The 115,343-nt window shown below is 65.3% G+C and carries 107 protein-coding genes and 1 pseudogene (2 of these 108 cut by a window edge); 48 read left to right on the forward strand and 60 right to left on the reverse strand.

Going from position 1 to position 115,343, the window contains the following annotated elements:
- The 3 genes from CH290_RS18030 to CH290_RS18040 all read right to left on the reverse strand — a co-directional run.
- On the reverse strand, positions 1 to 525 hold the 5' portion of the coding sequence (locus CH290_RS18030; protein WP_026347942.1) for a TIGR02569 family protein. 330 nt of this gene lie to the left of the window's left edge; the window shows 525 of its 855 coding nt (coding positions 1–525); it begins with the start codon at positions 523 to 525; its stop codon lies off the left edge, out of view.
- A gap of 46 nt (positions 526 to 571) precedes the next feature.
- Positions 572 to 1,747: an adenylyltransferase/sulfurtransferase MoeZ gene (gene moeZ, locus CH290_RS18035; RefSeq protein WP_033190542.1), complete on the reverse strand. Its 1,176-nt coding sequence runs from the start codon at positions 1,745 to 1,747 to the stop codon at positions 572 to 574.
- An 82-nt stretch (positions 1,748 to 1,829) separates the two neighbouring features.
- Positions 1,830 to 2,966 (reverse strand): DUF3152 domain-containing protein, encoded by a 1,137-nt coding sequence (locus tag CH290_RS18040; protein WP_019666085.1) that lies wholly within the window; start codon positions 2,964 to 2,966, stop codon positions 1,830 to 1,832.
- A 244-nt stretch (positions 2,967 to 3,210) separates the two neighbouring features.
- On the opposite strand from CH290_RS18040, the gene fasR reads away from it, so the two are divergent.
- The gene (gene fasR / locus CH290_RS18045; protein WP_019666086.1) at positions 3,211 to 3,864 is read left to right on the forward strand and encodes an HTH-type transcriptional activator FasR; all 654 of its coding nucleotides are present in this window, start codon (positions 3,211 to 3,213) and stop codon (positions 3,862 to 3,864) included.
- A gap of 100 nt (positions 3,865 to 3,964) precedes the next feature.
- On the opposite strand, the gene CH290_RS18050 is transcribed toward fasR, so the two are convergent.
- Entirely contained in the window at positions 3,965 to 4,192 is a 228-nt protein-coding gene (locus tag CH290_RS18050) for a DUF3107 domain-containing protein (protein WP_026347943.1), read from the reverse strand.
- A 108-nt stretch (positions 4,193 to 4,300) separates the two neighbouring features.
- The gene (locus CH290_RS18055) at positions 4,301 to 5,044 is read right to left on the reverse strand and encodes a ferritin-like fold-containing protein (RefSeq protein ID WP_033190541.1); all 744 of its coding nucleotides are present in this window, start codon (positions 5,042 to 5,044) and stop codon (positions 4,301 to 4,303) included.
- Between the two features lie 340 nt (positions 5,045 to 5,384).
- Between CH290_RS18055 and CH290_RS18060 the strand changes: the two genes are divergently transcribed.
- Positions 5,385 to 7,109: a DEAD/DEAH box helicase gene (locus CH290_RS18060; RefSeq protein ID WP_196250063.1), complete on the forward strand. Its 1,725-nt coding sequence runs from the start codon at positions 5,385 to 5,387 to the stop codon at positions 7,107 to 7,109.
- Between the two features lie 9 nt (positions 7,110 to 7,118).
- The gene (locus tag CH290_RS18065; RefSeq protein ID WP_019666091.1) at positions 7,119 to 8,387 is read left to right on the forward strand and encodes an Rv3212 family protein; all 1,269 of its coding nucleotides are present in this window, start codon (positions 7,119 to 7,121) and stop codon (positions 8,385 to 8,387) included.
- On the opposite strand, the gene CH290_RS18070 is transcribed toward CH290_RS18065, so the two are convergent.
- Together CH290_RS18070 and CH290_RS18075 are read right to left on the reverse strand one after the other, a co-directional pair.
- Complete coding sequence (locus tag CH290_RS18070; RefSeq protein ID WP_020112107.1) at positions 8,369 to 9,163, reverse strand: ParA family protein; 795 nt, start codon at positions 9,161 to 9,163, stop codon at positions 8,369 to 8,371. The genes CH290_RS18065 and CH290_RS18070 overlap by 19 nt on opposite strands.
- Before the next feature lie 107 nt (positions 9,164 to 9,270).
- Positions 9,271 to 10,749, reverse strand: coding sequence for a DHA2 family efflux MFS transporter permease subunit (locus CH290_RS18075; RefSeq protein ID WP_026347944.1), 1,479 nt, complete (start codon positions 10,747 to 10,749; stop codon positions 9,271 to 9,273).
- A 267-nt stretch (positions 10,750 to 11,016) separates the two neighbouring features.
- Between CH290_RS18075 and CH290_RS18080 the strand changes: the two genes are divergently transcribed.
- Together CH290_RS18080 and CH290_RS18085 are read left to right on the forward strand one after the other, a co-directional pair.
- Positions 11,017 to 11,661 (forward strand): acid phosphatase, encoded by a 645-nt coding sequence (locus CH290_RS18080; RefSeq protein WP_170947474.1) that lies wholly within the window; start codon positions 11,017 to 11,019, stop codon positions 11,659 to 11,661.
- A complete protein-coding gene (locus CH290_RS18085; RefSeq protein ID WP_019666096.1) occupies positions 11,658 to 12,143 on the forward strand; it encodes a GNAT family N-acetyltransferase in 486 nt (161 codons plus the stop codon). Before CH290_RS18080 ends, CH290_RS18085 begins: the two co-directional genes overlap by 4 nt.
- Here CH290_RS18085 and CH290_RS18090 read toward each other — a convergent pair.
- Positions 12,140 to 12,565, reverse strand: coding sequence for a hypothetical protein (locus CH290_RS18090; protein WP_019666097.1), 426 nt, complete (start codon positions 12,563 to 12,565; stop codon positions 12,140 to 12,142). The two genes, CH290_RS18085 and CH290_RS18090, sit on opposite strands and share 4 nt — an antisense overlap.
- A gap of 120 nt (positions 12,566 to 12,685) precedes the next feature.
- Between CH290_RS18090 and CH290_RS18095 the strand changes: the two genes are divergently transcribed.
- Positions 12,686 to 13,642, forward strand: a complete 957-nt coding sequence (locus tag CH290_RS18095) for a diacylglycerol/lipid kinase family protein (protein WP_019666098.1) — start codon at positions 12,686 to 12,688, stop codon at positions 13,640 to 13,642.
- A gap of 332 nt (positions 13,643 to 13,974) precedes the next feature.
- The gene (locus CH290_RS18100; RefSeq protein WP_026347946.1) at positions 13,975 to 14,229 is read left to right on the forward strand and encodes a WhiB family transcriptional regulator; all 255 of its coding nucleotides are present in this window, start codon (positions 13,975 to 13,977) and stop codon (positions 14,227 to 14,229) included.
- Positions 14,230 to 14,355: 126 nt separating this feature from the next.
- Here CH290_RS18100 and CH290_RS18105 read toward each other — a convergent pair whose 3' ends face one another.
- Both CH290_RS18105 and CH290_RS18110 read right to left on the reverse strand, forming a co-directional pair.
- A complete protein-coding gene (locus CH290_RS18105) occupies positions 14,356 to 15,831 on the reverse strand; it encodes a sensor histidine kinase (RefSeq protein WP_033190539.1) in 1,476 nt (491 codons plus the stop codon).
- 47 nt (positions 15,832 to 15,878) lie between these two features.
- Entirely contained in the window at positions 15,879 to 16,094 is a 216-nt protein-coding gene (locus tag CH290_RS18110) for a biotin/lipoyl-binding carrier protein (protein ID WP_019666101.1), read from the reverse strand.
- Between the two features lie 108 nt (positions 16,095 to 16,202).
- On the opposite strand from CH290_RS18110, the gene CH290_RS31160 reads away from it, so the two are divergent.
- A complete protein-coding gene (locus tag CH290_RS31160) occupies positions 16,203 to 16,277 on the forward strand; it encodes a 50S ribosomal protein bL37 (RefSeq protein ID WP_099052202.1) in 75 nt (24 codons plus the stop codon).
- Between the two features lie 86 nt (positions 16,278 to 16,363).
- Here the strand turns inward: CH290_RS31160 and rsrA are convergent, their stop codons facing one another.
- Together rsrA and CH290_RS18120 are read right to left on the reverse strand one after the other, a co-directional pair.
- Complete coding sequence (gene rsrA, locus CH290_RS18115) at positions 16,364 to 16,666, reverse strand: mycothiol system anti-sigma-R factor (RefSeq protein ID WP_020112110.1); 303 nt, start codon at positions 16,664 to 16,666, stop codon at positions 16,364 to 16,366.
- Entirely contained in the window at positions 16,663 to 17,334 is a 672-nt protein-coding gene (locus CH290_RS18120) for a sigma-70 family RNA polymerase sigma factor (protein WP_019666103.1), read from the reverse strand. Before CH290_RS18120 ends, rsrA begins: the two co-directional genes overlap by 4 nt.
- Positions 17,335 to 17,528: 194 nt before the next feature.
- Here CH290_RS18120 and ybaK point away from each other — a divergent pair, with 194 nt between their 5' ends.
- From ybaK to rsgA, 3 genes are all read left to right on the forward strand, one after another.
- Positions 17,529 to 18,038 carry a Cys-tRNA(Pro) deacylase gene (gene ybaK / locus CH290_RS18125; RefSeq protein ID WP_020112111.1) on the forward strand — a complete coding sequence of 170 codons (510 nt, stop codon included), beginning with the start codon at positions 17,529 to 17,531 and terminating at the stop codon, positions 18,036 to 18,038.
- Positions 18,039 to 18,044: 6 nt separating this feature from the next.
- Positions 18,045 to 19,388 (forward strand): 3-phosphoshikimate 1-carboxyvinyltransferase, encoded by a 1,344-nt coding sequence (aroA, locus tag CH290_RS18130; protein WP_170947475.1) that lies wholly within the window; start codon positions 18,045 to 18,047, stop codon positions 19,386 to 19,388.
- Between the two features lie 104 nt (positions 19,389 to 19,492).
- A complete protein-coding gene (rsgA, locus tag CH290_RS18135; protein WP_230594151.1) occupies positions 19,493 to 20,371 on the forward strand; it encodes a ribosome small subunit-dependent GTPase A in 879 nt (292 codons plus the stop codon).
- A gap of 52 nt (positions 20,372 to 20,423) precedes the next feature.
- On the opposite strand, the gene CH290_RS18140 is transcribed toward rsgA, so the two are convergent.
- From CH290_RS18140 to CH290_RS18160, 5 genes are all read right to left on the reverse strand, one after another.
- Positions 20,424 to 21,677, reverse strand: a complete 1,254-nt coding sequence (locus tag CH290_RS18140; protein ID WP_033190536.1) for a fatty acid desaturase family protein — start codon at positions 21,675 to 21,677, stop codon at positions 20,424 to 20,426.
- Positions 21,678 to 21,760: 83 nt separating this feature from the next.
- On the reverse strand, positions 21,761 to 23,083 hold the full coding sequence (locus tag CH290_RS18145) for a fatty acid desaturase family protein (RefSeq protein WP_020112114.1): 1,323 nt from the start codon (positions 23,081 to 23,083) through the stop codon (positions 21,761 to 21,763).
- A 129-nt stretch (positions 23,084 to 23,212) separates the two neighbouring features.
- Positions 23,213 to 24,328, reverse strand: a complete 1,116-nt coding sequence (locus CH290_RS18150) for a ferredoxin reductase (protein ID WP_019666109.1) — start codon at positions 24,326 to 24,328, stop codon at positions 23,213 to 23,215.
- 115 nt (positions 24,329 to 24,443) lie between these two features.
- On the reverse strand, positions 24,444 to 24,965 hold the full coding sequence (locus CH290_RS18155; protein WP_019666110.1) for a DUF6912 family protein: 522 nt from the start codon (positions 24,963 to 24,965) through the stop codon (positions 24,444 to 24,446).
- A 7-nt stretch (positions 24,966 to 24,972) separates the two neighbouring features.
- On the reverse strand, positions 24,973 to 26,424 hold the full coding sequence (locus tag CH290_RS18160) for a WS/DGAT/MGAT family O-acyltransferase (protein WP_026347949.1): 1,452 nt from the start codon (positions 26,422 to 26,424) through the stop codon (positions 24,973 to 24,975).
- Positions 26,425 to 26,612: 188 nt separating this feature from the next.
- Here CH290_RS18160 and CH290_RS18165 point away from each other — a divergent pair, with 188 nt between their 5' ends.
- Complete coding sequence (locus CH290_RS18165; protein WP_249277813.1) at positions 26,613 to 27,203, forward strand: Rv3235 family protein; 591 nt, start codon at positions 26,613 to 26,615, stop codon at positions 27,201 to 27,203.
- 27 nt (positions 27,204 to 27,230) lie between these two features.
- On the opposite strand, the gene secA is transcribed toward CH290_RS18165, so the two are convergent.
- From secA to CH290_RS18235, 14 genes are all read right to left on the reverse strand, one after another.
- On the reverse strand, positions 27,231 to 30,170 hold the full coding sequence (gene secA, locus CH290_RS18170; RefSeq protein WP_019666114.1) for a preprotein translocase subunit SecA: 2,940 nt from the start codon (positions 30,168 to 30,170) through the stop codon (positions 27,231 to 27,233).
- 234 nt (positions 30,171 to 30,404) lie between these two features.
- Positions 30,405 to 31,073, reverse strand: coding sequence for a ribosome hibernation-promoting factor, HPF/YfiA family (gene hpf, locus CH290_RS18175; protein WP_019666115.1), 669 nt, complete (start codon positions 31,071 to 31,073; stop codon positions 30,405 to 30,407).
- A 282-nt stretch (positions 31,074 to 31,355) separates the two neighbouring features.
- Positions 31,356 to 32,048 carry a ComF family protein gene (locus CH290_RS18180; RefSeq protein ID WP_019666116.1) on the reverse strand — a complete coding sequence of 231 codons (693 nt, stop codon included), beginning with the start codon at positions 32,046 to 32,048 and terminating at the stop codon, positions 31,356 to 31,358.
- Positions 32,049 to 32,089: 41 nt separating this feature from the next.
- Positions 32,090 to 33,889, reverse strand: a complete 1,800-nt coding sequence (gene lpqB / locus CH290_RS18185) for an MtrAB system accessory lipoprotein LpqB (RefSeq protein WP_020112117.1) — start codon at positions 33,887 to 33,889, stop codon at positions 32,090 to 32,092.
- Positions 33,886 to 35,628, reverse strand: coding sequence for an MtrAB system histidine kinase MtrB (gene mtrB, locus CH290_RS18190; protein ID WP_019666118.1), 1,743 nt, complete (start codon positions 35,626 to 35,628; stop codon positions 33,886 to 33,888). The genes lpqB and mtrB overlap by 4 nt, the downstream gene beginning before the upstream one ends.
- On the reverse strand, positions 35,625 to 36,302 hold the full coding sequence (gene mtrA, locus CH290_RS18195) for an MtrAB system response regulator MtrA (protein WP_008717777.1): 678 nt from the start codon (positions 36,300 to 36,302) through the stop codon (positions 35,625 to 35,627). The genes mtrB and mtrA overlap by 4 nt, the downstream gene beginning before the upstream one ends.
- 4 nt (positions 36,303 to 36,306) lie before the next feature.
- Complete coding sequence (locus CH290_RS18200; protein WP_033190535.1) at positions 36,307 to 36,972, reverse strand: dTMP kinase; 666 nt, start codon at positions 36,970 to 36,972, stop codon at positions 36,307 to 36,309.
- An 8-nt stretch (positions 36,973 to 36,980) separates the two neighbouring features.
- The gene (gene ahcY / locus CH290_RS18205; RefSeq protein ID WP_019666120.1) at positions 36,981 to 38,483 is read right to left on the reverse strand and encodes an adenosylhomocysteinase; all 1,503 of its coding nucleotides are present in this window, start codon (positions 38,481 to 38,483) and stop codon (positions 36,981 to 36,983) included.
- Positions 38,484 to 38,576: 93 nt separating this feature from the next.
- Positions 38,577 to 39,854 carry an alkane 1-monooxygenase gene (locus CH290_RS18210; RefSeq protein WP_020112119.1) on the reverse strand — a complete coding sequence of 426 codons (1,278 nt, stop codon included), beginning with the start codon at positions 39,852 to 39,854 and terminating at the stop codon, positions 38,577 to 38,579.
- An 89-nt stretch (positions 39,855 to 39,943) separates the two neighbouring features.
- Positions 39,944 to 41,449, reverse strand: a complete 1,506-nt coding sequence (locus CH290_RS18215) for an amino acid permease (RefSeq protein ID WP_026347951.1) — start codon at positions 41,447 to 41,449, stop codon at positions 39,944 to 39,946.
- A 111-nt stretch (positions 41,450 to 41,560) separates the two neighbouring features.
- Positions 41,561 to 42,796 (reverse strand): mannose-6-phosphate isomerase, class I, encoded by a 1,236-nt coding sequence (gene manA / locus CH290_RS18220; protein WP_026347952.1) that lies wholly within the window; start codon positions 42,794 to 42,796, stop codon positions 41,561 to 41,563.
- Entirely contained in the window at positions 42,796 to 43,944 is a 1,149-nt protein-coding gene (locus CH290_RS18225) for a hypothetical protein (protein WP_033190534.1), read from the reverse strand. The genes manA and CH290_RS18225 overlap by 1 nt, the downstream gene beginning before the upstream one ends.
- Positions 43,945 to 44,056: 112 nt before the next feature.
- Positions 44,057 to 45,424 carry a phosphomannomutase/phosphoglucomutase gene (locus CH290_RS18230; RefSeq protein WP_020112122.1) on the reverse strand — a complete coding sequence of 456 codons (1,368 nt, stop codon included), beginning with the start codon at positions 45,422 to 45,424 and terminating at the stop codon, positions 44,057 to 44,059.
- Between the two features lie 186 nt (positions 45,425 to 45,610).
- A complete protein-coding gene (locus CH290_RS18235) occupies positions 45,611 to 46,015 on the reverse strand; it encodes a DUF3499 domain-containing protein (protein WP_033190533.1) in 405 nt (134 codons plus the stop codon).
- An 84-nt stretch (positions 46,016 to 46,099) separates the two neighbouring features.
- Between CH290_RS18235 and CH290_RS18240 the strand changes: the two genes are divergently transcribed.
- Positions 46,100 to 46,585, forward strand: a complete 486-nt coding sequence (locus tag CH290_RS18240; protein ID WP_019666127.1) for a metallopeptidase family protein — start codon at positions 46,100 to 46,102, stop codon at positions 46,583 to 46,585.
- 69 nt (positions 46,586 to 46,654) lie between these two features.
- Here CH290_RS18240 and CH290_RS18245 read toward each other — a convergent pair whose 3' ends face one another.
- Positions 46,655 to 46,888 (reverse strand): WhiB family transcriptional regulator, encoded by a 234-nt coding sequence (locus CH290_RS18245; RefSeq protein ID WP_027498876.1) that lies wholly within the window; start codon positions 46,886 to 46,888, stop codon positions 46,655 to 46,657.
- 727 nt (positions 46,889 to 47,615) lie between these two features.
- On the opposite strand from CH290_RS18245, the gene cofD reads away from it, so the two are divergent.
- The 3 genes from cofD to CH290_RS18260 are packed head-to-tail and all read left to right on the forward strand — an operon-like array spanning position 47,616 to position 50,498.
- A complete protein-coding gene (gene cofD, locus CH290_RS18250) occupies positions 47,616 to 48,584 on the forward strand; it encodes a 2-phospho-L-lactate transferase (protein ID WP_033190532.1) in 969 nt (322 codons plus the stop codon).
- Positions 48,581 to 49,948 carry a coenzyme F420-0:L-glutamate ligase gene (locus tag CH290_RS18255; RefSeq protein ID WP_033190531.1) on the forward strand — a complete coding sequence of 456 codons (1,368 nt, stop codon included), beginning with the start codon at positions 48,581 to 48,583 and terminating at the stop codon, positions 49,946 to 49,948. Before cofD ends, CH290_RS18255 begins: the two co-directional genes overlap by 4 nt.
- Position 49,949: 1 nt before the next feature.
- Positions 49,950 to 50,498, forward strand: a complete 549-nt coding sequence (locus CH290_RS18260; protein WP_026347955.1) for an NUDIX hydrolase — start codon at positions 49,950 to 49,952, stop codon at positions 50,496 to 50,498.
- Between the two features lie 30 nt (positions 50,499 to 50,528).
- Here the strand turns inward: CH290_RS18260 and manB are convergent, their stop codons facing one another.
- From manB to rfbD, 3 genes are read right to left on the reverse strand one after another with little or no spacing between them, the layout of a single operon-like run.
- Positions 50,529 to 51,614, reverse strand: coding sequence for a mannose-1-phosphate guanylyltransferase (manB, locus tag CH290_RS18265; RefSeq protein WP_019666132.1), 1,086 nt, complete (start codon positions 51,612 to 51,614; stop codon positions 50,529 to 50,531).
- Positions 51,604 to 52,515 carry a glycosyltransferase family 2 protein gene (locus CH290_RS18270; RefSeq protein ID WP_020112127.1) on the reverse strand — a complete coding sequence of 304 codons (912 nt, stop codon included), beginning with the start codon at positions 52,513 to 52,515 and terminating at the stop codon, positions 51,604 to 51,606. The genes manB and CH290_RS18270 overlap by 11 nt, the downstream gene beginning before the upstream one ends.
- 10 nt (positions 52,516 to 52,525) lie before the next feature.
- Complete coding sequence (gene rfbD / locus CH290_RS18275) at positions 52,526 to 53,386, reverse strand: dTDP-4-dehydrorhamnose reductase (protein ID WP_033190530.1); 861 nt, start codon at positions 53,384 to 53,386, stop codon at positions 52,526 to 52,528.
- A 397-nt stretch (positions 53,387 to 53,783) separates the two neighbouring features.
- Between rfbD and CH290_RS18280 the strand changes: the two genes are divergently transcribed.
- Together CH290_RS18280 and CH290_RS18285 are read left to right on the forward strand one after the other, a co-directional pair.
- The gene (locus tag CH290_RS18280) at positions 53,784 to 55,244 is read left to right on the forward strand and encodes an LCP family protein (RefSeq protein ID WP_033190529.1); all 1,461 of its coding nucleotides are present in this window, start codon (positions 53,784 to 53,786) and stop codon (positions 55,242 to 55,244) included.
- Positions 55,245 to 55,262: 18 nt separating this feature from the next.
- Positions 55,263 to 55,967: a TIGR03089 family protein gene (locus CH290_RS18285; protein WP_033190528.1), complete on the forward strand. Its 705-nt coding sequence runs from the start codon at positions 55,263 to 55,265 to the stop codon at positions 55,965 to 55,967.
- Between the two features lie 25 nt (positions 55,968 to 55,992).
- On the opposite strand, the gene CH290_RS18290 is transcribed toward CH290_RS18285, so the two are convergent.
- From CH290_RS18290 to CH290_RS18300, 3 genes are all read right to left on the reverse strand, one after another.
- Complete coding sequence (locus tag CH290_RS18290; RefSeq protein ID WP_033190527.1) at positions 55,993 to 56,307, reverse strand: hypothetical protein; 315 nt, start codon at positions 56,305 to 56,307, stop codon at positions 55,993 to 55,995.
- 62 nt (positions 56,308 to 56,369) lie between these two features.
- Positions 56,370 to 56,897: a 5-(carboxyamino)imidazole ribonucleotide mutase gene (gene purE, locus CH290_RS18295; protein ID WP_019666138.1), complete on the reverse strand. Its 528-nt coding sequence runs from the start codon at positions 56,895 to 56,897 to the stop codon at positions 56,370 to 56,372.
- A complete protein-coding gene (locus CH290_RS18300; RefSeq protein ID WP_230621124.1) occupies positions 56,879 to 58,078 on the reverse strand; it encodes a 5-(carboxyamino)imidazole ribonucleotide synthase in 1,200 nt (399 codons plus the stop codon). Before CH290_RS18300 ends, purE begins: the two co-directional genes overlap by 19 nt.
- Before the next feature lie 185 nt (positions 58,079 to 58,263).
- On the opposite strand from CH290_RS18300, the gene CH290_RS18305 reads away from it, so the two are divergent.
- Complete coding sequence (locus tag CH290_RS18305; protein ID WP_019666140.1) at positions 58,264 to 58,827, forward strand: GtrA family protein; 564 nt, start codon at positions 58,264 to 58,266, stop codon at positions 58,825 to 58,827.
- 11 nt (positions 58,828 to 58,838) lie between these two features.
- Here the strand turns inward: CH290_RS18305 and CH290_RS18310 are convergent, their stop codons facing one another.
- The 4 genes from CH290_RS18310 to CH290_RS18325 form a co-directional block, all read right to left on the reverse strand.
- On the reverse strand, positions 58,839 to 60,161 hold the full coding sequence (locus CH290_RS18310; RefSeq protein WP_020112129.1) for a sensor histidine kinase: 1,323 nt from the start codon (positions 60,159 to 60,161) through the stop codon (positions 58,839 to 58,841).
- A 27-nt stretch (positions 60,162 to 60,188) separates the two neighbouring features.
- On the reverse strand, positions 60,189 to 60,869 hold the full coding sequence (locus CH290_RS18315) for a response regulator transcription factor (protein WP_019666142.1): 681 nt from the start codon (positions 60,867 to 60,869) through the stop codon (positions 60,189 to 60,191).
- A gap of 91 nt (positions 60,870 to 60,960) precedes the next feature.
- The gene (locus CH290_RS18320) at positions 60,961 to 61,611 is read right to left on the reverse strand and encodes a PH domain-containing protein (RefSeq protein ID WP_033190525.1); all 651 of its coding nucleotides are present in this window, start codon (positions 61,609 to 61,611) and stop codon (positions 60,961 to 60,963) included.
- Positions 61,612 to 61,697: 86 nt separating this feature from the next.
- Positions 61,698 to 62,531: a biotin--[acetyl-CoA-carboxylase] ligase gene (locus tag CH290_RS18325; RefSeq protein WP_019666144.1), complete on the reverse strand. Its 834-nt coding sequence runs from the start codon at positions 62,529 to 62,531 to the stop codon at positions 61,698 to 61,700.
- Between the two features lie 116 nt (positions 62,532 to 62,647).
- Between CH290_RS18325 and CH290_RS18330 the strand changes: the two genes are divergently transcribed.
- From CH290_RS18330 to CH290_RS18340, 3 genes are read left to right on the forward strand one after another with little or no spacing between them, the layout of a single operon-like run.
- Positions 62,648 to 64,288: an acyl-CoA carboxylase subunit beta gene (locus CH290_RS18330; protein WP_020112131.1), complete on the forward strand. Its 1,641-nt coding sequence runs from the start codon at positions 62,648 to 62,650 to the stop codon at positions 64,286 to 64,288.
- A gap of 38 nt (positions 64,289 to 64,326) precedes the next feature.
- Positions 64,327 to 64,614 (forward strand): acyl-CoA carboxylase subunit epsilon, encoded by a 288-nt coding sequence (locus CH290_RS18335; protein ID WP_019666146.1) that lies wholly within the window; start codon positions 64,327 to 64,329, stop codon positions 64,612 to 64,614.
- 28 nt (positions 64,615 to 64,642) lie between these two features.
- Positions 64,643 to 65,290 carry a Maf family protein gene (locus CH290_RS18340; RefSeq protein ID WP_033190524.1) on the forward strand — a complete coding sequence of 216 codons (648 nt, stop codon included), beginning with the start codon at positions 64,643 to 64,645 and terminating at the stop codon, positions 65,288 to 65,290.
- Here CH290_RS18340 and CH290_RS18345 read toward each other — a convergent pair.
- Both CH290_RS18345 and CH290_RS18350 read right to left on the reverse strand, forming a co-directional pair.
- Positions 65,276 to 65,722, reverse strand: a complete 447-nt coding sequence (locus CH290_RS18345; protein ID WP_020112133.1) for a flavodoxin domain-containing protein — start codon at positions 65,720 to 65,722, stop codon at positions 65,276 to 65,278. The two genes, CH290_RS18340 and CH290_RS18345, sit on opposite strands and share 15 nt — an antisense overlap.
- Positions 65,723 to 65,787: 65 nt before the next feature.
- Positions 65,788 to 67,131, reverse strand: a complete 1,344-nt coding sequence (locus CH290_RS18350; RefSeq protein WP_033190523.1) for a condensation domain-containing protein — start codon at positions 67,129 to 67,131, stop codon at positions 65,788 to 65,790.
- A gap of 143 nt (positions 67,132 to 67,274) precedes the next feature.
- Between CH290_RS18350 and CH290_RS18355 the strand changes: the two genes are divergently transcribed.
- Positions 67,275 to 68,576, forward strand: a complete 1,302-nt coding sequence (locus tag CH290_RS18355; protein ID WP_033190522.1) for a glycosyltransferase — start codon at positions 67,275 to 67,277, stop codon at positions 68,574 to 68,576.
- Here CH290_RS18355 and CH290_RS18360 read toward each other — a convergent pair.
- The gene (locus CH290_RS18360; RefSeq protein WP_230621117.1) at positions 68,561 to 69,928 is read right to left on the reverse strand and encodes a hypothetical protein; all 1,368 of its coding nucleotides are present in this window, start codon (positions 69,926 to 69,928) and stop codon (positions 68,561 to 68,563) included. The two genes, CH290_RS18355 and CH290_RS18360, sit on opposite strands and share 16 nt — an antisense overlap.
- 567 nt (positions 69,929 to 70,495) lie before the next feature.
- Between CH290_RS18360 and CH290_RS18365 the strand changes: the two genes are divergently transcribed.
- The 10 genes from CH290_RS18365 to nhaA all read left to right on the forward strand — a co-directional run bounded on the left by CH290_RS18365 (position 70,496) and on the right by nhaA (position 82,323).
- Complete coding sequence (locus CH290_RS18365; RefSeq protein WP_033190520.1) at positions 70,496 to 71,935, forward strand: condensation domain-containing protein; 1,440 nt, start codon at positions 70,496 to 70,498, stop codon at positions 71,933 to 71,935.
- Between the two features lie 17 nt (positions 71,936 to 71,952).
- Positions 71,953 to 73,383, forward strand: coding sequence for a condensation domain-containing protein (locus tag CH290_RS18370; RefSeq protein ID WP_033190519.1), 1,431 nt, complete (start codon positions 71,953 to 71,955; stop codon positions 73,381 to 73,383).
- A gap of 9 nt (positions 73,384 to 73,392) precedes the next feature.
- A complete protein-coding gene (locus CH290_RS18375; RefSeq protein WP_020112139.1) occupies positions 73,393 to 74,787 on the forward strand; it encodes a condensation domain-containing protein in 1,395 nt (464 codons plus the stop codon).
- Between the two features lie 74 nt (positions 74,788 to 74,861).
- Entirely contained in the window at positions 74,862 to 75,758 is an 897-nt protein-coding gene (locus CH290_RS18380; RefSeq protein WP_033190518.1) for a sulfurtransferase, read from the forward strand.
- Between the two features lie 22 nt (positions 75,759 to 75,780).
- Complete coding sequence (locus CH290_RS18385; protein ID WP_020112141.1) at positions 75,781 to 76,185, forward strand: SufE family protein; 405 nt, start codon at positions 75,781 to 75,783, stop codon at positions 76,183 to 76,185.
- A 90-nt stretch (positions 76,186 to 76,275) separates the two neighbouring features.
- Positions 76,276 to 77,751 carry a condensation domain-containing protein gene (locus CH290_RS18390; protein WP_033190517.1) on the forward strand — a complete coding sequence of 492 codons (1,476 nt, stop codon included), beginning with the start codon at positions 76,276 to 76,278 and terminating at the stop codon, positions 77,749 to 77,751.
- A gap of 146 nt (positions 77,752 to 77,897) precedes the next feature.
- Entirely contained in the window at positions 77,898 to 79,706 is a 1,809-nt protein-coding gene (locus CH290_RS18395; protein WP_033190516.1) for an acetyl/propionyl/methylcrotonyl-CoA carboxylase subunit alpha, read from the forward strand.
- A gap of 37 nt (positions 79,707 to 79,743) precedes the next feature.
- Positions 79,744 to 80,175, forward strand: coding sequence for a DUF1707 SHOCT-like domain-containing protein (locus CH290_RS18400; protein WP_019666160.1), 432 nt, complete (start codon positions 79,744 to 79,746; stop codon positions 80,173 to 80,175).
- Complete coding sequence (locus tag CH290_RS18405; RefSeq protein ID WP_019666161.1) at positions 80,172 to 80,864, forward strand: haloacid dehalogenase type II; 693 nt, start codon at positions 80,172 to 80,174, stop codon at positions 80,862 to 80,864. The genes CH290_RS18400 and CH290_RS18405 overlap by 4 nt, the downstream gene beginning before the upstream one ends.
- A gap of 127 nt (positions 80,865 to 80,991) precedes the next feature.
- The gene (gene nhaA, locus CH290_RS18410; protein WP_033190515.1) at positions 80,992 to 82,323 is read left to right on the forward strand and encodes a Na+/H+ antiporter NhaA; all 1,332 of its coding nucleotides are present in this window, start codon (positions 80,992 to 80,994) and stop codon (positions 82,321 to 82,323) included.
- 72 nt (positions 82,324 to 82,395) lie between these two features.
- On the opposite strand, the gene CH290_RS18415 is transcribed toward nhaA, so the two are convergent.
- Positions 82,396 to 82,929 (reverse strand): nucleotidyltransferase family protein, encoded by a 534-nt coding sequence (locus tag CH290_RS18415; RefSeq protein ID WP_033190514.1) that lies wholly within the window; start codon positions 82,927 to 82,929, stop codon positions 82,396 to 82,398.
- 164 nt (positions 82,930 to 83,093) lie between these two features.
- On the opposite strand from CH290_RS18415, the gene CH290_RS18420 reads away from it, so the two are divergent.
- Genes CH290_RS18420 through pucL form a run of 4 tightly spaced genes read left to right on the forward strand, consistent with a single transcriptional unit; the run spans position 83,094 to position 86,756 of the window.
- Positions 83,094 to 84,998, forward strand: a complete 1,905-nt coding sequence (locus CH290_RS18420; protein WP_033190513.1) for a solute carrier family 23 protein — start codon at positions 83,094 to 83,096, stop codon at positions 84,996 to 84,998.
- Positions 84,999 to 85,007: 9 nt separating this feature from the next.
- On the forward strand, positions 85,008 to 85,511 hold the full coding sequence (gene uraD / locus CH290_RS18425) for a 2-oxo-4-hydroxy-4-carboxy-5-ureidoimidazoline decarboxylase (RefSeq protein ID WP_019666165.1): 504 nt from the start codon (positions 85,008 to 85,010) through the stop codon (positions 85,509 to 85,511).
- A complete protein-coding gene (gene uraH / locus CH290_RS18430) occupies positions 85,508 to 85,834 on the forward strand; it encodes a hydroxyisourate hydrolase (protein WP_033190512.1) in 327 nt (108 codons plus the stop codon). Before uraD ends, uraH begins: the two co-directional genes overlap by 4 nt.
- Position 85,835: 1 nt before the next feature.
- Positions 85,836 to 86,756: a factor-independent urate hydroxylase gene (pucL, locus tag CH290_RS18435; protein WP_020112150.1), complete on the forward strand. Its 921-nt coding sequence runs from the start codon at positions 85,836 to 85,838 to the stop codon at positions 86,754 to 86,756.
- Between the two features lie 10 nt (positions 86,757 to 86,766).
- Here pucL and CH290_RS18440 read toward each other — a convergent pair whose 3' ends face one another.
- Both CH290_RS18440 and CH290_RS18445 read right to left on the reverse strand, forming a co-directional pair.
- Positions 86,767 to 87,396, reverse strand: coding sequence for a DUF2461 domain-containing protein (locus tag CH290_RS18440; RefSeq protein ID WP_033190511.1), 630 nt, complete (start codon positions 87,394 to 87,396; stop codon positions 86,767 to 86,769).
- 10 nt (positions 87,397 to 87,406) lie between these two features.
- Positions 87,407 to 88,957: a PucR family transcriptional regulator gene (locus CH290_RS18445; protein ID WP_230621116.1), complete on the reverse strand. Its 1,551-nt coding sequence runs from the start codon at positions 88,955 to 88,957 to the stop codon at positions 87,407 to 87,409.
- Between the two features lie 172 nt (positions 88,958 to 89,129).
- On the opposite strand from CH290_RS18445, the pseudogene CH290_RS18450 reads away from it, so the two are divergent.
- Positions 89,130 to 89,944: pseudogene (locus CH290_RS18450) on the forward strand (FAD binding domain-containing protein).
- The gene (locus CH290_RS18455; protein ID WP_033190508.1) at positions 89,938 to 92,643 is read left to right on the forward strand and encodes a molybdopterin-dependent oxidoreductase; all 2,706 of its coding nucleotides are present in this window, start codon (positions 89,938 to 89,940) and stop codon (positions 92,641 to 92,643) included. Before CH290_RS18450 ends, CH290_RS18455 begins: the two are co-directional and overlap by 7 nt.
- On the opposite strand, the gene CH290_RS18460 is transcribed toward CH290_RS18455, so the two are convergent.
- Complete coding sequence (locus CH290_RS18460) at positions 92,592 to 93,680, reverse strand: lysylphosphatidylglycerol synthase transmembrane domain-containing protein (RefSeq protein WP_019666173.1); 1,089 nt, start codon at positions 93,678 to 93,680, stop codon at positions 92,592 to 92,594. The two genes, CH290_RS18455 and CH290_RS18460, sit on opposite strands and share 52 nt — an antisense overlap.
- Positions 93,677 to 94,114 (reverse strand): Lrp/AsnC family transcriptional regulator, encoded by a 438-nt coding sequence (locus tag CH290_RS18465; protein WP_019666174.1) that lies wholly within the window; start codon positions 94,112 to 94,114, stop codon positions 93,677 to 93,679. The genes CH290_RS18460 and CH290_RS18465 overlap by 4 nt, the downstream gene beginning before the upstream one ends.
- Positions 94,115 to 94,190: 76 nt before the next feature.
- Between CH290_RS18465 and CH290_RS18470 the strand changes: the two genes are divergently transcribed.
- The gene (locus CH290_RS18470) at positions 94,191 to 95,246 is read left to right on the forward strand and encodes an acyl-CoA dehydrogenase family protein (protein ID WP_033190507.1); all 1,056 of its coding nucleotides are present in this window, start codon (positions 94,191 to 94,193) and stop codon (positions 95,244 to 95,246) included.
- Here CH290_RS18470 and CH290_RS18475 read toward each other — a convergent pair.
- Both CH290_RS18475 and CH290_RS18480 read right to left on the reverse strand, forming a co-directional pair.
- Positions 95,226 to 95,936: a CPBP family intramembrane glutamic endopeptidase gene (locus CH290_RS18475; RefSeq protein WP_019666176.1), complete on the reverse strand. Its 711-nt coding sequence runs from the start codon at positions 95,934 to 95,936 to the stop codon at positions 95,226 to 95,228. The genes CH290_RS18470 and CH290_RS18475 overlap by 21 nt on opposite strands.
- Positions 95,936 to 97,138: an NAD(P)H-binding protein gene (locus tag CH290_RS18480; RefSeq protein ID WP_019666177.1), complete on the reverse strand. Its 1,203-nt coding sequence runs from the start codon at positions 97,136 to 97,138 to the stop codon at positions 95,936 to 95,938. The genes CH290_RS18475 and CH290_RS18480 overlap by 1 nt, the downstream gene beginning before the upstream one ends.
- Before the next feature lie 111 nt (positions 97,139 to 97,249).
- On the opposite strand from CH290_RS18480, the gene CH290_RS18485 reads away from it, so the two are divergent.
- Positions 97,250 to 97,849 (forward strand): hypothetical protein, encoded by a 600-nt coding sequence (locus tag CH290_RS18485; protein ID WP_019666178.1) that lies wholly within the window; start codon positions 97,250 to 97,252, stop codon positions 97,847 to 97,849.
- A 36-nt stretch (positions 97,850 to 97,885) separates the two neighbouring features.
- On the opposite strand, the gene CH290_RS18490 is transcribed toward CH290_RS18485, so the two are convergent.
- Positions 97,886 to 99,019, reverse strand: coding sequence for an acyl-CoA dehydrogenase family protein (locus tag CH290_RS18490; protein ID WP_033190506.1), 1,134 nt, complete (start codon positions 99,017 to 99,019; stop codon positions 97,886 to 97,888).
- 290 nt (positions 99,020 to 99,309) lie between these two features.
- Here CH290_RS18490 and CH290_RS18495 point away from each other — a divergent pair, with 290 nt between their 5' ends.
- Both CH290_RS18495 and CH290_RS18500 read left to right on the forward strand, forming a co-directional pair.
- Positions 99,310 to 100,539 (forward strand): aminotransferase class I/II-fold pyridoxal phosphate-dependent enzyme, encoded by a 1,230-nt coding sequence (locus CH290_RS18495; protein ID WP_170947476.1) that lies wholly within the window; start codon positions 99,310 to 99,312, stop codon positions 100,537 to 100,539.
- Positions 100,536 to 102,077, forward strand: a complete 1,542-nt coding sequence (locus CH290_RS18500) for an NAD-dependent epimerase/dehydratase family protein (RefSeq protein WP_033190505.1) — start codon at positions 100,536 to 100,538, stop codon at positions 102,075 to 102,077. Before CH290_RS18495 ends, CH290_RS18500 begins: the two co-directional genes overlap by 4 nt.
- On the opposite strand, the gene CH290_RS18505 is transcribed toward CH290_RS18500, so the two are convergent.
- Complete coding sequence (locus tag CH290_RS18505) at positions 102,013 to 102,510, reverse strand: DnaJ family domain-containing protein (RefSeq protein ID WP_020112159.1); 498 nt, start codon at positions 102,508 to 102,510, stop codon at positions 102,013 to 102,015. The two genes, CH290_RS18500 and CH290_RS18505, sit on opposite strands and share 65 nt — an antisense overlap.
- Before the next feature lie 160 nt (positions 102,511 to 102,670).
- Between CH290_RS18505 and CH290_RS18510 the strand changes: the two genes are divergently transcribed.
- Positions 102,671 to 103,306 carry a DUF8020 domain-containing protein gene (locus CH290_RS18510; protein WP_033190504.1) on the forward strand — a complete coding sequence of 212 codons (636 nt, stop codon included), beginning with the start codon at positions 102,671 to 102,673 and terminating at the stop codon, positions 103,304 to 103,306.
- A 75-nt stretch (positions 103,307 to 103,381) separates the two neighbouring features.
- On the opposite strand, the gene CH290_RS18515 is transcribed toward CH290_RS18510, so the two are convergent.
- The 3 genes from CH290_RS18515 to CH290_RS18525 all read right to left on the reverse strand — a co-directional run bounded on the left by CH290_RS18515 (position 103,382) and on the right by CH290_RS18525 (position 106,009).
- A complete protein-coding gene (locus CH290_RS18515) occupies positions 103,382 to 104,959 on the reverse strand; it encodes a flotillin family protein (protein WP_033190503.1) in 1,578 nt (525 codons plus the stop codon).
- 62 nt (positions 104,960 to 105,021) lie between these two features.
- Positions 105,022 to 105,537, reverse strand: a complete 516-nt coding sequence (locus CH290_RS18520; protein WP_373454663.1) for a hypothetical protein — start codon at positions 105,535 to 105,537, stop codon at positions 105,022 to 105,024.
- 220 nt (positions 105,538 to 105,757) lie between these two features.
- The gene (locus CH290_RS18525; RefSeq protein WP_019666186.1) at positions 105,758 to 106,009 is read right to left on the reverse strand and encodes a hypothetical protein; all 252 of its coding nucleotides are present in this window, start codon (positions 106,007 to 106,009) and stop codon (positions 105,758 to 105,760) included.
- 74 nt (positions 106,010 to 106,083) lie between these two features.
- Here CH290_RS18525 and CH290_RS18530 point away from each other — a divergent pair, with 74 nt between their 5' ends.
- The 4 genes from CH290_RS18530 to CH290_RS18540 all read left to right on the forward strand — a co-directional run bounded on the left by CH290_RS18530 (position 106,084) and on the right by CH290_RS18540 (position 112,086).
- On the forward strand, positions 106,084 to 110,625 hold the full coding sequence (locus tag CH290_RS18530; RefSeq protein ID WP_033190502.1) for an ATP-dependent helicase: 4,542 nt from the start codon (positions 106,084 to 106,086) through the stop codon (positions 110,623 to 110,625).
- 1 nt (position 110,626) lies between these two features.
- The gene (locus CH290_RS18535; protein ID WP_033190501.1) at positions 110,627 to 111,409 is read left to right on the forward strand and encodes a DNA-formamidopyrimidine glycosylase family protein; all 783 of its coding nucleotides are present in this window, start codon (positions 110,627 to 110,629) and stop codon (positions 111,407 to 111,409) included.
- A 29-nt stretch (positions 111,410 to 111,438) separates the two neighbouring features.
- The gene (locus tag CH290_RS30310; RefSeq protein ID WP_170947477.1) at positions 111,439 to 111,576 is read left to right on the forward strand and encodes a hypothetical protein; all 138 of its coding nucleotides are present in this window, start codon (positions 111,439 to 111,441) and stop codon (positions 111,574 to 111,576) included.
- Positions 111,577 to 111,804: 228 nt separating this feature from the next.
- On the forward strand, positions 111,805 to 112,086 hold the full coding sequence (locus tag CH290_RS18540; RefSeq protein WP_033190500.1) for a hypothetical protein: 282 nt from the start codon (positions 111,805 to 111,807) through the stop codon (positions 112,084 to 112,086).
- A 196-nt stretch (positions 112,087 to 112,282) separates the two neighbouring features.
- Here the strand turns inward: CH290_RS18540 and CH290_RS18545 are convergent, their stop codons facing one another.
- The 3 genes from CH290_RS18545 to CH290_RS18555 form a co-directional block, all read right to left on the reverse strand.
- Complete coding sequence (locus CH290_RS18545) at positions 112,283 to 113,371, reverse strand: DUF3500 domain-containing protein (protein ID WP_080748800.1); 1,089 nt, start codon at positions 113,369 to 113,371, stop codon at positions 112,283 to 112,285.
- 65 nt (positions 113,372 to 113,436) lie between these two features.
- Positions 113,437 to 114,804 (reverse strand): HupE/UreJ family protein, encoded by a 1,368-nt coding sequence (locus CH290_RS18550; RefSeq protein WP_052083286.1) that lies wholly within the window; start codon positions 114,802 to 114,804, stop codon positions 113,437 to 113,439.
- Positions 114,801 to 115,343 carry the 3' portion of a DUF3500 domain-containing protein gene (locus tag CH290_RS18555; protein WP_052083285.1) on the reverse strand. Its footprint extends 585 nt past the window's final position, so only the last 543 of its 1,128 coding nucleotides appear in the window; its start codon lies beyond the right edge, outside the window — the gene reads right to left on this strand; the stop codon is at positions 114,801 to 114,803. The genes CH290_RS18550 and CH290_RS18555 overlap by 4 nt, the downstream gene beginning before the upstream one ends.

The following is a 115,343-nucleotide window of genomic DNA, read 5'->3' on the forward strand; positions in this document are numbered from 1 at the left end:
GCGGAGGCTCGCAAGCTGCTTGATCAATTCCAGGCTCTGCTTGCCGTCCACCGAGGTGACCTCCGGCGCCCCGGCAGCACGAGCCACACGCAGCGGCGTCGCCTCCCACGCTGCACGGTCCGCGGCGGTGAAGACGTCCGCATCGGACCACGGCGCGACGGGCGGCTGCACCAGAAAGCGCGGACGTTCCAAGCCTGCAGTCGCGGCATGCAGCCGCACCGACAGGGAGACGACCTCGTCGTGCCGCGGTTCCGGCGAGCCGACGATGAACGTGTCCGCGCGCCAACTACTCACGACGTAGCGGCCGTCCGTCGACCGCACCGGGCGCGCCAAACGCAGACCGTCCACGGCCAAGGTCTCGCGCACCTTCGCGGACCACGCGGCTCGCGCGTGGTCGGCGACCGGGGACAGCACGACGTCGCCGAGCCTCCATCCACCGTCCCAATCCGCACCGAGAGGCACGGGAGGCACGTCGCGCAGCCCGAACGTGGAGATCACGTGCTGAGGGGGTTCCACTGAGCTCACGTTCGTCACGCTACCGTGGGCCGCTTCCGACAGGGAGGAAGGCGCGCTAGTACACCGGAAGAGACGGATCGATCTGCCGAGCCCACGCGACGATGCCACCGTGCAGGTGAACAGCGTCGGCGAAACCGGCCTTCTTCAGCACTGCCAACACCTCCGCCGACCGAATTCCGGTTTTGCAGTGCAGAACGATTCGGCGATTCTGCGGAAGCTCCGCCATCGCTTCACCGGACAGGAATCGACCCTTCGGAACGAGCGTCGCGCCGTCGATCCTGACGATGTCCCACTCCACCGGCTCACGCACGTCGATCAGCGCGATCTCGTCGGGCCCCTTCAACAACGCCGCGAGTTCCGCGGGGGTGATCGACGACGATTCGGCGGCATCGGCTGCCTCGTCGGTGACCACACCGCAGAATTCGTCGTAGTCGATCAGCTCGGTGACCGGACGCCGATCCGGGTCCCGCTGGACGCGCAGGGTTCGGTAACTCATCGACAACGCGTCGTAGATCATGAGCCGCCCCAGCAAGGTCTCACCGATTCCGGTGATCAGTTTGATCGCCTCGGTGACCATGATGGAACCGACGGACGCGCACAACACACCGAGCACACCGCCTTCGGCGCACGACGGCACCAGTCCCGGCGGCGGCGCCTCCGGGTAGAGGTCGCGGTAGTTCAGCCCGAGACCACCGGGGGCGTCCTCCCAGAACACCGATACCTGGCCCTGGAACCGGTAGATCGACCCCCACACGTACGGCTTGCCCGCCAGGATCGCAGCGTCGTTGACCAGATACCGCGTCGCGAAATTGTCGGTGCCGTCCAGAATCAGGTCGTACTGCCGGAACAGGTCCACCGCGTTGCTGTTGTCCAGCCGAATCTGGTGCAGCCGCACGTCGACGCCGTCGTTGAGCTCGAGAATGGACTCACGCGCACTGACGGCCTTGGGCCGCCCCACATCGGACGCCCCGTGAATGACCTGACGCTGGAGGTTGGACAACTCGACGTCGTCGAATTCCACGATTCCCAGCGTGCCCACCCCGGCTGCGGCCAGGTACAGCAGAGCAGGCGAGCCGAGGCCCCCGGCGCCGATGACGAGCACACGCGCGGCGCGCAGACGTCGCTGACCGACAGTTCCGACATCGGGAATGATCAGGTGGCGGCTGTAGCGGGCGACCTCGTCGTAGGACAACGGGCCCGACGGTTCCACCAGGGGCGGCAACACGCTCATCGACTTGCTTTCTCCTCGCGGGCACCGCCGACCGTGGCCCCGTGCCACGGCGGCGGACTTCAGGCCACGCTACTCGCCGACATCAGCCTCGCGGATACGGCCAGGGATTGAATCGGCACGTCTTTCCGTCCATCGGAACCACGCCCTCCGGATCGAGCCGGGCGATGTCGTCGTTGGCTGTTCCGAACGTCTGCTGCATCATCACCGGCGCCAAGCCACCGTCGGTTTCGCACGGCTGATGTTGCTGGTATCCGATGGCGTGCCCGACTTCGTGGTTGATCTGGTACTGCCGGTACGAACCGATGTCACCCTGGAACGCGATGGCCCCCCGAACCCAGCGCGGCTCGTTGAGCACGACGCGGCCGATACCGGGGTTGTAGCAGGACACTTCGAGTTGAATGTCGTACCCGCAGGCCTGCCGAATGCTCATCTGAGACGTCAGCGAGATGCGGAAATCCGGTTCACCCTGATCGATCCGTCGAAAAGCGAAGCGTTGATCGTTGGTCCAGCTCTTCGGATTGCCCAACGTCTGATCGACGAGTCGGCCGAACGACTCCTCGCCGCCGAAACCGGCCGTGTCGACACCGTCCTCGACCTCGACCGTGTAGGTGAACACCCGTTCGCTCCCCTGGCCCACCTGACCGGTCGAGCCCTGCACGACATGCCACGTCCCCGCACCCTGGACCGTGAACGAACCTCCGTCGGGCAGCTCACCGGAGGGAACGGAATCCGCGAAGTTGCCGTCCGCAGCAGGCGGAACACCGATCACACCCGTCGAATCCCCACTCGGGCTGAGGGCACCGAAACCCGGATCAGCCGGTTGATCGATACCCGACGACGCCGTCGTCGTCGGCTCACCGGTACGCACCGCATCGAAAACCACCAACGACGTCACCACCAGCAGAACCGGAACCGCATAGGCGCGCCACCCGTACACCGACGTGAACTTGCCCAGCTTGGATTGCTTCTTCGCCTGCCGAGGCGGTCGCGGCGCCCGAGTGCGAGCCGACTCGTCACGCGCCGTCGGATCCCACTGAGCCCGCAGAGGTTGGTGAGAACCCCGGCCGCCGACACCACGGGAAAAGTCCCCGTCCCGGCTCCGGCCCTCGACCGGGTGACGCCGCTCGACGCGCCGTGCGGCAGAGGCCGGACGTTGGTCGTCGTACTCGTCGTCGGCCCACGCCCTCCCGCTGCGTCGCGGCCCACCTCGGTCACTCACCTCGCCAGAATCTCACAGTCGCCGGCATACGCCGTTCGCCGCGCCGATGTTTGTACTTCAGAACAATCCCCACACCGCCGTAGTGCACGCGAAACGGGGTGAGAGCGCCGTTTCTCTGGTATTCGTCACTGCGACTGGCGCACCGCCGTCCCGACGATGCGGCGCGCTGCGGGTATCGTTGCTCCACGACCTGCGCTACGGACACCCCTTCGGCGCGGTGACGATGCGGATGGGAACTTCTTACATGACAGAACTGGCGGATCGAATGTCCTCGGACCGTTCGACCTCACAGGCGAACCGGCGCAGCGCACGGTTGCCTCGCGACGCACGCCGCGCGCAACTCCTCGCGGCTGCGAGCGAAGTGTTCGTCAGTCGCGGGTATCACGCGTCGGGAATGGACGAGATCGCCGAGTGCGCCGGCGTCAGCAAGCCGGTGCTCTACCAGCACTTCCCCGGCAAGCTCGAGCTCTACCTGGCGGTGCTGCAGAGCTACGTCGACACCCTGATCGCCGGCGTGCGTCAGGCCCTTCGTTCGACGACCGACAACCGCAAGCGCGTCCGAGCTGCCGTACTCGCGTTCTACGACTTCGTCGACACCGACACCCAGGGATTCCGGCTCGTGTTCGAGTCCGATCTGATGGGCGACCCTCAGGTCAACGCCCGGGTGGAGCAGGCGACCGAAGCGTGCGTCGACGCGGTGTTCGACCTCGTTGCACACGATTCCGGCCTCGACCCGTACCGCGCCCGCGTGCTCGCTGTCGGGCTCGTCGGAGCAAGTCAGTTCACGGCACGCTACTGGCTGGAAGCGGACCGCCCGATCTCCAAGGAAGACGCCGTCGACACCACCGTGTCGCTGGCATGGGGTGGCCTGTCCCACGTGCCGCTCCAAGCTCCTTAGAACATCGGCACTGCCGCACTCGCACACTTCCTACCCGGACACCGGAAGAGGGGCCGCGCATCGACTGCGCGGCCCCTCTTCTCGTGTGCATTCCGTGCACTTACACCGTGGCGAAACCGACCTTGCGGGCGTCGGCCGGACCGATCTCCACGTACGCGACTCGCGCCGACTGGACGAGGTACTTACGCCCCTTCTCGTCCACCAGCGACAGCACGTCCTTCTTGCCGGCGAGTGCCTCGGCAACGAGCGCCTCGACCTCCTCGGGCGACTGGGCGCTGTTCACGACGAGCTCGCGAGAGCTTTCCGACACACCGATCTTGACCTCCACGGCCAACCTCCGAACTCAGTAGAGAAACTTCAGCTGCTTCGACCAGGCTAGTGCAGCCACGCGGCGGCGGTGACGTCCGACGGTGTGCTGTCAGCGAACACCGTGGTCTCAGACCAGGCCGAGCACCCGCATGCGCTCCGCGTGCTGCTCCTGCATCCGATCGAACAGAGCGGCGACACCGTTCAGGTCACCCGATGCCGTGATCACCAGATCGGTCAGACTCTCGCGTTGCGCGAGCACGTACTGCGCCTGCGTGATCGCCTCACCGAGCAGTCTGCGCCCCCACAACATCAACCGCGCCTTGTCCTGCGAGCTGGCGGACACCCGGGTGGACACCTCGTGCACGACGAACTCCGAGTGACCCGTCTCGGCAAGCACCTCTCGTACCGTCGCCGCGACGGCCGGATCGAGAGTGTGCGCGATCTCGCGGTAGAAATCAGCGGCCAACCCGTCGCCCACGTAAGCCTTGACCAACACCTCGAGCCACGTCGACGGGTTGGTCGACGCATGGTAATCGTCCAACGCACGCACGAAAGGATCCATCGCGGAGTACACGTCGAGACCGCGATCCGACAACGCGGACACGAGGGTCTCGAAGTGGTTCATCTCGGCCGCCGCCATACTCGCCAACGCCACCCGCCCCTGCATCGACGGGGCCGACCGCGCGTCCTCGGCCAGGCGGTAGAACGCCGAGATCTCCCCGTACGCGAGCACCGCGTACAGCTCGGACACTCCCGGATGATCGAACGGAATCCGCGGCTGCGCATCGGAGGTTTCCGTGGCATCGGGAAGGGCTTCCGGGGTGGTCGGTAGGGCGTCGGCGGCGAACGATTCAGGCGAGTGGGCTCCCATGAGAATCGATCGTAGTCGCGCCCGACGCACGTGCGCGCTGTCACCGAAACGCGATGCCTCTCACGTCCCGCAAAGCTCGGAATACGGGTTTTGGGCGGTCGGCAAGCTACCATGGTGCACGGATCGACGCCCGGACCGATGACACGGACCGATTTTCCACGCGTCGAACCACACCGACAATGTGTGCGCACCTGATCCGGGTCGCTACGACTGCTTCGCCGCCTGTCGAGTACCACTACGTTCCACCGACACGGCTGAGGCTCGAGGCGAAATCACAGACCAGGATCGAGGGCATCGACTTCGGCCGGCAATAGGCCTGTGCCCTTCCTTGTGCGTACGTGTGAACACGAGGAAGGCCAGACCCCTGAGCAAGATCGTTATCGACCAAGAATCCGACACCGGCGACACCACCTTGTCCGCCCAGCTCGACGACACACACGTACCCCCGACCTTCGCGGAACTCGGCGTTCGCGAGGACATCGTCAAGTCCCTGACTGCCATCGGCATCGAGCGGACCTTCGCCATCCAGGAGTTGACCCTCCCCCTCGCCCTCGCCGGCGACGACCTCATCGGTCAGGCCAGGACCGGAATGGGCAAGACGTACGGCTTCGGCGTACCGCTCCTGCACCGCATAGCCACGACCGACTCCGGCACCGCGGCACTCGACGGAACACCCCGCGCGCTCGTCATCGTCCCCACCCGCGAACTGTGTGTTCAGGTGACCTCGGATCTGACCAATGCGTCCAAGTTCCTGAAGTCCGGCGGCAAGTCCGTCGAGATCCTGTCCATCTACGGCGGGCGTCCCTACGAGGCCCAGATCGCACAGCTGCAGAAGGGCGTCGACGTCGTCGTCGGCACCCCCGGTCGTCTCCTCGATCTCGCCAAACAGGGCCACCTCATCCTCGGCAAGATCGGCGTCCTCGTTCTCGACGAGGCCGACGAGATGCTCGACCTCGGATTCCTCCCCGACATCGAGCGCATCCTCGGCATGGTGCCCAGCGGTCCCTCGGCCGGAGGCTCCGCGCGTGGTCGCCAGACGATGCTGTTCTCGGCCACCATGCCCGGACCGATCATCACGCTCGCACGCACGTTCCTGACGCAGCCCACGCACATCCGTGCCGAGGAAGCAGAGTCCTCCGCCGTGCACGATCGCACCGCGCAGCACATCTACCGCGCGCACGCTCTCGACAAGGTCGAGATGGTGTCCAAGGTCCTCCAGGCAGAAGGCCGCGGAGCGACCATGATCTTCACCCGCACCAAGCGCACCGCGCAGAAGGTCTCCGAGGAACTCCTCGAACGCGGGTTCGCCGTGGGTGCCGTGCACGGTGACCTCGGACAGATCCAGCGCGAGAAGGCACTGAAGAAGTTCCGGACAGGCGGCATCGACGTCCTGGTCGCGACCGATGTGGCAGCGCGAGGCATCGACATCGACGACGTCACTCACGTCATCAACTACCAGTGCCCGGAGGACGAGAAGACCTACGTCCACCGCATCGGCCGCACCGGCCGCGCAGGCCGCACCGGCATCGCCGTGACCCTCGTCGACTGGGACGACATCCCTCGCTGGCAGCTGATCGACAAAGCGCTGAACCTCGGAATCCCGGACCCGGTCGAGACATACTCGAGCTCACCGCACCTCTTCGAGGAACTGGGCATCCCCGACGGCGTGACCGGCTCGATCAAGAAGGCGCCGGAGCGGACCGAACGCGCGCACACGGGCGACAACGGCGAAGTCACCGACAGCGTCGACAGTGCCGTCGATTCGGATGCAGCAGCCGAACCTTCTCGGCCACGCCGAACCCGCGCCCGCCGTCGCACCCGCGGCGGCAAGGCCGATGCAGCTACAACCAACGGCACAGCCGCAGCTGCAACCAACGGCACAGCCGCAGGCGGGGATACGTCCCCGGACAGCGCCCCGACCGAGTCGGGCACCAGCGGTGACGCCCCGTCCGGTGACGGCGCAGCACCCAAGCGTCGGCGTCGCCGCCGCCGCTCGCCCGCCTCGTCCGGACAGCCGAGCTCCACCCCCGAGTCGTCGCCCGCGTCAGCACCGGCAGCCGAGTAGCCTTCTTCTGTGCTTGCACCCGAACGTCGTCGACGCTCGGATCTCGTCGCCGCGGCAACCATTCTGGTTGTCGCGGTGCTCGCTGCCGGGGTCATCTGGTTCCGAAGCGACGCACACGGCACGACGTCCGAGACCGCGCCCACTCCACTGCCGCAGGCCACCACCGCACTCACCGTGCCCGCGTCGTTGACCGAAGTGTGGCGAGCGCAGAGCCCGCTCACGTCGACACCGGTGGTCACCGGCAGCGCTGTGGTGAGCGGTGACGACGGCGGAGTGGACGGTCTGGATCCGTCCACCGGTGAGACAGCGTGGAGCTACCGCAGGGACGTTCCGCTCTGCGCAGTGACAAGTGCATGGAACACCGCCGTCGCCGTGTTCGCCGACGACCGCGGATGCGCACAGGTCACCGAACTGGACGGGGCGACGGGATCACGCAAAGCTCAGCGATCCAGCGACGCAGATTCCGAAGTCCGTCTCAGCGACGACGGAACCTACGTCACATCCCTGGGTGACACGCGCATGGAACTCTGGCGGTCGGACCTCGTACGGACCCTCGAGTACGGACGGGTCGACGCCCCGCAGAACCCCGGCACCCAACCTCGCACCGGCTGCACCCTGCTGTCCACCGCGTCGAACAGTTCCCGCGTAGCGGTACTCGAGCAGTGCCCCGAGGAATCTGGTGCACGGCTGACCACCATGAACCCGGCACCGAAGGACGCCACCGAACCTCAGGAGTACGGCTCCAGCGTCGTCGCGTCGTTGACCAGCGCCGACGGCCCAGTGGAGGGAGCGCGCGTCCTCATCGCCTCGGGGGATCGGGTGGCGTTGTCGATCCCACCGCATTCCGGTGAACCAGCGAAGGTCGCCTTGTTCGACGGCAATGCTCAGCCTCTCACCGAATTCGATCTTCCGGACGGGACGGTGCCCGAGGTACCGGCCGATCTGTATCCGACGGTCGTCAAGGCCGCGAACGTCTTCAGTTGGTGGACCGGATCCAGCACTGTCGCACTGGATCTGAGCGATCTGTCACCGCAGTGGACCGTGCCCGGCGCGCTCGGCCCCGGCACACTGATGGCCGGACGCCTGCTGTTGCCGGTCCAGGACGGCACAGCGGTCATCGATCCGTCGACGGGTACCGCCGAAAGAACGATCCCGGTCGACCGCGGTGACTACTCCGGCCCGGTCGGACTCGCCGTCGTCGGCGACGTACTCATCGAACAACGCGGTACCGACCTGGTTGCACTCTCCGGCACGGAGGGTCAGTCCTCGGGCGAATAGGTGCGGAGCGGGGATCCGTTCTCCCAGTGCTCCAACAGGTTCCCCGCCAGGTCTCGATACGCCTGCGCACCCTTGCTCTTTCGACCCGACAACACCGTCGCCCCCGACGCCGACGCCTCCGCGAAACGCACCGTCCGAGGAATGGGCGGATCGAGAACCGGAAGGGAGTAGCGGTCGGAGACATCACCGAGAACGTCGCGGCTGTGCGTGGTGCGTGCGTCGAACAACGTGGGGAGCGCGCCGAGGAGCGACAGTTCGGAATTGGTGATCTGCTGAACTTCCGAGACCGTCCGCAGCAGCTGCCCGACGCCGCGGTGAGCAAGTGTTTCGCATTGCAGCGGCACCAGTACCGACCGGGCGGCCGTCAACCCGTTGAGTGTCAACACACCCAACGACGGCGGGCAGTCGATGATCACGACGTCGTAGTCGTCGAGAATCGGCGCCAGCGCTCGCTTCAGCGCGTATTCACGGCCCGCACGCATGAGCAACAGTGCCTCGGCGCCCGCGAGATCGATCGTTGCCGGAAGCAGGTCGATACCCTCGTCGGTCTCGAGCAGCGCCTCGGCCACCGGGGTATCCCCCGTCAGGACCTCGTGCACGGACGTCTCGAGTTTGTCCGGGTTGTGCCCGAGGGAGAACGTCAGGCACCCCTGCGGGTCGAGATCGACCACCAGAACCCGCCGGTCCAGTGCATGAAGCGCGGCCGCAAGTGAAGCCACCGTGGTGGTTTTCGCGACGCCGCCCTTTTGATTCGCTACCGCCAGTACTGTCGTCACGCCCCCGATCCTTGCCTACATCGGGGCGATCGGCCAGAGCGAGCGGGTCGTGGGCGCGTCGGGAAGGGGCCAGGAACAGTCCCGGTCCGACGCGCCCGTCACCGAAATCAGTGCAGCATAACCGGTTTGGCGCTGTCCGCACCCTCTGCCGGAGTGATCTTCTTCCGGGGCAGGAAGAACGCCGGCACGAAGGTCAGCACGATGAGCACGAGCGCGACCATGAACGTGGAGCCGAACGCTCCCGCCGAGATGTCGAGAGCCTCGACCGGAGACGTCGCCTTCGCGACGTCCTTCAACTGATTGGTCAGCACCACGGACATGACCGCCGTACCGATCGAGCCCGCCGTCTGCTGCACGATGTTCATCAACGTCGATCCTCGCGCGACGTTGTGATCGGTGAGCGTCTGCAGAGCAGCGGTCATGATCGGCATCATCGTCGCACCGAGACCCATGCCCATGACGAACAGCGCACCGAGCAGAATCACGTACGAGGTGTCGGCACCGACCTGTGTGAAGACGGCCATGCCCGCGGTGATGAACACCATGCCCGCGAGCACGATCTTGCCGGGGCCCATGCGGTCCGCGAGGGTGCCCGCGATGGGCATCGTCAACATCGCGCCGATTCCCTGGGGCGCCAGCAACAGACCTGCAGCCAGAGTCGTCTCCCCGCGGATCTGCAGGAAGTAGCTCGGGAACAGCAGACCCGCGCCCATGAACGCAACCATGAACAGGACGGTCGTCAGGACCGCCACGGTGAGCGCCCGGTTGGCGAACAACCTGAGGTCGATCAACGGATGCTCGGTGCGAAGGGCATGGAAGACGAACAGGACGATCAACACGAAACCGACGATCGCCGGCACCAGCACGCGAACAGCCCACACCGTCTCGGTCTCGGGAATCGAGGACACTCCGAACAGGAACAGTGCGAGGCCGGGAGAGAGCATCAGCATGCCGACGAAGTCGAACGATTCCGACGGCGTCGGATCGTCCTTCGGGAAGATGACGATTGCTGCGATCAGCGCGACCGCGCCGATCGGAACGTTGATCAGGAAGATCCAGTGCCAGCTCGCAGCCTCCAGCAGCCATCCGCCGAGGATCGGGCCGCTGATGGGTCCGAGAAGCATCGGCACGCCCAGCACGGCCATGACACGACCGATCCGCTCGGGACCTGCGGCCCTGGTCATGATCGTCATGCCGAGCGGCATCAGCATGCCGCCGCCCAGTCCCTGAAGCACACGGAAAGCGATGAGCGTGGTGATGTCCCACGCGAAGCTGCAGAGCACCGAGCCGAGCACGAACAGCACGAGAGCGGTGATGTACAGGCGCTTGGTACCGAACCTGTCCGCCGCCCAGCCGGTCAGCGGAATCACCGTCGCCAGCGCCAGCGTGTATCCCGTCATCGTCCAGGCGACAGTCGCGTACGTCGCGTCGAACACGTCCATGAACGTGGGAAGCGCGACGCTCACCACGGTGACGTCGAGAATGGACATGATGGCGCCGAGAACGACGACACCCGCGATCTTGAGGACGGCGGAGTCGAGCTTGTCCGGCTTCACCGGATTCGGACTTACCCCTGGCTGCGTCATGGTCGATCGTCCTTCGTGTCTCGGTGAGCAGGAACACTGCCCACCATCTGCCTGAACACGCACGACAACGTGCGCGGTGTGTCCGTTCCGTCGGTGGACCATCCGTCCCCGAGAAGTTCGATGCATCCCCGGGCAGCCCCCATGCGCGAGCAACCGAGTGCGTCGCGCGACCGGAACAGTATCCACCGACGGCCCGTCCGACTCAATCCGTTTTGTACGGGTAACCACCTGCAGGCCTGTGACACCCGACACGGCATCATTGCTTCCATGAGCGCCACCCCCACCTCGACCCCTGATTCCGGGTCCACTGCTTCCGGACGTGTAGTTCTGTTGCGCCACGGCCAGACCGAATGGGCCACCTCGGGACGGCACACCGGCACGACGGACGTTCCACTGACCGACGTCGGAGAACGCCAAGCGGCCGCGGCAGGCGAACTCGTCGGCGAGCTCGGCCTGCGTGACCCGTTGATCGTCAGCAGTCCACGAACACGGGCGCTGCGGACCGCGCAGCTCGCGGGGCTGACCGTCGAACGGGAGTGGGACGCACTGTCCGAGTGGGACTACGGAGACTACGAAGGAAAGACCTCCGCCGAGATCCAACGGACGGTGCCGCACTGGACCGTGTGGACCCATCCGTGTCCGGGTGGCGAGTCCGTCGAGCAGGTCGGCGCACGCGCGGACCTGGTGCTGTCGGTGATTCTTCCGGCCCTGGGCGAACGCGACGTGGTCCTCGTCGGACACGGACATTTCTCGAGGGCTCTGCTGACTCGCTGGCTGGAACTGCCGGTCTCCGAGGGCAAGAGGTTCGCCCTCTCCCCTGCCGCGTATTCGGTCCTCGGGTTCGAGCACTCGTTCCGGCAGGTCGTGGTGCACAACATCCATCCGTCGGTTCGGACCGGAGTTGCATCGTGATTCGGCGGGCCACCGACCGAGACGTCGACGCCATCACCGGCCTGATCCACGAACTGGCCGAGTACGAGAAGCTGCGGGAGCAGTGCACCGTGCGTCCGGATCAGATCCGCTCGGCCCTGTTCGGTGCCGATCCGTCGGTGTTCGCACACGTCGCTGACGTCGACGGTCAGGTCGTCGGGTTCGCGATGTGGTTCCTCAGTTTCTCGACGTGGGACGGCGTGAACGGCATCTACCTCGAAGACCTGTACGTGCAGCCGGAGCTCAGGGGGTCGGGAATCGGATCCGACCTGCTCGCTGCACTCGCTGCCGAGTGCGTGACGCACGGGTACACCAGACTCGGCTGGTCTGTGCTGGATTGGAACACGCCGTCGATCGGCTTCTACGAATCTCTCGGAGCGGTGGCACAGAGCGAATGGACAGCGTTCCGCCTCGGAGGCGAACCACTCAGGGCACTCGCAGCGCGCGCATCCGCCCGCAGCTAGAGCGTCTCGTCGTCGGCATCGACGTACTGCGCTGCCATCCACCTCGACGACGGCGGGCTGAACAGCAGCGCGAGTATCGCCAGGGCGCCCGCACCGAGCAGCACACCGTACAGGGGCTGGTGAGAATCGGTCAGCAAGGACCACACGACCGGCAACAGCAACAGTTGAACGACGAGGGCGATTGCCCGTCCCCACCGCTGACCGAGAATGAGAGCGACTCCCGCCGTGCCGACGGCAACGCCGATCACCGCGAACCAACCAGCCGTTCCGTACCCGTTCGCAACCTGGTCCTCCACGCCGTTCATCGCGCGAACGAGAAGGATTACCGCTGCGACGAGGGCAACCGCTCCTTCCACCGCGACGAGAACTCCTGCGGCCCTGAACGCAGGTGGAGGCACCGAGGGCAGGGATGGCGTGGACACCGGTAAAGCCTAGAACACCGATCCTGCCCGACAGGGTTCTGTCCCGACGGCACCCCGTGACCGATACCGGCGCGACACCGATACCGGACCGACGCCGAGAACCGGATAGGCTGACGCCCCGTGCGCGCGCTGCTGATCGTGAACCCGAATGCAACGTCGACCACGCCGGCGGCCCGCGACCTTCTGGCCCACGCGCTGTCGAGTCGGGTGCGCGTCACCACGGCACACACGACCCACCGCGATCATGCTGCGGAACTGGCACGCCAGGCCCGCGAGGACGGTGTCGGTCTGGTCATCGTCCACGGTGGAGACGGCACCGTGAACGAGGTGATCAACGGGCTGCTCGGGGTCCCACTGCCCACATCGATGCGCGCCGTCACGATCGGTCCCATCCCGGCTCTGGCCGTGGTCCCCGGCGGAAGCGCCAACGTCTTCGCACGCTCACTCGGAATCCACGCCGACCCGGTTGCCGCCACCAATCAGCTGATCGACCTTCTTGCCGCGCGATCGCGCCGCACCATCGGTCTCGGCCACTGCGACAACAGGTGGTTCACGTTCAACGCCGGTCTGGGTCTCGACGCCGACGTGTGCCAGGCGATCGACGCGGGCCGAAAGGACGGCGGACCCGTCTCCGCGACTCGGTACGTTCGCGCCGCTGTCAGCGCCTTCTTTCGCAACAAACGACGTGATCCGAAACTCACCGTCGAAATTCCAGATCACGATCCGGTAACGGGCGTGCATTACGCTTTCGTTTCCAACTCGAGTCCGTGGACCTATCTGAACGAGCGTCCGGTGCACACCAATCCGGGCACCTCGTTCGACACCGGACTCGGACTCTTCGCGATGCGGACGACGCGCGTCCTGCCGAGCCTGAACGTATCGCGCCAACTCCTGTCGGCAGGCGCGGAACCCAAGTCACGCAAGCTCTTTCGAGTCGACGACGTTCCACGCATCAAGATCACGTCCAGCGAACCCATCGGGTTGCAAATGGACGGAGACTTCCTCGGATTGCGCACCGAGGCCGAATTTCACTCGACACCGTCGGCGCTCGAGGTCATCGCGGAGAACAGGTCCTGATACTGCCCGAATGGGTAGTTTTCAACCGGTTTTCGACGCGCCGAGACCGGGGCCCGTGGGCAGCGTCATAGCGTTTTTGCTGGGAAAACCTCTGCACATTGCCCCTCGAGCGGGTACAAAGGAGCGCAGGAGGCTTAAGGCAGCCTAACAGAGTGAGCTTGACCACGGACGCGCGGCTATCTCTTGACTTCCCCTAAGTTCGTGAAAGCATTCACAAGCAACAGTGCGGAAACATTGGATACGCACGAGTGAACATCAGTCGAAAACGCAACGACACAGATCGCGGTAACAACAATCAACACGGCGCTGCGGCGCCCGGTAAGGAGCAGAGGATGGACTGGCGCCACAAGGCAATCTGTCGCGACGAAGATCCGGAACTATTTTTCCCCGTGGGAAACAGTGGCCCGGCACTCGCGCAGATCGCCGATGCCAAGGTCGTCTGCACGCGGTGCCCTGTCACCGCTGAGTGCCTGTCCTGGGCACTCGAGTCCGGCCAGGATGCCGGCGTGTGGGGCGGTATGAGCGAAGACGAGCGTCGCGCGCTGAAGCGTCGCAATGCACGTACGCGGGCTCGTAGCTCCGTATAACTCCCGGTGAACCGGTGAGGGCCAGTCCCTCACCCCGGTTCGCCCGGGCACAGCAGAACCCGGTGACTCCACGTCGGAGCCCGGGTTTTTTGCTGTCCGACGCCCAGACGTCCGGCGCTCGGCTGTTCAGGTTCGGGGCGAGCGACGCCCGAGCGGGACGCGGAGGGAGGCGTCCGTGCCCCCGCGAGGCGATGGATGGAGCCCGAGGGAGCCACCCAGTTCGACGGACACCAACGTACGGACGATCTGCAGGCCGAGACCCTCGGACTTCTCCAACGAGAACCCTGTGGGCAAACCACGCCCGTCGTCGTGGATGACGACGTCGAGCCACCGCGCGGATCGGTCGGCCGAGATGCGGACGACACCCGCGGTGCCGGCGTCGAATCCGTGTTCCATGGCGTTCTGCACCAGTTCGGTCAACACCATCACCAGTGGTGTGGCCCGCTCGGCGGAGAAGACGCCCAACTTGCCTTCCCGCGCGACGCGGACGCGCGGGTTGACCGTGGCGACGTCGAGCATGATCGGGACCAGCCGGTCGACGATCTCGTCGAGGTCGATTTCTTCGTCCACCGACATGGACAGCATCTCGTGCACCAGCGCGATGGACGTCACCCGTCGAACCGACTCCGACAACGCCACGCGCGCTTCCTCGTTCTCCAATCGCCGTGACTGCAGGCGAAGCAGAGCGGCGACGGTCTGCAGATTGTTCTTCACCCGGTGATGGATCTCGCGGATGGTCGCGTCCTTGCTGAGCAGCGCACGGTCTCGGCGCTTGACCTCGGTCACGTCCCGCACCAGCACGATGGCCCCCACCGACTCACCACGCGGCCGAAGCGACAGAGTTCTGATCAACACCGTCGCACCGCGCGCGTCGGCTTCCATCCGGTATCCCTCGCTTCCCGACAGCGACGCACGAATGTGGTCGGCGATCTCCTGGGAATCGAACGGATCGGTGATCAACGACCGCGTCACCGACGCCAGATCCGTCCCGGAGAGGTCGGTCGCCAAGCCCATCCGGTGATAGGCGGACAGTGCGTTCGGACTCGCATAGACGACGCGGCCGTCGGTGTCGACCCTGATGAAGCCGTCGCCTGCACGTGGTGAGGAGTTGACGTCGGTGCGTTCCACGGGGCTGGGAAATGTCCCCTCGCTGATCATCCGGCACAGATCGTCAGCGCAGCCCCGGTATGCGACCTCGAGCGCGCCTGCCGTCCGCTGCCGCGTCGGGTTGGCGTCGCGAGTGAGGATCGCGATGACGTGGTCGCCGCACCGCACCGGCACGCTGTCGGTGTTGGAACCACTGCTGACGATGTCGCGGGTGACCAGCGAATCCATGACCGTCGGGTGCTGGGACTCCGAGACGACGGCGCCGACCATGTCCTCGGTGAACACCGTCGGTGCGGTCGTCGGTCGGCACTGCGCGACGCACAGGATCTTGGCGTCCGGGCTCGCATCCACGTCGTCGGTTCCGACCCAGAGAAGAAGGTCCGCGAACGACAGATCCGCGAGGAGCTGCCACTCCCCGACCACCCGTTGCAGGTGATCGACGGCTTCTCCGGTCAGATCGGTGTGTTCGGCGAGCAGGTCGCTCAGTGTCGACACGGTGACGGCTCCGTCGCGATTGTGGGCGGGTGCGAGGCGGTGAGGATCTAGGAGACCACTGCGATCAGGTCGCCCTGCTTGATGACGTCGCCCACGGTGACAGCAATGGTGCTGACCACGCCGGCTGACTCGGCGAGCACCGGAATTTCCATCTTCATCGATTCGAGAACGACGAGAGTGTCCCCGACCGCCACCTCGTCCCCCTCGGTTACCACGATCTGGAACACGGTCGACACCATTTCCGCGCGCACGTCCTCGGCCATTTGGCATCCTCTCGTTCACGGGCGGTTTCGCCTGTGGTTCCGGCACCCGTGACAGGGCGGCCGACCACTCGTGAAAGACTGTAGTGAACCAGTAGAGAGGAGCTCATCATGGGTAAGCGTGGGCGCAAGAAGCGCAGTCGCAAGAACAACAAGGCAAACCACGGCAAACGTCCGAACAGCTGACGATTTGCCTCATCACACGACGAAGGCCGGGAAGCGCGATGCTTCCCGGCCTTCGTCGTACCTCGGCCGGATCTACCCCGGCGTCGTCACTCCTGCTCGGTGTGCTTGATCAGCACGGTTCGCCTTATCTCGATGCTCAGGCGCTCCCGCAGACCGGCGGGCGCCTGGTCACCACCGCACTTGCGACTGATCAGACTCTTGACCTTCTCTTCGATGCCGTACGCGGCAAAGCATGATCCACACTCGTCGATGTGACGTTGAAGCCGAGCCCGGCTGCCTTCGTCGCACTCGTTGTCGAGCATCAGCCACACGTCGGCGATGACCGCGGAGCAGTCCAACGCCTCGAACTGCCGATTCTGTTCGGCTTCGTCGTTCGCATCCGATGTCACTTCGAGACCTCCTGCTCGTGCGCGTCGACCGCACCGTTGCGATTGAAACCACGTTCACGTGCCACGTCCGACAGCAGGCCTCGGAGCTGTTTACGTCCTCGGTGCAGCCGGGACATGACGGTGCCGATGGGCGTGCCCATGATGTCGGCGATCTCCTTGTACGGAAAACCTTCGACATCGGCGTAGTACACCGCCATACGAAATTCCTCGGGCAGCGACTGAAGCGCGGCCTTGATGTCGTCGTCGGGCAGCGCATCGAGAGCTTCGACCTCGGCGGAACGCAGTCCCGTCGACGTGTGCTCGGCCGTTGCGGCCAGCTGCCAATCCGTGATCTCGTCCGTCGGGTACTGCGCGGGTTGGCGCTGCTTCTTTCGGTACGAGTTGATGTACGTGTTGGTCAGGATCCGGTACAGCCACGCCTTGAGGTTCGTTCCCTCACGAAACGAGCGGAATGCGGAGTACGCCTTGATGTACGTCTCCTGGACCAGGTCCTCGGCGTCGGCCGGGTTCCGCGTCATCCGCAGTGCCGCGCCGTAGAGCTGATCCAGCATCGGCAGTGCGTCGCGCTCGAACCGCTCGGTCAGGTCCGCCGCCGACTCCACCGGTGCCTCGGCCTCCGCCTGAGCTGGGCGCTCGACTTCCTCCACGCTGATCCCTTCGGTAGCCATATCCGACCAGGTTACAGCGGGAGAAGGCAGCGCCTTCACGTAGATCGCACTCGAACTCGGAGCGGACCGGAGCGGGCGCTCGGTCGTCGTCACTGCCACAGCAGATCCCTTCCTCTTGCCTTGCGTACCTCTTGGCTCTTCAACACCGGCTTCACCCCGGTCATTCCAGGCGCCGGTCTGGCTACAGTGATCCGATGCCCTCAGCGCACCGGCCCGCCGCCTCCACACCTGCCGTCGCTCTGTTGATCGCGGAGAAGGTCGAGCACTCGGTGCACACCTACGACCACGACCCGAGGTCGGAATCGTTCGGCACGGAAGCGGCGGACGTCCTCACCGAACGTCTCGGTGTCGTCGCCGACCAGATCTTCAAGACGTTGGTGCTCAGGCGTTCCGACAACACACTCGCGGTGGCGGTTCTGCCCGTCACGGCGACACTCTCCCTCAAAGCCGCAGCCTCGGCCCTCGGTACCAGAAAGATCGTGCTGGCAGACCGAGCGGAGGCGGAGAAATCGACCGGGTACGTCTTCGGCGGCGTCTCCCCACTCGGCCAGAAACGAGCGCTCGCGACCGTCGTCGACGAATCTGCCCTGGCCTGGGACCGAATTCTCTGCAGCGGAGGCAGACGAGGGTTCGAGATCGAGCTCGACCCGAAGGACCTCGTCCGGCTCGCGCGGGCCGTGACGGCGCCCGTCGCCACCAGCTGAGCGCCGATGCGCAAAGATGGTGTGGTGACCAACTGGACCGCACCGCTCTCCACAGCCCCCGTCGACGCGACCGTCACGCTGCCCGGTTCCAAGTCCATCACCAATCGCGCGTTGATCATCTCCGCACTGGCAGGCGGACAGTCGACGGTCACAGCGGCCCTGCGCAGCCGTGACACCGACCTGATGATCGCCGCGTTGCAGCAACTCGGAGTCGGTATCACGATCGACCCGGCCGATCCGACGTCTCTGACGGTCACTCCCGGCGCCCTGCGCGGCGGATCGATCGATTGCGGGCTCGCCGGAACGGTGATGCGGTTCGTTCCGCCTCTTGCTGCCCTGGCGGACGGTGTGGTGCGTTTCGACGGTGACGAGCAGGCACGGACCCGGCCGCTGGACACCATTCTGGGCGCGCTACGCCACCTGGGAGCCGACGTGGCCGGGGATTCGCTGCCGTTCACCGTCACCGGGTCCGGCACTCTGCGGGGCGGGGCCGTCGACATCGACGCCTCGGGTTCTTCGCAGTTCGTGTCCGGGCTGATGCTCAGCGCAGCCGCGTTCGACGACGGCATCACCATTCACCACACTGGAAAGCCCGTACCGTCGATGCCGCACATCGACATGACGGTCGAGATGCTCCGGCGCGCAGGTGTGCAGGTGAGCACTCCGGCCGACAGCGGCGACGCGGACACCTGGCGCGTGCATCCCGGCCCGGTCGACGCCGTGTCGTGGGTGGTCGAACCCGACCTGTCGAACGCGACACCGTTCCTGGCCGCGGCGGCGGTGACCGGAGGTGTCGTACGGGTTCCGAACTGGCCGTCGTCGACGACGCAACCGGGTGATGCCATCCGAGGAATTCTCGAATCCATGGGCGCCACGGTAACCCTCGAGAACGGAACCCTCGAGGTGCGAGGCGGGGCGACATCGACCGGAGTCGACATCGACCTGCACGACGTCGGCGAGCTCACACCCACGGTGGCGGCTCTCGCCGCGCTTGCGGACGGCCCATCGCACCTACGCGGAATCGCTCACCTGCGCGGACACGAAACCGACCGTCTCGCAGCACTTGTCGCGGAGATCCGCCGACTGGGCGGGAACGCGACCGAGACCGACGACGGTCTGGACATCGCACCCGCGGCCCTGCACGGCGGGGCGTGGCGAGCGTACGCGGACCACCGGATGGCAACGGCAGGAGCAATTCTCGGACTGGTGGTCCCCGGAGTGGAAGTCGACGACATCGGAACTACCGCGAAAACCCTCCCAGGTTTCGAAAATCTGTGGGCCTCGATGCTGGGAGACTCGCCGCTCGCGGGGCGAGGGACACGGCCGACCACCGAAGGTGTTTCGTCCTGAGTCGCCGCTACGACGAGTCGGACGTCCGCATCCGCCCGGGCAAGAGCTCACGCCCCCGGACGAAGACGCGACCCGACCATGCCGATGCCCAGTCGGGAATGGTCGTGTCCGTGGACCGCGGCCGGTGGGGATGCGTTCTCGGAGGGGACCCGTCCCGGCCGGTCGTCACCATGCGCGCACGCGAACTGGGTCGCACACCCATCGTCGTCGGAGACGATGTCGACATCGTGGGAGACCTGTCCGGCAAGGTGGACACGTTGGCTCGCATCGTTCGGGTGTCCGAGCGCCGGACCGTGCTTCGCCGTACTGCCGACGACACCGATCCGTACGAACGTGTCGTGGTCGCCAATGCCGAACAACTGTTGATCGTCGCCGCACTGGCCGACCCTCCGCCGCGCACCGGATTCGTCGAGCGTGCGCTCGTCGCCGCATACGTCGGCGGTCTGAAACCTGTTCTCTGCCTGACCAAGAGCGACCTGGCCGACCCACACGAGTTCGCCTCGGCGTTCGCCGACCTCGACGTCCCGGTGGTGCTGGCCGGGCAGAGCGAGGATCTGACCGACCTCACCGCACGGCTGACCGACAGCGTCACGGCACTCATCGGCCACTCCGGCGTCGGGAAATCGACGTTGGTGAACAGGTTGGTGCCCGACGCGAAGCGCGCAACCGGCACGGTGTCCGGTGTCGGCAAGGGCCGTCACACGTCGACGCAGTCGATTGCACTTCCGTTGCCGGGAGGCGGGTGGGTGGTGGACACCCCTGGCATTCGATCCTTCGGGCTCGCGCACATTTCGCCGGAGAACGTGGTGGCCGCGTTCTCCGACCTGGCGGACGCCATCGATGACTGCCCGCGTGGGTGTACTCACCTCGGTCCTCCGGCGGACCCGGAGTGCGCGCTCGATTCGTTGACCGGCGATGCAGCGAGACGCGTCGCTGCGGTCCGTCTACTGCTGGAAGCCGTGCGCACCAACGAGAACTGGTGACCCCGCGAGTGCAGTTCCACTCACGAGGTCACCAGTCCGTACTTGTACGGTCCTAGGCGGACAACTTCGCGACGAGGCCGCGAATGCCTTTCTTCTTCTTCGATTCCGCGATGGCCGTGCGCAATCCACGGCGTTTTCCGGTGACCGGATCGACGGTCAGCAGCCCGCGAGACTCGTCGGCGAACTTGCGCTCCGACGCCGTCTCCGGCGCATCGTCCGCGGTTGCCTTGAGGTACTTATTGGGCAGCGAGAGCTTGGCGATGGTTCGCCAGGACAGCAGGTACTGCTTGCCGATCGAGCCGGTGGTGTACGGCAGGTCGTACTTCTCGGCGAGTTCCAGAACTCGGAACTTGATCTCGCGCAGGCGGTTACTTGGTAGATCCGGGAACAGGTGATGCTCGATCTGGTAGCAGAGGTTGCCGCTCATGAACTCCATGACGGGGCCTGCCTCGAAGTTCGCGCTGCCGAGCATCTGCCGCAGGTACCACTGCCCCTGCGTCTCGCCCTCCATGTCCGACTTCGTGAACTTCTCCGCACCGTCCGGGAAGTGCCCGCAGAAGATGACCGTGTTGGTCCAGACGTTGCGGATCATGTTGGCGACGATGTTGGCCGTCAGCGTGCTCTTCCACGCCGGACCGGTGAGGGCCGGGTAGACCACGTAGTCCTTGGCGATCTGCTTGCCGATCTTCTCGAGGACCTCTCGACGCTTGCGCTCGAACTCCTCGCGCTCGACGCGGCCCTTGGCGACCTTGCCGAGTTCGAGATGCTGTGCGGCGACGCCGTATTCGAAGAAGAGCTGCAGAAGCAGGTTGTAGACCGGGTTGCCGAGGTTGAAGGGCTTCCACCGCTGGTCGCGCGTGACACGGAGAAGTCCGTAGCCGACGTCGTCGTCCATTCCGAGCACGTTGGTGTACTTGTGATGGATGTAGTTGTGCGTCTGCTTCCAGTGCGCCGACGGCCCGGTGTTGTCCCACTCCCACGACGTGGAGTGGATCTCCGGATCGTTCATCCAGTCCCACTGCCCGTGCATCACGTTGTGCCCGAGCTCCATGTTCTCGATGATCTTGGCGGCGCCGAGCATGCCTGCCCCGAGCAACCAGGCCGGGCGCTTGCGGCTTGCGAAGAGGACGGCACGGCCACCGATCTCCAGGGTGCGCTGCAGCCGAATGGTGTTGCGGATGTACCGTGCGTCGCGTTCTCCGCGAGACGCCTCGATGTCACGGCGGATTGCATCCAGCTCGACGCCGAGCGCCTCCACGTCCGCATCGGTCAGATGCGCGTATTCCTTGATGTCCGAAATCGCCACGGGTTACGGCCCTCCTGGCAGTCGTCGGTGATGCACGTCGTGCACGTTCACCACTACCGTACCGTAACTTACGGGAGCGTAGGTTACGACCCCGTAGGTGTGAGAGACTTCACGCGCGACTTCTGCGCCTGACGGAGAGCCTTGGCCTGTCGCTTGGCTTCTTTCTTCGCGTTCCGCAACGTGACCCGCGCTTCTGCAATGGCCGAACGGAGACCGCGACGCTTACCGGTCAGTGGATCGATTCGGAGCGCATGCACCGTCGGCTCGTCACCCGCCCTGAACCGACGCTCGGAACTGGTCTCGGGCGCATTGTCCGACGTGGCACGCAACCACTGATCAGGAAGCGACAGCTTGTGAATGGTACGCAGCGCCAGCAGGTACTGCTTCCCGAGCGACCCGGTGGTGTACGGAAGGTCGTACTTCTCGCACAGCGCATGCACCTTCTCGGAAATCTCCTCGTACCGGTTGCTGGGCAGGTCCGGGAACATGTGGTGCTCGATCTGGTAGCACAGGTTGCCGCTCATGAACGCCATGACCTTGCCGGCGTCGAAGTTGGCGCTGCCGAGCATCTGACGCAGGTACCACTCCGCGCGCGTCTCCGTCTCGAACTGACCGATGGTGAACTTCTCTGCACCGTCGGGGAAATGGCCGCAGAAGATGACCGCGTAGGCCCACAGGTTTCGGACGAGATTTGCCGTCGCGTTGGCGGTCAGAGTGCTCTTCCACGCAGGACCGGTCAACGCGGGGAACAGAACGAAATCCTTGCCGACCTGACGGGCGATCTTGCGAGCGAACGCACGATTGGACGGAGACTTCCAGAACTCTTTCTCGTGCTCGCCGTCCAGTTCCTTCTGCGCGTCCAAGTCGTGCAGAGCGATGCCCCACTCGAACGTCGCCGCCAGGAGGACGTTGGCAATCGGCTGCAAGAGGTTGATCGGCTTCCACGCTTCGTCGCGAGTCATACGGAGAATGCCGAAGCCGATGTCGTCGTCCATGCCGACGATGTTGGTGTAGGTGTGATGGGAGTAGTTGTGCGCGCGCTTCCACTGCTCCGACGGGCCCGTCTGGTCCCATTCCCACGACACCGAATGGATCTCCGGGTCGTTCATCCAGTCCCACTGCCCGTGCATCACATTGTGCCCGAGCTCCATGTTCTCGATGATCTTCGCAACGCTCAACATCGCGGTACCCACAAGCCACGCTGGACGGTATTTGCTGCCCAACAGCACGATTCGGCTGCCGAACTCGAGACAGCGCTGCAGCTTGATGGTCCGACGGATGTACGCGGCATCCTTCTCGCCGCGCGAATCCTCGATGTCGCGGCGGACCGCGTCCAATTCTCTGCCGAAGGCTTCCATGTCCTCTTCGGTCAGGTGTGCGAACTCTTTGATGTCCGTGATGGCCACCGTGGTCCTCCGAAAGTCGTGGGCGCGGGCCCGAAATGCGTTTTCGCCTCTGTGCGCCAGTGCAAGGGTAGCCGAATTTACTGAGAAGTCCGTGTGGGTTGGAGCACGCTCACACCGCGTCTCGGCCGGTCAGAGCTCGAGTGTGCAGTCGCCTGCAGCCGCCGAAATGCAGGTCTGGATACGGTCGCCTTCACCGTGCTCCTTGCCCGAGCGCAAGTCGATGACGTGCCCGGCCGTCAACGGCACGACGCACGTCTGACAGATACCCATCCGGCACCCGAACGGCATCTGCACACCCAGACCCTCCCCTGCCTCCAACAAGCTCGTGGCACCGTCGACCTCGACGGACCGGTCCGACTTGGAGAAGGTCACCTTGCCGCCCTTGCCGGACGTATCGGCCCGGGCGATCTCGAAGCGTTCGAGGTGCAGTCTGTCCTCGATTCCCTCCGACTTCCACACTCGCTCGATCTCCTCGAGCAAGCCGGACGGCCCACACGCCCACGTCTGACGCTCGCGCCAGTCCGGGTAGAGCTCGTCCAGCGACGCCAACGCGAACTTGCCGTCCGATCTGGTCAACTGCACGTGCGAGGTGAACTGCGGATGACCGGTCGCCAGCGATGCGAGCTCGTCGGAGAACATCACTTCGTCCTCGGTGGGTGCCGAATGAATGTGCACCGTGTCCGGCATGTCTCCGTGCCTGTCCAGGGTGCGGAGCATGGAGATGATGGGTGTGATGCCGCTGCCTGCCGTGATGAACAGAATCTTTTCCGGCGGCGGCGTCGGGAGCGCGAAATTGCCCTTCGGAGCGGCCAGCCGAACGATGGTGCCCTGGGGCACGCCGCCGACGAGGTGGCTGGAGAGGAAGCCCTCCGGCATCGCCTTCACCGTGATCGAGATCAGTTTCTCGTCCCAGTTGGGTGCGGACGTGAGCGAATACGAGCGCCAGTGCCAGCGCCCGCCGAGGTGCAATCCGATCCCGATGTACTGCCCGGGCTGGTAGTCGAAGTTGAATCCCCATCCAGGCTGGATGACCAGAGTGACCGCCGTTGCGGTCTCCTGCTCCACCCGAACGATCCGACCGCGCAGCTCACGCGCCGACCACAACGGGTTGGCGAGGTGCAGGTAGTCGTCGGGTAGCAATGGTGTGGTGATGCGCGTGATCGCGCCACGCAACATGTTGAGCTTCGGACGCTTGGGAGCAGATACACCCGCGGCGGGAGCTTCCAGCCACTTCTTGAGATCCATCGGAAAGTACTTACCCCTCGTTCGAGACAGAGACAACGCTGACGTGCTGGACCAGCTGGCGCGAACAGGCCCATATCAAGGTTACGCTACCGTAGGTTACTGGGGCGTTCGACTTCTACAGAAACTCCAACAGGAACGGCAGCTCCTGCGTCGCGTACCACGCGAGGGCGTGATCCTCGGCATCACCGAGGACGAACTCGGCGTCCGGATCGCCCATGTCCGCCGCATCCACGACCCCGACCGCCTTCTCGACAGCGGACTCGGCGCCTTCAAGGTCGACGTGGACCGACGCGACCTCGCTCATCCGAAGCGGCTCCTTCAACCGAACGACGGCGTCGTCCAGGTCCGGCCGAAGCGTCGGATCCTCCACGTCCGCGGCGATCACCGCACGCCGGAACACGACCGAGCCGTCGACGACACCGTCGCCCTCGTCTTCCAGTGCTGCACCGACCAGACGCAGTGACGCCCTCGCCGCTTCATTCATCGCGACCTCGGCCAGCTCCTCGTCGTCTCCCGACGAGTAGGCCTCACGGAGGGTGGGGGTCACCGCGAACGCGGTACGACTGACCGGATGGAACTCACCGTCGGCCACCAGCGTCCGCAACATGGCGACCGTCGCCGGAACATAGACCCTCACGCGTACCTCACACTCTCGATTCGTTGCTGGCGTCGACGAGCTCTTCGAGCGCCTCGCGCAACAGGACGGTGATGACGTCGACGTCGGGCATCGCGCCACGATCGGCGTTCAGGCCGAAGCACACGAATCCGTCGTACGACGTCAAACCGATACTGAGAGCCTGGTTCTCGAACAGCGGCGACACGGGGAACATCTCCAACATACGGGCACCTCCCACGTACAGAGGGAACTGTGGGCCCGGGGCATTGGTGACGATCAGATTGAACAGGCGCCTCGACAGCCTGCTGCCCGCCCGGGCACCCATCGCGTGCAGACTGGCGGGCGCGAACCCCGAGATCCGCATCAACGTGTCCGCGGTGACCCCCGGAGACTGTTTGGCGTGCGCCTCGGTGGCGTGCGCGATGTGCGACAACCGCACCACCGCGTTCAGCTCACCCACCGGCAGGTCGATCAGGAACGACGACACCTCGCTGCGGGGCGGCATCTCCGGGTCGTGGTCTCCCGTCAGCCGGTCCGCGCGCTCGTAACCCGACGGATCCTCGGCGACGTAGACCGACATCGGAACCATCGCGCGCACGGTCGACGACGCCGTGACGGGCTCGCCCCGCGACAGCAGCCAGTTGCGGAGAGCTCCGGTCACGACGGCCAACACGACGTCGTTGATCGAGCAGTCGAAACGTGTGTGAATCTTGCGGTAGTCGGTCAGTTCGGTCTTCGCGACCGCGAAACGTCGGTTCCTAGAGATGGGGGCGTTCAGGGGGCTCGTCGGCGCGGTCTGGGCGGCGGTCCGAACGACGGACAGCACCTTTCCCGCTGCGCCGAGCGCTCCCCCGGCGATTCCGGCCACCCCGGCCGCGGCACCACGCAAGATCTCGACTCCCTCGCTCGGGGAGGCGATCAGTTCCGTGATGGCGTCGATCACCAGCGCGGATTCCTTGGGTTCGCGCGCTGGCATCCACAATTCCTCCGCCATCGCGGGCGGGCTCTTGGTTGCATCCAGAATGACCTGGCCGATCTCGAGCGCCTTCTCACCGTCGACGAGCGCCGAGTGCGACTTCGTGAAGATCGCGAACCGGTTCTTGCTCAAACCCTCGACCAGGTACATCTCCCACAGGGGCCGAGTGCGGTCCAGGGGCCGCGACGTCAGCCGCGCCACCAGATCGTGAAGTTGCTCGTCCGATCCCGGCTTCGGTAGGGCCGAGCGGCGAATGTGATACGTGATGTCGAACTCGCCGTCGTCCACCCACACCGGCCGGGCCAGGCCGAACGCAACTTCCCGAACCTTCTGTCGGTACCGCGGCACCAGAGCGAGGCGCTGCTCCACCAGCGACAGCAGGTCCTCGTAGCGAAAACCGTTGCGAGGCGTGCGAAACACCGCGAGAGAACCGAGATGCATCGGTGTACTGCTGGCCTCGAGGAAGTAGAACGACGCATCCTGAGTTGTCAGTCTGTTCGCCATCGCGGGTACCGGTTCCCCAATCCTTAGCCACACCGTGCCGATCACCACTCGTCGAGCGAGGTGGTTCGTCGTACTCGAACCTAGACGAACCCACAGGCTACAGCCATTCGGCCGACGTTCGATGGAACCGACTGCGTCTCGGTTCCGTCTGAATTACCAAGAAGCCGAATCCGCCGGAGGGACCGAGAATGAACGCCATGTCGGATGCACGCCGGTTCGCGTACATCGCCCGCGCCACAGCATTCGAACCGCCGACGGACAGCGCACGTGCGAACGACGGGCCGGTGACGGACAGTCAGGCCGTCCCTGCTGCCTGCAGCAGGCCGACCCGTCGCCGACGCCCGTTCCCGCGCAGCGTCGGACACCACGAGCACCCCGAAGGTTCCGGACCTGCCGCCGCACGCGGATCGCGCATCGGCCCGTTGGTGGTGGACAGCGAGAATCCGGTGTCCGACGATGCTCGCCGCGGCGCCGAGCAGGCAGTTCGGTTGCTGCTGGAGGTCCTGGATCGACGACGGCCGCCCGAGAAGATGGGACAGCTGTTCGCCCCGAACGTCGTGGAATCGGTGCGGACGATCGCACGCACCGAACCACCGGGTCGACGGCTGGGGGCGGCCAGCCTGCGTCGCATTCACGTCACGCACGCCGCACGCAACGCGACGGAAGTGTTCGGAACCTACACGCGCGGGACGCGGGTGTTCGCGGTCGCGGCCCGCCTCGAGTACCGGCGCAGCCTCAAGTACACCGGGTGGACAGTCACGTCGCTGCGCGTCGTCTGATGCCGTGCAGCGACGTGACCGAGACCCCTAGCGCTTCTTCTTGGACCGCGCCGGCTTGGACGTCTTCGACTGTGCCCGAGCGGCTTCGCGGCGTTCCCGACGCGTTCCCTGCGCCGCGGCGTCGCCGCCCGACGAGTTGGGTGCCGTCGCGACACCGGACCGGCGAACTGCGGTCCCTCCGTCTTCGTCCGGACCGGAGAACGTCAGACGCTCCTCGGTGCGGTCGTCCAGGCCCTTCGCGCGCAAGGCCGACGGAACGGGGGCGGCAGGCGCCTCCTTCTTCGGTTCCGGACGGGCCGGCGCGGGCTGACCCGCCGACGCCGGAGCCGCGCCCGCGACAGCCGACGCTGCCGGGGCCGTGCCGGTGTTCGCTGCCCGAGTTCCGACGGGCGAGGCGAGTCCCGGTGCGACCGCGAGGCCGGCACCGACGGCCGGACCGGCTGGGGCAGGTGTGGCCTCGACCTGAAGGTTGAACAGGAATCCGACGGACTCCTCCTTGAGTCCTTCGAGCATGCCTCGGAACATGTCATAGCCTTCGCGCTGGTACTCGACCAGCGGGTCACGCTGTGCCATCGCTCGCAGGCCGATGCCTTCCTTCAGATAGTCCATCTCGTAAAGGTGTTCACGCCACTTGCGGTCGAGGACGGACAGCAGCACACGGCGTTCGAGCTCACGCATACCATTATCGCCCGCCACCTCTTCGATGCTCTTCTCTCTGGTGGCGTACGCGGCGCGCGCGTCGGCCAGCAGTGCTTCGAGGAGTTCTTCGCGGGTCAGGTCGCTCTTCTCACCGAATTCGTTCTCGTGCGAGAGCTCCTTGTGGTCGAGACCGACCGGATAGAGCGTCTTCAGCGCTGTCCACAGCTGCTCGAGATCCCAGTCCTCGACGTAGCCCTCGGCGGTCGCGCCGTTGACGTAGGCAGTGATCACGTCGGTGATCATGCTTTCGACCTGGCCCTCCATGTCAGCGCCCTCGAGGATGCGACGCCGCTCCTCGTAGATGACGGTGCGCTGCTGGTTCATCACCTCGTCGTACTTCAAGACGTTCTTGCGGATCTCGAAGTTCTGCTGCTCGACCTGGGTCTGCGCACTCTTGATCGCCTTCGACACCATCTTGGCTTCGATGGGAACGTCGTCCGGGAGGTTGAGCCGGGTCATGATCGACTCGAGCGCACCACCGTTGAACCGGCGCATCAATTCGTCACCGAGCGACAGGTAGAAGCGCGATTCGCCCGGGTCACCCTGACGACCGGATCGACCACGGAGCTGGTTGTCGATACGGCGTGAGTCGTGACGCTCGGTGCCGAGGACGTACAGGCCGCCGGCGGCGCGCACGGTCTCGGCGTCGGCCTTGACCTGAGCCTTCACCGTTTCGAGAGCGGAGTCCCACGCTGCCTGGTACTCATCGGGCGTCTCGACGGGATCGAGGCCCTGCTTGCGGAGCTGCACGTCGGTGATGATGTCCGGGTTACCGCCGAGCACGACGTCGGTACCACGCCCTGCCATGTTGGTGGCGACCGTGACGGCGCCGTGGCGACCGGCCTCGGCGACGATCGTCGCTTCCTGCTCGTGGAACTTGGCGTTCAGCACGCTGTGGACGACGCCGCGCTTGGTGAACTGCTTGGACAGGTACTCCGAACGCTCGACGCTCGTCGTACCGATCAGCACAGGCTGACCTTTGCCGTGTCGCTCGACGACGTCGTCGACGACGGCGTCGAACTTGGCTTCCTCTGTCTTGTAGATGAGGTCGCCGTTGTCCACCCGCACCATGGGGCGGTTGGTCGGGATCGGGATCACACCGAGGCCGTAGGTCTGGTGCAGCTCCGCGGCCTCGGTCTGCGCGGTACCGGTCATGCCGGACAACTTGTCGTAGAGCCGGAAGTAGTTCTGCAGCGTGATCGTGGCGAGAGTCTGGTTCTCGGCCTTGATCTCCACCTTCTCCTTGGCCTCGATGGCCTGGTGCATGCCCTCGTTGTACCGGCGGCCGACGAGGATACGACCGGTGAACTCGTCGACGATGATGACCTCACCGTCGCGGACGATGTAGTCCTTGTCCTTGGTGTAGAGCTCCTTGGCCTTGATCGAGTTGTTGAGGTAGTTCACCAACGGCGAGTTGGCGGCCTCGTAGAGGTTGTCGATGCCGAGCTGATCCTCGACCAGCTCCACGCCTGCCTCGTGCACACCGACCGTGCGCTTCTTGATGTCCACCTCGTAGTGGACGTCGTTCTTCAGCAACGGTGCGATGCGGGCGAACTCGCCGTACCACTTGGACGACGCGTCGGCCGGGCCCGAGATGATCAGTGGCGTGCGGGCCTCGTCGATCAGGATCGAGTCGACCTCGTCGACCACGGCGAAGTTGTGCCCCCGCTGGACCAGATCGTCGAGCGAGTGCGTCATGTTGTCGCGCAGGTAGTCGAAGCCGAACTCGTTGTTGGTTCCGTACGTGATGTCGGCGGCATACGCGGTACGACGCTCGGCCGGGGTCATGCCGGACAGGATCACGTCGGTCTCGAGGCCGAGGAAACGGTGAACTCGTCCCATCCACTCCGAGTCGCGCTTGGCGAGGTAGTCGTTGACGGTGACGACGTGCACTCCGTCACCGGACAGCGCGTTGAGGTATGCCGGGAGGACGCAGGTCAGGGTCTTGCCTTCACCGGTCTTCATCTCCGCGACGTTGCCGAAGTGCAGGGCCGCTCCGCCCATCACCTGGACGTCGAAGTGCCGCTGGCTCAAGACGCGCCACGATGCTTCGCGCGCAACGGCGAAGGCCTCGGGCAGGAGTTCGTCGAGCGTTTCGCCCTTGGCGTAGCGCTCCTTGAATTCGACGGTCTTGGCCCTGAGCTCGTCGTCGGACAAGCCCTCGACGTCCGGTGACAGGGTGGACACGTGGTCGGCGATGTTCTTGAGTCGCTTGACCATGCGACCCTCACCGACACGGAGCAGCTTGGAAAACGACAGCGAAGGCACGGGCTTTCTCGTCCTCGATCCTCGGTTACTTGTATTCGGTCGACAGGTTGGCGGTGCAGGCCCCTCCGACGTCGCGACGAGCTCTGGTGATGCGACCTGCCGATGCGACCTGACGCAACCATGGTAGGCGCTGGACCGTCAGGGCCCACAGACCCACGTACCAAAGCAGGCCCCACCTGGTGTTTTCCGGGTGAGGCCTGCTTCGTCTCAGGGTGTTCCTACGTAATTCTCAGCTCACGTGAGCCTGATCAACCCGTAGTCGAACGCGTGACGGCGATACACCACCGACGGTCTGTCGGTCGCGGAATCGTGGAACAGGAAGAAGTCGTGGCCGACAAGTTCCATTTCGTAGAGTGCGTCGTCCACACTCATCGGGGCTGCGGAGTGAACCTTGGTGCGCACGATCTGACCGGGGCCCGACGGCTCGTCCTCGAACGTGTCGAGTTTGATGTCCGGGTCGATCGCCAGATCGTCGTCCTCGGCGAGTTCGGCGGTGGCCTCGGCCACCGAGACGGGACGCTTCTCTCCGTAGTGGACCTTGCGACGGTCCTTCGTGCGACGCAGCCTGCTTTCCAGTTTCGAGGTCACCGATTCCAGGGCTGCATAGAAACTGTCGGCGCATGCCTCGGCACGAACCACGGGGCCCTTGCCCTTCGCGGTGATTTCCACGCGCTGACATGCCTTGGCCTGTCGGCGATTTCGCTCGTGTTGGAGTTCGACGTCGAACAGGTAGATGGAGGGGTCGAAACGTTCGAGCCTGGCGAGTTTTTCGGATACGTAGATCCGGAAATGGTCTGGGATCTCGACGTTGCGGCCTTTGACCACAACGTCGGCATGGGTCTTGGTGGACTCGTCCGAAGGCTTCTCGTCGAAGAAAACCGAAGCTTGTGAAGGGGTCGTCACGCGTACCTCCCGATATCGGCCACGCCGCCGGTGCGACGCGGCAAGTGCTCATGCCGAGTGGGGAACCAACCGGCATCAGATTCAGCCGCATCACCTCCACGTAACAAGAAGTCGCATCGCCTCACACAGCGGAACCACCGGTTCTTGCTCTGCAAGTACGTGACTGCGACGTTAGTCGGTCATCCGCCGGTGTGCCACCGTTCACGCGGAATTCGCCGACATTCTCAGTACTTGTTCAGTCACGTCGCGGTCCCATCACGGATGGACCAGTCCATGGGAGTCTCAGACTGCCGTCACCACCAGGACTCCGTCGACCGGGACTCCGAATTCCTTTAGCACTCTTACCGATTCGGCGGCGGTTGCACCCGTGGTCATCACGTCGTCGATCAGCAGCACCGAGGTGGCCGAGCCTGCGCCGCAGCCGAGTTCGAGAGCAGGCGCACCGCGACGCACTCGAATCCTGCCGGAGATGTTGGCCGCGCGCTGTGCGGCACCGAGACCGACGGAATCCCGTACGCCGTGCGCCATCGCGAGTGCAGGCACCATCGACACCGGTTCCGGCCACAGCGCAGCTGCGGCATCGGCGGCGAACCGGCGCACCGGATCACCGCCACGACTGCGCGCGGCACGCGCCCGCGTCGGGGCGGGTATCAGCACGAGGCGAGCCAGTTCCGGTGGATCCAGATGCCCGTACACCCTCAGGTGGTGTAGCGCTGCCGCGACGGCTCGGCCTATCGGCGCCGCTAGGTCGTGTCGATTGCGCTCCTTGAGGGCGAGCACCGCCGCCCGGCGGGCGCCGACGTACGTGCCGAGCGCCCAGCACGGCACGAACGGGTCCACGCGTGGAGTCAGCGCGATCGGCGGGCTCGCCAACTCGTCCTCGCACCGCGCGCACCATTGGGCGCCAGGTCGGCCGCAGCCACCGCATTCACGTGGAAGGGCCAGGTCCAACATCGCCGCCAACACACCGCTCATGCGTGGGAGTATGACCGATCGGTCCGACAGACACGATGCGCTCAGCCGGGCAGTACCGGAGTCGCCTTCACCCCGGCCAGGCCGGCGACTTCACGCCAGTACCGATCCCCCGCCGGATCGTTGTTGTTCAGCTGGAACACCGCGCGCGAATCCGCGACGTACTCGGCCGTCGTCGACGCATCGACCGACAACACAGGTGCGGTCAGGTTTCGACTCGGCAGCGCATCGAGCCGCGAGCCGTCCGTGGTCACCTGAACCACCGGAACGTCCGTCGCGATACGCACCACGACCACCGCGTCGCCGGTACTCCAATCCAACGCGAGCGCATCGCTACCGAGTCCGTTGGCAACCGCTTTCGGCGACACGAGCGAGTACGTTCCGTTGGGTTGGCGCACGACTGTCGCGACGTACACCAACCCGTCGACGATCATGGCCGCCCGGACGCCGTCTCGGGAGAGACGAAGATCGGTGATTCGCGATCCGAGAGCCGTCACGGCACCCGCGTCGACCGGAAGCACCGACACCTGACCGTTGGCCGGATCTCGCGCTGCGCGAATGACATTGGTGCCGTCGATGACCGCCCACGCCGCGTTGTTGTCCACTCCCCACGTAGGCCGGGTGATCGACTGTCCCTCGGCCACCGGGAACGCTCCGCTGTCGTAGCCGCCGATCATCAACGCCGACGACGGTTCGGGTGCGGGACGGCCGGTGTCGGCGACACCTGCGACGAGAGTTCCGTCCGTCGACAGCGCTGCGCTCCGCAGATTCTCCACGGTGCCGAAGTAGCCCGGCACCGGCGTCGTGCCGCTGTCGTCGACGGACACCAAGCGGCCGGACACCAGCGCGTGCAACCCGACGTCGTTCTCCGGCGAGGCCAGTGGGTCGAGGGTACCGACGTCCGCCGTCGTCCATCCGTCGGGTTTGGAGTTGTCGAGGGGTTGACCGTCCGCGAGAAGCACGTACGGTCCCGCGATGTCTGCCGACGCCAACGTCCACACCACCTGGGCCGCGAGCAGTTCGCGGTTCTTGGCGTCGACGGCCTGCAGGCCCCCGAAGTCGATCCGTACGCCGCCGCCGGATCCGATGGCCTCCTGCGAGGTTCGCCCGTCGGCCTTGGTGATGGGCCCGCGAATTCCGACGCCGTTGCCCAGTTCGTTGGACACGGCGGGAGCCAGGCTCGGCTTCGGTCCGTCGATCAGCAACTGGACCAGTTGATCGGCCATCTGATCGGCTGCGCCGCTCACCCACCGGACGTCGGGTACGAGGGCCGCGCCGAGCGGGTCGACGAAGAACAGCGACTTGCGCTGATATGCGCCGAAGAATTGCGAACGATCGATGACGACGCCGGGGGGCAGTTCGTCGATGCGCCACTCCCCGTCGACCTTGATCATCCTGATGTTCGAGTCGACCGTGCCTGCTCCTGCTTGGTAGTCACCGCCGGGTGCCACGAGACCGACGGTGTTGGATCGGAGCGTGAACTGCGCCTCGGTGTCGGTGCGCATGCCGGTGAGGAGATCGATCTTGTCGGCGACGACGGTCTTCGCGCTGTCGTCCCAGCTACTCGACGCCGAGGCGGTCAGGAACTGCCGAGCGGCCTGATGTCGGTTCGCCGATGCCGCACTTGCGGTCACGAAATCTCGCAGCAGCAGGTCCGGCTCGCGGCCCGAAGCAGGCGGGGGCGGAGTTGTCGACGCCGCACCTGCGGTGAGCGACCCGATTGCCTGTGGACTGGAGGATTCAGGGAGGCTCGCGCATCCGCCCAGTATCAGAACGAGACTCGTCAGCGCAGCGACCACGAGGCTGACGCGTGAGAACCGAGTGCGTCGGCGCTGCGTCGTCATGTGGACCGACCTCCGCCCGTGTCCGCGCCGATCGAACCGGCGGAATCGATCGACGCACCGGGTCCTCTCGGTTCGTCCGCGCGATCCGTCGCGGACGGAAGCGGTTGCCCCTGGGTGTATCTGCGCGTGCTCGGCTTGAGCGGAAGCGGACTGCCGATCACCTTGTGTCCTCGCACCAGCGGCAGAGTCAGGCGGAAGCATGCCCCCTCGCCGACGGCTCCCCAGGCTTCCAGTTTGCCGTCGTGCAGCCGGGCGTCCTCGACACTGATCGCCAGGCCGAGGCCGGTGCCACCGGATCTGCGGACTCTCGACGGATCCGAGCGCCAGAAGCGGTTGAACACCAGCTTCTCTTCCCCCGGACGCAGGCCGATGCCCTGGTCCCTGACGACGAACGCCGCGGCGTCGGTGTTGGCCCTGAGCCGGATCAGAACCGGGCGGCCTTCGCCGTGATCGAGAGCGTTGGCCAGCAGGTTGCGAAGGATGCGCTCGACGCGACGGGGATCGACCTCGGCGACGACCGCGTGATCGGGCATGTCGACGATCACTTCGGTCGCGCTCTCCCGCGCGAGATGCCGAACGGTGGACACCGCGGCCCGTGCGCACATGCGGAGGTCGAGTTGTTCGGACGCCAGCTCGGCGACGCCTGCGTCGTGGCGACTGATCTCGAGGAGGTCGCCGAGGAGGGTCTCGAACCGATCGAGCTCGTTGACCAGTAGTTCCGACGATCGTTTCAGCGCTGGATCCAGGTCGGCCGAGCCGTCGTGGATCAGATCGGCGGCCATGCGGACGGTCGTCAGCGGGGTTCGTAGCTCGTGGCTGACGTCGGAGGTGAACCTTCGTTGCAGGCTTCCGAACTCCTCCAGCTGGGTGATCTGTTTGGACAGACTCTCCGCCATCTCGTTGAACGACATGGCCAACCTCGCCATGTCGTCCTCTCCGCGTACCGGCATCCGTTCCTTGAGCCTGCCGTCGGCGAATCGAACGGCAATACGCGATGCCGAGCGAATCGGCAGCACGACCTGCCTGGCCACCAGCATGGAGATGGCAGCGAGCAACACCAGCAGGACCACGGCGCCGATCAGCAGCGTCCCCCGCACGAGCGAGAGGGTGCGCTCCTCGCTCCCGAGCGGGAACACGAGGTACAGCTCCAGGTCGGCGATGTCCGACGCGGTCGGCGTACCGAAGATGATGGCCGGACCGGTGTAGTCACCCTGCTCGGCGTCGCTGACCGTGGCGTACTGCCAACTGATCAGGCCTTCCTGGACGAAATTCCGAAGGCTCTCCGGGATCTGAGACGACGGGCCGATGGACGAGTCCGTCCTGATGCCGTCTCCATCGACGATGAGCACGGGATCGAACGTACCGGCGGATCCGGTGCTCTGCCCGGAGTCGACTCCGCCGCTCGTCAGCTGCGCACGAGCGCGTTCCAGACGCGAGGAGAGCCCCGTCGTTTCCTCGGCGCCCGCCAGCGCGCCCTCCACGGTCATCCGGGAACGTTCGAGTTCCTCCGTGGCAGCGGTGATCTTCGCTTCGAGGAGTCGATCGGTGATCTGGCTCGTCAGCACCGCGCCGAGAATGGTGATGACGACGAGAGACAACGTGAGTGTGGAGACGACCACACGCAGTTGCAGCGACCGGCGCCACGCATGGCCGATCGATGTGGTGAGCGCTCTGAACCAGCGCAGAAGCGGCGTGAACGTTCCGTTGATTCGACGCCGCGAACGGTTGGACCAGATCACGGCGGTCCGGCTTTGTAGCCGACTCCCCTCACCGTCAACACCACCTCAGGATTCTCCGGATCCTTCTCGACCTTGGCGCGCAACCGCTGCACGTGGACGTTCACGAGGCGGGTGTCCGCGGCGTGGCGGTAACCCCACACCTGCTCGAGCAGCACCTCTCGGGTGAACACCTGACGCGGTTTGCGCGCGAGGGCCACCAGCAGGTCGAATTCGAGCGGCGTCAACGACACCAGTTCGTCCCCTCGGCTGACCTTGTGCGCGGGAACGTCGATGACGATGTCCGCGATGGAGAGCAACTCCGCCGGCTCGTCCTCGGTGCGCCGCAGACGTGCTCGCACACGAGCGACCAGTTCCTTGGGCTTGAACGGCTTCATGATGTAGTCGTCCGCGCCGGACTCGAGACCCAGCACGACGTCGACGGTGTCCGTCTTCGCGGTGAGCATCACGATGGGAACCCCGGAATCGGCCCGTAGAACACGGCACACGTCGATGCCGTTCATCCCGGGCAGCATCAGGTCGAGCAGCACGAGATCCGGACGATTCTCTCGTACCGCGGACAACGCCTGTGTGCCGTCGCCGACCACGAACGGTTCGAAACCCTCGCCGCGAAGGACGATGGTCAGCATTTCGGCGAGTGCCGAATCGTCGTCGACTACAAGAATCCGAGGCTTCATGGACCTATGTTGTCACTTTCCCGGCGTCAGTTGGCTGATTGAACACGTCGGCGGCGAGTCGATCGGGGTCGACGTCGGCGCCGACGACCTGCCACGGCGACATCCAGTTCGACGCCGCCAGTTCGCCGTACACCGCAGCGGTTCGCGATTGCAGCGATCCGTCGCGCTCGTAGGCATCCCGAGTCCGCGAGGCGTCCGCGGTCTCGCGTGACTCCGCGCGCGAGGCGGCCAGTTCCACCGACACGTCGAGGAAGATCTGAGTGTCCGGGATCGGTACCTCGAATCGATCGAATTCGAGGGCGCGGATCCACTCGACCGCCTCGCCGTCCGCGGACTGGTCGAGCCTCGCGGCGGTGTACGCCGCGTTGGACGCGACGTAACGATCCAACAGCACTATGTCGTTGTGAGAGAGCGCGTTTCGTAGCTCCTCCGCGGCCGACCTGCGGTCGAGCGCGAACAGCAACGCCATTGCGTGGACGCTCTGCGCGGTGTCGCCGTGTTCACCTCGTAACGCTTCCGCGGCGAGATCGGCGTGCACCGAGGCGTCGTACCTCGGAAAGCCGATGCGAACCACCTCGAGATGTTCGCGTTCCCACGCCGAGACGAGCCGACGGGCGAGCGTGTTCTTGCCCGCGCCGTCGACTCCCTCGATGACGATCAAACGGCCCACGACGGGACCTAGTAGCGGTAGTGCTCGGGCTTGTACGGGCCCTCGACGTCGACGCCGATGTACTCGGCCTGCTCCTTGGTCAGTTTGGTGATGGTGCCACCAAGTGCCTCGACGTGAATGCGAGCGACCTTCTCGTCGAGGTGCTTCGGCAGGCGGTACACCTCGTTGTCGTATTCGCTCGGCTTCGTCCACAGTTCGATCTGGGCGATGACCTGGTTGGAGAAGCTGTTGCTCATCACGAACGACGGGTGACCCGTTGCGTTGCCGAGGTTGAGCAACCGGCCCTCGGACAGCACGATGATCGAGTGGCCGTCCTTGAACTGGAACTCGTCGACCTGCGGCTTGATGTTGATACGCGTCACGTCCGCGGCCTTCTCGAGCCCGGCCATGTCGATCTCGTTGTCGAAGTGGCCGATGTTGCCGAGGATCGCCTGGTGCTTCATCCGCTTCATGTGCTCGAAGGTGATGATGCCGAGGTTGCCGGTGGAGGTGATGACGATGTCGGCCTTGTCGATGTACTCCTCGACGGTGCGGACGTCGAATCCGTCCATCAGGGCCTGGAGCGCGTTGATCGGGTCGGCCTCGGTGACCGTGACGCGTGCGCCCTGACCCTTGAGTGCCTCGGCGCAGCCCTTGCCGACGTCGCCGTAACCGCAGACGAGGACGGCCTTGCCGCCGATGAGAACGTCGGTGCCGCGATTGATGCCGTCGATCAACGAGTGGCGGGTGCCGTACTTGTTGTCGAACTTGCTCTTGGTGACCGAGTCGTTGACGTTGATCGCCGGGAACGTGAGCTCGCCTGCCGCTGCGAACTGGTAGAGACGCAGGACGCCGGTGGTGGTCTCCTCGGTGACACCCTTGACCGACTCCGCGATGGCCGTCCACTTGGTCTTCGACTCTTCGAGCGAGCGACGCAGCAATCCGAGGAACACCTTGTACTCGTCGGAGTCGTGATCGTCGTCGGTCGGCGGTACGACGCCTGCCTTCTCGAACTGGGCGCCACGCAGCACGAGCATCGTCGCGTCGCCACCGTCGTCGAGAATCATGTTCGCGGGTTCGCCCGGCCACGTGAGCATCTGCTCGGCAGCCCACCAGTACTCTTCGAGGGTCTCGCCCTTCCACGCGAACACCGGGACGCCCTTGGGCTCCTCCTCGGTTCCGTGGGGGCCGACGACGACAGCTGCTGCTGCGTGGTCCTGGGTGGAGAAGATGTTGCACGACGCCCACCGCACCTCGGCGCCGAGCGCAACGAGCGTCTCGATGAGAACGGCCGTCTGTACGGTCATGTGCAGTGACCCGGAGACGCGGGCGCCCTTGAGCGGGAGCACCTCCGCGTATTCACGTCGGAGTGCGATCAGACCCGGCATCTCGTGCTCGGCGAGCCGGATTTCCTTGCGGCCGAACTCTGCGAGCGAAAGATCTGCGACCTTGAAGTCGATTCCACCCCGGTGGTCCGCGGTGAGTGCCGATCCGGCGGCCGAACTGCCGCCGGCATGTGCTGAGGTCGTCATCTTGCCTCTCCTGTTGTGCGTTGCGTTTCCGCACCAGGCTATCGGGTCGACTCGCGGTGGGTTCGGGCCAGGTGGCGCCGCCCTCGTTCGGAATCAGGCGGCCGTACGAGTTGTCCGGTTCTGCGACTCGGGCGCCGCGAGTAGCCCATGTCGGGCGAGAACCTTGTCTCGACGTCGGGGCAGGATGTTGGCGCGGGTGATGTCACCGTCGTAGTGAGCGAGCACCCGGCGATCCATCACTCGACGCCACAGCGGAGGGACGGCGGCGACGAGCACCATGGACGCGTAGCCGGCCGGTAGCTGCGGGGCCTCGTCGCAGCTGCGCAAGGTCTGGTAGCGCTTGCCCGGATTGGCGTGGTGGTCGCTGTGCCGCTGGAGGTGGTACAGAAAGATGTTGGTGCACAGGCGGTCGCTGTTCCAGCTGTGCCGCGGCGAGCACCGCTCGTAGCGCCCCCGCTCGTTCTTCTCTCGAAGCAGACCGTAGTGCTCCACGTAGTTCACCGTCTCGAGCAGCAGGACACCGACGACGGCCTGGAGCAGAAGGTACGGCAGGATCGACAGCCCGAACACGAGCACCAGCGTGCCGAACAGTGCGACGCTCATCGCCCACGTGTGCAGCAGGGCGTTCTGCGGGCTCCATCGGTGGATCCCGCGCCGATGCAGGCGCTGATTCTCGAGCCGCCACGCGGATAGGAGTCCCCCGACGACGCTTCGAGGCAGGAACGTGTACAGGTTCTCGCCGAACCGAGCACTTGCCGGGTCCTCGGGGGTGGCGACGCGGACGTGGTGACCGCGGTTGTGCTCGACGAAGAAGTGACCGTAGAGGGTCTGCATCAGCGCGACCTTCGCAAGCCACCGCTCGTGCTCCTCGATCCGGTGACCGAGCTCGTGAGCCGCGTTGATTCCCGTGCCCGCGACCAGCCCGACCGTCACAGCGAGCCCGATCTTGTCGATGACGGCGAGTGAACCGAACGCCCACATCCAGCACGCGACCAGCAACGTCACGAATTGGACGGGGAGGAAAAGATAGGTGCACCACCGGTAGAACCGGTCCTCCTGCATGTGCTCGGCGTCGCTGTCGGACGGGTTGTCTCCGTCCTCGCCCGCCAGCATGTCGATGACGGGGATCACGACGAAGAACACCATCACACCGCTCCACCAGAAGATGGGCATTCCGGTCCAGAGAACCAGTTGCGACGGCAGTAGGGCCGACGCGGGTGCCAGCAGGCCGAGAAGCCACAACGCTCGCTTCCCGGCCCGCCGCTTGTGAACGACATTGGTGCTTCGTGCTGGCTCGACGGTCGCGTCCCCCGACACGCCACCCCCGGCTGACTCGTCCACGGCCGTGGACGAGTGACCGGCGCGTTTCATTCGATCCCCCCTGAAAAGAAAACCTCGGGTTTGTTCGGCAAGCCTATAGCAGGCGGAAGTTCCGAAACAGGGGTTCGTCGATCGAATTCTTACTTGGACGAACGAGCCTGTTCACGGGCGCGCAGAGTCTTCTCCACGTTGCGCTTGCTGTAGACGAAGTAGATCACCACACCGATGACCATCCAACCGATGAATCGGAGCCAGGTCTCGACCGACAGGTTGACCATCAACCACAGGCAGGCCACCACCGCGAGGATGGGAACGACCGGCATGAGCGGGACCTTGAACCCACGCGGCAGATCCGGTCTGGTGCGCCGCAACACCACGACGCCGATGGACACCAGCACGAACGCGAAGAGGGTGCCGATGTTGACCATCTCTTCGAGTACGCCGATCGGGAAGAACGCGGCGAGTACCGCGACCACCACACCGACGAGGATCGTGATGCGAACCGGAGTGCCGCGCTTGCCGGTGTGCGCCAGCGAGGTCGGCACCAACCCGTCGCGCGACATCGCGAACAGTACGCGGGTCTGACCGAGCATCAGCACCATCACGACGGTTGTCAGACCGGCGAGAGCACCGAACGAGATGATGTTCTTGGCCCATGTCAGACCGTTCAGATCGAAGGCCGTCGCCAATGTGGAACTGTCGCCTGCCAACTCGGTGTACTTGACCATTCCGGTCAGAACGAGTGTCACGGCGACGTACAGGACGGTCACGATGGCCAGTGATCCGAGGATGCCGCGCGGCAACGCCTTCTGCGGTTCCTTGGTTTCCTCGGCGGTCGTCGCGACGACGTCGAATCCGATGAACGCGAAGAACACGAGACTTGCGGCGGCCAGAAGTCCGTACCAGCCGAAGGTGCTGCCACCTGCTCCCGTGACGAAGGAGAACAGGGACTGATGGATTCCTTCGCCGGTCGATCCTTCCTCGGCGGGTGGGATGTAGGGCGAGTAGTTCTCGGCCTTGATGTAGAAGGCTCCGACGACCACGACGAGCAACACCACAGCGACCTTGATCGCGGTGATCACCAACGACACCCGGGAGGAGAGTTTGGTACCGCTCGCCAGCAGGACGGTGATGACGACGACGATCAGGAACGCGCCCCAGTCCACGTCCAACGAGCCGATGGTCACGATCGGCGACGAGGATCCGAGCACCTCCCCCAGATACAACGACCAGCCTTTGGCGACGACGGACGAGGCGAGCGCGAACTCCAGAATCAGGTCCCAGCCGATGATCCAGGCGATGAACTCACCGAACGTGGCGTAGGAGAACGTGTATGCGCTACCTGCCACCGGAACGGTCGAGGCGAACTCGGCGTAGCACAGCGCCGCGAGACCACAGGCGACCGCAGCGAGCACGAAGGCCAGCGACACGGACGGGCCCGCGACATTGCCCGCGGTACGCGCAGTCAACGTGAAGATTCCGGCACCGATGACGACGGCGACGCCGAAGACGGTCAGGTCCCACGAGTTCAGATCCTTGCGCAGCTTGGTGTCCGGTTCGTCCGTGTCGCGGATGGAATCCTCGACCGATTTCGTTCGGAAGATTCCAGTTCTGCGAGCGGGTCCGGTCGAACGCTCTTGTTCCATCTTCTCTGCTTCCACCTGTCGATACCGTCGGGTGTGTGTCACTCGAACACCTTCGGTAACACCCTAAGGCGTAGACACGTCGGCCCGATGCAACTCGAGCGAACGCGTGCCTCAGACGCGGAAGTTGCCCACCGTCGCGCGGAACACCTCGGCGTCACCCCACCGAGCGGTCACGGTCGGGGCGGCTTCCGCTGCCGAGACCCACACTGCCGACCCGCGTTCGACGATCTGCTCGACCTCACCGTCCTGCACGGCCACCCGACCCTCCGTGCACAACACGATCTGCGGGCCCACGCTGTCGAGGATCTCGGACGCTCCGTCGGCCAACGCCGTGCGGGACAACGCGAACTCCGGTGCAGGCGTGTCGTAGACGATCGTCGACGACTCACCGGACACCTCGGGATCGAGAATGTTCACCTCGGCGGGTTCGAAATCGAGGACTCTCAGCAGTTCCGGGACGTCGACGTGCTTCGGCGTCAGTCCGCCACGGAGAACGTTGTCGGAGTTGGCCATGATCTCCACGCCGGTGCCGGACAGGTACGCGTGCAGATTGCCGGCATCCAGGTAGAGACCTTGCCCGGGTGACAGCGTCACACGGTTCAGCAGAAGCGCGGCGAGAACGCCTGCATCGCCGGGGTAGGACTCCCCCAGTTCCAACAAGGTTCGTGCTTCGTCGACGAATTTGCCGTCGTCGTCGTGCGCGGAGGTCGACAGGTACCGGATGCATCCCTCGGCCACGAGAGGGAGGAGCGCGTCGAGGGCAGGACCCGGCAACGTGATCCACGACGTGAACACGGTGCGCAGACCCGCTTGATCCGGCTGGTCGGCGAGTAGAGACCGGTAGCCGGAGAGAGCGTCGACGCCGAGCGCGTCGATGAATTCGACGGTATGCCTGGGGCACCGAAAGCCTGCCAGCGCATGGAATTCGGTGAGTGCGACGATCAGTTCCGGCTTGTGCGACGCGTCTCGGTAGTTACGGACGGGAGAATCGATCGGTACTCGACGTGCCTCCTCGCGCGCGAAACCTTCTTTCGCCTGAACGGAACTCGGGTGCGCCTGCAGGGACAGGGGTTCGTCGGCGGCGAGCAACTTCAGCAGGAACGGCAACCGGCCTCCGTACTCCTGCGAGGTGGCAGCTCCGAGCTCACGGTCCGGATCGTCGTCGATGACGGCCAGCAGCGATCGAGCGGAATCACCCGGCCCGATTCGAGCAGGGTCGGCGGGGTGTGCACCCAGCCAGATCTCCGCCTCGGGATGCTCGGACGGCACTCGCCGTCCCTGCAACTGCGCAAGCGAGGTTCTCGATCCCCACGCGTACGACCGAACTGCACCGTGCAGTGGTTGCACTAGTTACCGCCCATCAGATATAGATACGCGGCAGCCATCTCCAGCCGCGTGGCCAACAATGTCATCGATTCGAGTTCCCCGACCGTCCCGGACGGCAGTGGAGCCTGCGGACCGACCCGATCGGAGACGGGGCCCGCTGCAGGAACGGACGCCGTGACGGCGTCGTCGCCGCCCGCCACGAGAATGTCCACGTCGTCCAGCGCCGCGGTGCGGCGGTCTGTATCCAGGGCACCCGTCGGCGCGGCCACCGCGAACACCCGGACGCCGGGTTGCGGCTTCGGACCGTCGAGTTGGTCGTCGTGGAAGAACGGGTCGTAATCGGCCGGCATCTCGGACGAGGCACCGGCGGCCTGCACTCCGGCTGCCACCACGTCCGGTAGATCGCCGGAGGCCGCCGCCACCCCCGCTACGCGGAACAGCACTTCGCTGCCGTGCCGCGCCGTCTCCACCGCGAGTGCGCTCGTTCCGGTGAACACCGCTCGGCGCCCTGAGATGCGCGACGCGATGGACTTGGCAGGATTGTGAAAGACCTCGTGCCGAGGGTGATTTCGCGACGCTTCCTCGTCCAACGCATCGGCGAGGCGAGCGAGATCGGGAAGCAACGCCTGGTAGGCGCCGGACGACAACGCGCCCAGAACGCACACCGCAGCAGCGACGTAGCGCATCAGTGCGTTGGGTTCACGCACCGACACGCGCGGCGCCAGGAACAGCCCACGTCCGGCCGCCGCCGAACGGAGCGGCCCCTCGTCGGGAGTGACGAGTACGGTTTCCGCGCCGCGGCGCACGGCGGCAGACGTGGCCTCGGACAACCGGTGATCTCCAGCGTCGTCTCCACAGATCACCACGACGTCGAGGGGCCCGACCCACGGCGGTGTGCCGTCCGACACGACCAACGGGACGCCGATACGGGCGCCCACGGCAGCGACGACCATCGCGGTGGCTCGGCGGGCTCGGCCGCCGCCGGCCACGAACACCACACTGCGGGGACGGAGATCCGACAATCGGTCACCGACGACGTCCTCGTAGGAGGACATCGTCGCGCGGGTCTGTGCGCCGGCCAGCGCTGCGCTGCGCAACCAGCCTTCGACATCGGCCTTGGCGAGGGCGTCCGAGTCGTCCAGATCCAGTGCAGGCGTAAGAGTGGTCATCGCGTGCCACCGTCCTTCCTGATCCGACTCGCCGTTTCTCCCACCGATGGTGCCCGCATACCCACCGCCGCGTCCATTAATACAGTTCGGGCTCGAGGTGATACTCCGCCGATCAGCCTCGGACGATGCCGAGGATCTCGGTCGTCAAGGCATCCACTTCGTCGGAGGTACGAGCCTCGACGTTGAGCCGGAGAAGCGGCTCGGTGTTGGACGCACGCAGGTTGAACCAGGCACCTCCGTTCAGATCCACCGTTACTCCGTCGAGCCGATCGACGCCCGCGGTGCGCTCGGCGAACGCGTCGAGCACGGCCGACGTCCGTGCTGCGGCGTCGTCGACGGTGGAGTTGATCTCCCCGGACGCCGAGTACGTCTCGTACCCGCGCATGAGCTCGCTGAGCGGACGGTCCTGTGAACCGAGTGCCGCGAGGACGTGCAATGCAGCCAACATGCCGGAGTCGGCGCCCCAGAAGTTCTTGAAGTAATAGTGCGCGGAGTGTTCTCCGCCGAAGATCGCTCCGGTCTCCGCCATCTGCTGCTTGATGAACGAGTGACCGACGCGAGTACGCACAGGGGTACCGCCGAGCGCGGTCACCAGTTCCGGCACCGCTCTCGACGTGATCAGGTTGTGGATGATCGTCGCTCCGGGTTCGCCGCGCAGTTCACGCTCGGCGACGAGGCCGGTGACGGCGGACGGCGACACCGGGTCGCCGTTCTCGTCGACGACGAAGCATCGGTCGGCGTCTCCGTCGAAGGCGAGCCCAATGTCCGCGCCGGTCTCCCGCACGAACTTCTGCAGATCCACCAGGTTCGCCGGATCGAGAGGGTTGGCCTCGTGGTTGGGGAACGTGCCGTCCAGCTCGAAGTACAGGGGTTCGACGGTGACGGGCAATCCGTCGAACACGGCTGGAACCGTGTGGCCGCCCATTCCGTTGCCCGCGTCGACAGCGATCTTGACTCCGGACACCTGAGAAAGGTCGACAAGGCCTCGGACGAAGTTCGCGTAGTCGACGAGGACATCTTGTTCGGTGACCGAGCCCGGCGTCCCGTCGTAGGCCGGGACGCCTTCGACGAGCTCGGACTTGATGGTCGCGAGACCCGTGTCCTGACCGACCGGCTTGGCACCGGCACGGCAGAGTTTGATGCCGTTGTACTTCGCCGGATTGTGACTCGCCGTGAACATCGCGCCCGGGCAGTCGAACGATCCCGAAGCGAAGTACAGCTGATCCGTCGACGCGAGACCGATCAACACCACGTCGAGGCCCTGTGAGGTGACGCCGTCGGCGAACGCACGCGACAATTCCGGTGACGATGCACGCATGTCGTGGCCGATGACGATGCGCGTGACGCCGGGTTCGCGCACCAGACGAGCGAAGGAAGCACCGACGTCGCGCACGAACTCGGCATCGATCTGCTCGCCGACCACCCCCCGCACGTCGTAGGCCTTGATGACTGCATTGACGGCTTCGGCAGTGCGTGCCACGAACGACTCCTCGGGGTTTCGAATGGTTCAACTGCGAGCGCGAATCGAGGGCGCACTCACCTACGAATGTGTCACAGATGGAGGTGGACGTCGCGATGACTCACACCAGATGTGACAGAAATGATGCCTGGGTCGATCATCCGAACGACAAAGCAGCGGACCGCAATTGCAGTTTCGGGTTACCGATCAAGCCGTCGGATCGGGAAGCACCCTCAAATGGCCGCGTCGCCCGGTTCTGACGGGCGGGGCCGCGCGGCGGTCCTGCGTGGACTCCGTAGCGGACCGAACACCGGAACGGGGTCCGGGGGCGTCGTCGCGGACGCGATCTCCGCGGCCTGCTTCGCGGACGGCCTCCGCCAGCGCCGTCAGATCGTCCTCGTCGGGAGTCGACGTGGTGAACCCGCCTTCGTACCGAACCATCTCCCATCCCTTGGGTGCTGTGGTCGTCGAGGCATGCACCTCGCACAGATCCCAGGAATGAGGCTCGTCGACGGTGGCCAGTGGCCCGACGACGGCGGTGGAATCGGAGTAGACATACGTGAGCGTCGCAACGGCCGATCGGTTGCACCCAGGGCGGCAGCATCCACGCATAGATCTCACACGCAAGAGAGTAGTCCCCCACTCCGACCCCGAGCCGCTCGACACACCGCGCAATGGCACCGATAGCCTCTCGGCATGGCTCGAACCGGCTCCGGACGCAGAACGACCTCCCGATCCGCATCACGACGAGGCCGCGGTATTCGCGGTCCGATTCTCCCCGCGTCGCTTCCCGGTCATCGATCACGAGCCGACAAGTTCGACCGCGCAGTCCTCGAAGCATTCGCGCGCATCGACCACCGGTGGCACGACAAGCTCGAGCGTCTCGACATAGCAGTGGACGAGGTCCCGAAGATTCGCGCGAAGGACCCGGAATCGGTGAACTGGCCACCCGAGGTGGTAGCAGAAGGGCCGGTGCCGCTCTCTCGGCTGGTACCGGCGGGAATCGACAAGCGCGGAGAAACCACACGCGCTCGGATAGTGCTGTTCCGCCGTCCGCTGGAGCGACGTGCGAAACATCCCGAGGACCTGGAAGATCTACTGTTCGACATTCTGGTGGAGCAGGTCGCCACCTACCTGGGCGTCGACCCGGATGTGGTGGACCCGCTGCCCGACGAGGACTGACGGATCACCGGCACAGACCCGGAGCGACCCGGACGTCGGTGCAGACAGCCGCTGTGGATCGCGGCAGGGTCAGACGATGCCGCGCTTGAGGCGCCGGCGCTCACGCTCGGACAGTCCGCCCCAGATTCCGAAACGCTCGTCGTTGGCGAGCGCGTACTCGAGGCACTCGTCCTTCACCTCGCAGCCGAGGCAGATACGCTTCGCCTCACGCGTGGAGCCGCCCTTCTCCGGGAAGAAAGCCTCGGGATCGGTCTGAGCGCACAGTGCGCGCTCCTGCCACTGATCCTCGATCTCCTCGAACATCTGATCGAAGCCCGCGATCAAGCTGAGTACAGGCTTCACCGGCTCCCGAACGACATCGAGATCGGAATCGGTCTCGTCGGAATCGGTCTCGCTGAAATCGGCGTCGACAGACTCGGTGTCGTCGGTCGGCGTCGCATCGACGTACGCGGCACCCGCGTCCACCGGAACGACCTCGACTCCTCGAGCACTGTTCTGAATTGTGTTGTCGCAGTCGCTTCGTGCTGCGCCCGCTTGGGAATCGGTCTGCGGCGCGCCGTCGACTGCGCTGAGGTGAGCAAGAGCCTCGCCCTGTTGTTCACGTGTCACGTGCTGGTCATACATCGCTTCCGCCTCCTCACCATTTCTTCTAGCGCAGATACATCCGGTCGGTCCGAACACCTTGCCCCACGCCGGTATTCGTAATCACTCTGAACTCTCGACCTTTACTACACGTATCCACGAAATGGCGCCACATGGGAACGCGTGTTCGAATCAAGGTCGGCACCAAGCAAACTCGCTCGGCAACCCTGGAATGACATACATGTGATTAGACACGCCGCACAGTGGTGCGGTCAAGCTGATGGGCACATTTCCAATACCATCTACGACCCGAAATCGGCCGACACCCCGAATACACGGCCGTTTCGCGCGTGTCGTCCCCGTGAACAGGCAGCTAACCATGCCTCGAGCACGTCCGCACACGAGGCGCCCACACGCAGGCGTCCGGCAAGGCATAGGCTCCTCATCTGTGAAAGTGACTGTCTTGGTGGGTGGGGTCGGTGGAGCGCGATTTCTCCAGGGCCTCAGAGAACTGCTCGGCGGTGGCGGTGACATCACCGCGATCGTCAACGTCGGAGACGACGTGTGGATGCACGGGCTCAGGATCTGCCCCGATCTGGACACCTGCATGTACACACTCGGCGGGGGCATCGACACCGACCGCGGATGGGGCCGGATCGCGGAAACGTGGCACGCGCGCGACGAGCTCGCCGCGTACGGAGCGGACCCGGACTGGTTCGGTCTCGGCGACCGCGACATCGCCACACACCTGATCCGAAGCCGAATGCTGAGGACCGGGTACCCGCTCTCCGCCGTCACCGAAGCGCTGTGCAACCGGTGGCAACCCGGAGTGCGGCTCCTTCCCGTCTCCGACGACCGGAGCGAGACGCACGTCGTCGTCACCGACCCCGACGACGAGTCGGGTGAGAGTCAGCGCGCAATTCACTTCCAGGAGTGGTGGGTTCGCTACCGGGCTCGGATCCCGACGCACAGTTTCGCCCACATCGGTGCGGAGCAGGCCAGTCCTGCCCCCGGCGTGCTCGACGCCATTGCCGACGCCGACGCCGTCATCCTGGCTCCGTCGAATCCGGTCGTGAGCGTCGGGGCGATCCTTGCCGTTCCCGGGATCCGCAGCGCCTTGCGCACCACGAAGGCCAAGGTCGTCGGCCTGTCCCCTGTCGTCGACGGCAAACCCCTGCGCGGGATGGCCGACGAGTGCCTGTCGGTCATCGGCGTCGAGACCACTGCCGAGGCGGTCGGCAAGTACTACGGCGCTCGTACCGACACGGGCATCCTCGATTCGTGGATGATCCATTCCACCGACACGGCAGTGATTCCCGGCGTCGACGTTTTCAGCGTGCCTCTGCTGATGACCGATCCGGCCACCACGGCCGAGATGGCTGCCGTTGCTCTACGTTCGGCAGGGCTGACGCTGTGACCGAACAGGCGGCCTCCCGTGTGCCCGGCGATCACGCTCCGGGCGGCGGCATCGAGATCCTGCCGGTCACCGGACTTCCCGAGTTCCGTCCCGGCGACGACCTGGCTGCGGCCATCGCGACGGCCGCGCCGTGGATCCGCGACGACGACGTTCTCGTGGTGACGAGCAAGGCGTTCTCGAAGGTGGAGGGTCGACTGGTCGCCGCTCCGCTGGATCCGGAGGAACGCGATGCCGCGCGGCGTGTGCTCGTCGATCAGGAAGCTGTTCGGGTCGTCGCGCGCAAGGGCCGCACACTCATCACCGAGAACCGTCTCGGCATCGTCCAGGCCGCGTCGGGGATCGACGGGTCCAACGTGGACCGGGCGGAACTCGCGCTTCTCCCCGAGGATCCCGATGCGAGCGCGGCCGGTCTTCGGGCTGCCCTGGCGGAGTCTCTCGGTGTCACGGTCGGTGTCGTGGTGACCGACACGATGGGGCGTGCGTGGCGGGTCGGGCAGACGGACGCGGCCATCGGAAGTGCAGGCCTCGCCGTGGTACACGCGTACGCCGGTGCCGAGGACAGTCAGGGAAACGAACTCGTGGTCACCGAGGTCGCCGTCGCGGACGAGATCGCTGCGGCCGGCGATCTCGTCAAGGGCAAGCTCGGTTCGGTTCCGGTGGCGGTCGTCCGCGGACTGACTCCGGTCGACAACGGTTCGCGTGCACGCGATCTCGTGCGCCCCGGCGAGGACGATCTGTTCTGGCTCGGGACGGAGGAGTCGATCGCACGCGGCAGGCGCGAGGCCGTCCCGTCGCGTCGTTCGGTTCGATCGTTCGCTCCGGACTCGGTGGACCCGGACATGGTTCGCGACGCCGTGGCCGACGCTCTGACCGCACCGGCACCGCACCACACCCACCCCGTCAGATTCGTGTGGGTCAGAACTCCTGCGTTGCGCACCCGACTGCTGAGCGAAATGCAGAAGGCATGGCGGACGGATCTCGAGTCGGACGGCCTCACCCCGAGTGCGATCGATGCACGAGTCGCTCGCGGCAACATCCTGGTCGACGCACCGGAGATAGTGATTCCGTTCTGCGTTCCCGACGGGGCGCACACCTATGCCGACGCCCGCCGGACCGCAGCCGAGGAGACGATGTTCACCGTCGCGGTCGGCGCCGCCGTGCAAGGCCTGCTGGTCTCGTTGGCAGCGCGGGGTCTCGGCAGCTGCTGGGTAGGGTCGACCATCTTCGTCTCCGACCTCGTCCGGACCGAACTGGGCTTGCGCGCCGACTGGAAAGCCATGGGCGCCATCGCAATCGGGCACCCGGCCGAACCGTCGGAACCTCGCGTGCGCACTGCACCGGGCTCCGAGCTGCTGGAGATGTGAGGTGAGCGCTCGCTCACTGCACGACTCCGCTCGACGTGTGCTGGAGGACTGGCCTGTCGGCGACACCCGCGACGATGCGCTGCGGCACACCATGCTCGCGTTTCTCGCGGCGTGCCCCGACGGCTGCCTTCGCTCCAACGAAGCCGGCCACATCACGGCGTCGTCGCTGGTACTCGATTCCTCGGGACAGCAGGTACTGCTGACGCTTCATCCACGCGTCGGACGATGGATCCAGCTCGGTGGTCACTGCGAACCGTCCGACAGCACCGTCGTCGATGCCGCGCTCCGGGAAGCGCGCGAGGAGTCCGGCATCGACGATCTGACGATCGATCCTGTGCTGCTGTCCGCGGACACGCACCCGATCACCTGTTCACTCGGCAAGCCGACGCGCCATCTGGACCTCAGATTTCTCGTGCGCGCTCCCGCGGGTGCAACAGCAGTGCGCAGCGAGGAGTCGACGGACCTGAGGTGGTGGCCGATCGACGAGTTGCCGGAGTCCGCCGAGGTGGACACCATCACCCACCTCGTCGACCTCGCGGCTGCGCGCTGACCGGGGACGTCCCCGGTCAGACGTACCCGGTCAGACGTCGGTGGAGAAACGCACTCCGCCGTCGGGGAGTTTGACGCCCGGCCACACGCGAGCCCCTCGCAGAAGTTCGCACCGTGCGCCGATGTCCGCCCCGTCTCCGATCACGCCGTCGCGGACCAACGCGCGAGGTCCGATGCGAGCGCCGAAGCCGATGATCGACCGCTCCACCACCGCGCCTGCTTCGATGACGGCTCCGTCGAACACGACCGCTCCGTCGAGACGGGCACCTGCACCCACCTCGGCGCCGCGGCCGACGACCGTGCCACCGATCAGTAGCGCCCCCGGAGCCACACCGGCACTCGGGTGCACGAGGAACTCACCGCGGGGGCCGCTCAGGGCAGGTGACGGGGCGATACCGCGCACCAGGTCCGACGAGCCCTTCACGAAATCCTCCGGTGTTCCCATGTCTCGCCAGTACGCGCTGTCGACGTGGCCGTAGACGCGCTTGTTCTCGGCGAGCAGTGCGGGGAACACCTCGCGCTCGACGGACACGGGCCTGTCGGCGGGGATGGTTTCGATGATGTCGCGCTTGAAGACGTAGCAGCCGGCGTTGATCTGGTCGGTCGGTGGATCCTGAGCCTTCTCGAGGAATGCCGTGACCCGTCCGTCCTCGTCGGTGGGAACGCAACCGAACGCACGGGGATCACCGACGCGAACCAGGTGCAGCGTCACATCCGCCTCGGTACGGGCGTGGGTGTCGAGCACCGCGGTCAGGTCGGTTCCACCGAGCACGTCGCCGTTGAACACCACCACGTTGTCGGCACGCAGTTTCGGCAGTACGTTGCGGATTCCGCCACCGGTGCCCAGCGGCTCGGTCTCGGTGACGTACTCGAGTTCGATGCCCAGCTCGGAGCCGTCGCCGAAATGCTCTTCGAAGACTTCGGCTTTGAACGACGTGCCGAGCACCACATGGGTGATCCCGGCGGCCTTGATGCGTGCGAGCAAGTGATGGAGGAACGGCAATCCCGCGGTCGGGAGCATCGGTTTCGGGGCCGACAGCGTCAGCGGCCTGAGCCGAGTCCCTTTGCCTCCCACCAGGATTACGGCATCGGTGGTCTTGCCCGTGTCAGCTGGCATTGTCGGCCTCTCTGTCGTGGTCCGGTCGAGTGTCGTCAGTCTGTCGCGATCGAAGTGCCGAAGCCACAACAACCTTCGAGCGCGCCGCCAAACCTGCGCGTAACGCCCATCGTATGGGAGCTTGCCACAGATGAGGGTGGCGATCCGCTTGAAAGCGATACGCGCTCGCGTGGTGGGCCGGAAGCATCAGTTCCGGATGCCTACCTGCCGCATGCCCTTTGGAATGGGTCACTTCCACACTCGGCACGTACACATTGAGCCATCCGCCGGTTCCGAGACGGTCTCCCAGATCCACGTCCTCCATGTACATGAAGTATCGCGAGTCGAACCCGTTCACGGAGTCGAAAGCGGCACGGCGCAGCAACAGGCACGACCCCGACAGCCACCCGACGGCCCGCTCGGTGGCTGCTTCGTTGTCCTGCCGGTATCGCAGAGTCCACGGGTTGTTCGGCCACACCTTCCCGAGAAGCGCGTGACCCGCGCCGGACGTGAGATCCGGAACCGACCGCGCCGAGGGATAGCGGCTACCGTCCGGCTCACGAATCAGAGGTCCGAGCGCGCCTGCGCGCGGCCATCGCTCGGCTGCGCCCAGAAGTCCGTCGAGCGATCCCGGATGCCACCGGACGTCTGGGTTGACCACGACGACGAACTCGACGCCGTCGTCGATCTCGGCGACGGCTCGGTTGACCGCGCCTCCGTAGCCGAGGTTGGCGCCGGTCCGGAACAGTCGCACGTTCGGGTACTTCGCCTCGGCGGCCTCCGGCGCACCGTCGGTCGAGCCGTTGTCCGCCATGATGACCTGCGGGTCCTCGGACGTCGCCGTCGCCAAGGACGTCAGGAACTGGTCAAGGTGTTCACCGGGCGAATAGGTCACCGTCACGACGGCCAGCTTGGAACTCACGCGGGCAACCCTATCGGTCCACGTGCACCGCGACGTCCAAGGCATCGGCGAGTGCGTCACGCCAGTCCCGCAGCGGCGTCAGACCGGACTCGCTCCACGCATCGGATGAGAGGACCGAGTACGAGGGCCGAGGTGCGGGCCGGACGAACTCCGCACTCGAGCACGGCTCCACCCGCTCCGGATCGGCTCCGACTCCGGCGAACACCGCGCGGGCGAGCTCGAACCAGCTGGCGGTGCCTGCGTTCGTCAGGTTGAGGATCGGGGGCATCGGCGAGTCCGCGGCGGCGAGTTCCAGCAGTCCACCCGCCAGATCCCACGAGTAGGTGGGCGACCCCACCTGGTCGTCGACGACACGCACGGTGTCTCGTTCGCGTTCGAGCCTGCGCATCGTGGACACGAAGTCCGAACCGACGCCCGTGTACACCCACGCGGTCCTGACGACGGTCGCCGTCGGAAGCGCGTCGAGAACGGCGTGCTCGCCCGCGAGTTTCGTGCGCCCGTACGCACTGCGCGGTGCAGTGGGGTCACCAGGCCGGTACGGGACGTCGGAGGTGCCGTCGAAGACGTAGTCGGTCGACACGTGCACCAGCCGCGCCCCGGCCTCGGCACATGCCTGCGCCAGGTTGGCAGGTCCGACGGCGTTGACCGAGAGTGCGCGGTCCTCGTCCGTCTCGGCTGCGTCGACGGCGGTGTACGCGGCGCAATTGATCACGATCGACCCCGCGGTCACGGCAGCCCCGACCGCGTCCCTGTCGGTGATGTCCAGTTCGGCGCTGGTGACGCCCGTCACCTGTACGCCTGCCCGCTCGGCTCGTTTCAGAATCTGTCGTCCGAGTTGCCCCCCGGCGCCGGTCACAAGAATGTTCGTCACAGTCGGAAAGTGTGGCACGCCGTCCGTGCTTGAGCGAGGCAGTGAGATTTCACAAGTAGCCTGGATCCGAACCAGGATCGTCGAACAAGCTCGTACAACGGAAGGAACCGCTCAGGTGCCAGGTCAGTCGGACGAGCCAGGGGCCTTCCCACGCCCCGGCCGCGACGAGTATCGCCGTCGCTCCGACGAGTCCCGTGCCCGCCGGGAGCCCCGGAGTGATTCTCGGGCCGGGTCCCGCAGGTCACGAGCCGACCGGAGCAGGAGCGAGATTCCTCGTCGTCGCCGTGAGGACGAACCGCGCCGGACCGGCCGGCCCGCGACGGAGCGTACGGACCGCCGTCGACCCGGCCCGGCACATCGGGACCCGTCGACCCCTGCCGCGCGATCCGCGAAGACGATGCGAGCACCACAGATCTTCGTCGCGGCACTGGCCGTGATGGTGTTGGTGGTCACCGGTTTCGCGTGGCGAAGCATCGACGGCCTTCGTTCCAACATCGCGACGGCAGGCGCGCTCGGCCTCGGCGGCGGAGCCGACGGCGCCGTGGACATCCTGATGGTGGGCACCGACAGTCGCACCGATGCGCACGGAAACGCACTGTCGCAGGCGGAACTCGATTCACTGCGCGCGGGCGAGGAGGTGGCGTCGAACACCGACACCATCGTGTTGATCCGCGTTCCCAACGACGGGTCGTCGGCGACGGCGATCTCGATTCCCCGCGACTCCTATGTTCAGGTGCCCGGCATCGGGATGTCGAAGATCAACGCCGCGTACGGCGCCACCAAGGAGAACAAGCGCCTCGAACTCGTCGAGAGCGGCGTGTCCGACGCCGACGCCGAGTCCCAGTCCACCGAGGCGGGCCGCGAGGCGCTCATCACGTCGGTGGCCGATCTGACAGGCATCACCGTCGACCACTACGCCGAGGTCGGTCTGCTCGGTTTCGTTCTCCTCACCGACGCGGTCGGCGGGGTCGGTGTGTGCCTCAACGCTCCGGTCGACGAGCCCCTGTCCGGTGCGAATCTCCCTGCCGGCGAGCAGACCTTGTCCGGTGCCGACGCACTCAGCTTCGTGCGGCAGCGCCACGATCTGCCGCGCGGTGATCTGGATCGCATCGTGCGGCAGCAAGTGTTCATGGCGTCGCTCGTGCGCAGTGTGCTGAGTGCACAGACACTGAGCAATCCCGGCAAACTGAACCAGTTGAGCGCGGCGGTACAACGGTCGGTGGTGCTCGACTCCGATTGGGACATACTGCAATTCGCCACTCGCCTGCAGGATCTCGCAGGCGGCCAGGTGAAGTTCGAGACGATTCCCGCGGTCGACATCAACGGGGTGACCGATTACGGCGAGTCCATCGTCGAGGTGGATCCCGCCGCAGTGAAGAGGTACGTCGAGGGCCTTCTGGACGGCTCGTCGGAGGACGAGAGCGATGCCCCGACAACCGATGCGCCGCAGGTCGATCCGTCCTCGGTGACGGTCGATGTCGCGAACGACAGCGGCATCGACGGACTGGCCGGCGGGGTTGCCTCCACGTTGAGCGAGCTCGGGTACGTCGGCGGCACCGTCGGCAACTACGAGGGAACGACGGTGTCCACCACCACGGTTCAGGCCGCCGATCCCGAGAGCGACGAAGCGAGAGCCGTCGCTGCCGCGCTCGGCGGTGTCAGCGTGGCAGGCGACGATTCGTTGGCGAGTGGCACCGTGCGCGTGGTCCTCGCGTCCGACTACTCCGGACCGGGTACGGCAGGCGCCCCTGCCGCGACGAGCGCATCCGCTGCCTCCGAAACTGCGGGCAGCTCGGCAGGCGAGTCGCCCGCTCCCCCCATCGACGCCGGTTCCACCGGCCCCGCGTGCGTCAACTGAGGCGGTAGTGTTCCCTGCGTGGCTTCGACTCTGACGCAGGAACTTCTGGACCCCATCCTGACAACCGACCCAGCCGGCCCGCGCGTGACGTATTACGACGACGCCACCGGCGAGCGGGTCGAGGTCTCCGGTGTGACGCTGGCCAACTGGGCTGCGAAGACTGCGAACTTTCTCCGCGACGAGCTGGGTGTGGAACCGGGGACACGAGTGTCGGTACTGCTTCCCGCTCATTGGCAGACGGCGGCAGTGCTCCTCGGGGCGTGGTGGGCAGGCGCGGACGTCACCCTGAGCGCGGACCCCGACGTGGAGGTCGCACTGGTACACGGCGGACGCATCGACGATGCAGGCGACGTGCCCGAGGTCGTGGCACTGTCGCTCGACGCCTTCGGTAGACCGGTCGCGGATCTACCGGTGGGTGTGACCGATTACGCGACGTCGGTCCGTGTGCACGGGGATCAGTTTCGGCCGTCGGGACAATCGGGCGCTCTGGACGGTCGTTCGGTCGACGAGGTGCTCGGCGCCGCACGTGCCCGCGCCGAGGCGCATTCGATCGCGGTGGGAGACCGCGTGCTGTCCTCGTTGCCGTGGACCACGGCCGACGAATTGATCGACGGGCTGCTCTCGGTGCTCGCCGCCGGCGCATCCCTGGTTCAGGTGAGCTCGCCCGACGACTCGAAGACCGAACGCCGCGTCGCGACGGAGAAGGTCACCAAGACCCTCTAGCTGGCTTTCCTTTTGACTCCGGTCGTCAGGTGCGATAGCCGCCGTCGGCCAGGCCTGCCTCGATCTCGTATCTGTTCTTCGCGCCCGGTCGACGGATCTCTTCGACGAGATAACGCGCCGCGAAGGCGATGCCGTATCGCGCCCACTGATCGGCGTGGACGGCCTCGTGACGCAATACCCGACGAGACACGTTGGAGTTCGTCGGGTAGACACCGCCGATCGTCGTCCCGCCGCGCCCGAAGCCGTACCGCATCCCGGACGCGACGAACAGTGCACTCGGTTCGTCGAACTCGACTCTCGCTCGCCACAGGCCCGCGTACGCAAGCGCCAGCCAGGTCACGACGACGACCTGGCGCCGACCGCGTGAGGCTCGGCGTACGCGCGCCCGGAGCGAGAGCCGCACTATCCCAGCAGCTTGGCGCGCAGTGCGGCGTCCTTGTCCTCGACCATCCGCTCGAGCCCGGCCTGGAACGAGGCCATCCGCTCACGGAGAGCAGCGTCGGATGCGCCGAGGATGCGTACGGCGAGCAGGCCTGCGTTACGCGCGCCGCCGATGGACACCGTCGCCACCGGAACACCTGCAGGCATCTGCACGATGGACAGCAACGAGTCCATTCCGTCGAGATACTTCAGCGGCACCGGAACGCCCACGACCGGCAACGGCGTCGCCGACGCCACCATGCCGGGAAGGTGAGCAGCTCCCCCGGCTCCCGCGATGATGACCTTCAGTCCGCGTTCGGCGGCAGTGTTCGCGTAGTCGATCATGCGTTGCGGAGTGCGATGCGCGGAGATGACGCCGACCTCGAAGCGGACACCGAATTCTGCGAGGGCTTCCGCCGCGGCTTCCATCGTCGGCCAGTCCGAGTCGCTTCCCATGATCAGGCCGACCTGAGGGCCCGTCGAGTTGTCGCTCATGCGTGCGGATCCCATCCGTCGGTCCATTCCGCGTGCGACATCCAATGTGCGGCACGCTCTGCTTTTTCTCTGATCGCGGCCACGTAGGCTGCGTCGTCGGCGCGTCCGCCCGCCGCGCCGAGGACGTTGACGTGGCCGATCTTGCGATCCTTGCGTTCGCCTTTGCCGTACAGGTGCACCTTGGCGTCGGGCATCCGAGCGAAGAGGTGGTGCAGCCGCTCGTCCATGCTCATCGTGGGCGCCTCGGGTGCGCCGAGGATGTTCGCCATCACCGTCACCGGCGCCACGGGGGACGTGTCGCCGAGCGGATAGTCGAGAACGGCTCGCAGATGCTGCTCGAACTGCGAGGTCCGGCAGCCGTCCATGGTCCAGTGCCCGGAGTTGTGCGGACGCATCGCGAGCTCGTTGACGAGGATCCGTCCGTCCGTCGTCTCGAAGAGTTCCACCGCCATGGATCCGACGACGCCCAACTCTGCGGCCAGGCCGAGAGCCATGCGCTCGGCGTCGATGGCCGTGTCCTCGTCGAGACCTGGCGCGGGCGCGATCACCACGGCGCACTGTCCGTGTCGCTGAACCGTCTCGACGACGGGCCACGACGCACCCTGGCCGAACGGCGAGCGCCCGACCATCGCGGACAGCTCGCGGCGCAGATCGACCTTGGTCTCGACCATCAGGGGCACACCGAGATCGAGCTGTCGACCGACGATCTCCTCGGCTTCCTCGGCGTCGGCGGGCATCCACACGCCTCGACCGTCGTATCCACCCCGAATTGCCTTGACCACGACCGGCCAGCCGTGTTCTTCGCCGAACTCGATGACGTCGCCGGCCCAGGTCACTTCCGCGAACTCGGGGCTCGGGATACCGAGATCAGCGAGCTTACGGCGCATCTTCAGCTTGTCCTGCGCGTAGATCAACGCCGACGGCGGTGGCTGCACGTTCACCCCCTCGGCGACGAGAGTCTCCAAGTGCTCGGTGGGCACGTGCTCGTGATCGAACGTCACCGCGTTCGAACCCGTTGCAGCGGCCCTCAGCGCGTCGAGGTCGTCGTGGTGTCCGAGCACCACGTCCGCACTGACCTGAGCAGCGGGCTCGTCGGCACCGGCGGACAGCACTCGAAGCGTCTGTCCGAGCGCAACGGCTGCCTGGTGGGTCATCCTCGCGAGCTGGCCGCCACCGATCATCGCCACGACAGGCATTCCGTTGGTGGACGGACGCGGAGTACTGGGACGCGGGTTCGCCGCGTCGGAGGGGAAATGTGGACCGGTCACGGCTTCCTATCGTGTCATGTGAGGAGGATTCGACCGTCGTTGGCCTGAGAGAAGTCTGATGATCTGCGCGCCGGTTCGTGAAATCGAGGTGTCGTTTCGTAGACTTCTCCGTTGTGCCCTCGATCGACAGTGTGATTCACCGCCTCCCCGGTCCAATTCGGGAGCTGGCGATTCGTCACAGCGAACTGATCAAATTTGCAATCGTCGGCGGCACGACGATGGTGTTCGACCTCGCCATCTTCTACTCGCTCAGCCTCACGGTGCTCGAACCCAAGCCGGTGGTCGCCAAGGTCATCTCCGGTGTGATGGCGACGATCTTGAGCTACATCCTCAACCGTGAGTGGGCGTTCAAGAACCGAGGCGGGCGCGAACGGCACCATGAGGCGCTCCTGTTCTTCACGATCAGTGGCATCGGCGTGATTCTTGCCGCGGCGCCTCTGTTCATCGCGAACAACCTGTTCGACATCCGTGAAGGCCACACGAGCCTCACCATGCTGGTGATCGTCGACTTCGTGCTGAACTACATCATCGGCAACCTGATGCAGATGGCGTTCCGATTCTGGGCGCTGCGCAAGTTCGCCTTCCCGGAAGAGAACGCGCGCGGAGCAGCCGCTGGATCCACCGATTACGACCCCACCGAGGAAGAAGCCGCCGAGGAACAACTCGGCCACAGCTGACGTCCCGCTGGCTACCGGGGCTCTCGAGTGCGGGGCGCTCCCATGCTTTGATCCCGCGAGGCCGGCAGGAACACCGAGAACATCGCGGGGCGTCGACGCTGCAGTTCCAGTCGACCACCGTCGGCCTCCACCAATGCCCGAGCGAGCGCGAGCCCGACGCCGGTGGATCCCGCACCGGAGAATCCTCGGTCGAAGATGTGCGGCGCCATGTCGTTGCTGACGCCGTCCCCCTCGTCGGACACCTCCACACAGGCGAGAGCTTCCCGTCGCCGCTCGGCGGTGTCCACCGCGGGGACGAGGCGAACAGCCACCGTGCACGTACCGCCGCCGTGCGACAGGGCGTTGTCGACCAGCACGGACACCGCTTCTCGCAGCCGCGATCCGGTCACCGACGCCGTCACCCCCGCGTCGCCTCGCAGAACCAGCTCGCGTCCGGCGTCGTCGAAATTGCGCTGCCATTCGGCGACGAGACCCGTCAGCTCGGCGATCACGGGAACTTCTTCGGCTCCGGCCGAACCGTCACTACGCGACGACCGGACCAATTCGTCGATCGCCAGTGTCAGTCGGTCCACCTGAGCCATCGCCTCGTCCGCCTCTTGCACGACGTCCGGGTCCGGGTGGACCGACAATTCGTCGAGGCGCAGGCGGACGGCGGTGAGCCTGCTTCGCAGCTGATGCGACACGTCGGCCACGAGGGAGTGTTCACGCTGCAGGCGTCCGGAGATCTCCACCGTCGCGGAGTCGAGCACCTCGGACACCCGGTCGAGTTCGGCGATTCCGTGACGGGTGGGATCCGGTCTGAAATCGCCCTCCGCGAGTCGCGCGGCTCGCCGCGCCACGTCCTGCAGTGGGTCGGCGAGCCGTTTCGCGGTGAGGACCGCGATGGCCGTGCCCGCGAGGATCGAGGCCAGCACCACCAGCCCGACGGCTCCTACCGCCTGCCGCTGCAGTGTTCGCATGTCGTCGGACGGCACCTCGAGCCGTAGTGAGCCCGACGTCCCCATCGACAAGGACTCGACCAGCGGACGTGAGACGAAGGGTTCGCCGATGTCGACCCGCGACGCGGCATCCTGCGGGGTCGGGAACACCACGACGAGGCGCCCGGACTGCGGAATGGCCAGCCGCAGCGACCCGATGTCGAGGTCGCCGATCACCATTCCCGCTTCACCCTCCTGGGAGAGGATCTCCGACGCCATTCGATCGAGCCGACGCTGCAGGTCGTCGCGAGTGAAGTCCTCGACCCACAACCACGCGGTGTACATCAGCGGAAGGCCGAGCAGGAGCGCCGTGAGAATGACCACGGCCAGAATGGATTGGAGTATGCGACGACGCATGGTGTCGGCTGCTCGGCTTCGTTACGACTAGTCGCTGTTGATCCGGAACCCGACTCCGCGCACCGTCGCGATGCGACGCTCGGCGACCGAACCCTCGTCACCGATCTTGCGGCGCAGCCACGACATGTGCATGTCGAGTGTCTTCGAACCGCGCAGTTCGGCGTCACCCCACACCTCACGCAGAATGGTTTCGCGGGGAACGACCTGGCCTGCATGCTCGAGGAGCACCTTCAGCAGCTCGTATTCCTTGTTGGCGAGCGAGATCTCGTTGCCACCGACGAGCACGCGCCGAGCAGCAGGCTCGAGCCTGATGTCGCCTACCTCGATCGGTCCGTCCTCGCCGGTTCCTCGTCGGCGAAGCAGCGCACGTACCCGCGCCATGAGCTCCGCCAACCGGAACGGCTTGCCGACGTAGTCGTCGGCGCCCGCGTCGAGCCCGACGACGAAATCCACCTCGTCGGTGCGTGCGGTGAGCATCAGCACCGCCAGATCCGAGCTGTTGGCCCGTACCTGCCGGCAGACCTCGAGACCGTCCATCCCGGGAAGGCCGAGGTCCAGAATCAGGAGGTCGTAGTTGCCGTCGAGAGCACGCTGCAGTGCAGCGGGGCCTGTCTGTTCGACCGTCACCGTGTACCCCTCGCGGCCGAGGGCGCGGGACAGTGGCGCGGCAATAGCTTCGTCGTCTTCGGCAAGGAGCACATCGGTCACTCGGTGAGCGTACGGCCGGAAACTGTGAGAATGATGTATTTACCCGCGCACACCCGCGCTCTACGGAACCGCTACCGTCGCGCGGGCACCGTCATCGACGCCGACCGGCCCGCCAACCAGGCCTGGCACCGTCCGGTGACGGCCCGTCCACCTCGTGGCCGAGCTCGTCTCCGTCGATGTCGCCGGAACTGCGGTATTCCCCCGGCCGATACTCCCCGGACCGCCGAAATTCCCCGGACCGCCGAAATTCCAGGGAGTCGAACACCTGTTGGTAGAGCAGCGAGTGCACCCGCTGCACCCGTGGGATGTCGTCGAACTCGAGCGGATCGTCGGACGCCGACGCGATGATGAGCGTGCCCGTGCCGAGCATCCGGTCGACCAGTCCGTGCCGGAACTGGACGTTGCTGATGCGGCTCATCGGGATGTCGATCCCCGAGTGCGTGATGACACCCTGTCGGATGAGCACGCGGCGGTCGGTGACGATGAAGTGCGTGCATTTCCAGCTGATCAACGGTGCGATGCAGCGCCACGCGACCAGGGCTGCCCACACCACGGCGACGACGATGACCGCGGTCGTCGACGCAGTGCCGTCCAATCGAGCGGAGGCGACTCCGATCCCGAATCCGGCCAGGGCGGTGACGACGATGCAAGTCGCCGCCGGAAGGACGAGCATCTTCCAGTGAGGGTGGTGATGCAGTAGCAGCTCTTCTTCGTCTGCCAACGCATCCTGCGGATAGCCCATGCGGATCGCTCTCCTTCTCCGGTTCCGCCGTGATCCTGCCACGACCGCGCTGCCGAACGGTGGCCGATCGGAAGCCGTTCGAGAGGTCAGTCGGTGTCGACAGCTCGTAGGTGGGTGACGTCGCCGGCAGCGACCGCGACGGTTCCGGTGTCGGCGTCGTCGGTGCGGACGACGATCCGGCCCTGATCGTCGACGTCGGTCGCCTCGCCGATCATCGTGCGGTCTCCCGGCAGCTCGACGCGCACCCGGCGGCCGATGGTGTCGCACCGCTCGCGGTAGCGGTGGGCCAGGTGTTCGGTGTTCCAGTTGGAGTTACGCCAGGAGTCGATCTCCGCGCCTATCGCTCGGAGTATCGACCGCAGCAGTGTGCTGCGGTCGACGACGGCGGCGTTCTCGAGCGCAAGCGACGTTGCCGTCGGGACCGGCAGTTCGCTTTCCGTCATGGTGACATTGAGGCCGATTCCGACGACGACGGAGGGGTTGGGGCCGTGCTCGGCCACCTCGGCGAGGATGCCCGCGACCTTGCGGCCCTCGATGAGTACGTCGTTCGGCCACTTCAGTGCCGCGTCCACGGCCGCGACCGTGCGGAGCGAATCGACCACGGCCACACCGGCGAGCAGCGGAAGCCATCCGAGAACTGCCGGATCGATGCCTGGAAACTTGACGAGAACCGAGAACAGAAGTTGTGATCTCGGTGGACCCACGAACGGCCGCGAGTGTCGTCCGCGTCCGCTGTCCTGTTGTTCGGCGACGAGGGCAGTCCGGTCGGCGAGGCCGTGCACATTGGCAATGAGGTCGGCGTTGGTCGAACCGGTCTGCTCGACCACATCGAGCCTGGACCAGGAGGCTTGTGGCCCGTCGACGAGTGCCCGTCGGAGAGCGGCGGTGTCGAGCGGGGGGCGATCGAGGTTGGTCCACATGACTCAAGAGCATATGGGCTCGTCGGTCCGACGGCCGGTGACGTCGGCTCGGGCTACCAACCGGTACGTGGCCCTCGGTAGGGCTCCGGTCACACCCGTGGTTAAAGTGTTTCCTCATGACCAGTGTTCAGGATTCGACTGCGCAGGGTACGGACGCCAAGCCCGATATTCATACAACGGCAGGCAAGCTCGCCGACCTCCGTAGCCGCCGCGAGGCAGCGATGGCACCGTCAGGCGCCGCCGCAATCGAGAAGGTGCACGCCAAAGGCAAGCTCACCGCCCGCGAACGCATCACCGCACTGCTCGACGAGGGCTCCTTCGTGGAGATGGACGCCCTCGCCCGCCACCGCTCCCAGAACTTCGGCCTCGCCGACAACCGCCCCTACGGCGACGGCGTCGTCACCGGCTACGGCACCATCGACGGACGCGAAGTCTGCATCTTCTCCCAGGACGCCACCGTCTTCGGCGGCTCCCTCGGTGAAATCTACGGCGAGAAAATCGTCAAAGTCATGGACCTCGCCCTCAAAACCGGACGCCCCCTCATCGGCATCAACGAAGGCGCAGGCGCCCGCATCCAAGAAGGCGTCGTCTCCCTCGGCCTCTACGGCGAAATCTTCCACCGCAACGTCCAAGCCTCCGGCGTCATCCCCCAGATCTCCCTGATCATGGGACCCGCCGCAGGCGGACACGTCTACTCCCCCGCCCTGACCGACTTCGTCGTCATGGTCGACGGCACCTCCCAGATGTTCGTCACCGGACCCGACGTCATCAAAACCGTCACCGGCGAAAACGTCACCATGGAAGAACTCGGCGGCGCCCACACCCACATGGAAAAATCCGGCGTCGCCCACTACGTCGCCTCCGGCGAACAAGACGCCCTCGACTACGTCCGGGACCTCCTCGGCTACCTGCCGTCCAACAACCGCGCCGAAGCACCACGCGCGATCCCCAGCGATCCGATCGACGGCGCCATCGAAGACAACCTCACCGACGAGGACCTCGAACTCGACACCCTCATTCCCGACTCACCGAACACCCCCTACGACATGCACGAGGTCATCCGCCGCATTCTCGACGACGACGAGTTCCTCGAAGTCCAGGAAGGCCGCGCCCGCAACATCATCATCGGCTACGGACGCATCGACGGCCGCTCGGTGGGCATCGTCGCCAACCAACCCACCCAGTTCGCCGGCACCCTCGACATCGACGCCTCCGAAAAAGCCGCACGATTCGTCCGCACCTGCGATGCGTTCAACGTCCCCATCATCACCCTCGTCGACGTCCCCGGCTTCCTGCCCGGTACCGGACAGGAGTTCAACGGAATCATCCGCCGCGGCGCGAAACTGCTCTACGCCTACGGTGAAGCGACGGTCGGGAAGATCACCGTCATCACCCGCAAAGCCTACGGCGGCGCCTACGACGTCATGGGCTCCAAGCACATGGGCGCCGACGTCAACCTCGCGTGGCCGACCGCGCAGATCGCCGTCATGGGCGCCTCCGGCGCCGTCGGGTTCGTCTATCGCAAGCAACTTCTCGAAGCCGCCAAGAACGGTGAAGACGTCGACGCACTGCGCTTGAAGCTGCAGCAGGAATACGAAGACACCCTCGTCAACCCGTACGTCGCCGCCGAGCGTGGTTACCTCGACGCCGTCATCCCCCCGAGCCACACCCGCGGACAGATCGTCTCCGCCCTGCGCCTGCTCGAACGCAAACAAGTCACCCTGCCTCCCAAGAAGCACGGCAACATCCCGCTCTGACACGTCTTACGAAGACCACCGGAAGTGAGCTTGCACAGATGAGTGCACCCGCACGTGAAACAGATCTGACCGTCGCCGACGAGCTGATCGAGTCCGCAGAACTGGGCGCCGACACCGCCGCATCGGCGTCGGCGATCCGTATCGTCAAGGGTGATCCCTCCGACGAGGAGATCGCCGCACTGGTTGCGGTTCTGACAGCCGCGCAGAGCTCGGGGTCGGCACCCGCGGACACGCGTCCTGCAGAGTTGTGGGGATCTCCCGTCACCATGCACCGCACGCACGCGCCGTTCTCGCCGTACTCGTTCGCTGCGTCGCGCCGCTACTGAGGCGCGTACCTCGGGACGTGGACACACCATGACGACCTTCGTTCTCGCTTCGGCGTCCCCAGCTCGGCTGGGGGTTCTCCGCGCGGCGGGCGTCGACCCCATCGTTCGGGTGTCCGGCGTCGACGAGGATGCGTTGACGGCATCACTCGGTGAATCGGCGTCGCCCGAGGATGTCGTCGTGGCGCTGGCACGCGCCAAGGCCGAGGCGGTCGTGAACAGCCTGAGCGGTAAGGGAACCGATGCCCCCTCGATCGACGCCGTGGTTGTCGGCTGCGATTCGATGCTGTCGATCGGCGGGGAGCTGCAGGGCAAACCCCACACCGTGGATGTCGCCCGTCGACGGTGGCAGGCCATGGCCGGGACGTCGGGTGAGCTCCTCACCGGCCACTCGGTCGTTCGCGTCCATCACGGCAAGGCGACGGCAGTGGTCGGTGCGTGCCATTCGACGACTGTTCACTTCGCGACGCCCTCGGAGGCCGACCTGGAGGCGTATCTCGCGTCCGGGGAACCGCTGGAGGTCGCGGGGTCCTTCACGCTGGACGGTCTCGGTGGGTGGTTCGTCGACCGCATCGAGGGTGACCCGTCCAGCGTCATCGGCATCGGCTTGCCCCTCGTTCGGCGGTTGCTGAACGAGGTCGGCGTGACGATGTCCGATGTGTGGTCAGCCCGGCAGTAGTCCGGTGAGCTCGCGAGCCCACTCCTCGGCCAGAGCTTTCGGCTTGATGTTGGACGAGCTGTCGTGGCGAGCATGCTCGTGGACCTGCACAGCACCGAGTTCGACGAGCTTCTCCGCGATGATCTCGCCGCCACGGTTGAACGTGTCCTCGTAGATGCGGTCGCCGAGGCCGAACAGCGCGAACTTGAGCCCGGATAGATCCGGTGCGTCCTCGACGAGTGCGTCGTAGAAGGGCTCGGCTCCCGTGGGCAGCTCTCCGTCACCGTAGGTGGAGCAGATGATGACGTGGAAGGCATCGGTGTCGATCTCCGAGACCTCGTACTCGAGCATGTCGCGTACCTCGGCGTCGTGGTCCACCAGGATGTCGGCAATCTTGTCTGCCACTTCCTCGGCGGTACCGGTCTCCGAACCGAACAACACGACTACTGCCATGTTCACTTCCCCTTCGTCCGTAGCGCTGCACCGAAAAGGTGCGGAATCGGTGGATAAGCATAGCCTCACCAGAAAGTGGGCGTCAGCTGCCACCTGGTGTACTCGTCGGCGATCAAGTTTTTCAGATGTTCCCGGCTGGGGTAGAGGTCCGGGTCCAGGCCGGTCACACAGAGCGTCGCCGTCTCGCCACACGTGTTCCACCAGACACTCACGCCGCCCTTGGTACGCCGCAGCAACTCCGCCGTGGTGTTCTGCGTGATCGAGCGCATCGCGACCGACTCGGCCACAGATCCACCCACCGAACGCAGAGCGCTTCCGCGTGCACCCAGGTTGGAGCAGAGGCACAGCGGTGCGGTTGCCGACTTGGCGGCGCGCGCGACGACGGCGTCGGGCAACATCTGCATCAGCGGTTTCGTCAGCTCGAACGTGGTGGACCGGGTGGTGTCGGCGAGCGCTCGGAACGCCGCCTTGCTGTCCTGACGAATGGGCCGGAGATCGTCGAGGTAGCCCCTGCCTCCGTCCACGACGATCGATACACCCGACGTCGCGTTGGCACGGGTGTCGCCCGGAATGCGCGTGCTCACCGGAAGGGACACCTTGACTGCATCCGACTCGTCCACGCGGCCACCGGCCGTCAGAATGCCCAGCGCGACGGCCACCAAGAGGCTGTTGGCACTACCTCCGGCCCTCGACGCTGCGGCCACCCATTCGTCCGTCGGGCAATCCACGACGACAGTGCTGGGCGAGAACTCCCCCGCTGTCTGTGCCGCCACGGGTGACTTGTGCGCCGCAGCGTGCGTGACCGCCTTAGAAGCGGACGGGGTGCCTGCACCCGGAAGCACGCCACGCACCGTTCGGCCGAGCGCTCTGGCGGTACCGGACGCCGCGGCGCGGAGTTGCCCGGCAGCATCGCGAAGGTCGGAGGTGGGTGCGGTGTCGAATGCCGAGGCGAAGTCGTCGGGATCCGAGGGTCCTCGCAGCGCTGCTATGGCTGCAGACGTCAGCGCTCCACCGTCACCGACTACATGGGAGGCGACGAGAGACAGCGCGGACCCTCCGGTCTCGAGGTCCGTGTACGCGAGTTGCCACACCGGTCCGTTCGTGGGGTCGAGAGGGACCGCCGCGCGCTCTTCCATCCACTCGGCCAGCGCGTGCACGGCAATGGCTCGCGCACCACGGAGTAGGGGCAGGGTCGACGCGGCTCGCACCCATCTGTCCCGTGCACCCGGAACCGACACTCGGTGCACGGCTCGATCGATCGGCCCGCCTGCGAGGTTCCGCCACGTCGAGTCCAGCACCTCGGAGTCGATCGGACCCGTGAAGCGCCAGACGATCTGATTGACGACAGGAACGTCGAGGACGCACTCCATCCGGAGGAACAGGTCGTCGTCGTACGTCAATCTGGTCACCGGGAAAGGGTATCGGAGAACGCGTGGTTCGAAACACCCGCGTGGTTCGAAACACCATTGCGCCCGTGCGTGTTACGCGACGTTCCCCACCCGTGCGGTAGGTTTCAGTTCTGCGTGCGACGACGCGGCCGAGGAGGGCGGAAATGAAGTTCGTGATGCCGTTCACAGGCAGCCGTGGGGATGTCCAACCGGGCCTGGTCCTGGCGTCCGAGTTGTCCGCTCGTGGGCACGAAGTCACGTTCGGCGCACCTCCCAACCTCGTCGCGTTCGCCGAGGCAGCAACGGCAGGCCGTACGTCCGTGTCCGTGGTGCCGTTCGGTCCGGATACCCGAGCGCTTCTGGAATCGGATCTGGTGCGTACCCGAATCAAGTCGAAGAATCTTCGAACGCGGTGGGCCGCGTTGGCGGAACTGGCCAACTTCGGCTGGGACGACATGGCCGAGAGCGTGCTGTCGATGGGTGCGCACGCGGACATGGCGATCGCCGGCACCCTCGGCCAGGAGCTGGTCTTCAATTACGCTGAATCACAATCGATTCCGTTCGCAGCCTTGCATTACTGCCCCATCCGCTCGAATCGGTCGATGTCGGTCGTGCCGTCGCGTACGATGCCGGGTGTCGTCAACCGGGCGACGTGGCGGATCCTCGAGTCCATGCGGTGGAGCTCGATGAAGAAGCGGGAGAATGCTCAGCGCCGCGCCCTCGGACTGGAGAACGCGTCGCGCCCCCTCCCTGGACGTATCGCGTCGTACGGCGGGATCGAGATCCAGGCCTACGACTCCGCGTTCTTCCCCGGTCTTCGGCAGGAATGGACGGACAGGAGACCGTTCGTCGGGTTCCTCGAGCCGGACGGAGGCGAATCCTCGGGCAGCACCGGAGTTCTCGGTTCCGGTTCGATCCTGGGGTCACCGCTCCGATCCTGGATCGAATCCGGGACTGCGCCGGTGTACTTCGGATTCGGCAGCATGCCGGTCAAGGATCCGACGGGGTTGGTGAGCATGATCGAGGATGTCTGCGCGCGCGGCGGATATCGCGCGGTCGTGAGCTCGGGTTGGAGCACACTCGACGAACGTATCGATGCCGACAGCAGCGTTGCCGTCGTCGGCTCCGTCGACCACGGCGCCTTGTTCCCGTTGTGTCGCGCGGCAGTTCACCACGGCGGCGCGGGCACGACTGCGGCAAGCGTCCGGGCGGGATTACCCACCATGGTGTGCTGGTTCAGCGCGGATCAACCGTTCTGGGGTGCCGCTCTCGAGAGAACCGGCGCTGGATGCTCGGCGAAGTTCGTCGAACTCGACCGGGACATTCTCGCCGCAGGCATCGAGACGTTGATGCGCCCCGACACCGCGTCACGTGCACGACAGTTGGCTGCTGCCATGACATCTCCGGCCGACACCCGTCGCGCCGCCGTGCGCTTGATCGAAGGCGCGGTTCACCAGAATTCGTGACCGATCCCCCACCGGTCGAGAACCTCCGACACCACTGCCCGAACGTCCTCGTCGCTTGCCATCCGGTCCGGATCCATCCCGTGCATACTGATCGTGACCGCAGCGTCGGTCTCGGTCGCCCACGCCGTGGAGCCACCGCCGAGCTGTCGCGCGAAATCCGCGTCCGCTCCCGAGAACGTGGCTCTGGCAGCCACTCTCGTGGCGCGAACTCCGCCGATGGAGACGAAGTCCTCGGATAGCCGACCGAGGTTGGAACACAGCCCCTCGGCGCCGTCCGCGGGGACGGGCAGCCGTCTCGCCACCGCATCGGGCAACATCTGGACGAGGTTCAACGGGACCGCCTGGATGGACGCGCCCGAAGCCTGTCGCGCCGAGAATTCCTGGAATGCGGTTTTGCTCGCTTTTCGTATACGAGTGAGATCACGGTCGGCAGGATCCGGTACGGGCACTCGCACAGCGATGATCTTCGTGGAGTTCGACTCGATGTCCGTCGAGCCCCGATCGTTGTAGGGAAGCGACCACCGCAGTTCTTCTCCCGGGCGTGCGCGGCCCAGCGCAGCGGACACCGACGTCATGACGGCGATGAACAGAGTGTTGGACGTACCACCCCACTCTGCGGCCGCCGACGCCCACTCGGATGCCGAGCAGCTGACCACGACATAGGGCGGACTCCACGGCTCCGACGTCTCGGGAACGTCGGTTCGACTCGGTCCGTCGGGCGCGATCGAGGCTTCCGACGGTGACGGTGCAACGTCTGCCGCCGGTCGGACGACGGAGGTGACAGCCTGCGCGGATTTCCCCGCGAGCCACGTCGCGATCGGCCGGAGCTGGCCCACGGTGTCCGCGATGTCGGACGCGACCGAATCGACCAGCGACGGCTTCTCGCCCAGACGAGCGGAGTCTCCCACCGACACACCGGTGGATGCGCGCTCGACGGCGGCGACCATCGCCGCGCCGTCGGCAACCATGTGCGAGCAGACCAGTGACACGACCGTGCCGCCGTCTGCGACCGGAGCTGCGGACAGCAGCCATCCGGTTCCCGCTTCCGGGTCGATGTCGGCGGAGATTCGCTGTTCCGCCCAGCAGCGAACCGCATCCGTCGGGACCGAGTCGGTGGAGTAGTCCAGCGGTAGCGACGCGTTCGAGGTGACCCATCGGTGCCTGGCCGTCGGAACGATCGGCGGTAGTACCCGCCGTGAGAGCAGCCCCGCGGACAGGTTCGCGTGCAGTTTTGCGAGCTCGGCGACTGCTACGGGGCCGTCGAACCGCCACACGAACTGATTGAACACAGGATTACCGATTCCATGGTGCATTCGGAGGAATAGGTGATCCGCAAATCCAATTCGGGTCATCTGCGAAAATCTACTACAAAGCCATTGGCCGAGCAGGTTCGACGACGATCGAATAGCACCGAAAACAGCGTCGAGAATTGGAATTCACGAATTCGAAACAGAACTTCGTACGGATTGGTTCGTTTCGAATATGTGGTGCAGGCCATAACAATACCGACCCGAAAGTCTTGAAATCGCGAGGCCGACGTCTCCGCATCACGCGACGGCAGTCGATGCCCACGCCGACGCGGTCGGTCGAACTGCATTGCCGAACAACGGGTTACGAACGACCATCAGAATGCACCCGGGCGAGACGCTCTCGGACCACAGAAACCGACACCGTCGTCAACTCGAGACCAGGTGATGAACAACACTTTTTTGCGTAGCGAATTACCGGACGATTCGCCTTAGTGTCGTCAGCGAAACCAATACCGAATGCACAATCCGCGAGAACCACGGAATGCGCGTTACAAACGGCAAGCACGGTGTCACGTCATGCGCGTGCGCTGTGACTGTCGAGTCCGGCTTCACGAATCGTCACCCATGTTGCCAGTAGCTGCTGGCCGAGCTCGGAATTGGATGCTTTCGATGGAATACACCGAATTGGCGGACTACCCGCTGCCCGCAGGCAAGCTGACCGAGTGGGTCCCCGCCGTCGCCTCCGAGGCGTGGCGCGAGGATCCGCGGGGGATCTCCTTCACTCACGAGGACCACTGCAGCCGAGGCAACGACGGTTCGTGGATCGGTACCGTCTTCGAGATCCATCGTCGTTACGACGTCGAAGTCATGCGCCGGACCATCGGTGCCTACATCGCACGGCACGAGGCGTTCCGCACACGCGTCGAGCGCGACGACCGAACCGGTGCCTGGAGGCGCTACACGGTCGACGCGGACGCCGTCACGGTCGACGACCGGGCCGAGTCCTCGTCGTGGAGCGAGTCGCAGGTCTTCGAACATCTCGAATCCTGGTTCGCCGACGTCGTCTCACCGACGACGTGGCCGCACTTCGTTCTGGCGACCGTCGTCCCCGAGCCGCACGTGGCCGCATCCGTCCCGCAGCAGGACAAGTTCCTCGTCGCGTTCGCTGCCGACCACTCGGTGATGGACGCGTACAGCCAGATCTACGCGATCAACGAGTTCGACCGCCTGTACGCACATGTTCTGGACGGTGCCGAGCACGGACTCCCCGAGGTGGGCAGTTACGTGGACTTCTCCGCAGCCGAACGTGCGTTGGGTGAATCGCTGACCGCCGACCACGACGCGGTACTGGCCTGGGACCGCTTCCTGGCTGCCGAGGACGGCCGGTTCCCGGCGTTTCCGCTCCCGTTGCGCGCGGAGAACTCGTCGGCGCCGACCGATCTCGCCACTCGTCAGAGCAGCGTGTCCTCCTGGTTGTTGACCACCGAGCAGGTCGAGGCGTTCAACGCCAAGTGCCGAGCCGCCGGCCAGAACATGCAGGCGGGAATCCTGGCGGCACTCGCTCTCGTCAACTCGCGATTGACGGGCAACGGCACGTTTCGGACGATCATGCCCATGCACACTCGCTACGCGGAGAAGTGGGCTGCGAGCGTCGGCTGGTACGTCGGGATTCTGCCGATGGAAATCCGGCTGGACGATGCAACGACCTTCGCCGAGGCAATCGATCGGGCCAACATCGGGGCAACCGAGTACAAGAGGCTCGCCGCAATGCCGTACTCGAAGATCGCATCCCTGATGTCCTCCACCGAGATTCCTCGCTTCGTCGTCTCGTACATCGACCTGAGGTTCCTTCCGGACGGCGAGGAATGGCAGGAACGGAAGGGCCGCGCACTGCGCAGCGAGTGCCACGCGGAGGACGAGGTCTACTTCTGGATCAACCGCACCCTGCAAGGCCTGAACATCTCGGCTCGATTTCCCAGCTCGGACGTGTCGACGACCAACGTGCACAGGTTCATCACCGAGTTCGTCTCCGTGGTGACCGCTGTGATCGAGGAACCGACGGAAACCCTCGATTCTGCAGTCGCCGCCGTCGGAGCAGGGCGAGAATAGATCCGGGAGGAGCATCGATGATCATCACCGCGCTGAGCAACTGGACACCTCGACCGGGCACGCTCGTGGAGTGGCACCCCAGTCGGGCGGCGTCGGACGCTGCGCTGGCAGCCCCGGTGCACTCGGCCCCGCCGTCGTTTCTGCAGGAAGACCATCTGGTCGCGGCTGCAGCAGCGTCCGCTCGCGGTGACGTTCACCACGCCTACACCGGTGTCGCGACCGAGATCGACGGGGCACTCGATCGGGATGCCCTCTCCCGGGCGATCGCTGCGTACGTGCTCCGGCACGAGGGATTGCGGTGCTGGTTCGAGGTGAACGGTACGCACGTCGTGCGACACCTCGCCTCGAACGCGGTCGCCGAGTTCGAACCGAGCGATGCAGGCAGCTTCGACACCGACGAGCAGTTCCAGAGTTACGTCCGTGCCCATTTCTCCGCCGAAGCCACGGCGTTCGAGTGGCCGGGATTCGTCGTCGGTGCCGTCGATCGCTCCGACGGTTTCACGCTCTACTACGGTGCGGATCACGCGTTCACCGACGGTGGTTCACAGGCGCTCGTCATCAGCGAACTCGCCGATCTGTACGCCCTGGAGATCGGCGAGGACGCTCCCGTACCTGCGGCAGCGGGCAGCCACCTCGAGTACGCGACTGCAGAGCGTGCGCTCGCGGCGACGTACGGCCCCGACGCCCCCGAGATCGCGGCGTGGAGAAGCATCTTTCGAAACAACGACGGGAAGATGCCGCGGTTCCCTCTTACCCTCGGCCTCGAGGAAGGCGAACGCGGACCGGTGCGGATCGTCGAACGCCATCTGCTCGACGCCGACGCCACCGCTGCGCTCGACCGGGCGTGCAAGGCTGCGGGTGCCCGCATCAGCAGCGGCGTGTTCGCAGCCGTCGGCATTGCCGATTTCGAACTGGCCGGCCGCACCGACTACTTCGGTATCACGGTGCTCAGCACCCGACACGTCGGTGACTACGCGCAATCGCAGGGCTGGTTCGTGAACTTCGCGCCGGTCGCGTTCACCGTCGGGGACGCCGACGCCTTCTCCGAGGTCGCCGTCAGGGCTCACGCCGGATTCGAGGCTTCGAAGAAGATCGCAGCGGTACCCGTTCATGCCGTCCTCGGCGCGCTTGCTGCCGACGGAACATTGGGCAGCGAATTGGCCGTGAGTCCGAACATGCTGTCCTACATCGATTTTCGATGGTTCCCCGGTGTCGGCCGTCCTGCTGATACTCGGGGTGAGCATTTCACCGGCGAAGGCAGGACGTCCAACGCGTCGATGTGGATCAACCGCGACGCAGACCACCTCTACTTGTGCGCGCAGGTACCCGACAATCCGGTTGCCGCCGAGTCGGTCGAGCGCTATCACTCGCACCTGCAGAGCATCCTGGAATCGGTTGCCCGTGACGGCGACTACGCGATACGGGTGGCCGAAGTCGTCGGTGGTTGACCGGTGCGAGTGACCTCGATAGCCGACTTCCACACCGCACCGGGGCAGTACCTGGAGTGGCCGGTCGTGATGCGCGCAGGTACTGCGTCGTCCGTTCCGCCGTCGTTCAATCAGAGCTTCCATCTGTCGTCCGCACTCGAGCCTGCGGTCGGCAGTGGCACTGACACGGCATCGGTATGGATCGCGGTCGCCTTCGACGTCGACGGACCGATCGACATCGATGCTCTCACTTCTGCTTTCGGTACGTTCGTGCGCCGCCACCCGGCTCTGCGGACCTCGTTCGCCGCGCGAGACGGCGTCGTCGCTCGGCGCGTGTACGAGCCGGACGAGGTCGACGTCATGACACCGACGTCGGTGATCGTCGACGGATCCGCAGCGCTCACCGCGCACATTCGCGCGCGGTTCGACGTCCTCTGCCACCCCGCCCGCATTCCGTCGTATTCGCTCGCGGCGGTGAGCCGTACGAGCCGTTCGACCGTGGTGTGCGGTTTCGATCATGCTCACGTCGATGCGGTCTCGATGACGGTCGCGGCCGAGGAGATCTCGCATCTCTACGCGGCACACCACGTGCAGGACGCGGCGGCCCTTCCCGAGGTCGGGAGTTTCGTCGACTTCTGCGCTACCGAGATCGCCGCTCCCGTGGTCGATCTCACGGACCCTCGCCTGCAGGCGTGGGCGAATTTCTTCGCGAGCTGCGGGAACCGGACACCCGAATTTCCTTTCGACCTCGGCGTGCCGTCCGGTACTCGCGCACCTCAGGCCACGACCGTGCACCGCCTTGCCGACGCCGCCGAGGCCGCCGCGTTCGAACAGGCCTGTCGAGATCTGGGCGGCGGTAGTTTCGCCGCGGTCGCCGCAGCGATGGCGCAGGCGTCGGCGGACATCGGTGGCCCGAGCACTCTCCCGCTGCTCTTTCCACTGCACACCCGTCGCGAAGCCCGGTACGAGCAGGCGATCGGATGGTTCACCACCAACGCTCCGATGAACGTCGAGGTGTTCGAGACGTTCGCGGGCACACTCGCCTCGGCACAGTCGTCCTTTCGGGACGCACTCGCGCTCGGGACCGTGCCGATACCGCGCGTCCTCGAAGCCGTGGGCGACACCCTCACGCGCGGGCGCGGCGACGTCTTCATGATCTCCTACGTCGACTACCGGCGCCTGCCCGGAGCCGACGCCACCGGCCGCAACGCGCACCACATCAGCAACGTCACCACTGCCGACGACGCTCAGTTCTGGGTGTCGCGGACCCAGGACGGGCTTGCGCTCCGTTCACGTTTTCCGGACACGACGCAGGCGCACATGGTGATCGAGCGTTTCGTCCGAGCACTGCAGTCGGTCGTCCGTGCCGCGGCATCGGACCCGGTGAACACCAGTGACCTCTTGCTTCTCGGCCCGAGCGCATAGGATCGATGCAGTCAGCTCGTCACCCGGCGAACTGCTCATCTCCCTCTCGAATTCTCAGTAGGAGCGAAGAAGAAGTGCCCATAGCAGCAGATCCCACCCCCGCCTTCGCCGACTATGCGCACCCGGATCGCCTGGTGTCCACGCAATGGCTGTCCGCACATCTCGGAACTCCCGGCCTCAAGGTCGTCGAGTCCGACGAGGATGTGTTGCTGTACGACGTGGGGCACGTTCCCGGCGCCGTCAAGATCGACTGGCACCTGGACCTGAACGATCCCGTGACGCGCGACTACATCGACGGCGAGCAGTTCGCGGCGTTGATGCGCCGGAAGGGCATCTCCCGCGACGACACCATCGTGATCTACGGAGACAAGAGCAACTGGTGGGCTGCGTACGCGCTCTGGGTGTTCACGCTCTTCGGACACGAAGATGTGCGTCTGCTCGACGGTGGACGCGACGCGTGGCTGGCGGAGATCCGTGAGACGACGCTCGACGTTCCCGAGTACCCGGCCACGGATTACCCGGTCGTCGAACGCAACGACGCCCCCATCCGGGCGTATGCGTCGGATGTTCTGTCGGCCCTCGGTTCCGTTCCGCTGGTGGACGTTCGTTCACCTGCCGAGTACACCGGCGAACGCACTCACATGCCGGACTACCCGGAGGAGGGCGCATTGCGCGGCGGGCACATCCCGACCGCCACGAGCATTCCGTGGGCCAAGGCGGCGGCAGCGGACGGCCGTTTCCGCTCACGCGCGGAACTGGACGAGATCTACGGAGATGTCGTCGCGAACGACGAGGTCATCGCGTACTGCCGTATCGGTGAGCGGTCGAGCCACACCTGGTTCGTTCTGACGCATCTGCTCGGGCACGAATCGGTTCGCAACTACGACGGCTCGTGGACCGAGTGGGGCAACGCGGTTCGTGTTCCGATCGCCCGTGGCGAGGAGCCCGGCGACGCACCGACGAAGAAGTAGCGCCGTGGCCGATTCTCAGGGCATGCCTGACACCCTGGCCGAGATCGTCGAGGATTTCGCGGCGGTCGGGGGCCAGGACAAGCTTCAGTTGCTGCTCGAGTTCAGCCGTGAGCTTCCCGAGCTGCCTGCTCACCTCGAGCAGGCAGCGATGGAGCCCGTTCCGGAGTGCCAGTCCCCACTGTTTCTCTCCGTGGACGCCGACGACCGAGACCATGTGCAGCTGCACTTCAGCGCGCCGCCGGAGGCACCGACGACGCGCGGGTTCGCGTCGATCCTTCATCAGGGCCTCGACGGTCACAGTGCGCAGGACATTCTGGACGTGCCGGACGACTTCTATCTGGCGCTCGGGTTGGGCGACGCGGTGAGCCCGCTCCGGCTGCGCGGGATGTCCGCGATGTTGGCTCGCATCAAACGACATCTGAGGTGACCGGCCGTCTTGATCGATACACTTCGGGCTCGGTACACTCGGCCGGAGTAGTTGTCTGTTCAAGTCACCGGGAAAGATGGTCAGTGCCGCATGGAATTCACCGAGCTGGCTGACTACGCCATTCCCGCTGGAACCATCACCGAGTGGATTCCCAGCGTCGGGCCGCACGCCACCACTCCGGTTCTGGCCGGGTGGCAGCCCGACAGCCGACCCACGTCGTACGTCCACGAGGCGCATCTACGCTCCAGCCTCGCCAGCCCCAGGCGGGGGCGGGAGAGCTGGCTGGGTGCAGCATTCGAGATCGACGGCCCGCTGGACAAGCCCGCGTTCCGGCGGGCCGTCCTCGCGTGGATCGACCGTCACGAATCGATGCGCTCGCACGCGTCGATCGACGAGCATTCCGGTGCACTGTCTCGTGTGACCGCAGCCGAGGGTGCCATCGACGTCTGGCAGGTGGAGCAGGAACGCTGCGTTCAGTCCAGTGAGGTCTACGAGCACCTTCAGTACCTGTTCGACGAATTCACGTCACCGCTGGCGTGGCCCGCCTACGCTTTCGTGACGCTCGAGCCGCTGGCCGAGGAAGTCTCGGATCGCGTCACTGTCTTCTTCGCCGCGGACCACTCGATCATCGACGGACTGTCCACCGTTCTCGTCGCGCACGAGATCTCCGCCCTGTATGCGGAGGCCAAGGATCAGGTGCCCGCGGGGTTGTTCGAGGCAGGTTCCTACCTCGACTTCGGCGTGTCCGAGCGGCGGGTGCACGAGGAACTGGAGAACACGCACGACGCCGTCCTGGCGTGGAAGCATTTCTTGGACGAGGGCAACGGTGAGTTGCCGGCATTCCCGCTGGACATCGGTCGTTCGGGTGGCGTGCACGCACCGCAGAGCGGCCTGTCGGCGTGGATTCTCGATGCGGAGCGAGCCGACGCTTTCTCGGTGGCGTGCCGGAAGACAGGCAACAGGCTGTTCTCGGGCCTGCTCGCGGCGTTGGCTGTCGCGGGCGCAGAACTTTCCGGCGACACTCGGTTTCGCACCATCACACCGGTCCACACCCGAGACCAGCCACATTGGGTGTCCTCGCTCGGCTGGTTCGTCGGGCTGTGCCCGCTGTCGTTCGACATCGCCGACGCGGAATCGTTCGGCTCCATCGTGGCTCAGGCGACCGAGCAGGTCACGGCGACGAAGCCTGTAGCCCGGGTACCTCTGGATCGCGTCTTCCGGGCGCTCGACGCGTCGGCGAAACCGCGTTTCGTCGTCTCCTTCATGGACGTGCGCTTCGCCCCCATGGCCGAGAACTGGCACGACTGGAATGCTCGCGCGTTGCGCAGCAGGCAGTACGACCACGACGTCTACATCTGGATCAACCGGACGCCTCGCGGGATCAACATCTCCGCGCGCTACCCCAACACCGAGGAAGCGACGTCGAACGTGCACCAGTACGTCGGCGCACTTCGCCGGATCGTCGACGAGGTGGTCGATACCGGCAGTTACGCCCTCTCCGGTCGAGCAGGGCGTGAGCGCAACCTCGACGCGTCCAGTACCGGCCCGATTGCTACCAATCAGTAGGTAGTGACTCGATTTTTGGGGAGGTTCCCCATAATCACCATCCAGTTTCGGTTGTCTTCGGGGCTGTGCTTAAACTCCGAAGAGACGCTCGTACCAGTGCGGCACGAAACGGCCAGCACGGAACACTCGACACCACAGGAGGCTCAGTGCCCAGCCATGCCAGTGCGCATATCACCAAGGTCCTCGTCGCTAATCGCGGCGAGATTGCAGTTCGGGTGATCAGAGCAGCAGCAGATGCAGGCCTGAGAAGTGTCGCGGTCTACGCAGAACCCGACGCCGACGCCCCCCACGTCCGCCTCGCCGACGAAGCCTTCGCCCTCGGCGGCCAGACCTCGGCGGAATCGTATTTGGTCATCGACAAACTCTTGGGCGCCGCAGCCAAGTCCGGTGCCGACGCCATCCACCCCGGCTATGGCTTCCTCTCCGAAAACGCCGACTTCGCCCAAGCCGTCATCGACGCAGGCCTGATCTGGATCGGACCCTCCCCCCAATCCATCCGCGACCTCGGCGACAAAGTCACCGCCCGCCACATCGCCGCCCGCGCCAAAGCACCCTCCGTTCCCGGCACCGCAGAACCGGTGAAGGACGCCGAGGAAATCCTTGCCTTCGCCGACGAACACGGCCTCCCCATCGCCATCAAAGCCGCCTTCGGCGGCGGCGGCCGCGGTATGAAGGTCGCCCGCACCCGCGAAGAGATCCCCGAGCTGTTCGACTCCGCCACCCGCGAAGCCGTCGCAGCGTTCGGTCGCGGTGAATGCTTCGTCGAGCGCTACCTCGACAAGCCCCGCCACGTCGAAGCACAGGTCATCGCCGACCAGCACGGCAACGTCGTCGTCGCAGGCACCCGCGACTGCTCCCTGCAGCGCCGCTTCCAGAAGCTCGTCGAGGAAGCACCGGCACCGTTCCTCACCGACGCCCAGCGCGCCGAGATCCATTCCTCCGCCAAAGCCATCTGCAAAGAGGCCGGTTACTACGGCGCCGGGACCGTGGAATACCTCGTCGGCCAGGACGGCCTGGTCTCCTTCCTCGAGGTCAACACCCGACTTCAGGTCGAGCACCCCGTCACCGAAGAGACCTCCGGCATCGACCTGGTGCTGCAGCAGTTCCGCATCGCCAACGGCGAAGAGCTCTCCATTACCGAAGATCCCGCCCCGCGTGGACACTCGTTCGAGTTCCGCATCAACGGTGAGGACGCAGGCCGCGGCTTCCTGCCCGCTCCCGGCCCGGTCACCACGTTCGTCGCGCCGTCCGGTCCCGGTGTGCGCGTGGACTCCGGTGTCGAGTCCGGCTCGGTCATCGGTGGCCAGTTCGACTCCATGCTCGCCAAGCTGATCGTCACCGGCGCCACCCGCGAGGAAGCCCTCGCGCGTTCGCGTCGCGCGTTGGCCGAATTCAAGGTCGAAGGCCTCGCCACGGTCATCCCGTTCCACGCGGCCGTCGTCTCCGATCCCGCATTCATCGGTGACGGAGAATCCTTCGACGTCCACACCCGCTGGATCGAAACCGAATGGGACAACCAGGTACCCCCGTTCACCGCCGGCGAGCCGCTCGACGAGGACGAGGCGCTGCCGCGTCAGGCCGTCGTCGTCGAGGTCGGTGGCCGACGCGTCGAGGTGTCCCTGCCCGGCCAGTTCTCCCTCGGCGGCGGCGCCGGTACTGCCGGTAGTGGAAGTGCAGGTGGCGCGATCCGCCGCAAGCCCAAGCCCCGCACACGCGGCGGCGCAGGCGCCGGAGCTGCCTCCGGTGACGCTGTCACCGCACCCATGCAAGGCACCGTCGTCAAGGTCGCCGTCGAAGAAGGACAAGAAGTCGCCGAAGGCGACCTCATCGCCGTCCTCGAAGCCATGAAAATGGAAAACCCCGTCAACGCCCACAAAGCAGGCACAGTGACCGGCCTCGCCGTCCAACCAGGATCCGCCATCACCCAGGGCACCGTCCTCGCAGAACTGAAGTAGTACGAAAGAAAGCGACGTCCGGGTTAGTCTGTCTGTCATGGCCGACAACCCGGACGTTCGCATTGGTACCGCCGAACGCGAGCAGGCGCTCTCCAACCTGAGTCAGCACCTGAGCGACGGACGCCTGACGCTTCCGGAATTCGACGAGCGCAGCGCGGTGGTGACTGCGGCGACAACCCGCGGCGAGCTGGATTCGGTCTTCACCGACCTTCCCACGCCCTCGTTGGCTCCTACGGCGTCCCGGCCGCTCGACATCTCCAAGTCCGCAGAGCCTGCGATCGAGCCGGCAGCCCCGGCCGTGGTGGACGGCTGGGATTGGCGAAAAGCCACCATGGCGGCGGCACCGATCGTTGCGCTGATCCTGTTCTTCGTCGTACCGGTGTCCAACAGCTGGTTGTTCTTCCTTCTCATTCCTCTGGCCGGTGCCCTGCTGTTCGGTGGCGATCGCTCCAGGCGGCGCGATCGGTGACGGCGAAGATACTTCTCTTCGACGTCTTCGGCACGGTCGTCGATTGGAGAACCAGCGTTGCCGCGCACTGCGCCGACGCACTGCCTGGCGACGTCGATTCGTACGCGTTCGCCGACCGTTGGCGCAGTCTCTATCAACCATCGATGGAGGACGTCCGATCCGGCGCGCGGGAGTTCGTCCGTCTCGACGTGCTTCACCTCGAAAGCCTGCGGACCGTACTCGACGAGTTCGGTGTGCACTTGCCCGCCGAGGCCGTCGCTAGGTTGAACACTGTCTGGCATCGACTGACGCCGTGGCCGGACTCGGTCTCCGGGCTCTCGCGGTTGAAATCGCAGTTCGTGATCGCTCCCCTGTCCAACGGCAACATCTCGCTGCTGTTGGACATGGCGAAGAACGCAGGATTGCCGTGGGACGCGATACTCGGCGCCGAGCCGGTGCGCGCCTACAAGCCGAGCCCCGAGGCATACCTACGCACCGCCGACATCCTCGGTGTCCCACCGGAGCACTGCATGATGGTTGCCGCGCACAACAGTGACCTCGACGCGGCGCGTGCATGCGGATTCCAGACCGCCTTCATCGCCCGCCCCACCGAGCACGGTCCGTCCCAGACCACCGACCTCATCGCCGAGTCGGACTGGACCTACAGCGTTTCGTCGATCGCAGAACTGGCTTCGGTGCTGGGATGCTGAACAGATCGACAGCTGCTCGATTATCCGTTTGCCACCAACCCCGCTAGAGTTGTCCCTCGGTGCGCCGGGAAGTCTGGTCGGCATGAACTGACCATGCCCGAAAGTCGTTGCCCCACTGACGTGGGCGATGACGTCGAGAAAGGCCATCATGCCGACATCACCGACGCAGCGAACACTGTTCTCCCGCGGTTCGTGGTCCGAGGCCAGCCGTATCGCCGCAGTACTCCGCAAAGAAACGGTGGGCGGAGTTCTACTACTCATCGCTGCCGTCGCGGCACTCGCCTGGGCGAACTCGCCGCTGTCCGACAGCTACCGAACCTTGATGAACTTCACGATCGGCCCGTCCTCGATCCACCTGAATCTCACCGTCTCGACGTGGGCAGCCGACGGCCTGCTTGCAATCTTTTTTTTCGTTGTCGGCCTCGAACTCAAACGCGAGTTCGTCGCAGGCGACCTCCGAGATCCGAAGCGCGCAGCGCTTCCCATCGCGGCCGCGGTCGGCGGAATGATAGTTCCCGCACTCATTTTCGTGCTCGTCAACCGCAATACCGGTGACGGCGCGCTGCAGGGATGGGCCATTCCCACAGCGACCGACATCGCATTTGCTGTGGCAATTCTCGCCGTGATCGGCACCCATCTACCCACTGCACTGAGAACGTTCCTTCTCACTCTCGCCGTTGTGGACGACTTACTCGCGATCACCGTCATCGCGATCTTCTACACGGACGAGGTGAACTTCGTGGCACTCGCCCTCGCTGTGATCCCTCTCGGTCTGTTCACGATCGCCGTCCAGAAACGGTTACGGTCGTGGTGGATCCTCATCCCGCTCGCGATCGCCACGTGGGTGTTGGTACACGAATCGGGTATCCACGCCACCGTCGCAGGAGTACTACTGGGGTTTGCAGTCCCCGTGATTCGAAGCCGAGCGGCGGGCGGACCCGATGCCGGCCCCGGACTCGCCGAACACTTCGAACATCGCATTCGCCCCATCTCCGCCGGCGTCGCTGTTCCTGTGTTCGCATTCTGCGCGGCAGGCGTGACTGTCGGTGGCTTCAGCGGACTGACCAGCGCGATCACCGACCCCGTGGCACTCGGAATCATTGCGGGCCTGGTGATCGGCAAGACCGTCGGGATTTTCGGTGTCACCTTCCTGCTCTCGAAATTCACTCGCGCATCGCTGGACAGCACCGTCAGATGGGTGGACGTAGTGGGAATCTCCATGCTTGCCGGCATTGGATTCACCGTGTCGCTGCTGATCGGCGACCTCGCCTTCGGACCAGGCACCGATCGCGACGACCACGTCAAGATCGGTGTGCTCACGGGATCGATCATGGCGGCCCTGCTGGCCTCGGCCCTCCTTCGAGCGCGCAACACGGTGTACCGAAAGATTCACGAGGACGAGACGCGGGACGACGATCATGACGGGATTCCGGACGTGTATCAGAAGCGAAACCCCTGAGAAGCGGTTTCCTTCGGTGGTCCCGACGTCGACACGCGGACCTCGAGTTCTCGTCGAAAACCCGGTAGGACCTCATCGATGATCGTGATCCACACCGGTTGCCCAGCGCGAACATTCGACGGCGATGACGTCGTCGCGGTTGCGGAGAAATTCTCGGGCGCCCTTGTCTCCCGTTGCGCCGGCGGCGACTGCGGCCCAGTGCTCGCGTCCGAACACCACCGGGTGACCGGGGGAACCGTCGAACACTGCTCGTGCGAGCCCGGTGGCGTCTGCCGCTGCCAGGACTGCGCGCACCACCTCCTCGCCGACGTCGGGAGTGTCCACCACGTGGACGACGGCGAAGGCTGCGTCACCTGCCGCGGCGAGCCCGGCCTTCAGCGATGCGCTCATCCCTTCCTGCCAGTCGGGTGCATACACGGCGCGAGCGGGGGCGGGAACGTCGGTGTCGGCGGCACCGAGGACGACCACGACGTCGGCGCAGCCTCCGTCCACCAATGCCTGGACGGCCGCTGCCAGCCAGTCACCGTCGTGGGCGAGGACCTTGGGTGAGCCGTATCGGCGTCCGGCACCTGCGGCCAGCAGCACTCCCACTGCATCTGGAACCACTGCGCACCCTCCGTTTGGACATTCGCACAACGACGACGGCCGGACAGCCGATCATTATTGTGCCCGCTCGACTCGCGGCATCTCCCGCGATGGCGGATTCTGTTACCACTTCTCCTGCAGCGTGGCAGGACTTCGATTCCTGTTCGCTACCGCGAGGTGTCCACATGTCCGTTCTCCCGATCAAGCGTCGCCGTGTTCATCCTGTCGACGAAGTGTTGCCCGTCCCCAAACTCGCTGCGTACGGCTTTCAACATGTCGTCGCGTTCTACGCGGGCGCCGTACTGGTGCCGATCATCATCGGCAGCGCGATCGGACTGACCAACGAACAGTTGATCCACCTGATCAATGCCGACCTGTTCACGTGCGGGATCGCGTCGATCATTCAGTCCGTGGGGTTCTGGAAGATCGGCGTTCGCCTCCCGCTTCTGCAGGGCGTGACGTTTGCCGGAGTGTCACCGGTGATCGCGATCGCGATGGCGAACGGCGGCGGCACCGAGGGGTTGCTGTACGTCTACGGAGCCGTCATCGTCGCGGGCCTCGTCACGTTCTTCATGGCACCGTATTTCAGCAAGCTTCTGAGGTTCTTTCCGCCCGTCGTGACCGGGACGGTGATCACGATCATCGGCGTCGCACTGCTCCCCGTCGCCGTCAACGATGCGGTGACCAATCCCGCTACGCACGAGCAGGATCCGACGAACGGACGGTGGATGGCGTACGCCATCGGCACCCTGCTGATCATCGTGCTGATTCAGCGCTTCTTCAAAGGATTCATGGCGACCATCGCGGTGTTGCTCGGTTTGGTGATCGGGAGCGCCGTCGCATTCGTTCTGGGAGACATGAGCTTCGACGGCACCGGTGAAGCATCGTGGGTGGGCTTCACGCAGCCGTTCCTGTTCGGCGCGCCGAAGTTCAGCGTCATCGCGATCATCTCGATGATCGTCGTCATGCTGATCATTGCCGTCGAAACCACCGGAAGTGTCTATGCCACCGGCGAAATCGTCGGGAAGCGGATCAAGAAGGACGACATAGCGGCAACCCTGCGCGCGGACGGCGTGGCGACGGTGATCGGCGGGACGTTCAACTCGTTCCCCTACACCGCGTTCTCGGAGAACGTCGGGCTGGTGCGTCTCACCGGAGTTCGGAGCCGGTGGGTCGTGGCAGCGGCGGGCGCAATCATGATCCTGCTGGGGCTACTGCCGAAAACCGCCGCGGTCGTTGCGTCGATTCCGCCGCCCGTGCTCGGCGGTGCGGCGCTGGCTCTGTTCGCGACGGTTGCCGTGGTGGGAATCCAGACGCTGTCCAAGGTCGATTTCACCGACCACCGCAATTTGATCATCGTGGCAACCAGCCTGGGCCTCGCGATGCTGGTGACGATCCAACCGACGGTGTCCCAGGGCGTGCCTGCATGGCTCGAGATGCTCTTCGGCAGCGGTATCGTCCTCGGAGCCGTCACGGCGATCGTGTTGAACGTGTTGTTCTTCCATCTCGGTGGTCGCGGCCAGGCCGTGGCAGGTGGACCGGGTAAGGGAATCACCCTGGACAAGGTCAACGCAATGACTCCCGACGAATTCGCCTCGACGTTCGGCGGTCTGGTTCAGGGCACACCGTGGGTGGTCGAGCGCGCGTACCAGCAGGCACCGTTCGCCGACGCGCACAGCCTGCGGGAGGCGTTCCAGGAATCTCTGCTGGCCGGGACGACGGAGGAGCAGGTGGAGCTGATCAACAGTTACCCCGACCTCGGCAGTGAGGATGCGACGGGAACACTGCACGCTGCAGATCACGTCGGCCTGTCCAATCTGGAGGAAGACGAGCACGACAGCATCGTCCAACTCGCGGCGGAGTACCGGCAGCACTTCGGATTTCCGCTCGTGATCTGTGCCAGGGAGACCGAACGCTACGACAGAGTTCTCGCCAATGGGTGGTCGCGCATGGAGAATGCAGCCGCGGCCGAGCGATCGTTCGCGATGATCGAGATCGCCAAGATCGCGAACTATCGCTTCGACGACCTCGTCGCCGACGCCAACCCCATCGCCGCCGCCCGCTTCGGTCGGCTGACCGAGCACAGATAGCGAGATGCGTTGTTACACGAATGGATAGGCCTGGACGGGTTCAACGAACTGTCGGACCGGCAGGCGATGCATGCTCTGTTCGAGTGTTGCTCGTCGTCGATCTGGGCTCGACGGGTCGCCGGGTCTCGGCCGTTCTCGTCCCGAGATCAACTGCTGGACCGGGCAGATCGAGTGCTCGCCGAACTCCCGGAAGCGGAGATCGACCAGGCGCTCGACGGCCACCCCCGGATCGGCGGGCGGGCGGACAACAGCTCCTCCCAGCGCGAGCAGGCGGCTGTCCAGAGTGCAGGATCGGATGTGCTGGCCGAGCTCGCCGAGGCCAATCGCAAGTACGAAGCACAGTTCGGGCACGTATACCTGGTGTGCGCCACCGGACGGTCGGCGACGGAGTTGCTCGCTATCCTCGAAGAGAGATTGGGGAACGACCCCGAGACCGAGCGACGGGTGCTGCGCGTGGAACTGGCCAAGATCAACAGAATTCGACTGAACCGGGTGTTGGGGCCGCAGCAGTGAGCGGGATCAGCACGCACGTTCTCGACGCGGTCGCCGGGGCTCCCGCGGTGGGGATACGGGTCGCGCTGTTCCATCCGGTGGACGGACAGATCGCGACGGCGGCCACCGACGCCGACGGACGGGTGCCGGAACTGGTACCCGGTCCGGTCGCTACCGGTACGTACCGCCTGTCCTTCGACATCGGCAGCTACTTCGACGTCCACGGCACGGCGACGTTCTATCCGGAAGTGTCCATCTCGTTCGCTGTGACCGACCCGGATGCGCACTACCACGTTCCATTGTTGTTGTCCCCGTTCGCTTATTCCACCTATCGCGGGAGCTGAGATGACCGACCTGAACGGCAAGATCGTCCTCGGGGCAAACCAGTACGGCAAAGCCGAGAACCGAGTCGTACGGATCTACCGTGATTCTCCGCGACACGAGATCCACGACATCAACGTCTCGAGCGCGCTGCGCGGCGACTTCTCACCCGCCCACCTCGTCGGCGATCAATCGAATGTTCTACCGACGGATACGCAGAAGCAGACGGCATACACGTACGCCAAGTCCAAGGGCCTGTTGCACATCGAGAGCTACGGGCTAGACCTTGCCCGGCATTACGTCGACGATGTCGAGCCCGTCGAGGGCGCCCGCATCGAGCTCGAGGAGTACGCCTGGCAGCGTGTTGTCGTCGACGGAGCCGAGCACGACCACACGTGGACGCGCAAGGGCGAGGAGATCCGCACGTCCGCGGTGACCGTCGAAGGCAAGGGCGAGTACCAGAAGACGTGGGTCGTCAGCGGTTTCAAGGAACTGATCATCCTCAAGTCCACCGGGTCGGAGTTCGCGGGCTTCCTCGAGGACGAGCTGACCGTGCTCGAACCGACCCATGACCGGGTGATGGCGACGTCTCTCACTGCGCAGTGGCGCTACACTCGCACCGACGTGGACTGGGACGGAGTCCACGCAGGCGTGAAGGCCGCGATGATCGAGCGGTTCGCCAATCTGCAGTCACTTGCACTGCAGCAGACGTTGTACGCGATGGGTGAGGCGGTACTGCAGAAGTATCCGTTCATCGCAGAGATTCGGATGTCGGCACCCAACAAGCATCATTTCCTCTACGACACAGCACGTTTCGGTGTCCCCAACGACAACGAGGTATTCAACGCCGACGATCGACCCTATGGTTTGATCCAGGCGACGGTCGAGCGCGAGGATGCCCCGGACGCCGGCAGTGCATGGCGCACCTACTCGGTGGTCGGCTGAGCACCGGTACCTACTGCAGAACCTGCTCGGCCCACTCGACGAGAGGGGCCATCTTCCGCCACGATTCACGGACCCGTGCAGCGGCTTTCGGTGTTTCGAGCCAGGCAGGCGAACCGAAATGCCTGCTGACGGTCAGGGTCTTGTGGCGGAGCAGTTCGATCCGCGGGTGGTCGGCGTCGTAACCTCGCGGTTTGGTCTTGAGCTGGTCGCCGCTGATCTCGAAGCCTGCTTTCTGCATCGCCGCAACGATGTTCTCGAGCTCGGTCCCGCGCACCTCGGTGTCGACGGCGTCCCGGAACCGGGCGATTCCGTCGGCGTCCGCGTGATAAAAGCCGCCCGCGACGAAAAGTCCGGCCGGGTCGATCTGAACGTAGTACCCCAGGGCCGAGCCCCGCGCGACGAACGCACCCTGGTGCGCTTTGTAGGGGGTCTTGTCCTTCGAGAATCGGACGTCGCGGTACGGCCGGAACATCTTCGCGGGACCGAACTCGGACTCGAGTTCGGCGAGAAGCGCCGTCATCGGTTCCTTCACCGAGTGTTGGTAGACGTCCTTGTGGGCGTTCCACCACACTTTGCTGTTGTCCGCTTCCAGGTCCTCGTAGAAGTCGAGAGCGGCGAAAGGGATCCCCGTGAAAGCCATGAGCCCGATTCTAGGTGTGCGGTTGCGCCACCGATTGCAGAGCCAGGTAGACGTCGACGCGGTCCGCAGTGGACGCCATATCGCGGCCGAGCAGTTCTTCGACGCGTTTGATCCGGTAGCGGACCGTGTTGAGATGGACGTGAAGCACGTCGGCTGTCCTGTTCCACGAACCGCCCTGGGCCAGGAACTCACGCAGGGTGTCGAGTAGTCCGGAGTCGCCGTCGTACCGAAGCACCGGACCGAGGACACGCTCGGCATAGTCGCGTCGGACACGGTCGGGAAGAATCGACACCAGCGAGACCGCCGAGTCCAGATCGCCCGCGGCGACGACAGCGACCTGTTTCTCGCTCGCCCTCGCCACGTCGGACGCGTGACGAGCGGATTGAACCGCACCTTCCAGTGCCGAGCCCGTCACCTCGGAGCTGACGCCGACGACGAGCCTGCTCCTCCCGATCCCGGCGGCCAGCCTGCGCAATCTCGTCCGGAGAACGGGCACGATGTCGACGGCTTTGGTTGTCACGATCCCCACGATGTCGCCGCGGCTTCCGCCACCGACGCATCCACCGCCGAAGGACGTCAGAGTGTCCGACAGAACGGTCCTGAGCAGTTCGTGCATGTCACCTCGACCGACGAAGACCGCACTGATCACGACGAGTGGTTGTTCGGGATCGACGCCGGCTTGGCGAAGCCGTACGAGCGTCTCCGATGTCGACCAGTCCTCTTCCAGCAATCGCACGGCCTGGTCGGCGATTTCGCGTCGCACGAGGCGGCCTTCCTCCCTGCGAGCGCGGTCGAGAGCAGCGATCGACGCGAGCTGACCGAAGGCGTCGGAGATCGCCGGACCGAAGGTCCGGTAGTCACCGGAGACGGCAAGGAACCAGCGCATCGCTCTGGTGGACAGCGCCGCACCGACACCGAAGATGCTGTGGACGCGGCCTCCTGCGAGGGTGACCGTCGCGGGCAGGCTGTCGGCGGACAGGGCGCAGCGGGTCAGCGCATCGACGTCCTCGTCGGAGAAGGGGGTCGCTTCGACGACGAGTCGACGCCCGGTCGCGGTGAAGATCGAGCACTGCATCCCGGTCTCGCGTGTGGTGTGGACGGCCAGCTCGTCGAGGGCACGGCCGTCGGCGACAGCCGTCAGGAGCTGTCGTTGTCGCATGAGCGAGGTGTTCAACGCGGCGATCCTGTCGCCCGACACCCGGTCGACGAGAAACTCCGTCAGATCGCCGAACGACACCGACGCCGGTACGGCGAGCAGGGGCAGTCCGTGCCGCTCGCACGCGTCGACGAGATCGACCGGAACGTGACCGAGCAACCCCTCACCGGCTGCCAATGCCACAGCGCCCGAGCCGAACACTGCCCGAACGAACGCGTCCGAATCCTCGGGCGCTCGGCGCCACACGAGTCCGGTGATGACCAACTCGCCGCCCGCGATGTAGCGAGACGGATCCGGTAGATCGGTCGTGAACGTCCACTTGACGGTTCGCTCGTACGCCTCCGTGTCCGTGGTCAGCATGCGGATGCCAAATTCCGGAACCGCGAGCAGGTCTTTGACCTGCATGTTCACCTCCGATGTTCCCCGGCTTTGTAGGAACGGACAATAACCGCGGAGTGTTTCGGTCGCGTTTCGGTCGTATCGCATCAGTACGCCGCCGCCGTAACAGATGTTCACTAGAGTTCGCACATTGTCACTCCGCAGGCTCCGCTCCTGCGGCACACGAAGGCGGTGACGGATGGACCTGGGAACGATTGCCGACGTGGTGATTCCGCGCATGCGGTCCGATGTTCCTCCCGGCCGCGACGACAGTGCGGTCATCGCCGGTGGAACCTGGTTGATGTCGGAGAAACAGGACCATCTGACGCGTCTGGTCGACATCACCGGTCTTGGTTGGCCGCCGCTCGTGGTGGACGACGCCGGATTGACCGTCGCGGCGACCTGCACGATCGAGACACTGGCGACGGCGACCTTCGAACGGGACTGGCCGGCGACGGTGTTGTTCGAGCAGTGTGCGACAGCATTGCTCGCGTCGTTCAAGATCTGGAAGGTCGCCACCGTCGGCGGCAACATCTGTCTCTCTCTACCCGCGGGTGCGATGATCTCACTTGCGACGGCTCTGGACGGCGTCGCGACGGTCTGGGCCGACGACGGTTCCGAGTACACCGTCCCGGTGGTCGACTTGGTGACCGGGCCGCACGAGAACGCCCTGCGGGTGGGCGACGTGCTGCGCAGCGTTCGCTTCACCTCCGAGGCACTCTCCGCGACAACCGCGTTCCGGAAGATTGCTCTCTCTCCGCTCGGACGTTCCGCGGCGGTGGTCGTCGGGCGTCGCGATACCGACGAACAGTTCGTCGTCAGCGTGACGGCCGCGACGAGGCGCCCGTACGTACTCCGCTTTCCTGGGCTGCCGAGCCAGGACGAGCTGAGAGGAGCGCTCGCCGGGAGTATTCCCGACACTGCCTGGTACGACGACCCCCAGGAGCGCCGGATTGGCGCCGACACATCACCATCGGCTCGGCTGCGGAGATTCTGGAGGAACTGACGTGCTAGTCGGCATCAACGGCACACCCACCGAATGTTCCCCTCGCCCAGGGCAATGCCTGCGCACTCTGCTGCGTGATCACGCGCATTTCGAGGTCAAGAAGGGGTGCGACGCCGGAGACTGCGGCGCCTGTTCGGTTCTCGTCGACGGAGAGCCGGTACATTCCTGCATCTTTCCGGCGTTTCGTGCCGTCGATCGGCAAGTGACCACGGTCGCGGGGCTGGGCACGCCCGAGGACCTGCATCCTGTCCAGCGACGATTCGTCGAGGCGGGAGGCTTCCAGTGCGGTTTCTGCACTGCGGGGATGGTGGTCACTGCGTCGACGCTCGACGATGAAACGGATCTGCCCCGCGACGATCTTGCGCAGAAGCTGAAGGGCAACCTGTGCCGCTGCACCGGGTATCGCAGTATCGCCGACGCGGTGCACGGCGTGGTGAACACCGAGAAGGTCACCGACGGTCCGTCGTCGGGTCGGTCGCTGTCTGCTCCTGCGGCAACGCGAATCGTCACGGGAACCGAGGACTACACACTGGACATCACGCCGGCCGGGCTCCTGCACGCCAGTGTTCTGGGCAGTCCGCATCCACACGCGAGAGTGGTGTCGATCGACACGTCGGTCGCCGAGGCACTACCCGGAGTCAGACTGGTCCTCACCTCCGCGGACAGCCCGGACCGGCTGTTCTCCACCGCCCGCCACGAACAACGGACGGACGACCCGGACGACACTCGCGTGATCGACACGGTGATGCGCTTCAAGGGGCAACGCGTCGCGGTGGTCGTCGGAGAGACCCTGGCCGATGCCGAAGCGGGATGCCGAGCGCTCGTGGTGGAGTACGAGGTACTGCCTGCGGTGTTCGATCCCGCAGCGGCGTCGCTTCCCGGGGCGCCGCTCGTACATGCGGACAAGGGCCAGGAGTCGCGGATCGCGGACCCGTCGCGCAATCTCGTTGCCGAATTGCACGGTGGCACCGGCGATGTGGACGCGGCCGTCGCCGATGCCGATGCCGTCGTCACCGGCCGATTCACCACACAGCGAATCCAGCACGTGCATCTCGAGACGCACGGCACGATCGGATGGATGGACGACTCCGGACGCCTGACGCTGCGGACGAGCACTCAGGTTCCGTTTCTGGTGCGCAACGAGATCTGCGAGATCTTCGGTCTTCGCCCCGACCGCGTCCGGGTGTTCACCGCCCGCGTCGGCGGTGGGTTCGGAGGGAAGCAGGAGTTGCTGACCGAGGACATCGTTGCGCTCGCAGTGTTGAGAACGGGCTCGCCCGTCCAGTTCGAGTTCACCCGTGGCGACGAGTTCACCGTCTCACCGTGCCGTCACCCGTTCCAGGTCGACGTCACGGTGGCGGGCACCGCCGACGGCGTCCTGACCGCGCTGGCGGTGGATGTGGTGACCGACGCAGGGGCGTACGGAAACCACTCCCCCGGCGTCATGTTCCACGGGTGCGGAGAATCGGTCGCCGTCTACCGATGCGCCAACAAGCGGGTCGACGCGAAGTCCGTCTACACCAACAACATTCCGTCCGGCGCGTTCCGCGGGTACGGGCTGGGACAGGTGATCTTCGCGGTCGAGTCCGCGATCGACGATCTGGCACGCGACCTGGACATCGATCCCTTCGAGTTCCGACGCCGCAATGTCGTGGTGCCGGGTGATCCCCTCGTGGCCGCGCACGTCGAGGGAGACGATCTGATGTTCGGCAGCTACGGCCTCGACCAGTGTCTCGACCTGGCAGAGCGCGCGTTGAGGGAGGGCAACGGTGTCGGTGCTCCACCGGGATGGAAGGTCGGCGAGGGAATGGCGATCGCGATGATCGCAACCATCCCGCCGCGTGGGCACTTCGCGGAGGTCACCGTATCGCTCGGCCGCGACGGAACCTACGAGATCGGCATCGGCACAGCAGAGTTCGGCAACGGGACGACGACGGTGCACACGCAGATCGCCGCGACGGAACTCGCCACGTCCCCCGACCGGATCGTTGTCCGGCAGTCCGACACCGATTCCGCGACATACGACACGGGTGCCTTCGGTTCGGCCGGGACCGTCGTGGCGGGCAAAGCGCTCCTGGCAGCGGTCCTGCTCCTCTCCGAGCGCATTCGCGGTGTTGCCGCGTCGGCGTTCGGCGTCGCGCCGGAGGCATGCATCCTCGGGCCGGAGGGTGTGCACTGCGAGGATCGCTTCATGTCCCTGCCCGACGTCCTCGCCGACGCGGGCGGAACACTGACCGCGTCGGGTGACAGTGGCGGGGTCCCCCGATCGTTGGCGTTCAACGTTCACGCCTTCCGCGTCGCAGTCGAGGAGAGCACCGGCACCGTCCGAATCCTGCAGTCGATCCAGAGCGCCGACGCAGGCACCGTCATGAATCCTCAACAGTGCCGTGGCCAGGTCGAAGGCGGCGTGGCTCAGGGCATCGGTTCGGCGTTGTACGAGGAGATCCAGACCGACGGCGCGGGGACGGTCGTCACCGATTCCATTCGCAGCTACCACGTCCCGCAGTTCGCCGACATACCTCCGACCGAGGTGTACTTCGCCGACACCTACGACCAGCTCGGCCCGTTCGGCGCCAAGTCGATGAGCGAATCACCGTACAACCCGGTCGCCCCGGCGCTGGCGAATGCGATCAAGGACGCCATCGGATCACGGCTTCATGCCCTTCCGCTCTCCTCGGATCGGGTGTGGCGCTCACTCGACGGCTGAGAACGGGGCGACTGGAAGACCTTCCAGTTCTTCGTCAGACGCCAGTAGAGGTAGGACACGAGGCCGATGGGAATGGGCAGGAACCACGTCGCGAATCGGAACACCAGAACAGCCGCAACGAGTTCCGCCTGCTGACCGGTGGACAACCCGACCCCGAGCACGGCGATCAACGCGGCCTCGGCGACCCCGAGGCCACCCGGCGTCGGGGCAACGAACGCTGCGAGCGACATCGCTCCGAACGCCACGAAGATTCTGTCCCACCCGATGTCGTCGTGACCCAGACCGGCCATCCGAACCGACACACCGAGCACTGTCGCGCCGAGTACCTGCGTCAACACCATCGTGGCGGTCAGTGACCTCCAGGACGTCCGGACTTCGGCGAGCAGATCGGCACGGAAGATGGCGATCTGCTCTTCCATGTCCCGAGGTTGGATTCTGGTGATGCGCTCGGCCACGGCACCGCGCATCCGTGTGAGCAGCCGACCGAGGGCGCGAGCGAACCGATCGCTGCTCAGGATGCATCCGATCGATGCGCAGATGGCCGTCACGACCACGCACGCGCCGACGGCAATCCACACCACCGACCCGGACACCGAGCCGAACACGACGAGTACGACGAGCGCGATCGCCATGACTCCGTAGCGCGAAAGATTGGTCCACAACCCCACGGCGAGAATGGAGGTCGTGCTCGCGGCGAGCGTGAACCCCCACGATCGATACATCGCGAACGTCAATCCGGTTGCGACGGTGCCGCCTTCGGGCACAGTGTTGGCGAGCGCCGACGACGCGGTTCGTGCTACCCCGGCACGCGGCAGGTCGAGCCCCGGGAGAGTGTAGGTCATGGGCTTGAACATCGATGCGAGGTAGACGAGGCCGAGACCGGAGACGACGAGAACGTGGGTGAGGGAGATGGACCCGATGGCGTCGGACACTGAACCGGAGTTACCGACGGTCCGGTAGAGGAGCCACATCACCAGTCCGACCACCCCGTACGACAGGACGGCGGAGACAACCTTGCGCACTCCAGAACGCGTCATCGGTCGTAGAACGTCTGCAGAATGATGGTGCTGCGGGTACGAACGTTCGCGGTAGCTCGAATGTCTTGGAGCAGTTGTTCGAGTGCACGCGGCGACGAGGTTCGCACCAACAGGACGTAGCTTTCCTCACCGGCGACCGAGTGACACGACTCGATCGCGGTGATGTGCCGGAGGCGGGCAGGCGCATCGTCGGGCTGCGCCGGATCGATCGGGGTGATCGCAACGAACGCAGACAGCGGCCGGCCCAACGCTTCCGAGTCGACCTGTGCGGTGTAGCCGCGAATGACTCGTCTCGATTCCAGACGGCGTACACGCGATTGCACCGCCGACACCGACAGGCTTGCCTTGTCGGCCAGAGTCGCGAGGGTCGCGCGGCCGTCTGCGACGAGTTCGTCGATGATCAACCGGTCGATCCGGTCGAGATTTTCGCTCACCTGCGCAATGTAGCCCAGAACGCCCGGTTTCGGCGGACTGGACTACCGGAAATCCGCACCGGGAGCGGGCTAGGATGTGTCCGTGTCGTCCTGGCCGGAGCGTGCTCGTGAACTTGCCGATTCGGTACTGTTCCCTGCCGCCGACTCCGTCGACGCCGACGGTGAGATCCCCTCCAGCCATTTCGAAATCTTGGCGGCGGAGGGCTTCTACGGGCTCGCATCCGACCGCGGTGAACCGCTGGGGCCGGACGAGTTGCCGCTCGTCGTCGAAACCCTCTGCGCCGGTTGCCTGGCAACCACCTTCACCTGGATGCAGCACAACGGCGTCGTCATGTCGCTCTCCCACTCGAGCAACACGTCGTTGCGCACACGGTATCTCGACGGCGTGATCGATGGATCCGTCAAGGCGGGTGTTGCCTTCGCAGGCGCGATACCGCGGCCGCCCAAGCTGTATGCGCGCCGAACCGACACCGGCTACGTGTTGGACGGGCACGCGCCGTTCGTCACGGGATGGGGCATAGTCGACATCCTTCAGGTATCCGCGCGCGACGAGTTCGACGATTCCATCGTGCACCTCGTCATCCCGGCCACGAATGCGGCCGGTATCGAGGTCGAACGCCTGACGCTGATCGCCGTCGACGCGAGCAACACGGTCCGGCTGCTGTTCGACGGCGTCGAGGTGGACGATTCTCAGGTCGTGTCCGTCGTGACGGACGAGGAGTTCCAGTCCGGACAGATCTACGGGTCGTATCTGAACGGGTGCATGGCGATGGGTGTCGCACGTCGCGCCATCACTCAGATGGACGACATCGGAACCGATACCTCATCGTTTCGCCGCTCTCATTCCCAGCGTCGCGCTGCATTCGACGACGCCCTCGCCGGCACGTACGACATGTTCGCGGCGCGGGCGGAAGCGTCGGAACTGGCGATGCGGGCGGCGGCTGCGCTGGTGACCGCCACCGGTTCGGGAGCAATCGTCGGGCACGGCACGCCGGAGCGGCTGGTGCGGGAGGCTACGTTCACCCTCGTCGGCGCGGGACGGCCCCAGATCAAAGCCGAACTACTCCGGACCTTGCAAGGCGACCCCGCAGGCAGGAGCGGACGGTGGCCGTCAGACGAAGAGTGGCGGTAGAGCGAACACCATCACTGTCGACCAGGCGACGTGAGTCAGCATCGGCGCCAGGATGCCGCCGGAGGAGCGGCGCTGGAGCGCCAGGACGAACCCCAGGGTGATGGCGGCGAACGCGAGCATCGGGTTGCCGCTGGCGAGGGTGACGACCGTGTAGACGAGCGTCGAGATCAGAACCGGCTTGCGGCGTCCGATGGCGGCGAAGAGTGCGCCACGAAAGAAGATCTCCTCGGCCACACCGTTCAGGAGCGTGATGAACACGATCAGGCCCATCGACCCCATCGTGGCGTGCGCCAACACGTTGGCGACGAAGTCCGCGAGGGGCGGAATCTGGCGAACGACGAGACCGCCGACGACGAACACACCGCCGGCAGCGAGACCGATGAGAATCGGTGTGATGATCGGCCGACGCATCGAGCCGTTGAACGTGATTCGCCCGAGGTGCAACGGGCCGGAGACGAATCCGCCGATGATCCACGTAGCCGCCAGCGCGATCGTCAGCGGGTAGAAGGCGTTGTCCCCCGGGCTCACCGACAGCGACACACCGAGAAGAACTGCTCCGACGACGAGTGTGATGCCGACGACGATGCGTCGGCGAAGGAAAGCGCGATCGGACTGCCGGTGATCACGGTCGACCTTGTCCACGAGCGCGGACTTCATCACGTCGACCACCGTGGTCTGCCACGTCGCCATCAAGCCTCCTCGTCCCCGCCGTGTTCGTCGTTCGATCCCCCGCGCACGCGTCGTATCACCGATCTCGCGCGTTCCGAAACACCACCGACCACGTCGAGGTTGGTGCGCACCACCGCTGCCACCGGCCACGAGTAGAGCATCTTGCGTGCACCGAGGGCTTCGAGCAAGCTCCACGTCTCGTCGGAGGATGCTGCGACGCCGTAGCGGCGGATGCCGATTGCGTCGCCGCCACTCCAGACCGCGTCGGTGTGCGCGAGCCGGAGCGGATCCTTGGATGCACGAACTCCCGGCGGCTCACCGACGGTGCCGAGAACGCTGCGGCGCATCGCTTCGTCGATCGTGGTCCGCCCGCCCTCCTTCTCTCCGACGAGATCGACGATTCTGCTTTCGGTCGCCGTCATCGTGTTGTGAAGGGAATGAACGAGGTCCTCGGCCAGAGCGTCGGGGACGGGGATGATCTTGCCGATCACGCGACCTGCGAGGCCGGTCGGGACGCCGGGAGCGGACACCCCGATCCGCGTCAGGCCGGCGGCGTCGACGTACGCGAACAGTAAGTCTCGGTAGGGCACGACGTCGGGCCCCCCGATGTCGTACGCACCCGCGGGCACCTCCTGCCTGGAGGCCAGCAGGTAGAACAGAACGTCGTCGACGGCGATGGGCTGCACGGGCCGGTTCAGCCAGCTCGGTAGCGGCAGCACCAGCAGTCGGTCGGCGAGATAGCGGAGCATTTCGTAGGACGTCGAGCCTGCGCCGAGGACGATGGCGGCCTTGAGCCACACCACCTCCACGCCGTCGACGTCGAGTGCTTCGCCGACGTCGGCGCGGCTGCCGAGATGCTCGGACAGCGCTTCACCTTCCGGAGCGAAACCACCGAGATAGACGATTCTCCTGACACCGGCCGCTGCCGCCGCTTCGGCGAACTGCCCCGCCGAGCGCAGGTCCTGGGCTCGGTAGTCCTCCTGGCCGATCGCGTGCACCAGGTAGTACGCGGTATCGATGTCTCCGGCAGCCTCGAACGCGTCGGCCAGCGAGCTCGTGTCGCCTGCATCGAGCGCCACCGTCTCCACCTCGTGTCGCCAGTCGAAGCGATCGAGGCTGTCCGGCCGACGTGACGCGGCCACGACGGTGTCGCCGTCGTCGAGCAACGCGGCGACCAGACGCGAACCGATGTAACCACTTGCCCCCGTCACGAGAACTCTCATGCTCGCCAAGGCTAACCGGCTCGCGAGAGTTGTGCCGAAGGTGTGCTCGGCGCCGCACTGCCGGGCGCGGTGTGCGTTGGTGGACAGAGGTGGTGTGGCATTGTTTGACACATGGCGTTGGTGCTCGCAGGCGTGCGGCTTCCCGATCCTGCCGGCGGCCTCGTCGCTGCGAGGATCGGACTCGACGTGGTGCGGTACGGGGTGCGGTGGACCCGGGACACTGCCGTCTTCGCACTGGGGCTTCCCGGCCGGATCGAGGCGCTTCTCGACGAGGTGACGGCACTGATGGCCCGAATCGACGCCGTCGTCGACGCTGCCGAGCTTGTCGTCGCCGAGGCCGCGACGACCACCCGTTCGGCGGAAGGTGTGGTCGACTCTGCGTCCAAGGCGTCGGTGACGGCACTGCAGCTGGTCGAACTGTTCGACCCGATAGCGCAGCGCTCCGCGCCGTTCGCGAAGAAGTTCGTCGACCACCTCGACGAGAACGAAGTCGATGCGGCCATCGCCATGGTCGACCAACTCCCCGGGCTCGTCGAGCACATGGAAGCCGTCATACCCATCCTGGCAACCCTCGATTCCGTCGCACCGGAGATCCACGAATTGCTCGGCGTGACAAAGGATGTCCGTCGCGCAGTGATCGGGATACCCGGGTTCAAGTTCTTCCGCAACCGAGGCCAGGATCGACTCGACGAAGAGGAAGGCCGCGACTGAGCGTCCGCGGCCCTCCTCGACTCGATCACTCCGGGACTACTTGACGAACGCGAACTCGTCACCACCGTGGTACTTCGCGAGGGTCTCGGAGATGGAGCGCCTGGACGGCGGGTGAAACGCGTATGCCTGCAACGCAGCTGCGAGGTACCCGATGTCGGGCGAGGTGATGAATCCGATTCCGCCGAGGGATTCCATCGCCGTCGAACTCGCCCGAACCAGCGCATCCCGAATAGCTATGCGGCAGAACAGCAGTCGCGCGGAGATGTCCTGGCCTCGCTCACCGTCGTCCACGGCACGTGCCACGCTCTCGATCGCCGCGATGCTGTTCTCGATCTCCGCCGCGGCTCGGGTGTAACCCTCGTAGTCACCCTTGTCCTGCGCAAGCATCTTCTCCAACAGCATCGTCGCCGCCCCGAGGTAGTTGGCGCTGATCAACATCCCGAACCACAGGTACCCGGTCATCTCGTGGACACCGTCCGGGTCGTCGTCGCTGTTGAGCAGCACCAGATCCGCCGGTACCTCGACATCGCGGAGAACGACCTCGTCGCTCTGCGAGCCTTCGAGGAACGGTGTCTCCCAGAACTTCGTGACGGACACTCCGTCGAGCGACGCGGGGATCAAGGCAACTGCGCGTTCGCCGTCCTTCGCGCCGACACCTTCGACCTCGACGCTGGCCGTCAACAGATCCATCGAACCGGACAGGCTGCAGGGCTTCTTGCTTCCGTTGATCACGTACACGTCGCCCACCCGCTTCGCCTTCATCGTGGGAATGAAGACGCTGCCCCCCGGGGTGCCTTCCGAGAACCCCGACGCGATCACGGCCTTCTGCTCGATGAGCGATTTCATCAGCGCACGATCTTCTTCGCTGGCTCCCGTGGCGAACTCGTTGAGCGACGCGATCGACAGATGGTGCATGGTCGTCGCCGCTCCGAGCGACGGAGATCTCGATCCGATCGCCCGCTGTGCGCGCACGGCGTCGAGCGCGGAGGCGCCGCTGCCGCCCAGCTCCGCGGGAACGATGAGCGAGGTGCCGCCGAACTCCTTGAATTTGGCGATTGCTTCGCCGTCCCTGCTTTCGAGGTCTTTCAGTGGCGTGCGGTCCAGATAATCCAGTAAACCCGGAATGTATTGTTCCAGAATTTCGCGTTCTCGAACCATCAATGCAGTCATGACTCTCCCTAACAATTTGAAATTCGCATGGCAGACAAAGGTGAATCGAATTCGCAACCTCGTGCTCACTACCCACCGTTCTACCAGGCAAAACATCCAAGAGTAGGTAAACTTCCCCCCTTTTCGAAACTGGGCGATGAGTTTGTTATGGCCTCCCACCTGGAGTAATAAAAATTTGTTTGATTCGAACCAATCCTGCCCATCCCATGGAGCCGAATCACTTCTCGAATTCGCGACCATCGTTCGACGACCGACTCCAAACCCACCCTGTGTCAGGAGAACCTGCAGCGATGACCGTCAACCGATTGATCAAACGACTCGACGGCGACGACCGAGTCGACCTCCTCCGCGCCGTGCGCGAATCCGACGTGAGCCCGTACTTCCGCGTCATGGAGTCCGCCACCGCGCCCATCGTCCAGGTGGAAGGCAAGGACAAGATCATGCTGGGCTCCAACAACTACCTGGGGCTCGCCGACCATCCGGACATCACGCAGGGCGCGCAGGACGCACTCGATACCTTCGGCTCGGCCATCACCGGCAGCCGACTGCTCAACGGCACCATGGACATACACCTCGAGCTCGAGAACGAGATCAAGGAATGGCACGGCACCGAGGACGCGATGGTGTTCACCACCGGTTACCAGACGAACCTCGGGACCATCGCCGCCGTCGTGGGCAAGGGCGACGTGATCGTGGTCGACTCCGCCGCACATGCGTCCATCCGCGACGGAAGCCAACTGTCCGGAGCAACCATCCGCAAGTTCGCTCACAACGACATGGCCGACCTCGAACTCCAACTGCAGGGACCCGTCGTCGGCGACGGCGCCGTCCTGGTCATCGTCGACGGCCTGTACTCGATGGAAGGTGACCTGGCGCCTCTGGACCAGGTGACCGCTCTGTGCACGAAGTACGGTGCCGCGTTGATGGTCGACGAGGCCCACAGCCTCGGTATCTACGGCGAAAGTCTCACCGGCGCTGCGGAATTGTTCGGCACCGCAGGCGACACCGATATCAGAATGGCATCTCTGTCCAAGAGCCCCAGCTCCACCGGGGGCTTCATCGCAGGATCCCACGATCTCCTCGACAGTCTTCGTATACACGCGAGAGCATTCCTGTTCACGACATCGGGTGTGCCCGCCGCAGTCGGCGCGTCCCTCGCGTCGATCAAGCTGATCAGGAGCGAGGAAGGACGTCAGCGAGCGCGTCGAGTGTTGGAACACGCCGAAGCCTTGCGCAGTGGACTCGCGGCCGAAGGACTCGACGTCGGCGCCAGGTCCCCGATACCGGGAGGAGACACCGCGTCACCGATCGTCTCGCTGCACATCGGGGACGACCTGTCCGCCATGAATCTCTGGCGCCAACTGTTCGACAAGGGAGTATTCACCTCGGCGGCCCTGCATCCTGCCGTTCCCCGCAACGGTGCGCTGCTCCGACTCTGCGTGATGGCCTCCCACACCGACGAACAGATCCGAACCGCCATCGCCACCATCGCGGAGACGGTCGCGGAGTTGCCCTCGTGACCCTTCGCATTGCCGTCACGGGCGCAACGAGCGATTTCGCCGCGGCGATCCTGCCTGCCCTGCTCGCCGACGACGACGTCGACTCCGTCGTCGGGATCGCTCGGCGTCCGCTCCGCATGCAGCATCCCAAACTCGAATCGGTACGTGCCGACATAAGGTCACCCGGACTCGAAGAGATTCTTCGAGGCAGCGACGTCGTCATCCATCTGGCCTTCGTCGTCGAAGAATTACGCGACAAGACCGAGACACACGACATCAACCAACGCGGCTCACGGAACGTTCTCGATTCCGCGTACGCCGCAGGGGTGGGCAGGCTCGTGATCGCCTCGAGTATCAATGCGTACGGTGCGGACATTCACGACGAGCCCCTCGACGAAAGTCACTACCCCGCCGGCGATCCCGACAGGTACTACTTTCACGACAAGGCGGAGGTGGAGCACTACGCGGAGTGGTGGCTCCGCCGCCACCCCGGCGAGATGGCGGTATCCATGTTGCGACCGACGTACATCATCGGTCCGGACTTCGCCAACGACGGCATCGATCAATTCACCGGCCGGGTCGGTGCGTTCCCACAGGCGGACCGGGCCAGCTACCAGTTCCTGCACCAGAACGACCTCGCCGACGCCTTCCACCGCGCCGCCAAGCAGGACCTGATCGGCCCCTACAACGTCGGTCCCCGCGACTGGACGCCGGTCCGCGAACTCGCACGTATGCAGGGCCAGATCCTGTTCGACGTACCCGAGAAACCCGCCGTGGCGGCCGCGAATCTTGCGTTCCGACTCGGACTCACCCCGTTCTCCGGCCAGTGGGTCACTGCGGGCGAGCCCGTCGTCGACTCCACTGCGTTGAGCGAGAAGACCGGCTGGACACCCACTCTCACCTCGCACGAGTGCGCCGCCGTCATGGTTCTGCTGCAGGGCAAGCCGATTCTCGGCGCCGAGCATGCGCTGACAAGCCACGACGCCTGCGAGGCCGCACTGGAACCGGCGTCGAGGTTCGTCGGAACCGTGGGCGGTGAGCACGTGTCGATCACGACACCCTCGGGTCGGCTTCACGTCGAACTGCACCGAAGCTCGGCCCAGGGTCCGACGGTTGTCGTGCCCGTGCGCCCTGGACTGCATGCCCGCTACCTCACACCCGTAGGCCAGGAACTGGCGCACGCCGGCGTCACGACCATCCTGCTCGACCTACCGGGTCACGGGCTCAGCACGGGGCCGCGAGGACGCGTCACTGCTGCGGAATTCGACGACGCCGTCGCCGATGCAGCCGACTACGCGCGACTGACCTTCGGATCGGCCGTCACCGTCGTCGACATCGGCGATCACGCGCCCCCGCCGAAGCAGACGTTGCGCGGACTCCGGCGGCACCACCCCGTCAATCCGGCCGATGGACTACTTCCCCGTCGTGTCCGCGCGCACACACTCGGGGGGCGTACCAAGACCAGGACGACCACCGCGACATCCGTCGCCGAGGTCATCGATCTCGTCGGTGGAGCAGCCGAACCCACCAGCTCACGCGCCCACTCGTCGGCGCGGTAGATCCGGCGGCTCCGCTCGCCTTCCGCGACGACAGTGCCTCGCGTGCATCGGCGTCCGCGGCTGCGCGGTTCTGCTTCCACTGCGCCACCCAGTCCTCGACGTCGACCGGGCCGATCGGCACCAGAGGCGGCGACGGCATCCGGATCCACGCCACGACACGCGCATTGAGGTCCTGCAACGCTTCTCGAACCGACGACTCCTGACGCAGCTCGATCAACGTGACCGGAAGTTTCTCGATCTCCTTGCGTAACTGCAGAGACTCGGGCAGCAACGCGTCCGTCGACAGGTTCTCCCGCTTCAAGAACCCTTTCACCCACCACAGATCGTCGTGAGCCGAACTGGGCAACGGCTTACCCGCCCCCTCGAGATTCTCGAACTCGCCCCGCTCCTGCGCCTCGCGAATCTGCCGGTCCACGAAGGACTCGAACGTCACCCCTGGCTTCTTCCGTTCCACCACTGCTGCACCGCCGTTCCACCGCTGGACATCCTCACTGCCGGAAACGCCCGTATTCCGCTAGGGTACTCACGTCGATCCAGGCCGGCGCCGTCGTCGACCTCAGGGGGATCGTTCACTTCGGACCACGGGGAGTCTCATGAAGTTCGCTCGACTTGCACGAACAACGGTGACAGCTGTCATCGCCGTCTCGGCGCTGGCTGTCGCCACGGGCACTGCCCACGCAGAGCCTGCACCACTGGTGACGGGCACCGACCAGGGCATCGCCTACAGCACCACCACCACCGAGGACGGCAAAGCCGTGACGACGATCCTCGACACCGGATCCTTCCGACTCGACGCGACCTCGGAGACCGTCGAGGTCCTCGACGCCGCCGGCACGTCCGTCGCGACGATCCCCCTCGCCTACCGCGTCGGCGACCAGGAGTTCTCCATCGCGCCTCTCATCGGCGTCGACGACCGTGAACTGACCCTCACGCCCGAGACCGATCCAGCGTTCGCCACCCCGGTGGCGCGCTCGGTCCTGCCTGTCACCGACGTGAACTCGCAGGGGCGCTTCCTCGACGAGCTGAACAAGGCATCGTTCGGCGCCGGAGTCAGTGCCGCCATCGGTGCCGGAATCGGTCTGGTCATCGGTTGCGTCGTCGGGGTGTTCGTCGGGTGCATCCCCGGTGTCCTCATCGGTGCCGCCGCAGGTGGAGTGATCGGCCTGATCAACACCGGAGGTTACCCGCTGCAGTCGGCCGCGTTCGACTACTTCACCGGCAGGCCCTGAGCCGCTACCGCTACACCGATTCGACAACCGAAGGGCCCCACAGGACTTGAAGTCCGTGGGGCCCTTCGTCGTGTGTCAGCTGATCGACTCGGGGTGCGCCACTCCGTTCGAGGTGGCCGCGTCCTCGTCCTGGTTGTCGCTGCTTGCCAGGTTGTTCTTGCCGTCGAGGTTGTTGAGCAGACCGGTGACGTTGACGCCCGAGCTTTCCAACGTCTCGATGACGCCCGCGATGACCTGCGGGCTGATGCCGAGCAGTGAACCGATGGATCCCTTCGCGCCGTCGGCGCCGCCGATGATCGAGATGCGGTCGATGTCGCCCACCGGCTTCGCCGCTGCCGCCGTCGCCTCGACGAGAGCAGCCAGCACGTCGGGGAGCGTGAGCAACCGAGCAGCCTGCGGCGTGTAGGAATTGAGCGCCTCGGCGATCTGACGCTTGCCAGCCGCTTCCGCTTCCAGCTTGGCCCGCAGACCGTCGGCCTCTGCTTGCTGCTCGGCGCGCAGCGCATCCGCCGCGACCTTGCGACCTTCCGCCTCTGCTTCCAGTTTCGCCCGCAGACCGTCGGCGTCGGCTTGCTGCTCCGAACGCACGGCATCCGCGACGAGTTTGCGCGAGTCCGCTTGTGCCGCTCCTGACTGACGCGCCGATTCGGCCTGTGCTTCCGCGCGAAGAATTGCGGCTCGACGCTCACCTTCGGCTCGCGCGATCGCGGCCTGGCGTTCGGCTTCGGCGGGGGCGATGACGTCCGCCTGCAGTGCTGCTTCCGATTGCTGCGAGCGACGACGTTCCACTTCGGTGCGTGCCTCGACCCGGGCGGCTTCTGCTTGCTCCCGAGCAATGCCGACGGCTTTCGCCGCGGTGGCCTGGGCAAGTGGTCCCGCCTGGTCCGCCTCGGCGTTCTCCGCTTCGGTCTGCGCACGGAGGCGTGCCAACTCGACGTCACGACGCTGATTCGCGGTAGCGATGGCCGTGTCCGCCTCGGCCTGCGCCACCGAACCTTCCTGGCGTGCCTTGGCCGAACGAATCTGGGCGTCGCGCTCGGCATCCGCGGTTCCGACCGCTGCGTCACGCTTGACCTCGGCGATTCGACGTTGTCCGAGAGATTCGAGATAGCCGTTCTTGTCGGAGATCCCGGCGATCTTGATGACGTCGACTTCCATGCCGATGCGCGCGAGGTCGTTCCCTGCCTCGTCGATGACGCTGCGCGCCAACGTGTCGCGGTTGGAGTTCAGGTCCTCGACGGTCATCGTCGCGGTGATCCCTCGTAGGCTACCGGCGAGGATGTCGTTGATCTGACGCTGCAGTTCCGTCAGGTCGGACGTCAGGAAGCGCTGCACCGCCGTCTGAACCGCTTCGTCGGCCGAGCCGATACGTACCAGGCCCACTGCTTCGACGTTGACCGGGACACCGTCGTTGGACAGTGCGTTCTGCAGGTTGATGCTGATGTTGAACGGTTCGAGGGACATGATGTCCACTCGTTCGATGCCCGGCACCTTGAATCGGGCACCACCGCGCACCACCTTGGGCTTGCCTCGACCGGTGAACACCGCGACCTCGTTGGGCGGAACCTTGATGTAGTTCTTGACGTACACCGTCGGCAGCACGACGAAGACGATCAGCGCGACGATCGCCGCGATCACGATTGTTGTCAGCATGTATCAGTACCCCTCACGAACTGTGCTTGTAGTCGAAAGCCCCCACCGTGCAGGTCTTCCGATCATCGACCGTCCACGACGTCGTCGACGGCAACGACGTGGAGGTAGGTGTCGTCCACATCGGCGATGTAGACGGTGACGCCTCGCGGGAGCGCGACCTTGCCCGAACTGACAGCCCGTGCGCCGACGCGATTGCCTTCACCGTCCGCGAACGACACCTCGCCCCATCCGTCCGCCGTGACGTCCAGCGTGACGGTGCCGAGCAGCCCGATGTACGATGCTCGCCCGATGTGCGAATTGTCCTGCTGCCGAAGCATGTACGGAATCAAAAGCCCTCGCGTCACGATCACGAGACCCGCCGCCACCGCGATGCCGACGAGCGCTGCAATCGGGTCGGGCAGTTCGGTGAGCGCCGAGATCCATCCGGCCGCGCCGAAACCGAACAGCGCCGTCGCGATCGTCGTCAGCGACAGGAACGGCACACCGTCGCCGTGACTGTCACCGAGATCCGAGACCTCGCCGACGGTGAACGTTCCCGCCAGCCCGACGACGCCCACGACGAAACACACGATGAACACGGTCAACAATTGAAGAACTCCACTCCCCGAGTCGGTCCAACGAATAGTAAAGGGAATCCGGCCGTAACGGGGGAATCGGTCTCGTATCGTGATCTGACGGCGGCGGGTGGCCCCACATGGATACAACACCGCCGTGTGTTCACAATCGTCATGACGGTTGTGAACACACGGCGGTGTTGTGAGAAGAACGGGCAGCGGCCGACGTGGCCTCGGTGAGTGGTCAGCCGTACTCGGCGACGAGACGATCGAACTCGTCGCGGTCCACCAGCTGGGGCTCACCGATGGCGAAGGCCTGCGCGTACTTGCTGGCCAAGTGGTAATCCCGGCCGAGTGGGCCCCGCTCACCGTCCTCGTCGTCGCGCTGAATGCTGGAACCCGGCGGTACTTCGTTCTGCAAGCCGTTCGTCTTCTCACCGAGACGAGCGTCGAGCTTTGCGGAAATCTTCTGCATGATCTCTTGGTCGTCGGTCATCGGTACCCCGTACCCATGAAAGGACGGTCCTACACCTGTGATTGTTTGTCGGTACCACGGGGCATCATGGTGGAATGGCCGGTAAGAGAACCAACGCGCACCAGGTGGACCCGGCGCTGGCCAAGTTCTCTCCCGCCACCCAGGAGTGGTTCACCGGCGCGTTCGACGCCCCCACGGCCGCGCAAGCGGGTGCCTGGCAGGCTATTTCCAGTGGTCGGCACACTCTTGTCGTCGCTCCGACCGGCTCGGGTAAGACCCTGTCCGCGTTCCTGTGGTCCATCGATCAGCTCACGGTCCGTGACGTGCCTGCGGAGCGCAAGACGACGGTTCTGTACATCTCGCCGCTCAAGGCGTTGGCCGTCGACGTGGAGAGAAACCTCCGCGCGCCGCTCGTCGGGGTGACACAGACGGCCAAACGGCTGGGCCTCGAGCCACCGGACATCTCGGTCGGAGTCCGCTCCGGTGACACCAGTCAGGCAGATCGTCGGGCCATGCTGAAGACTCCGCCGGACATATTGATCACGACCCCCGAGTCTCTGTTCCTGATGCTCACCTCCGCGGCCAGAGGATCTCTCGACTCGGTCGAGACGGTCATCGTCGACGAGGTCCATGCAGTCGCCGGCAGCAAGCGTGGCTCGCACCTCGCGCTGTCCCTGGAGCGTCTGGATCTGCTGCTCGGCACACCCGCGCAGCGGATCGGGCTGTCGGCGACGGTGCGGCCCCACGAGGAGGTCGGACGGTTCCTCACCGGCGCCGCCCCCATCGAGATCGTTGCTCCCCCGTCACCGAAGACGTTCGATCTCACGGTTCAGGTCCCGGTCGAGGACATGACGGAACTGGGTGTCGTGGAGACAGCGGAAGGTGATGCCTCGGCTGCGCCGCAGCACGGATCGATCTGGCCGCACGTCGAGGAGAAGGTCGTGGACTTGGTTCTCGACCACAAGTCGTGCATCGTGTTCGCCAATTCCCGACGCCTGGCCGAGCGTCTCACCGCTCGCCTCAACGAGATCTATGCCGACCGTCTCGGCGACGGGGTCGACACCGCCCACGGCCCCGCGTCTCTCGTCGGTAGCTCCAGCGACGTGGGCCACGGTGCCGAACCGCTGCTGGCACGTGCGCATCACGGCAGCGTGAGCAAGGATCAGCGCGCCCTCATCGAGGACGATCTGAAGACCGGACGCCTGCGGTGCGTCGTGGCGACCAGCAGCCTCGAGCTCGGAATCGACATGGGCGCGGTGGATCTGGTCATCCAGGTCGAAGCACCGCCCTCGGTCGCGAGCGGTCTGCAGCGCGTGGGGCGTGCGGGTCACCAGGTGGGTGAAATCTCCAAGGGAGTGCTGTTCCCCAAGCACCGAACCGACTTGATTCATTGTGCGGTGACGGTCGAGCGGATGACGACGGGCAAGATCGAGGCACTGTTCGTTCCCGCGAATCCGCTGGACATTCTGGCGCAGCAGACGGTGGCGGCGTGCGCGCTCGAGCCCATCGATGCACACGACTGGTACGACGCGGTGCGTCGGACCGGGAGCTTCGCCACTCTGCCCCGGTCTGCGTACGAGTCGACCCTCGACCTGTTGTCCGGTCGGTACCCGTCGGACGAGTTCGCCGAGCTTCGCCCTCGCCTCGTGTGGGACCGTGACGCGAACACGCTGACGGGCAGGCCCGGCGCGCAACGCCTCGCCGTCACCTCCGGTGGCTCCATCCCGGACCGCGGCTTGTTCACGGTGTACATGGTGGGCGAGAAGGCGTCGCGTGTCGGCGAACTCGACGAGGAGATGGTGTACGAATCCCGTGTCGGGGACGTCTTCGCGCTCGGTGCGACCAGTTGGCGGATAGAAGAGATCACTCACGACCGGGTCCTCGTCAGCCCTGCATACGGTCAACCCGGACGACTGCCGTTCTGGCACGGCGACGGACTCGGGCGTCCCGCCGAGCTGGGCCGCGCCCTGGGCGAGTTCCTGCGTAGTACGTCCGAGCGAGAAAATCTCGAACAGCGTCTCGCCGGTGACGGCCTCGACCCCAACGCCGTGACCAATCTCGTTGCATTGCTGGACGATCAGAAGGAAGCGACCGGGCAGTTGCCCACCGACCGAACAATGATCGTGGAGCGGTTCCGGGACGAGCTCGGAGACTGGCGTCTGGTGCTGCACTCGACCTACGGGCAGCAAGTGCACGCACCGTGGGCACTTGCGATCGGAGCACGGCTGATCGAGAGATACGGAATCGACGCGGCACCCACTGCGTCCGACGACGGCATCATCGTCCGGCTCCCCGACACCGAGGACACGCCGCCCGGCGCGGATCTGTTCGTGTTCGAGAAAGACGAGATCGCCGACGTCGTCACCGAACAGGTCGGTGGATCGGCGCTCTTCGCATCACGCTTTCGCGAATGCGCCGCTCGTGCACTGTTGCTGCCGCGTCGCAATCCCGGCAAGCGCGCACCGCTGTGGCAGCAACGGCAACGTTCGGCGCAACTGCTCGATGTGGCGCGGAAGTACCCGACGTTCCCCATTCTGCTCGAGACGGTCCGTGAGTGCCTGCAAGATGTCTACGATCTGCCCGCGCTCGAGGACATTCTCGCGCAGATCGGACGGCGTCAGATTCGCATCGTCGAGATCGAGACCCCGACCCCGTCTCCGTTCGCGAATTCGTTGCTGTTCAACTATGTCGGGGCGTTCATGTACGAGGGCGACAGCCCCCTCGCGGAACGCCGTGCCCAAGCCCTGTCCCTCGACTCGACGCTGCTCGCGGAACTGCTCGGACGTGTGGAGCTGCGCGAGCTCCTCGATCAGGCCGTCATCGAGACGACGGAACTGGAGCTGCAACGCCTCGCCGAGGACCGTCGTGCCAAGGACATCGAGGGTGTCGCAGACCTCCTCAGGATGCTCGGGCCGCTGACCACCGACGAGGTGGCTGCCCGAACGAACGGCGAGGAATCGCCGATGTGGTTGGCAGAGTTGGTCTCCGCGAAGCGCGCCATGGAGGTCACGTTAGCCGGCACGTCCTGGTGGGTGGCCATCGAGGACGCCAGCAGGCTGCGCGACGCACTCGGTGTGCCCCTTCCCATCGGGACGCCCGCCGCGTTCATCGAACCGGTCGACGACCCCCTGACCGACCTGGTCAGCCGGTACGCGCGCACCCACGGACCGTTCTCGGTGGACGACCTCGCCGAGAGGTTCGGCCTCGGAATCGCTGTCGCGCGAGCATCTCTGGCGGGGCTCGCCGCCGACAAACGGATCATCGAAGGTGAATTCCGTCCGGACCGAGCAGGATCGGAGTGGTGCGACGCCGAAGTCCTGCGCCGCCTGCGGCGGCGGTCCCTCGCCGCGGCGCGCCAGGAAGTGGAGCCCGTCGCCACCGCCACCCTCGGCCGTTTCCTCCCTGCGTGGCAGCACGTGCAGAGCAGGCAGCTCTCCGGAATCGACGGAGTCGCGGCGGTCGTCGAGCAGCTTGCCGGAGTGCCCATTCCAGCCTCCGCGTGGGAGTCGCTGGTGCTGTCCTCCCGTGTACGGGACTACTCGCCCGCAATGCTCGACGAGTTGACCTCGACCGGTGAGGTTCTGTGGTCCGGCCACGGGTCCATCACGTCCAAGGACGGATGGGTATGCCTGCACATGGCGGACACCGCTCCCCTGACCTTGGCTCCTCCTGCGGAATCGGATCTCTCCGAACTACAGATCTCGATACTCGACGCCGTCGCTGCCGGTGGCGCTTACTTCTTCCGGCAACTCTCCGACACCGTCGGAAGCACGGACGACGACAGTCTGCATGCGGCGCTGTGGGAGTTGGTGTGGGCGGGCCGAATCGGCAACGACACGTTCGCGCCGCTGCGGGCACTGCTGAACTCGACGACGCGAGCAGCCCCCAGCCATCGCTCCCCGCGGAGGACCCCACGGCTGCGGTCGTACCGACGGTTCGAGCGGCCGTCGTTACCGACCCGCACCGGTCCGCCCACTGCGGGCGGCAGGTGGTCACGCGTCCCCGAGATCGAACCCGATGCGACCATTCGCGCGCACGCCACCGCGGACGTACTGCTCGAGCGATACGGCGTCGTCACGCGAGGTGCGGTCATGAACGAAGGTGTGCCCGGGGGATTCGCGACGATGTACAAGGTGCTGACCACCTTCGAGGACTCCGGACGTAGCAGGCGCGGTTACTTCGTGGACACCCTCGGTGGTGCTCAGTTCTCCACATCCGAGGTGGTGGACCGACTGCGCAGTTACGAGGAGCGAGAGAAGACAGGCGCGCTGGTGCTCGCCGCCTGCGATCCTGCCAACCCGTACGGCGCGGCGCTGACGTGGCCCAAACGCGACACGGGAGAAGATGGACCGGGACATCGACCGGGTCGCAAGGCAGGCGCGCTGGTCGTTCTGCACGAGGGCGAGCTCGCGTTGTACGTGGAGCGCGGCGGCAAAACCGTTCTCACCTTCTCCGACGACGATGCGGTGACGGCTGCTGCCGCCGGTGCGCTCGCCGAGGTCGTCAAGCGCGGCGGGGTCGACAAATTGCTCGTCGAACGCGTCGACGGGCAAGAAATTCACGGCACCGGCTTCTCCCGAATGCTGACGGACGCAGGATTCTCCGCCACCCCTCGCGGCCTACGGTTGAGGAACTGACGTGCCCGAAGGCGACACCGTGTACCGCTCGGCCAACAGACTGCGCACCGCACTGGAAGGCAAGGAACTCACCGGCTGCGACATCCGTGTTCCGCGATACGCCACAGTCGATTTCACCGGCCAGACCGTGCACTCGGTGCAGTCGCGAGGTAAGCACCTGCTGATCGGGGTAGACGATCATTGGATCCACAGTCACCTCAAGATGGAAGGAACCTGGCAGGTCTACGAATCGGGCCAACGGTGGCGTCGTCCGGCGTTTCAAGCTCGCATCATCCTGACCACGGACACGTCGCAGGCCGTCGGCTTCGAGCTGGGTGTGCTCGACATCGTCGAGGACGCGAACGACGCCGTCGGGTACCTCGGGCCGGATCTCCTGGGGCCGGACTGGGACGCGGCACTGGCCGTACGAAATCTGGAATCGGATCCCGAACGCCCCATCGGTCTCGCTCTCCTCGATCAACGCAACTTTGCCGGGCTCGGCAACGTCTACCGCAACGAGATCTGTTTTCTTCGCGGCGTCGATCCGCGCACACCGGTGAAGGACGCAGGGAGCATCGCCAAATTCGTCGACCTCTCCTTCCGCACCATCATGGCGAACAAGGACCGCAACCAGCGAGTCACCACCGGTGACCGCCGAGCGGGGCGCCACTTCTGGGTGTACGGACGAGAGAACAAGCCCTGCAGACGTTGCAGCACCACCGTCGAATTCGGGTTGTTGGGAGACAATCCGCTCGAGGAACGCCAGATCTATCACTGCCCGTATTGCCAGCCTGCGCCCAGCTGATCCACAGGAACAATCGCCACCATGGGGTCATGACTTTCTTGGCGATTCTGACCGTGGCCGTGATGGCCGTGTCCGGAGCGGTGGCGTCCCGCGCGCCCCGGACACTCGTTCAAACTCCCGAACAGCGCCGAAGCGCTCCCGTCGGAACACTGACGGGTGCGCGGTGATGGCGATCGGTCGGCGAGTTCGAAACCTACGAGCCCCGAATTGTGGATGCACTCAACGCAGACGACCGCTTGGCGTCGTCACCTGCGCTATCACGAACAGCCACGACTGAGAATCGCCCGCCCGGGAGCGACCTCGATGGTCCACCGCAGCATTCTGGGTCATCCTCCTGCTTACGGTGTCCTTCGCTCTGACGGCTGCGACCTGACTCATCGAAGCAGCTTCTTCGAATGCGGCTACACAGCAGTCGCGTACGCCTACTCCCCCGAAGTCTTCGACACCCGCGCACGATCCGTGGGCACCGGCGTCTCCCACGGCTCGGTCCCCTGTCGAACACCATCGGACCCCTGATCATCGTCGCGCTGCACAATGGCCGGCGCTACCAGAGCGTGTTCTACTTCATCGCAGGCATGTGGCTCTTCGACTCGATCACCCTCGCCGTCTTCGGACCGAAAACCCGACACGCCCGCCTGGCAGCAAGCGCACCCACCACCCAGCCCGCAATCTCTTGATCAAAGACTGACCCGCACAGGCGAATACACGCGGACGCCCCGCAACCTGAATTATCAGGTTGCGGGGCCGTCTGCTTGTCCGACACGGATCGAAATTCGATCTTCGTGCTGCGAACTGTGTATTGCCCTATACGTGTTTTGCAGGTTCTGACTCGATTTCAGCCCTGCGATTTCATCCCGCGTTCGATACCAGGGTTCAGTCGGTGCCGCCGTAATCGGCGACTTTGTCACGCCAGACGGAGTGCGGGTGAGCCCCGTCCAGTGATGCGCCCGCTTGAAGCACGAATTCGATCCACACCGACGGCCCGTCGATTCGAACGTAATCACTGACCTGGTCGACGGCCGTGGTGCCGGAGAACGCCACGTAGGTGTTGTCCAGTTCGGCGGTGTACTTGGCCAGAATCGTAGCGGCGTCGGCGTCGTCGATGTCGCTGACGTAGGTGTTCATCGCGGCGACGACGAGCGCCTTCTGATCCTCCGAGAGTGATGAGACCGGGACCCCGGTCTGGGTCGCGGGGAACTGACCGTCTTTCTGTGGGCCGACCAGAATGTCGGTGTAGACCTCGTCCTGCTTCGCTGCCGCCTGCTGTCCCGGAGTCAGCGATCCCACGAGGTTCGCGAACGCGACTCGTTCCTGCTCCATCGGCATGTTGGAGCGGCCGTTCTCGTCGAAGCTGTAGCCGGGCTCGACGCCGCGGAACGACGGTGTCGCTCCGACGAGTACTCCATCGGTGTAGGTGTTCGCGAACGCAGTGTGGTGCCCGCCGTAGTACAGCTCCCACGTGCCGGTATCGGACGGGGTGCCGAGGAAGGCGAAATGGAAGTTTTCCGAACCGAATCCGCCGTCCCGGCCGGTGGCGTTCGCCGCGAGATAGTCGTCGGCGTTCAAGATCTGCTGAATTTCGTCGTAGCCCTCGTTGTCGGCCGTGCCCGACGCTTCCTTCACAATGTCCATCACGAGCGCGAGCTGCTCTGGTGAGAACTCACTCAGCGTCGGTCCGACGCGATCGCGGTATCCCTGGGGCGGAAAGTTGCTCCACTTCTGGGCAGTGTCCAGTGAATAGTCGAGAACCATCGACGACGCGAGATCGGCGTCTGCACTCGCAATGAGCTCGTTGGAAAGGCAAGTGATCTTCGAGTAGCCCGAATCCGCATTGCAATCGGAGGATGAGGCCGCCGACGACGATGATGATGATGATGTCGCGGCAGACTCGGATGCGGTCGACTGGGTAGAAGTGGTGTCGTCCTCGGTGGACGAGCAGCCGACAAGTGCTGCCCCGGTCATCAGGACTATTCCTGCAGCCGAAGCTGCTCGTGTGCGGCCCGATCGCGATGGATAAGGAATGCGCATCATGTGCTCCTCAGTAGTGAAACATTGTGTATAGGATTGGGTTTCGGGTAGCCGGTCGGCTGAGCGCGATACAGCAGCCATCCGGCGATCGCGGCTGCGAGCCACAGGGCCGCAGCCACGTAGACGGAGACGTCGACGAGGCTGTCTGCCGCAGCGGCAACGGCATTCGGCACGCCCACGCGGTCCAACACCCATCCGACCGCCGCCGTGCCTGCCAGCGCAGCCGCGACAATTCTCAGCGGGCCGTAGACACGTGTGCGGGCCAGGACCATGAGCGGCGGTAGGACCACCGCCACAACGGCAAGCTGCATCAGTTCGATACCGATGTTGAAGCCGAACAGACTGGTAGCGAGTTGGCTACCGGTCAGATCGAGCTCGGTCAGCGTGGTCGAGAACGCCAGGCCATGGACGAGCCCGAACAGGCCGGCAATCAACGCTTCTCGGCGAGGGAAGATCGGTCTGACGGCATGGAGGGCTGCGATGAGGATGCTGACGGCGATGAGCACCTCGATGGGTTGCTGCGGCACCGGGAATCCGATCGAACCCAACGCGAGCGTGACGGAATGTCCGAGTGTGAACGCGAGGGTTATAGCCGCTATCCGGCGCACTGCCGTTGTCGGTCGTGCAGCCCCGGCCCACCGACGACCGGTTACCAGGAGCGGGGCCGGAAGCAGCAGTGTCAGCAGAAACAGTTGATGATCGGTGCCTTCCCTGATGTGCGATATACCGAGCGAGACCATGCTGGTGAAGCCCTGCCACATACTGCCGTCGTCGAGTCGCACGGTCAGCGGAGTGATCTCACCGGTGACGGTATCCAGGCCAACGGTACCGATCTCGCGAACGGAATCGATGGTGCCGGTCGACCAATCGGATCGAACCGTCACCAGGACGACATGGGTGATAACGCGATGTATCACCGCGTCGTAGCCGAGATCGAACGTTCGCTCGTCAGCACCTGCGGGTGAGGATAGATGTGCCGTTGTGGTCACGGTGTCGTAGATTCCGGTTCCCACGTTTTCTGCGGAACCGATGGTGAGGTCGTCGAGAGTCACCGCCCACGGTTGTCCGTCGACCGATGTCGGTCGGAAATGTGAACCGAGGTAGCTCGAGAGCTCGGCGGAGTGTGCGTCGACTTGATCCTGAGTCGCCGAATCGAGATCGATCCCGCTTGCAGCCTCGAGATCGCTGAGCGGAATGGTCAATTCAGCATCGATCTCACCCGAGTGCACGTCCAGTTCCACTGTCGTGGTGGGAAGGACGTGTGCTGAGGCGGTGCTGCCGATCAGCCACACCCCTATCGCGGACACGATGACGACGAGTCCGACGATCGAATTGCGTAATCGTGGATTTCCCCGGACCGAGGTCATGCCTGGGTGCCACCGTAGTCGGTGGTGCGGTCGCGCCACACCGAGTGAGGGTGGTTGCCGGGCAGTACGATTCCGTGCTGCATCGAGAATTCGATCCAGACCGAGGGGCCGTCGATACGCACGTAATCGTCCTGCTCGGTTACTCCGGTGGTTCCGGAGTACGACACGTACGTCTCGTCGAGCTCGCTCTCGTACTTCGCGAGGATGGTTGCGGCATCGGCATCGTCGATGTCGTCGACGTAGGTTGCGATCGCGGCCATCACCAGTTGCTTCTGTTCCGCCGTGAGCGTGGAAGCCTGTACGCCCTCCTTCGCGGTCGGGAATGCCCAGTCCTTGCCCGGCGTCAGGAGTATGTCGGAGTAGACGGAGTCGAGCTTGGCGGCGGCCAACTCCTCGGTGGACATCCCGGCGAGCATCGCCGCGAACGCGGCCTGCTCGTTCTCGAGCGGCGCGATGGTGGTGCCGTTTGCCTCGTACGTGCCGTACGGTTCGACCCCGCGAAACGACGGAGTCGCCCCTGCCAACGTGCCGTCGGTGTA

It is taken from the genome of Rhodococcus sp. 06-156-4, from assembly GCF_002259345.1.
Lineage (GTDB): Bacteria > Actinomycetota > Actinomycetes > Mycobacteriales > Mycobacteriaceae > Rhodococcoides > Rhodococcoides fascians_E.

Coding starts and splice junctions, on each gene's coding strand:
- CH290_RS18225 (WP_033190534.1), bottom strand. CDS start 43,944: ATGACCACTCTTACGCCTGCACTGGATCTGGACGACTCGGACGCCCTC.
- CH290_RS18075 (WP_026347944.1), bottom strand. CDS start 10,749: ATGACGCAGCCAGGGGTAAGTCCGAATCCGGTGAAGCCGGACAAGCTC.
- CH290_RS18340 (WP_033190524.1), top strand. CDS start 64,643: ATGACGACCTTCGTTCTCGCTTCGGCGTCCCCAGCTCGGCTGGGGGTT.
- CH290_RS18280 (WP_033190529.1), top strand. CDS start 53,784: ATGCGAGCACCACAGATCTTCGTCGCGGCACTGGCCGTGATGGTGTTG.
- CH290_RS18370 (WP_033190519.1), top strand. CDS start 71,953: ATGATCATCACCGCGCTGAGCAACTGGACACCTCGACCGGGCACGCTC.
- aroA (WP_170947475.1), top strand. CDS start 18,045: ATGCGCAAAGATGGTGTGGTGACCAACTGGACCGCACCGCTCTCCACA.
- nhaA (WP_033190515.1), top strand. CDS start 80,992: ATGACGTCGAGAAAGGCCATCATGCCGACATCACCGACGCAGCGAACA.
- CH290_RS18530 (WP_033190502.1), top strand. CDS start 106,084: ATGGCCGGTAAGAGAACCAACGCGCACCAGGTGGACCCGGCGCTGGCC.
- CH290_RS18150 (WP_019666109.1), bottom strand. CDS start 24,328: ATGGATCTCAAGAAGTGGCTGGAAGCTCCCGCCGCGGGTGTATCTGCT.
- CH290_RS18440 (WP_033190511.1), bottom strand. CDS start 87,396: ATGGCTTTCACGGGGATCCCTTTCGCCGCTCTCGACTTCTACGAGGAC.
- CH290_RS18385 (WP_020112141.1), top strand. CDS start 75,781: ATGCCTGACACCCTGGCCGAGATCGTCGAGGATTTCGCGGCGGTCGGG.
- lpqB (WP_020112117.1), bottom strand. CDS start 33,889: ATGACGACGCAGCGCCGACGCACTCGGTTCTCACGCGTCAGCCTCGTG.
- CH290_RS18180 (WP_019666116.1), bottom strand. CDS start 32,048: ATGAGCGGTGTGTTGGCGGCGATGTTGGACCTGGCCCTTCCACGTGAA.
- CH290_RS18475 (WP_019666176.1), bottom strand. CDS start 95,936: ATGGCGACGTGGCAGACCACGGTGGTCGACGTGATGAAGTCCGCGCTC.
- CH290_RS18320 (WP_033190525.1), bottom strand. CDS start 61,611: ATGGGCTATCCGCAGGATGCGTTGGCAGACGAAGAAGAGCTGCTACTG.
- CH290_RS18365 (WP_033190520.1), top strand. CDS start 70,496: ATGGAATACACCGAATTGGCGGACTACCCGCTGCCCGCAGGCAAGCTG.
- CH290_RS18330 (WP_020112131.1), top strand. CDS start 62,648: ATGACCAGTGTTCAGGATTCGACTGCGCAGGGTACGGACGCCAAGCCC.
- CH290_RS18490 (WP_033190506.1), bottom strand. CDS start 99,019: ATGACTGCATTGATGGTTCGAGAACGCGAAATTCTGGAACAATACATT.
- CH290_RS18160 (WP_026347949.1), bottom strand. CDS start 26,424: ATGGCGAACAGACTGACAACTCAGGATGCGTCGTTCTACTTCCTCGAG.
- CH290_RS18245 (WP_027498876.1), bottom strand. CDS start 46,888: ATGTTCGAGGAGATCGAGGATCAGTGGCAGGAGCGCGCACTGTGCGCT.
- pucL (WP_020112150.1), top strand. CDS start 85,836: ATGACCGACCTGAACGGCAAGATCGTCCTCGGGGCAAACCAGTACGGC.
- CH290_RS18335 (WP_019666146.1), top strand. CDS start 64,327: ATGAGTGCACCCGCACGTGAAACAGATCTGACCGTCGCCGACGAGCTG.
- CH290_RS18325 (WP_019666144.1), bottom strand. CDS start 62,531: ATGTGGACCAACCTCGATCGCCCCCCGCTCGACACCGCCGCTCTCCGA.
- CH290_RS18495 (WP_170947476.1), top strand. CDS start 99,310: ATGACCGTCAACCGATTGATCAAACGACTCGACGGCGACGACCGAGTC.
- CH290_RS18420 (WP_033190513.1), top strand. CDS start 83,094: ATGTCCGTTCTCCCGATCAAGCGTCGCCGTGTTCATCCTGTCGACGAA.
- CH290_RS18345 (WP_020112133.1), bottom strand. CDS start 65,722: ATGGCAGTAGTCGTGTTGTTCGGTTCGGAGACCGGTACCGCCGAGGAA.
- CH290_RS18055 (WP_033190541.1), bottom strand. CDS start 5,044: ATGGGAGCCCACTCGCCTGAATCGTTCGCCGCCGACGCCCTACCGACC.
- purE (WP_019666138.1), bottom strand. CDS start 56,897: ATGGGATCCGCACGCATGAGCGACAACTCGACGGGCCCTCAGGTCGGC.
- fasR (WP_019666086.1), top strand. CDS start 3,211: ATGACAGAACTGGCGGATCGAATGTCCTCGGACCGTTCGACCTCACAG.
- CH290_RS18300 (WP_230621124.1), bottom strand. CDS start 58,078: ATGCCTGTCGTGGCGATGATCGGTGGCGGCCAGCTCGCGAGGATGACC.
- CH290_RS18240 (WP_019666127.1), top strand. CDS start 46,100: ATGGCTCGAACCGGCTCCGGACGCAGAACGACCTCCCGATCCGCATCA.
- CH290_RS18235 (WP_033190533.1), bottom strand. CDS start 46,015: ATGCGTGGATGCTGCCGCCCTGGGTGCAACCGATCGGCCGTTGCGACG.
- manB (WP_019666132.1), bottom strand. CDS start 51,614: ATGCCAGCTGACACGGGCAAGACCACCGATGCCGTAATCCTGGTGGGA.
- CH290_RS18445 (WP_230621116.1), bottom strand. CDS start 88,957: ATGCAGGTCAAAGACCTGCTCGCGGTTCCGGAATTTGGCATCCGCATG.
- CH290_RS18210 (WP_020112119.1), bottom strand. CDS start 39,854: ATGAAACGCGCCGGTCACTCGTCCACGGCCGTGGACGAGTCAGCCGGG.
- ahcY (WP_019666120.1), bottom strand. CDS start 38,483: ATGACGACCTCAGCACATGCCGGCGGCAGTTCGGCCGCCGGATCGGCA.
- CH290_RS18080 (WP_170947474.1), top strand. CDS start 11,017: ATGAGCGCCACCCCCACCTCGACCCCTGATTCCGGGTCCACTGCTTCC.
- CH290_RS18480 (WP_019666177.1), bottom strand. CDS start 97,138: ATGAGAGTTCTCGTGACGGGGGCAAGTGGTTACATCGGTTCGCGTCTG.
- CH290_RS18390 (WP_033190517.1), top strand. CDS start 76,276: ATGGAATTCACCGAGCTGGCTGACTACGCCATTCCCGCTGGAACCATC.
- CH290_RS18165 (WP_249277813.1), top strand. CDS start 26,613: ATGAACGCCATGTCGGATGCACGCCGGTTCGCGTACATCGCCCGCGCC.
- CH290_RS18510 (WP_033190504.1), top strand. CDS start 102,671: ATGAAGTTCGCTCGACTTGCACGAACAACGGTGACAGCTGTCATCGCC.
- CH290_RS18355 (WP_033190522.1), top strand. CDS start 67,275: ATGAAGTTCGTGATGCCGTTCACAGGCAGCCGTGGGGATGTCCAACCG.
- CH290_RS30310 (WP_170947477.1), top strand. CDS start 111,439: ATGACTTTCTTGGCGATTCTGACCGTGGCCGTGATGGCCGTGTCCGGA.
- ybaK (WP_020112111.1), top strand. CDS start 17,529: ATGCCCTCAGCGCACCGGCCCGCCGCCTCCACACCTGCCGTCGCTCTG.
- CH290_RS18460 (WP_019666173.1), bottom strand. CDS start 93,680: ATGACGCGTTCTGGAGTGCGCAAGGTTGTCTCCGCCGTCCTGTCGTAC.
- mtrA (WP_008717777.1), bottom strand. CDS start 36,302: ATGAAGCCTCGGATTCTTGTAGTCGACGACGATTCGGCACTCGCCGAA.
- CH290_RS18120 (WP_019666103.1), bottom strand. CDS start 17,334: ATGGCTACCGAAGGGATCAGCGTGGAGGAAGTCGAGCGCCCAGCTCAG.
- CH290_RS18215 (WP_026347951.1), bottom strand. CDS start 41,449: ATGGAACAAGAGCGTTCGACCGGACCCGCTCGCAGAACTGGAATCTTC.
- CH290_RS18525 (WP_019666186.1), bottom strand. CDS start 106,009: ATGACCGACGACCAAGAGATCATGCAGAAGATTTCCGCAAAGCTCGAC.
- CH290_RS18485 (WP_019666178.1), top strand. CDS start 97,250: ATGGCGTTGGTGCTCGCAGGCGTGCGGCTTCCCGATCCTGCCGGCGGC.
- CH290_RS18110 (WP_019666101.1), bottom strand. CDS start 16,094: ATGGCCGAGGACGTGCGCGCGGAAATGGTGTCGACCGTGTTCCAGATC.
- CH290_RS18540 (WP_033190500.1), top strand. CDS start 111,805: ATGCGGCTACACAGCAGTCGCGTACGCCTACTCCCCCGAAGTCTTCGA.
- CH290_RS18310 (WP_020112129.1), bottom strand. CDS start 60,161: ATGCGTCGTCGCATACTCCAATCCATTCTGGCCGTGGTCATTCTCACG.
- moeZ (WP_033190542.1), bottom strand. CDS start 1,747: ATGAGCGTGTTGCCGCCCCTGGTGGAACCGTCGGGCCCGTTGTCCTAC.
- CH290_RS18550 (WP_052083286.1), bottom strand. CDS start 114,804: ATGACCTCGGTCCGGGGAAATCCACGATTACGCAATTCGATCGTCGGA.
- CH290_RS18545 (WP_080748800.1), bottom strand. CDS start 113,371: ATGACCGGGGCAGCACTTGTCGGCTGCTCGTCCACCGAGGACGACACC.
- CH290_RS18515 (WP_033190503.1), bottom strand. CDS start 104,959: ATGCTGACAACAATCGTGATCGCGGCGATCGTCGCGCTGATCGTCTTC.
- CH290_RS18100 (WP_026347946.1), top strand. CDS start 13,975: ATGGACTGGCGCCACAAGGCAATCTGTCGCGACGAAGATCCGGAACTA.
- CH290_RS18400 (WP_019666160.1), top strand. CDS start 79,744: ATGGCCGACAACCCGGACGTTCGCATTGGTACCGCCGAACGCGAGCAG.
- CH290_RS18360 (WP_230621117.1), bottom strand. CDS start 69,928: ATGACCCGAATTGGATTTGCGGATCACCTATTCCTCCGAATGCACCAT.